The organism is Candidatus Yanofskybacteria bacterium (genome assembly GCA_003514055.1).
Taxonomy (GTDB): domain Bacteria; phylum Patescibacteriota; class Minisyncoccia; order 2-02-FULL-40-12; family GWA2-44-9; genus UBA12115.
Genome location: DOSG01000008.1, coordinates 168133 through 259162, shown reverse-complemented (window position 1 = coordinate 259162; position 91030 = coordinate 168133). Strand labels below are relative to the sequence as shown.

Here is a 91030-nt window from a genome sequence, read left to right as displayed (position 1 = left end):
GCATTCAGGTCAATTACGTCCCCAACGAGGACGGTGATTATGGAGATCAGTCCTGCAGTAGCTAGCAACCCAGCGAACAGCAATGGCTGTTCCCAGACATGGGTAATAAATACATAGAGTGCTATGAAAGACCACAAGATAATAACCATTATCAAGGAGCCAATAAATCTGCCGACTTCTGGGACTTTTTTGGCTACAACTCTTGCTCCAATAATGACTATGGATAAAATGAGCAGACAATAGATAAGCCCGAACAGGGCAATGATAATGCCGACACTGAAGAGTGCGCCGGTTTTGGTCAGAGATCCTATCAGGAACAATATAGCCGCCGCGATAAGGCCAAAGCCAAAAACCGTAAACGCTCTCTTGATTTTTGCTATGTAAGCCGAAATCGCCCAGGCTCCGCCTTCATAGGCTAGCCCAGCACTGTTTCCGACGAGATTTAGCAGATCTTTCACGGCCTACCTTCCTTCCTTTCCGAGACGTTTTTCTCGGAGGCGTTTGCGTTGTGTCGCAATCATGGCATTCATTTGTCGAATGACATCTGACAATTCTAAGCTTTGTTCTTTGATGAATTTTCGTACAGCCGACAGTATTGAAGGCCTGACCTCTGCGGCGAATAAGCTCATTAACTTGGCTCGAAACTCATCGTCCACGGCCAAGATTTTTCTTAGTTCATCGAGAGAGGCTTCGGTTATAAATCTCTTTGCCTGTGCTTGTTCGACTGGATTCAGTTTGCTAAACCAAGCCAGTACGTCGGCTAGCTCTTCATCCGAAAGTTCGAAAATCGGCTTAACTCTGATGGCGTGCACGTCGATGACCTGCTCTTGAGCATGGTCTTCGACGAGACCATCATCTAGCATGCGCTTACAAAATTCAGAAGGGAGATCTTCGAGCACGCTGGATAGAAATTTCTTAGTCGGAGTATCGTCGGGAAATCTTTCTGCGAAGTAGCTGTGGAGCAGATATGTTAATGGCTCGATGACAGCTTTTCCTGAAGCGGGGATGCGTCTTACTCGTTCGCCTAGGCTTGATCTGAATGCTCGATCATACCAATCTTCAGCAAATCGTTTTACGTAGTCAGCGCCAACAAAGGCAAGTCTGGCCATGTGTTTATCGGGAATGCTTGGTATTTCCATTGTTTATGCCCCTAAGCATGTCAAAGAACCCGCGTGAATTTACCGCTTTTTGGCGACTCTGTCCAGTGAGTCGAGTATTACTTTTTGATGAATCCTTTAACCGCTTCAACTAAATTCGAAGAGCTGACATACTCCATGAGTTGTTTATCCCAGTCTTTATCTGTGATATTTATTAACGGATCAACGCCTTTGCCTTCGACTGGTTGTCCATCGTCGCGAAGGGTTAGACTGTGGACCATCAGTATCGAATATGATTCTTTAGAATCGAGAACGGTTTTCACTGGCATTAATTGTTCGATTGTTCCCCAGCCCTTAGTGTGGGTTCCAACGACAATCCCAACGTTATATTTCTTAAATGTAGCGGCCATAATCTCGGCCGAAGATTGGCTTTCGCCATCTATCAGGACTACAACTTTCTTGAACTTTACTAGGCTCGGCATCCAGCCAATCTTAGTCTTGTACGGCGTATATTCTCCCTGATGGAAGAAATCATAGGCGTAATTATCTGGTCCGATAAATGGTCCTAGGAAATAGGGGAGTATATCTACTGCGCCGCCAATATTGCCACGCAGGTCAATTATTAACGATTTTAAATTTTGCTTATCTGTTGAATTCGCAGCCTTCTGAAACTCATCGAAGGTTTGCGGAGAAACCTTAGTTATGTGCATGTAAAATATATCTGGCTTAATCAGCTTGGTAATAACCGTGGGCTCGACGCCGATCTCGTCGTATGCTTTTCTGGCGTCGGGACTGGCTAGGGCATTTTTTGCTCGTTCTAATTTCGCCAGCTCTTGCTTGCCTTCGGGTTTGGTCGCATCTACAGTTTTAACTTTCTCTGTATATTTTTTATCTATTTCTTCTTTCGTGGCATCTTTTTCGACATCGAGAGTCGCGTATAGGTCGGCATTTGGATCACGATTTTCCACAGTATTCTTAAGATCCTCCTGCTGCTTTTGTCCGAATAATCTAGACCTACCGAATGGTTTTAGATTGGCAAGAACTATATCCGACAGCGATGTTGCGAATTCCTTCTTTTTGGTCGCATCCATATCTTTCATTGCCAATTCTGTCATTGCTTGAACGTCTTCTTTCGTTTTGGGCGTTACGTCGACTGGTTTTCCAATAACTTTTTCCGTACCTAGCTTGTATAAATTGGCTAAGGCGTCGTCTTGCTGCTTTTCCCAGTGGCTGGTCTTTATCGTATCCCATATCTCGCTCAGAAATTGTACATAGATATCCTTGTTTTGAGCAGAAGAGATGCTGGCAGAATTGTCTGAGCTGAGTTTATGTTTGAAAATGAAATAACTGCTAGCGGATCCAGCGACGAGTATCCCGATGATAATAAGTAGAGCAATGCCCTTTCTAGTTTGGAAAATTTTCCAAGATTTCTTTTGTGGGGTTATTATTTCTTCTTCCATATCATGCAATTATATCTGCAAATCGATAAAAATAGAAGTTGAAAACTAATTCGATCTACGCGCTCGGTATGCCTTTGCTTTATATGCCTAATTCATCTAGGATTAACATATGGAAAATATGAACCCAAATAATCATGGAATGGTCGAAAGTAGTGGAAAAAACCTACCGAGAGATACCTTTCTGTACCTGGCGGCTCTGGTGTCCCTAATAACCAGTTGTGTAAGCTTCGGGATATTAGTCTTTCAAATAATAAACAGATATTACCCAGACTTAGTTTTTACTAACGGCTTTGTCGTTAATAGCAGCAGTTATTATCAGATGATGATTGGGCCCCTCTCGTTCTTAATAATCGTTTTCCCGATCTTCCTGTTTATAGCTAGATTTTTAAGAAAAGACATCTTAAGACATGCCGAGAAGCAAGAGATGAGGATAAGAAAATGGCTAATCTATTTAACGTTATTCATCGCCGCCATAGTCGTAGTTGGTGATTTTATAGCCGTATTCAGGGGTCTTCTGGGCGGGGAATTGACCGTCAGATTCATACTCAAGGCTTTGGCCATATTATTTATAGCTGGTTCATCGTTCTACTACTATATACTAGAATTGAGAGATCCCAGTTCGAAGAATATAAAATGGCTTTCGTGGTTAGTTATCGTTGTCGTTGCAGCTGCGATCGCATTTGGCATTTATATTATCGGGCTACCCACTAATCAGAGGAAGATCAAGATGGATGACATGAGGGTTTCCAATCTAAGCGTGATACAGAGTCGCATAGTTGAATATTGGATGAACAACGAGAAGCTGCCAATAGATCTAAACGATATCAACGACCCGCTTAATGGATGGGTTGTCCCTAGCGACCCTAGCACGGGAGCGAGTTATCGATATGAAGTAGTCACTAACCAAAAACCTAATTATAAGTTTAAGCTTTGCGCCGCTTTCGAAGCGGCCACTGGAGACGAGGGAGTGACTCCTGCTGGCACGGCTAAAATTGATAGTTCTCCATATGATGAAAACTGGCAACATTCGATTGGCGAGAAATGTTTTGACAGAACGATTGATCCTAAGCTATACTTACCAGTAAAAAAGTAATTATAAATGATAAAAAATACTTTTATCTTAATTGTGTTGGTAGTTTTTGTGACTGCGGCTGTGTGGTTTTTTCTGTCCAAAACAAATTCTCCGGTGGCCTCTATAATCGATTTAACTTCGCCGCTACCGAGCCCTTCGGCTTCGCCATCGAGCACGCCAGCCGGAGATCAAGGACAGCCACCGCGAGATCAGCAATCTCAAAATCCATCAGCAGATCAAATCCCAATGGATAAAATCTCCGGGCAAGACCTAGTCGTTGGTACAGGCGCTGAGGCTAAGCAAGGCGATAGCGTCAAGGTCAACTACGTGGGGACTCTTCTCGATGGTACGAAGTTTGATAGCTCTTACGACAGAAATCAGCCATTTGAATTTACTATTGGTGCGGGCCAGGTTATACAAGGCTGGGAGGTTGGCGTTTCTGGCATGAAGATCGGCGGCAAGAGAAAGTTGATTATACCGCCACAGTTCGGTTATGGAGAGCAGGCAATGGGAAAGATTCCGGCCAATTCGGTGCTAGTCTTCGAGATCGAGCTTTTGGGTGTCACTCCGGGTCAGGCCTCTGCTCAGTAACGATCCTGAGGCATACATGTCGTAGATGTAGTGACTTAAAACTTAGTTTATAGAAAAGCATACAAAGGGCGCCCCCTATGGGGCGCCCTTTGTATGCTCGAGTGGCTAGATGATTACGTCGTTTGTGTTAGGATATCAATATGCAGAAAATAGAATTTCCAAAAGGATTTTGGTGGGGGAGCGCTACTTCATCTCATCAAATCGAAGGAAATAATTATAACGATTGGTCGGAATGGGAGAAATCTAAGAAGAGGGCGGGTGAGCTTAAGGCGCAAGGCCTTAGCTCGGCCGATTTCGTATCTGGCCTAGCTTGCGATAGCCTCAATAGATATCAAGAAGATTTTGATATAGCTAAACAGTTGAACCAGAATATTCACCGTCTTTCGATTGAGTGGTCACGCATCGAACCAGAAGAAGGTAAGTTTGATCAGAAAGCGATGCAGCATTACATAGAGGTAGTCAGGGCGCTCAAAGAGCGGGGGATAGAGCCAATGATCACGTTGTGGCATTTTACTAATCCAGTTTGGTTTGCCAATGATGGAGGATTTCTAAATAAGAAATCACCAGAACGTTTTGTAAGGTTTGTAAGGTTTGTAGTTGAGGGCTTGAGAGATGATGCCAGCCTGTGGATAACTTTTAACGAGGGGACTACGATCTATTCTGGAATGGCTTATTTTAGAGGCATATGGCCGCCTCAGTTTAGAAGTTTTTTAAAGATGCTCCGAGTCGATAAGAACATTATTCGGTCGCACATATTAGCCTATAAAACGATTAAAGAAATATATTCCCAATCCCCGACCGCGCCATCAAGTAAAGAGTATGTTCCGCCGACTGAGCCCGAGGTTCCCCATGCGTCGCATAATATTAAGGAGCCCCAAATTGGAGTTACGGAAAATAATGCTTGGATTGTCGCGCCATGGTATCTAAAGATATTAGGGCTGGGCAAGTTAGTCGAATATTATCGTAACTTCTTTCTTCTCTCTAGGGCTTATCCCTACTATGATTTTATAGGTCTTAATTATTACAACATTGCAAGACTACCAGGAAGCTATTCTGTCTTACCAAAGCTAGATTATGTCGAAGATATGGGCTGGGAAATATATCCTGAAGGTATATGCAAAGTTCTAGCTGGCCTAAAGACTAAATATAATAAGCCGGTCTACGTAACTGAAAATGGGATTGCCGATGCGGCTGACTCTCGTCGAGAAAAGTTTATAAAAGATCATCTCTATTGGATTTGGCGAGCAATGCAAGATGGAGTTGATGTCCGAGGCTATATGTATTGGTCTCTTTTAGACAATTTCGAATGGCATCATGGCTATGGTCCACGTTTCGGCTTGGTTGAGATTGATTATGCCCATAATCAATCTCGTAAGATTCGTTCTTCTGCTCTTGAATATGCTAAAATATGTAGAGACAATAACTTTGAATACTAATGACCTGGCTATATCTAGCTCTAGCGGCGTATCTGATAAACGCAGTTGCATTCATTTTTGATAAATATTTACTACACGCTCCAATACCTAGGCCCTTCGCCTATTCTTTTTGGGTAGCCTTGTTGAGCATAACGACAGTGGTCTTAATCCCTTTTGGTGTTGGTTTCCCTGGATGGTCTTTCTTGGCCGTGGCCATTGCCTCCGGCGCCGCATTTTTTCTAGGCCTAATATTCCTTTATCGAGCTATAAGAATTGGAGAAATAACATCGGCTTCGACCAAAGTCGGCGCTTCCACTGCGGTTTTCACATTTGTTTTCTCGTATCTAATTCTGGATGCTAGCGTTTTGAACCAGGCCCATATTGTGGCTCTTGGTCTGATGGTTTTTGGTATGCTCATTCTGAGTCGCATGAACTGGAAAATGTTAGGCATAGCCATCATCGCCGGTGCCTTCTCGGGCCTATCTTTCACTCTACTAAAATGGGCATTCTCACATTCAGACCTTATCAATGGCATATTCTGGACACGCATGGGCTTTGTTGCCGCGGCACTACTCTCTCTTCTTTTTATTAATGCTCGTAAAGAAATTTTTGCATCTTTTCGACAGTCGTCTAGCTCGTCTAAATACCTTTTCCTGGCAAATAAGATTATCGCAGCGGCTGGATTTATAATTCTCTATTACGCTATCTACAAGGGCAACGCCGCTCTAATAAATGGACTGTCTGGCCTTCAATATTTCTTTGTATTTATGATTGCGATCGCATTTAGGCAGATTATCCCTGGAATTGGCGAAAATCTAGATCGCAAGTCTATGATTATAAAAATAGCTGGACTAATTTTTATCCTTGATGGCTTCTTAATCTTATTTACTAAAATATAATGCAGATATTTAAAAGAATCATATCGTCAAAAATATTTTTAACATTAGCAGCAATTGTTGTTCTATTGCTCTTGCTCTCCTTTGATTATTCTAAGCCCGATCCGGACAAAATTGTTCGTGGAGCGTCTTTTAGTAAATTTCACTCAGATGAGCTGAAATTAGACTGGAAGAAAGTTTATCTCGCGTCACTGGACGAGTTGAAGGTTAGAGATTTCCGTTTCTCAGCTCATTGGCCGCTAACTGAACCAGCGGACGATAAATATAATTTTAAAGAGTTAGATTTTCAGATGAACGAAGCCAAGAAGAGAAATGCATCTGTAATCTTGGCTGTGGGCCGACGACTTCCCGGCTGGCCAGAATGCCATGTCCCTGAATGGGCCAAAGATCTGCCCAAGGATAAACAACAAGAGAAAATCTTAGAGATAATTGAGGTAGTCGTAAACAGATACAAGGGTTATGAGAATATAAAATACTGGCAGGTCGAGAATGAACCGTTTTTGGCCTTCTTCAGTAATATGCATTGTGGAGATCTAGATAAAGAGTTTCTACAGAAAGAGATTGCGCTAGTCAGGAAGCTAGATCCATCAAGAAAAATTCTAGTTACCGATAGTGGTGAGTTCGGTACCTGGGCCAACGCTTACCAGGCCGGAGATGTTTTTGGAACTAGCCAGTATCTATATATTTGGAATCGTAAATTCGATCTGACCTTCCGCTATCCTATCGGTCCCTGGTTTTTCAATATGAAAAAGAATTTAGTTAAAATGATATTAGGAACCAAGCCGATGATCGCTATTGAGGTATCATCTGAGCCGTGGTTATTACAGCCAATCATAGAAGCTCCTATGGAAGTATTGCTTGACCGCATGGGCATCGATAAGTTCAATGAGATGATCGCTCTAGTAAATGGATCTGGTTTTGACCAACAATATTTTTGGGGTTTAGAATGGTGGTATTGGATGCGCGAACATGGCCATCCTGAATATTGGGATCGAGCTAAGCTTCTCTACGAGAACAAATAGCCACTATCTAAGTGAATATAAGAACGCCCCTTGTAGGGGCGTTCTTATATAAAACGAAAAGATACTCTTCGTTTTTTGCTGCCTTAATAGCAATGGCTAACCTCTCGTTCGGGCTAATGGCGGTCTTTTAGGCGGCAAAGACCGCCGTTGTGTTCCTCTTGTAGCCATCATCCGTATTGACTAAACTTCTCATAACTACTTTAATGTAATCAATCAAATGGCAGAGGATAGAGTCAACAAATTTATTGGATGCCTTGTATCTACGGCAAAGTTAATGGCGGGGACTAAAGATCCTTTCTTTGTGCGTAAAATGTATTTGAATCTTTCGGAGCTCATCGTAGTTTATAAAAAAACCGAAGGGGAGTCGCAAGTAAAAAGAATAATCAATCCGATTGATAAGATGTTAGAAACTCTTGATTACCTAGAGCATCTCAAAACCGTATCTCCTGGTCCCCTACTTTTGGCTAAGAAAAATTTTCTAAGACTCAAGCTAGACATTCTTAAATCTGCTAGTGAGGTGCAAGGTGATGGCGATAAGTTGATCAAGAAAGTCCCAGCTCAGAAATTACCGCAGAAAAAGAATCTCATTCAACGACAGGCAAACCAAGATCTTTCTCCTACGAAAGAAAGAATACTCGAATTCATCAAGCAGGTCCCAAGCGTTAGGACCAAGCAAGTAATCGAAGAATTCAATCTTATATCCGAGAGAACCGTGAAGAGGAGCCTGAAGGAACTCACCGATCAGGGTTTTATCCAAAGGAAGGAAGATAATAAGGCGGTGCGCTATTCCGTCGAAGTCAGCTAATAATATCAATGGCGGTCTTTCAGTCAGCGAAATAAATACGAAGGGCGCCTTTTTGGCCTCAAAGGCGCCCTTCGTATTTAATGAACGACACTATTCTGCTATACTGAATAAAACATGGAAGACGAAAATTCGTCTAAACTACGTTTCCTATTTTTCTTCATCTCTGCCGCGGCGCTTTTAGGCGTCTTTTTGCTATCTCAAAAAACAGTTACGTATTTTAACTCGGATAACGGCGATTACTTTTCCGTCGACTCACTAAGCGGCGCGGACACTCCTTTAGCCGCTAATATTATTGGTGACAAGATAGGTGACAAGCTCGTGTCACCGAAGTTGTCACCAATAATGTCACCAAAGCCCAGCTTGTCACCAATAATGTCACCTAGTCCTCAGGCTATTACTGCTGGTGTGTCTCCTGTGATTACTCCCGCTCCCGTCGTATTGCAGTCACCATCTGCAAGGCCAACATCTGCGTCGTTGCCAAGTCCATCGTCAGCTCCAGTTTCACCGACACCAAATTTGACACCAAGTTCAACACCGACACCTATTGCTACTTCATCTGCTACGCCAGCGCCAGAATTAACTACCTCACCGCGCGCGGTCGTTATAAATGAAATTGCCTGGATGGGGACCTCTGCCGCGACTAACGATGAGTGGATCGAATTGTACAACCCAAACGAAATTGCAGTCAGTCTTTCGGGATTGTCACTAAAAACAGCAGATGGCGGCTTCACGTTGAGCTTATCAAAGAGTATCCCTGCGCGAGGTTATTATTTAATAGAAAGGACCGACAACAATACGATCTCTGACGTTTGGGCTGATCTGGCTGTTAGCTTCAGTAAGGCTGGCCTTAATAACAGCGGCGAGGCCGTCCAGTTAGTAAATAGTGCTGGCCAAATCATAGACGAGGTGAACTGTTCGTCTGGTTGGTTTGCCGGAGATAACGAGACCAAGAGTTCTATGGAAAGAGTGGATCCGTCAGCTTCTAGTAATGATAGATCGAATTGGAGGTCGAACAATGGATTGATTAAGAATGGCCTTGATTCTAAGGGCAATGCGATTAATGGAACGCCTGGCCAGAGGAATAGCGCTGCCGGTTTTTAATTGTCGGCCTAAATCCTTTGTTTATCCACAATTTGCCTATTGTGGCCGCCAAACTTAAAAAGTATAATTTATTCATTAGTAGAAGTTGTGTACGTTTGCTCATAAATATGAGCAATAAGAGCCAAAAAGCTGCCTTAAAATTAATTAGAAAACCAATTGACTTTTTAGGTAGTTTGCGCTAGTATTAAACAGACCACGTAGACTAGTCATAATAATAAGGGTTTAAGCCAACAAGTGGTCAAAATAGAACCAAAAACAATTATAAATATGAGCAATAAATTTGCAGAAAACAACGCACGGTAGCCAGGTTTTGGCTGCTTTATTGTTTATGTGAAGGCTGGTACGTCCACCCTTGCAAGTCAAATAGATTTGTAGAGGTGGGCAGATCAGGAATGATCGTTGAAAATTAGATCAAGTATAGAAAGTTAATATATTGAGTAATATAGGGTTTTGCAGTCGATAGGCCACTTAGCCGAGATTTGTTAGGTCGAAACATGATGAATCTCACCACGCGAAAGCGTATAAGTAGGCTTAGCAGAACTCGTCGACATCTTGGGTAGTTTCGAAAGAGATTATTTTAGTAAAGGTGTCGTTAAAGAAATTACAGAAAGATTACATGGATGAAGAGTAATTAATTGATAATAAAAATCTTTTGTTCTGTCGCTGGTCGATTTATCCTCGCTTAACGCGATAGATAATACAGCCCAGTACAAAAGTAAAAGTAAAAATAAAATGAGTAATTTATCGAAAAGGGCTTTGAGAGTTGTCGCAACTCTTACCGCCATAACGACTATATTGTCGTTATCAGGTTTCGCAGTACTCGCTCCAGTAGCGAATGCCGCGATGCCGTCAGACTACGGTCTAACAGAAGGCAACACTATTAGTGCTGCTGGTTCGTCAGATCCGGACATCTATATCGTAAATGAACAGGGCTACAAGAGATTATTCTTGAACCCAGTCATTTTCAGCTTCTACGGTCACCTTGGCGGTTTCGCCAACGTTAAGAACGTATCAGCTGTCGCCAGAGATGCTTTCCCGACATCGGGATTGTTCAGACTCGATGGTGATCAGAAGGTCTACGGTCTTCAGTCAACTGGTGAGGACACTGCAGTTTTACACTGGGTGAACACAACCGGAGCTCAGGCCGTTGCCGATGACCCGAACTTCTTTAAAAAGGTTTTCGTCATCAACCAGAATGAATTCAACTGGTACCAGAAGGGTTCAGACTACACCTCAGTTAACCAGATTCCTGTTTACACAAGAGGTGGTTCAGTCCAGCCAGGCACGAATTTGTCAGTTGGCTTAGCCTCTGATAATCCGGCTGCCGGAACATTAGTCAAGGGTCAGGCTGCTGCAGACTTAGCTCACTTTACCTTCACTGGTAGTGGCACAGTCACCAGCTTGAAACTCAACAGAATTGGCGTTTCAGCCGATACTGATTTGACCAATGTTTACTTGTACGATGGCGCAAAGAGATTAACTGATGCCGCTAGCGTAGCAAGTGGTGTTATCAGCTTCAACGATTCAGTTGGAATATTTACAGTTTCTGGTTCAAAGACCATCTCTGTAAGAGCTGATTTGGATGCTACCAGTACCGGTAATACAGTAGGCGTGCAGTTGGTTCAATTCAACGGCATGAATGCGAGTGTATCTGGTAACTTATTCACTCCTGCGAATGCAACATTAGGAACAGTTTCATTGGCAACTTCCAATGGCGTTTCTACTAACACAAGCTTGAGCCCTGCCTCAGACATAAATGTTTGGCAGAATACCGTTACCGTTAACACTAGAGCTGCTAATCTCATGAGCGTTCAGTTCAGAGTTATCGGTTCAATAAACAGTGGCGATGTTCAGAACTTCAGATTATATGTTGATGGAGTTCAGAAGGGTTCAGCCGTTTCTCTACCTGACAGCAATGGTTATGTTCTATTTGACTTAACTGGCGCTCCAGTCAGATTGGAAACTGGTGGAAGAGTAGTTAAGGTTATGGCCGATGTCATAAATGGTTCTGGTAGAAATTTCTACCTATCTGTTAGACAGGCCCCAGATTTCTTCACTGTTGACACTCAGTATGGTCAGCCGATCTTAACTCAGGTCAATAGCACAACCTTCACCGCTTCTAGCGCTGGAACGCAGACTATCGCAGCTGGTGTCCTTACCTTTACAAAGGCTACCGACTCAGCTACGGGAGATGTTGTTAAGGGAGCTTCCGGTGTAAGCTTGGCTAAATTTGAAGTCAAAGCTACTGGTGAGAAGATGAAAGTTGAGAGCATGAAGTATAGCTTCACCAGCAGTAATGGCGGATCGACAGCAGCTTCGAATGTTGGACAATTAAGAAATGGAGCTATCTTTTTGGATGGTGTCCAGATCGGTTCGACTAAGAGCCTAAATGAAGATAGCTGGTCAACCGTCTTCACCGAATACACATTTGGTTCATCGTTCATAGTCACGCCAGGCACTCCAAAAATGTTGGAGGTCAGAGCTGACGTCTACGATGCCGATGGTACAGACAATACAGCCGCTAACGACACAATCGTTGCGAATATTGTTGCAACCACAGGTACAGTTCAGAGAATGACTTCTTTGGACTATACTGATATCACAGCAAAGACTGGCAACAGCGTTACCGTAAAGACCGGCTCTTTCTCAGCTGGTAAGTACAGTGGATATGCTAACCAGTCAGTTGTGGCTCCGAAGAATAACTTCAAGATGGGCCACTTCACATTGGCAGCAGCTTCGTCAGAAGACCTAAGCGTCAATACGATTAACTTGGATTCTGATAACAGCGGTAGCACAATGAAAGCCTCGAACTTGTCGGATACTTATTTGAAGGTTTACAACGATGCTGGAACATTGGTTTACACATCGCCAGTCAAGACGACCTTGTCTGATACTGCAAGTAACAGCTACTCGGTCAACTTCACGATGCCTAAGAACAAGACCTACCAGGTTGAGGTTTGGTCAAACTTAACTTCAACAGTCGCAGCTGGTTATATGAACTTTGAGATGGATGCAGTCGGTATAACTACCGGTTCTAGCACCACATCAACTGCTACTGGTGTTAATGGTCAGACCGTTACTTATGCCGCTGGTTCATTAACCAAGGCTAACGGTTCGATCGCGGGTAGTAGGTTAGCTAAGGGCGGAGATACAGTAAATGCATATTCGTTTACACTCCAACCAGCCTATGACGACTACACTCTTGATGAGGTCTATGTAGATCTTTCAAGCACAGCAGCTTCTTCATCTGGCGCAATAGCGAATCTATTGCTCAAGGATGGAAATGGTGTCTTGTTGAGTTCTGCCACCGTTAACCCAACAACCGGATCAGCATCCTTCGTTGGCGTTAATAAGGTGTTAGCTCAGACCGATGGAAAGCAGACATTTACAGTTTCCGTTCAGCTAGCAGATGTTGGTATTAGCCGTAACGATACTGGAGGTTTAGTAATCGTGAGATTGGATGGGTTGAAATATCGCAACAGTTCTGGAACCATAACTACCGCAAATGGTTATGCTACGGCAACTTATACCGGTAATTCGATCATCTCCCACACTGCTTACCCGGTATTCGCTAACCAAGCCTTATCGAGTTCTAGCCTAGCAACCGGTGCGAAGGATATCTTCCAAACGAAGGTAACCTCATCTGGAAGTCAGGCGGTATACCTAGACAGATTAGTATTCACTATCGCTAAGTCCGTTAACGTCCAAATCGGAGGAGGTTCTTCTGCTTTAAGCGCTGACTACAGACTTTTCGAAGATGGCGTAGACATTAGCAGCTTGACTTCTATCGCTAGCGCCAGTGCTGATCTAGATCTAGTCGCAGTTGGAACCGGACAGGTAGCATTTACCTTCACTAACGAGAGACCGATTGATTCAATTGGTCACGTTTACAGGTTGCAGGTGGATGTCACTGCGGTCCCAGTAGCTCCTGCATCAATCGTTACGTCTATAGCTAACCCGTCTAGCTCAGCTATCACGGATGACGCTGTGGTCGTAAGAAGTACTCTATCTTCTACATCGCCTTCAGTTGTATGGTCTGACAGCTCAGCTGTTACCCACTCGACTTCAACGGATGATTGGATGAACGACTACTTAATACAGACGATTGGTACTAGCCAGTCACTATCTATCTAGCACCTCGGTATTAGATAAGTAAAACCAAAGACCGCCTTCGGGCGGTTTTTGGTTACACGGAAACTAGATTATGATATTATTGTACTATGAGATACTCATTACGATTATTCATAGCGGTCGTTTGTCTGGGTCTACCCACTCTAGCTGTTAACGCAGATGGATTAACGGTTAACGCGGTACTTAATGTTAGTACGCCTCCAGCAAAGTCTCTCGATGTAAATGCTCAGCTCGCTGACTTGGCGAAGATTGATATCTCATCTACATTTGGCGACCTTCATCTTACTGGTTTTCAGCTCGGAACTGATACGATTAATGGTTTACAGAATTTTGCCAACATCGTTGTATACAACGTAACTGCTGGCGCCAATACCGTTGTAAAAGAATATCCAGCGACAGGCGATCAGCCAGATATTCTTTCTTTCTCTCAGATTACGATAAACTATCAAACGACAAAGACGTTCATGATTCGTGGTACACCGTCATCATCGGCGACCGGTATCGTACGAGTTGGTTTCAAGAATCTTATCTTCGGTGATACTGAGTCTGTAACGCAAGTCGGCGTACCTATTTATGGGAATGCTGTCACGCTTCCGGGAACCGTAGTCACGCCAACCCCAATTCCTTCTGCTACGCCAAGTCCATCTTTCTCTCCGACTCCTAGCGGCAATCCCAATCCAGTCAATATGGCTACTCCAGTTTCGAGGGGCTTTACTAGTCTGACCGCCATAAATCTAACCGAAGGGGATACGATCTCAGCGATCAACTCTACTGACCCCGATATCTATATAGCGAATGCCTGGGGCTACAAGAGGCTATTCCTTAATCCGATAATATTCAATTTCTATGGCCACCTGGGTGGATTTAATAAGGTTAAAAGCATAACTTCTACTGTACGAGATACTATGGTAACGTCTGGGTTGATCAGAAACTGTGAAACTGATGACCAGAAGGTGTATGGGATAGAAACTACCGGAGAAGATGCAGGTATTTTGCATTGGGTTAATACTACGAGTGCGCAAGCCCTGATTGATGATGCCGATTTCTTCAAAAAGGTTTTTTGCGTTAATTCTATGGAGTTCAATTGGTATTCCAGGGGATCCGAATATACTTCAGTAAGTCAGGTGTCGAGTTACTCTAGATAATTGTTTAAACTGTTACCATGAAAAAGAAAAACATCTATATAGCGATTAGCATTATTGTGATTGCCATCGTAGCTGTGGCGAGTATTTATTTCAAAAAGGATAAACCGACATCTCTTTTAGGGCCTTCTCCGTCGGTGAACTCGTTAGATATCAAGGTAGAAGTCAGTCCAACGTCTACGCCAAACGCGGCAAAACCTAGCAGAGTTCTTACTAAAGAAGAGATAGTCTATACGAAACGTAAGGAGCAGGCACAGGAGGTTATTAAACGATTTAGCAGCGAAACTACGCTTAGTGACAAATTTATTTGGTATCAAGCATTGGCCCGCGCTGAACTTGGTCTGAAAAATTATGCAGCTGCAAAGACGGCTTATCAGCTAGCTCTTCAATCTGACCCCGCGAATCCACTGTCTGCGGCTACATATGCTGAGCTATCGTCGTTGCTGGTCATTATGAAAGATTATGACTCAGCTCTTCTAGCAATCCAGAAGTCAACACAATTGAGGCCAGACGTGGTAAGTCACTGGACCGACTATATTTCTCTTGAGTTAAACCATTTTAAAATATCACATGTTCAGATTCAGAACATATATAAAGACGGCATAGACAAAAGTGGGGGGCAGTATGATCTAGTTAAGGCCTATGCCATTTATCTAGAGAAGAACATGGATCTTTCCGGAGCGCTTTACCAGTGGAGGGACTTGGCTACTAGATATCCGTCTAATCAAGAAGCCGCTACTAATGTTGCACGACTAGAAGATCTGATTAAATAGCGTACAATATCTCCTTCATTCTTGGCATAATTACTTCATGTCTTTTACTGATACAATAAAAAAGAATATTGGGCTGATTGCCCTCATCGTGTTGTTGGGCGCGGGGGTCTATGCCTTTAATCTTAACAACGGGCTATTCTGGGACGATGATGACTGGATAGTGGGCAATAATTATGTTCATGATTTCTCTCATCTCAAGGAAATATTTACTAAAGACGTATTGTCTGGTTTCGGCCTAAATAGTAACTATTATCGTCCCTTTCTTCTCTTAACTTTCGCCTTTAACTATGCGATCTCTGGCACCGATCCTTTCGGATATCATTTACTCAGTAATGCCTTCCACGTTTTTAATGCCATACTTGCATTCCTGATCCTTCTGTACGTATTTCGGAAGAAGACTATCTCTTTCTTTGCGTCTATGCTTTTTCTGCTGAGTCCACTCCAAGTTGAAGCCGTGTCATACATATCTGGCCGTGGAGATCCAATGTCCGTCTTCTTTATGCTTCTGGCTCTTGCGGCTTTCATTAGAATCAATGTGGATAGCTCCAAAAAGGTCTTGTATCGGACGTTAGGTCTCGCATCTATGATTCTAGCCGTTCTAAGCCGAGAGACGGCCATATTACTGCCAGTACTTCTGGTAGTCTTCTACGTATCCTTCCTTTCTCGAGACAAGTTCTTTAAGTCTTTGTGGCAGGGGATCGTTAAGGCGATTCCATTTTTCGCAATTTCCGGAGTCTATGGAATCCTGAGACTTACCGTCCTCAATTTTCAGAATACCCTCAACTTCTACAATGCTTCGAATGTTTATGCCGATAATCTAATTTATAGAATATATACTTTCTTCCATGTATTTCTCGAGTATATAAGGCTTATATTTGTTCCTACGGGTTTGCACATGGAAAGGGATTTTTCGGTACATACTTCATTTTTCCAATGGCCAGTCTGGCTCGGATTTCTAGCAATAATGGCGATCGTGGCTATCGGGGTCATTTTATACAGAAAGGAAGCACTAAGCCCTAAATATTTAGACGGCGGTCTTTTAGGCGGCCCGTCTGCGCAGGCAGGCAAAGACCGGCATATAAGCAGAAAAGAAATGCGAAAGTTCCAAGCTCGGGGGTCGGAGATCGCCTCGGCTGGCAATGGCGGTCTTTTAGGCTTCAAAGACCGCCATTGGGAAATTTCTAACTTTAGGATTTGGTTCTTCGGTTGGTCCTGGTTCTTTGTGTCTTTAAGTATGGTTTCAGGCATAATTCCGATTAATGCCATCATCTATGAGCATTGGCTATACCTGCCATTGATCGGATTCTTCGCGTTATTGGCCTTCTACTTGGACAAGCTGTGGGGCATCTTACAATCTTGCGAAGGCGGTCGGCGCCTATCCGCCCCTGGCGGATACAAAGGGCGCCTTTGTGCGGTGATGACTTGGCTATTTTGGCTGGTTGTCATTGGTTATCTGTTATTTTTCGCCGTCCAATCGATAAGGAGAAACCTAATCTGGGGTAATCCCATAGCGTTTTATGAAGAGATAATTAGATATAATCCCGGAAGCATCAGAATATTGAATAATCTAGGTAATATATACTCAGATAAGGGTCGCCTAGACGATGCGGCCAGAATATATGAGCAGATTATCGCTGACAAAAATAATATATATCCTCAGCCATACTACAATCTCGGAAACATCTATCGAGACAGAGGGGATACCGAGAAAGCGACGGAATATTATAGGCTTGCTATCGAGAAGGATAATAACTTCCCGTTTGCCTACCAGAATTTAGCCTCAATATATGCGAAAAACAATCAGCCCGAGGAAGCTATAAAAATGCTAGAAGAGGTTAAGAGAATAAAGCCATCGGATCCGACAACTTATTATAACTTGGCCGTGACGTATAGAGCGATGGATGATCGTGACGAAGCGTTGAAAAATATAAAAGATGGGATGTCTTTGCCTGGACTAGACGCCGAGCTTGCTCAGGCTTTTGCTAAGCTTCTTGATGGGCTCAAGTAGTGGAGTTATAATGTAAGAAACATTGGTATCGCATGAACGATGAGCTGAAAAAATCTTTTTCTGCCGCGATTCTTATAGTGAGCGTCTCTATATGGGGTTTTGGCTGGCTTACTACATCGTCTGATATTAGTGCGAGTACTAATCAGAACTATACAATCAGCAACGGTTTTGATGATAGCTCCGACGTTTCGGCTAGTTTTAGTGCTATCGATATATCTAAATTAAGCGCTAACGATAATACTCGTATCCAGAGTAACGAACCTTGGCCCAACGATGGCACCTACGACGAAAGTAAATATCTAGAATTTATCTTTTCTCCCAACATTGCGGGAGACTCAACTATAAATTCCGTATCTATATCCCATAAGTATAGAAGGTCTGGGGCTCTGGCTGGAGCTAAGCTAGAAATCTGGGATGGCGTAGATTTCTCTCATCAATTATTACTAACAACGGAAGGGGCCCTGAATAATGATGTCATCGATAACTTTGATCTGACGGATATCGTAAATAGTGTTTCCAAGATTAATAATTTAAAGATAAGGTTTCTTGCTTTCAGAAATCCTTCAGCTGAGACCCATACAAGCCATGATCTCATATCTTTGTCAGTTGGGTTCGACGGCTTAGAGTCTACTCCATCTTCATCGCCGACTCCAAGCTCATCGTATTCTCCAACGCCTGAACCAAGTTCATCGCCTACGGCAACACCTTCTCCGGTCTCATCGCCAAGTCCATCTCCCACGTCAACGAGCGAGCCAGGCGATGTCAGTGATATATCGGTAACTAATATAACTATACTCAGGAGTTCGGCGATAGCCGATGGGAACTTCGATCATGGCTGGAAATGGGCTTTCGATATCACGGTTCCGATGAATCAAGAGGATCTGTCTTTGAAATTTGATGATTGGTCTAGCGGATCTAATATAATAGCTACTGCTAATAATGTGAGGATATATTCGGTCCAATCATCTAATGCTGATGTTCCCAATAGGTCGATTATCGTAAACAATTCTGGCACTTATTCAAATCCAATGAAGCTTAGTAGCGATTTAGATGCCGTGACTGCTGGTCGACAAGTGCAAGTCGTTGTCGAGGTTAGGATACCGCCTGGCTCTATCGGTGGGCCATACTACACAAATTATGGCTTTCAAAGCATATAGGCTACTAAGCCCGATTTTACTGGTTGCAGGTCTTTGGTTTTTCTCGTCTGCAGAGGCATCTGAGATTACCGGTAGACTATCTAGCGATTTGGGCCATACGCTTAGCGGCGTTGTCGAAGAGGCGACTAGCTCGATTAACCAAATTGGTCCAGTTGGCGCTGTCTCTGGCTTGATCAGTCCTACTCCGAAGGCGAAGATCTATTCAGAGAAACTTGGTTCGGTAGGTAATTTTTTTATTTCTAGCCCCACGCCAACTCCAAGTTTGACTAGCTCTCCAGTTCCGGAATCGCTTAATGGCAATCTCGTTAGTGTCTCTGGCAGAAGCCATTATGACAGCAAGATATTGTCGATGCCTTCAGCCGACGTCGGGTCGCCTGATAATTTAATTAGTTACGAGCCCGAAAGAGAATCGGCTACAATTATTGGTAGCATATTCGCACTCGGTCTTGGCAGGTTTCTGATCGCTCTGTCGGTGCTTATTATGATGGCGGCCTTCTTGGTTTCGAAGGCCGCCATCGGGAAATAAGAATATAACCGAGTCATCATCGACATATATCATGGCTCATTTCTTATCAGTAACAATGTAGTTTAAGAATGTTTTGGCCCAAGGGAGCAATGTCTCTATGATCGAAGGGTGCGTGGTTTCTTGAAGCCAACATAGCGAACCTTGATTTTTAATGAATTAGTTGTATAATATGCCCATCGGTTAATTCTAGTAACTTTCCAATCAGGACAGGAGACACAGGATGATGAGACAACAAGCTCGAATCGGCCTAGTGTTAATATCTATTCTGTTGATGACCAATGCTGCTCTGGGCCAAGTTTTTCCCAGGCCAGTTGGTTTTGTGAATGATTTTGCTCATGTTTTGACTGTTGATCAGGCTAAGAATTTGGAATCTAGATTACGATCTTATCGTGATATTACGGGCATCGAGCTGGCCGTGGTGACCGTATCTTCGCTTGGCGATATGCCAATAGAGGATTACGCAAGTAAACTCTTTGCTCAGTGGGGTATCGGTGAAAAAGGCAAAGACAATGGTGTCTTGATGCTCTTAGCACCGGCTGAACGCAAGGTTCGCATTGAAGTCGGATATGGGCTTGAGCCGGATCTTACTGACATTACGTCGGGTAATATAATTCGGCAATACGCAATTCCGAACTTTAAGGCTAATAATTGGCCAGCAGGCACAGAAGCTACGGTCAATGGGATTATTGACCATTTGGGCTCAAAACCATTTCAAGCACGGGCTGAAGCACGAGCCGAAGAGAAGAGAAGGCAAGAAGAGGAACGGGCTCGTGTAAATGCCGAGTTCGCGGTAGCGTTTAAATATATATTCCTTGTGGTGCTCGCCCTGACAGTTTTATTCGGTCCGCCCGTAGTATTTCTATATCGAAGGCGCCGTCGCAATGAGCTCAAAGATTTAATCAAGAATAGTATGGATGTTGGCCGAGAAGGTATAGCAACTATCCGTGTAAAATATCTTCCGGCGATGGCAAGACTGGAACAACTGGCCGAAGAAATTCCGCTAGACGAATATAGGGCAGCAAATGACAAATTGGCCGCTCTTCCACAAATAGTTTCTGATATTGAAAGCAATCTCAACGCCCTTGCAATTGCTCAAGAAGATAATTTGAGTGCTTTGGAGAGACGATTGTATGCTCTCGGAGATGTTCTCCGTGGTCTTGCTCGAATTTCTCCCGATGCAGTGATTAGTAGTATTGAATCAAAAATTCGTGAAAGAAAGGAAGCCGAGAGGAAATCGAAAGAACTTCTCGAGTCTGTTCCGAAGAAAGTTGGAACTGTTCGAGGAAAAGCTATTGTCGATGATAGACAAATTGCCCAAGCAGAAGGTAAATTAAGTGATGCTGAAAATCAGTCTAAGACGGTTAACCCTAATTGGGTATCCATCTATGCCCTACTTGTTATCGCCGATAATCTTCTCAATCCGCCGAGATATTCGTCGGATAGTGGCACTATTTATAGGTCGGATCATTCGACACACTTGGATAGTTCGTATTACGGTGGTGGTAGTCATGATAGCGGAGGCAGCGATTCTTCATTTAGTGGATTCGCCGGCGGTTCCTCTGGTGGCGGTGGTGCCACCGGAGATTTCTAGGATAACGAGACATGACGGTATTGAGAGAATCAGTACCGTCTTTTTATTTACGGAATTTACTAATCAAGGCCTTGTTGTCGATGGTATCTTTTAAGAATATAACCGAGTTATTATCTATATATACCATAGCCCATTTTTTATCGGTGATGATATAGTTTAGAAATGTCTGGGCCCAGGGCGTTATGTCGGTATGAGCGAATAGAATGTAGTTTATTTTATATTCTTCTGATAGTCTGGCCCAGGTTTCGGGACTCTCCTGCATGGGTTTATATATTTTTTCGAAGAAGTCTACGCCGTAGGCTTCGGGCCTGCCATCAACAAATACTTTCTCATCCGGCCACATCTTCCATATCATGAAACTGCCTATGTCGAAGTTATTAAAAACCGGCCCCCTAATATTATTTTGTTTTATAAAATTAACTGCATTATCGGCGCCAGTCGGAACTTCAAGATTAAACTTCTTGCCACTAGCGGTGAAGGCGTAGAAATTCCCATTGATAACCTGAAGTGTTACTAGCAAGATGATGATAGTGGCTAACGTGTACAATATCGTCAGTCCACGTTCCTTGATTTCCGACTTAACGTATCCGAAGTTTAGTGATCCGATAGTTGCCAGGACAAGTGAATAAGGACCAAAGTTCCTTATCATGTAGATGCCAAGAATTGCGAAGGTTATTGCTGTAAGAGCTTCAAATGTAATTTTTCTGGCCCCATTTTTGAGTGCTACGAAAAAGCTTATAGCTAAAGCGATTATCGATAGTTCGAATACGGATATAGTGAATTTTGATATGCCGTAATCGGTAAGAAAAAATATAGACTGATTCTCGACGATACTGTAGCCATAGTCGCGCATTATGTTAAGCGGCTCAAGAGCTCCGGTAACAAAGCTCGGATTGATTAGCGTCGCTAGGCAAGTCAGGCCGAAGACGATAGCCGAGGTTTTTAGTATCTGACGATTCTCTCTGTCATGGGCGTAACGATCAATTAAGAAGAATAGAGTCATAATTGGACCGAGAACGAAATAGATATGATAATTTGTCCAAAGGACTTGTATGAATGGTAGAGCATAGAGCCATTGATATCTAGCCTCATATTTAGCCTTAATTAATATGTATAGGAACAGTGCCAGATATAGATAGCTAAAGATTTCTGGACGAACGTCAGTTCTTTCTACGAAGACCATGGCCGCAAGGAAGAACGGTAGCAATATCGCGCTTACGGAAGATCTTTTTCTCACGGCCGTGTAGACTATCAAGAATGCTGATAAATTAAGAATGGCCTTAAAAATGATGAACCACTTGAGACTGACGATACTGCTCAAAGCATAGAAGAACAGTTCGCTGAGCCAGTGGTGATTAACAAACGGGTGATTCGGGACGGTAAAGGAAAAAAGATTTGTGTCGGGGACAGATTTTGTTTCCCATATGACTTGGCCGATTTTAATGTGTCGCCCGATATCTTGGTTTATAGAATAAAGGCCGTGGATCATCAGCGATCCGATCAAAACAAAAAGACAGACTAGCGCTAATTTTCCTATAGCTTTATCCATAAACCTTAGACTATTTAGGATTTAGATTTTAATAATTAGAATTTCCAGATAGAGAAACTATAGCAAGCTCTCTATCTGGCTGACCATCTTATCTAGGCTGAATTTGAATAGGACGGTCTGGTGGGCTTGGATGCCAAGTTCTTGCTGTAGGCGACTGTTATCAAATATCTCCTTTATCCTGGCCGCTATTTGTTCTGGTTTTCTGGCTTCCACTACAAATCCGTTCTTACCATCCTCAATCATCTCTTTGGCGGCACCAACGTCGGTGGATATCACTGGTAATTTAGCGGTCATAGCCTCTAGAAGGCTCCAGGAGAAGCCTTCCTTAATAGATACGAGGACGAATACATCAAAGGCGGATAGAAGCTGACTAGCTTCAGTCGGCTGACTAATTATGAACACGCTTTTCTCTAGGCCTTTGGTCTTAATCAGACTTTGGAGTCTCTCATATTCTTGACCCTCGCCGATAATTACAAAAATAGTATCTTCGTCTTTCTTGAAATAATCAGCGGTCTCTACGAAATATTCAAGAGCTTTGACCGGGTAGAGATTGGCTATGGTGCCGACGATTCTTTTAACCTGGAACACCTTGCCCCATTGTCTAGAGATTTTCTCAAATAATTTTAGCCTAGCCTCTTCTTTGGTGAGTAAATTGATTTTGTACGGATCGATGCCATTATGAACCAAGACTAGCTTGTTCCTGGGGCGAATCTTTAGTTTGTGAGCTTGATCGTAGTCAGATTTGCAGTTGACGATTATATAATCTTTCCAGCGGGCGCTAATTCTCTCTAGGATAGCCCACATCTTTTTCTTCCAATTTGGCCAGGGATCATTAAATGTCCATCCGCCAATGCGATAGACAATCTTTAAGTTTTTGATACGCATTGGAAACTTTGCCGCTAGGGCGCCGATAAAGCCAGCCTTGGAACTATTTAAGAATAGAACATCAGGCTTAGTCTCATGAATTAAATTTCTAATCTCAAATATCGCAAGTATATCGTGTCCGATGCTTATATTTCGTTTTAAATGCTTAATCTCGTGAATCGGTAGGCCAATATTCTGAACTGATTTTAGCAGGTTGCCGCCGCCATCGCTTCCCGTGGCCACGGTAATCTCGTATTTTGGGCCAACTCTTAGCTTATTTACTAAATTAAAAATAAAGCGCTGGGCGCCGCCAAACTCTGATTGAGTGATAATGAATAGAATCCTCATTTTATCTAGCTAATTAGGTTGAACTAAGCCCTTATTTATGAGACGATGGTATCATAAAATGGAACCAGAATCAAAGAGAATTTTACTATTTTCCACGGCTTTTAGGCCAATGATCGGAGGCTCAGAAATAGCCATGGAAGAAATCTGCCGAAGGCTTCCTGAGATTAGCTTTGATTTAATTACAGCCCGTTTCTCGAGAGCCAACAAGAAGACCGAACAAGTAGGCAATATTAAAGTCCATAGGCTGGGGCTGGGATTTAAATTCGATAAATATCTCCTCCCGATACTCGGCTTTTTCAAAGCCCGCAGCCTCGCCGGCAATGGCGGTCTTTTCGCTCCGGCAACTGCCGGAAAAGACCGCCATTGCTACGGTGTCTATAGCCGTCTCCACGCATATCAAGCTTCCTACGGCGCGATCGCCGCTTACCTGGTTAAGATCTTCGATCCCAACGTTTCGTTAATCACAACACTTCAAGAAGGGAAAGAGTTGGATAGCCAAGGCGCGCTTCTTAAGATGATGAGAGGCCTAGTCATCAAAAAGTCCGATAAGATAACGGCCATTAGCAACTATCTGGCCGAATTTGCTCGAAAATTAAATAAGAAAGCAACTATAATCGTGATACCCAACGGAGTCGACTCGGACTTATTCAAGAAACTAGATTTTGAGGGGTCAGAGATGAAGTCGAGATTAAATATTCGCGAAGATGAAAGAATAGTCATGACTGTATCGCGATTGGTACCTAAGAACGGCGTCGATGTTTTAATAAAGGCCTTTGCTCGGCTAGATGAGGTTATCGGAAATTTAAAGACTCGGTTGGTGATCATCGGATCTGGGCCAATGGCTGACGAGCTAGAGAGTCTAACCGTAGAGTTGGGCGTGTCTGATAGAATCATCTTCGCCGGGGATATCTACTACGAAGATCTACCGGGTTATTTAAGTATGGCCGATGTATTTGCCAGGCCATCTTATTCGGAAGGGCTAGGTAATGCATTTTTGGAGGCTATGGCTGTGGGTGTGCCAATAATCGGTACTCGTGTCGGTGGAATCGTAGATTTTCTGGAAGATGGAGTCACTGGTCTTTTTTGTGGGGTCGGCGATCACGAAGACTTGGCAAAGAAGATAAAAATGGTTCTGTCTGACGTTGATTTAAGGAGAAGGCTGATTGAGAACGGCAGAGAATTGGCTAAAAATAAATATAGCTGGCAATCAATTTCTGAAAAGTTCCAAGAAATCTATAACTTCATTCCAAATTAATATTTAGAGTTTATTCTTATGGTTCATAATTTGTTTAGGATCTAGGGCTTAGAATTTAGTATTTATGAATCTGTAAAAAAAGTTCTGAGATCTTAATTGTTAGGATTTAGAATTTAGTGCTTAGTATTTACCTTTTATGTTTATAAAAAAGATTAGTATTGTAATTCCGATATATAACGAAGAAAAGACCATAGAGAAGGTTATCTCTACCGTGGAGAAGGTCGATTTACCATATTCGAAAGAGGTAATTTTAGTTGATGACGGTTCGAAAGATAGAACGCGGGAGATTCTAAGAAAATATCAATCTAGACACCAAGTTATTTTCATGGCTGAGAATCGAGGCAAGGGCGCCGCCATTCGAGAAGGATTTAAAGGGGCAACTGGCGACATCGTTATAATTCAAGATGCAGATCTCGAATATGATCCGAATCAATATGCAACTATTATCCAGCCTATCGTAGATGGCCACGCTGACGTAGTCTATGGGTCTCGATTTGTCACTGTACATCCTCGCAGGATACTGTATTTCTGGCACTATGCGGCAAATAAATACTTAACATATCTTTCGAACATACTCACTAATCTGAATTTGTCAGATATGGAAACTGGGTATAAAGTCTTCACTGGGAAGGCTATAAAGGAGATATTACCGTGTTTGACCGCCGAAAGGTTCGGTATAGAGCCGGAGATAACCGCGCAGATATCCAAACATAAGCTTAGAATTTACGAGGTTGGCATTTCTTATCATGGCAGGACCTACGGCGACGGTAAGAAGATTACATGGAAAGACGGCCTTGCCGCCATTTGGCACATAATCAGGTATAATCTATTTGTCCAGAAGTAGAATAAATTCAAAATTACTCTTTTGACTGAAAAATCAAAAATCCTAATCTGTACTGGCATTTTCCCTCCCGACATCGGTGGGCCAGCTTCATATGCGAAAACCTTGGGAAAGAAGCTCACTGAGAATGGTCACCAAGTGATCGTTTTAACATATACCAATAAATGGAAAGTCAAAGAAGATGATAGTCTGCCATTTAAGATAGTTCGTGTTTGGAGAAGGCCCCCCAAAGTTATCAAATATCTGTCGTATTATCTTAAGGCCAGAAGATTGGCTAAGAAGGCCGATCTAGTCCTAGCGCTCAATTCCATAAGCGCTGGTTACTGGGCCTTTAAGGCGGCCAAATCTTATAAGAAGAAATTTATCGTCAAAATCGTGGGTGACAGTGCCTGGGAGAAGGCGATCAACACCGGAAAGACTTATTTGATGGTGAACGATTTCCAGAAAGAACCAAAACGCGGCAAGATTGGACTGCTTCATAAGATTCAGAAAAAAATATGCGAGAACGCGAATGCCGTAATCGTGCCGTCCGAATATCTTTCCGGTGTCGTTAAGGGCTGGGGCGTATATGGCGAAAAGATAAGAGTCGTATATAACGGAACCGATTTTAAGCCATTGGATATCGCCAGAGAAGAAGCTCGGAAGAAAATAGGAATAGCTGGCAACGTGATCGTTTCTATCGGAAGACTGGTTCCGTGGAAGGGTTTTAAAATGTTGATCAAGATTATGCCCAAACTTTTCGAAGTTGGACAATTCTTCAGGTTGGTTATTATTGGCGATGGTCCCGAGAAAAAAGTTCTCGAAAGTATGGTTAAGAACATGGGCCTGGATCGAAAAGTTTTTGTGGTTGGTGCCAAGACCAAGGATGAGCTAGCTCTATATCTCGCCGCTTCTGATGTTTTTGTGCTCAATACCGGCTACGAAGGTTTCTCCCATCAGATATTGGAGGTTATGGCAGCCGGAGTTCCGGTGATTACCACTGCCGTTGGTGGCAACAAAGAGATAATCAACCAGGGCGAGAATGGTTTTATGGTCAGGTATAATGATGAATTTAATTTGATTGAAGCCATCAAGACTCTACACAATATGCCCGAGCTTAAGGAGAAATTTATCGAAGAGGGTAAAAAGACCGTTGCAGAATTCAGCCTAGAAAGGATGTATGGAGAAACTGTCACTTTGATAGAAGAAGTTTTACTGCCTAATAAATTTACTAATTTAAAATAGATTGGCTCGCTTACTAATGATTTCCGGTGTTGGTGCGTCTGCATTGGCCGAAGGGAAGCGCGGCGCTTTTTATAATACTCTTGAGGAATTCCATAAACACTGGGATCGTATCGACATCATCTGCCCAAGAGTCCGGAATGATCGCGGTCTTTTGGCTCCGGCAGCTGCCGGAAAAGGCGCCCTTCGTTATGAGAATAAATTCTTCGGCAACGTTTTCATTCATCCCTCACCCTGGCCCAAAATCCTCCAGCCATTCTGGATTTATTTTGAAGGTCTAAAAATTTTAAGCGCTAATGGCGGTCTTTTAGGCGGCAAAGACCGCCATTGGGAATTAGAAAATCAAAATTGGGTCATGACCGTCCACGAGTATCCGCCATTCTATAATGGCCTCGGAGCAAGAATGCTCTGGAATAAGATCAAAGTTCCATATGTTCTTGAAATAATGCACATACCTGGTTACCCTAGGACTTCTGATCTTAGAGAATTCTTTTATAAATTTTTGACCAGAATTTTTATATCTATCGATTCTTCCAAGGCTAAAGCGATTAGAGTAATCAATAAAAACGAAGTGCCCGGTTTCTTGAAAAAGGCAGGAGTATCGGAGAGTAAGATCAAATATATTCCAGCTTTTTATATTGACTTAGACATTTTTAAGCTCATGAATTTAGAGAAAAAGTACGATCTAATTTTTGTTGGACGCCTAGAGAAAAACAAGGGATTAGACATATTACTAGAGATAGCCAAAAAATCCAATCTCAAGATCTTAATCGTCGGCAACGGCGCCCTTCATAATTATTTAAAATTAGAAATTCAAAATTCAAAATTGAATGACCGTGTCATTCTTTATGGTTGGGCCAAAGATTCCGCCGAGGTTGCCAAACTTATAAATGAATCTCGCGCGCTAATAATGTTATCCTACAATGAAGGCGGCCCCAGAGTTATCTTAGAAGCCCTAGCTTGCGGTATTCCGGTCATAGCTACGCTAGTAGGGATAGTCCCGGACGTTTTGAATTCTAATAACGGGCGGATTATCGACTGGTCATCAGACCAAGCTATAAAAGCCTTCAAAGAAGCGAAAGATATCAAAGTTGAAACCGACTTATCGAGATTTGATAAGACCGTGGCCATCAAAAATTATGCCGATAATATAAAATCTCTAATTTAAATGAAGCTTCTAATTATTACTCAGAAAGTAGATGAGAACGATCAGCTCCTAGGCTTTTTTATTGGTTGGCTGAATGAATTTTCTAAGCATTTTGAGGCTGTAAGCATATTATGCCTAGAAAAGAGAGCTTATAGTCTGCCAAGCAATGTTAAGGTATTTTCCCTCGGTAAAGATAGAGGGGAGGGCAAGGTCGTCCAGCTCTTTAATTTTTATAAACACATCATGACCCTAGATTATGATTCTGTTTTTGTTCACATGAATCCGATCTGGATGGTATTGGGCGGATTGATCTGGAGAATGAAAGGCAAAAAATCTTCTCTCTGGTATGCTCATGGCCGCGTCAGTTCAAAGTTGAGGTTAGCGAATGTTTTTACCGACATAGCTTTTACTTCGACAGATGAAGGTTATCGCATCGAGACTAGCAAAAAAAGAATTGTTGGCCAGGGCATAAACACAACTATTTTTAATTCTAATCCAGCCGACAAGAAAGAAAGACGTAATATCGTTTCGATCGGTAGGATATCACCATCTAAAGACTATGAGACTCTGATAAGGGCTATACTTGTCATTAAAGAAACCAGAATTGATCTCTTTAATACGATCAAAGTAAGGATCGTCGGTGCCCCGGCTACTAGCCCTGATGAAGAGTATCTCGTTCGTCTGAAGTCTATGGTCAAAGATAATGGCTTGGAGTCTAAAATTTCTTTTACTGGTGCTGCGGCTAATAATGCCTTGTCGGCTATTCTCGGAGCTTCAGGCCTGTTCGTTAATATGAGTCACACCGGGAGCCTCGATAAGGCCATCTTGGAAGCCATGTCTTGCGGCGTGCCCGTGCTTACTTGCAATGAAGCTTTGCGAGATGTATTGGGTGACCTGAGCCCTAGTCTTATGTATGAGAAGAATGATCATGCGGGTCTAGCAGAGAGAATAAAATATATATTTGGCCTTTCCGAACAAGAAGTCGAAGTCGTTGGTAACAAATTGAGAGAAATAGTAGTCGGAGAGCATGATCTAGTTGGCCTTGTGAGCCGAGTTTCTAAGATTATAAAGAACCAAAACGACGTGGGGGATTACTACGATAGAAAGATCAAAATAGATTTTGGTGGCGACTACGAGAGGCATCGTTGGTTCAAGAGTGAGATAGCTAGGGCTGGGTACAATATGACGCTAGAAGAAGTTCAGAAATTTAGCAAAACGGTTAAGTTCAATAATTACCTAGAGATTGGACCTGGCCCGGGTACGTGGACCAGGTTATTTGTAGATAAAAATCCTGCGGCCAAATTCGATCTGGTTGATATCTCTTCCGAGATGTTGGAATTGGCAAGAAAAAATCTCATCGGTAGGGGTGATATAGGTTTCGTAAATACAGATTTCATTAAATTTGAGCCTGCTAAAAAATATGACTTGTTCTTTTCTTCACGTGCTTTGGAGTATATCTCGGATAAAGATATTGCCGTAGGGAAAATATCAGACCTAATCGTGTCCGGAGGCAGGGGCATGATAATTACTAAATTCCCTCAGTACTGGCGTTACAGGTTAGCGAATAGGGAGATACCAGAATTCCATATCAAGCAGATACATCCAGATAGGCTGGCTAAGCTACTCAAAAGTAGGGGCCTATCGATAGAAAGCATTCGCCCGGTGACCATGGGTTTCCCATTCTTCAAATCTCCGCGCATGAATCGCTTAATCAAAAGGCTTATAGGAAGGGGTTCTTTGGATGGCATTAATAGCTTATTCGTCGAGTCTTACTCGATTATATTTTCAAAGCCATGATCGTAGAACTATTTGGGTTGCCAGCCTCTGGCAAAACTACAACTGCTCGTAAACTTGAATCTTCTTTTGGATTTAAGATCGTTAAAATAAACAATAAACTAGAATTGTTTTTGTATAATCTTGCGTTTGCCTTTTTGCACCCGGTAATATTCTCTTATCTATTTTTAAAGCTCGTTTTAAATTCAGAGCTATTCAGGTATAAGCTGATAAACATATTCTTGTACGGGAATGCCAAGTATCAAAAAGCGAAAAAATATAAAAATGCGATTATAGACCAGGGCTTACTGCAGAATCTATTATCTACACCCGACGACATTTTGATGTATTCCAGTATGAAGGAAATGGCCAGTAAGCTGTTCTTAGTCGATAAAGTAATTATCATGGATGTATCAATCGAGGATTCCATAGAAAGATCTAAGGATAGGGGCTATTGGGCCAGGGATAGATTCGGAACAGAGTATCTGAGACGATGGCAAAGTTGTTTGGCCGAAAACTATGCCCTAGCCAGAAGAGCTTTAGCCTCTTCGTCTGAGCATGTTTATTTGCATACTCAGACGGTCGGCCTTGATAAGGAGCTGAGTCCCGAGCTGATTAAATTTATCCAGCCGAGTAAGCGAATAATATATATCACAAATGTCGAGCTGCCAACGGTAAAGGCGAGGGGAGTCCAAATCATGAAGTCTTGTGAGGCTTTTGCTAGGACTGGAGTCCAGATTGAGTTAGTTATCCCTTGGCACGTGGCCAGGATAAAAGAAGATCCGTTCTCTTATTATAAAGTAGAAAGAAATTTTGAGATCAAAAGGTTGCCTAGTATTGATTTGTTTTTTATCAAGGTGATCCCTAGAAAGCTGGCGTATTATGTCAGATCATTAAGCTTTGTCGCGTCTAGTTGGCTTTATGTAATTAAACATGCGGGCGGTGGGGCTACTTTTTATTCCCGTGATTACGCGATCCTCTTGCTGTTATCCATTATGGGCTTGAAGCCAATCGCCGAAATTCACGATTACCGATCCAAGAGATCAAAGGCTTTCATCGGATTAATATTGAAAAATGCTAGGAGGATTATAGTCAACTCTGAGGGAACGTTGGAGCTACTCAGGCAGCATTATAAGCTCAACCTAGATAAAGTGTTAGTGGCTCCGAATGGAGTAGATCTGGATTATTTTAATATAAAACTGACCAAAGATGAGGCTAGGCGTAGTCTTGGTATCGATTCTAATGATATTATATTTGGATATGTTGGTAGCCTAGAAGCGGTTGGGAATGATAAGGGCGTCGGGGATTTAATAGAAGCCTTTAACAAGATAAGTTTGAGTATGGCTAGATTACTTATCGTGGGGGGTCCAGATAATCTAGTAAATAAATATAAGTCCATGGTTCGCTCGGACAACATAGAATTTGCAGGCCATGTAGAATATGGCAAAATACCGACTTATCTTAGGGCCATAGATGTTGTCGTAATTCCACTTCCCAACAATGCTCACGGGAAGACAACCTCTCCGATAAAGGTTTATGAATTTATGGCTGCAGGGAAAGCCATTGTCGCTTCTAATATAGATACTTTAAAGTCTGCGTTGTCGGAAAGTGGAGCCGTGTTTTATGAGGTTGGCAACGTAGAGGATCTCAGAGATACTGTATTGCATTTGGCCAGAGACGAAGAGCTCAGGCATGATTTAGAGGCGAATGTATTAAAAAATTTAAAAGATATATCCTGGGATGGTAGGGCGACTAAAATAATAAATCATATAGAGCACAATGAAATCTCTAAATAAGTTTCTGACTAGAAAAATAACACGTGTTGAGTTGGAAAAATTTATATCAGAGAATAGCTCGGATAGATTAACGCTAGACCTAGGATGTTCGAACTCTCCTTATTCTCATTATTTCAAGAATAGGATCGGTCTGGACGTAAATAAAGGTAGGGGGGTCGATGTCGTGGCGGATGCTCATGATTTGCCTTTTGAAGATGGTAAGTTTGATATAATTTTATGCACAGAGGTCCTTGAGCATCTGCATTCTCCGCATGTGGCTATATCTGAGATGAAGAGGGTGCTTAAAGTTGGAGGCAAGCTCATACTCACAACTAGGTTTATTTTTCCGATTCACGATGCTCCTGGAGATTACTTTAGATATACCAAATATGGACTGAGATATCTTTTTAAAGATTGGAATGTAATCAGCTTGGTGGAAGAGGTGGGAACGAAGGATGCGTTTGCCGTTTTACTGCAAAGAATTGGTTTTCAAACGGATTTACTCGGTGGCATGGCGACAAAGATCATGGTATTTGCTCTGGCTAGACTCATAAATGCAATGCCATCTTTAATAAGAGATGAGTTTGGCGATATAAGAAAGCAATCTAGAGAAAACAATATTCTAACAAGTGGCTATTATCTAGTTGCCAATAAAAAATAATATGAACATTTGTTATTTTGGAGATTTTAATCCTCGGTATATCAGGAATAGCGTCATCGTAGAGGGCCTTAGGGCTAATGGCTTAGAGGTCTCACTTTGCAATTTCTCAACGAAAAATCGTTTTTTGAAATTTATTAAATTAACCCAAGCATACTTAAATAGTCACAGAAAATCAGATTTTATTATTGTCGGCTCTTCAGATACGTCTAGATGGCTAGTATTGTTAATCAAGGCGATATCAAGTAAGCCCATTTTTTGGGATGCGCATTATTCTATATATGATACCTATGTGAATGATAGAAATTTGATAGGCAGAAAGAGCTTAAAGGCTGCGTATTATTGGTTCATTGATTGGATGGGATGCTATCTAGCTGATTACATCTTATTAGACACAAACGCCCATATAGAATATTTCTGCGATCTGTTCAGCGCAGACAAAAATAAATTTATCAGAGTGTTGGTGGGCGCAGACAAGAATCTTCTTGTATCGATGGCAAGGAGCGGACGCATAATGAAAAAAGACAAAAATATTTTTCTTGTAAATTTTCATGGCAGATACATCCCCCTTCAGGGGGTAGAGAATGTGGTCCTGGCAGCTAAGAAACTCGAGACCTATCAGGATATTAAATTCAATTTAATCGGTAGTGGACAGACATACAAAGAAGTGCGGCGCCTATCTTCTAGCCTGGATATTAAAAATATAAATTTTATAGATAGGGTTTCTTACGAAGATGTGGCCAAGTATATAGATATTTGCGATATCTCTCTCGGAATATTTGGCGGTTCGGAGAAAGCTAAAAGAGTTATCCCCAATAAATTATACGAAGCGATCGCGCTAGATAGGCCAGTCATTACAGAGGACTCTTTGGCGATAAGAGAAGTATTCGAGAACGATAAGAATATTATTTTGTGTCAGCGAGAGAGTGCCGATGATTTAGCCAAAAAAATTCTATTAATAAAGCAAAATCCTGATCTATATAAAACAATAGTTGCGAATGCTAAAGAATTATTTGATAAAAAATTAATGCCGGAATTCGTGGTCGGCGATCTGATAAATAAAATAAAATATGAAAAATAAAATATTAATTTCCGGAGGTAGCGGTCGTCTTGGTAAATATTTAAAATCCTTAGATGGTAAGATATGCGCGCCCACGCATAGGGAGATGGACATCTCAAAGCCTGAATCCGTCTCTAGGGCGATCGAGAAACACAGACCAAGCGTTTTTATTCATTGTGCAGCGTTGACGGGCCCAATGCAGTGTAATAATGAACCAATTTTGGCAATGCTTGTAAATGTGGTGGGTACCTTTAACGTCGCACGCGAGTGCGCTAAAAACGGTATAAAGCTGATTTACATATCGACAGACTACGTGTATAAAGGAGATAGAGGTGGCTATATTGAGGAAGATGAATTGCTGCCGCAAAATATATATGCTTGGTCTAAGCTGGGCGGAGAATGCGTGGTGCGGGCCTACGACAATTCTTTAATAGTAAGAACATCCTTTTCTCCCGATGTTTTTCCCTACGATAGGGCATTTATCGATCAATATACATCAAGAGATAGCTTGAAGATCATAGCTCCACATATTCTAAAACTAGCTAAAATAAGCGGAGCGTTGGGGGTTATCAATGTTGGAACAAAGAGGAAAACCGTAAAACAGCTCGCAAAGATGCTTGGGAAAAAAGATGTCAAGAATATTACGAGAAGAGAGGCGATGTTTTTCGTGCCAAGGGACACATCGATGAATACGAAAAAATTAAAGGAAATTTTAAAAAGTATCTAATCTATGAAAATATTAATTGCTGGTGGCGCTGGATACATCGGGACAAGGCTCTCGAACTATTTAGCGGACAAAGGGCATAAGGTGACGGTTTTAGATCTCTTCTGGTTCGGAGATTTTTTGGACAAGAAGGTAGAAAAAATTAAGGGAGACATTTTCTCCTTGAAAGAAGAGCGCGTAAGAGGCTTCGACGCCGTTGTTTTTTTAGCTGGCTTATCTAACGATCCAATGGCCGAATTTTCTCCGTCTTTAAATTTTATTTACAATGGTTCTAGCCCAAGCTACCTGGCCTATATCGCGAAAAGAGCAGGAGTACCCAGATTTATATATGCAAGTTCTTGTTCAATATATGGTAATAGCGTAGATAAAATTAATACCGAGAATTCAGAAACTATAAGCATCTATCCGTATGGTATTTCGAAGTGGCAGGGGGAGTTCGCTGTCAGAAAATTTTCCGATAGCAAGTTTGACGTTGTATGCTTTAGACAGGGCACCTTATCTGGTTTTAGTCCTAGAATGAGGTTTGATCTAATGGTCAATACGATGTATATGCGGGCGCAGACTGTTGGAAAAATAACCGTTGATAATCCAAATATCTGGAGGCCACTACTGTCGATGTCCGATGCCATTAGTGCCTATGTATTCGCGATAGAATCCAGGAAAAATATTTCCGGTGTATACAATCTTAGCTCTGGTAATTTTAAAGTTGGAGAGGTCGCGAAGCGAGTCCAAAGTTATTTTTTAGATCATCATAACAAGAAGATCGCCATTGAATGGAACAAGAAAAAGAGTTTTAGAAATTACAGAGTTTCAACTCAAAAAATAAAGAAAAAGTTCGGCTTTAATTTCAGCGGATCAATAGAGGAAATTCTGGGAGACTTAAATAAAAATATTAAGCCCGGAATAAGCTATGGGGATGACCGATTTTATAATATAAAAGTCTTTAACAAGATTATGTCTAAAGGAATAAAATTATAAAATGACCATAGAAAAAACGGAAATAGCCGACATTCTTATCGTGACCCCTGAAGTGATGGGAGATGAGCGAGGTTTTTTTGTCGAGGTTTATAAGAAAAGCCTATTTAAAGAGCTGGGGATTGGGGAGGATTTCGTCCAAGACAATCATTCAAGGTCGGCTAGGAATGTTCTAAGAGGACTTCACTTTCAGTGGGAGCCGCCGATGGGGAAGCTCATGCGAGTCACCGTGGGAAGTGCTTTTCTTGTCGCAGTAGATATAAGAAAGGACTCGCCCACCGTCGGTAAGTGGATTGGGGTAGAGGCAAGTGCTGAAAACAGAAAACAGGTTTACGCTCCGGCCGGATTTGCTAGGGGGTTTTGCGTTTTGAGTGACGTGGCGGAAGTTCAGTATAAGTGCACGGGAGAATACAACAAGAATGCTGAATCGGGGATTCTTTGGAATGATCCTGCCATAGGTATTAAATGGCCGATAGAGACGCCAATACTTTCCGAAAAAGACGCCAAGGCTCAGACATTAGCTAGCTGGTTGGACAGGCCGGAGGCTAAATTGTTTTAGTTTTAATATGAAAATTAATATTTTAGTTCCACATTTAAAACTTGCGGGGGGAGTGAGTGTTTCGATGACCTTTGCGGATGAACTATCTAAAAGGGGACATGATGTAATCGTCGCCGTCGAAAGTGGGAGCCCGACTCGATATATAAGAAATCTATTTAATAGTCATCCTCTTTTATCAAAAACTAGTAGAGTTAGAATAACTAGGGTCAAAAATTTTTCTGATCTTCGTGATGCGGATGTTTTTTTCGCAGATTCATGGAAAGTTGCCCAGAAATTGCAAGCTATTAGCACTCACGGCGTAAAGTTTCAATATATACAGCATGACGAAAGGATGTACCATGGAGATCCAGCTATCGTGGACAAGGTCTATCGGCTTCCTTTCAAAAAATTCGTGAATGGAACCTGGCTGTATGAAATATTCAAAAATGAGTTTAACCAAGAGACTGAAGTTCTCTTTAACGCAGTCGATTGCGACCTTTTCAATCCTAGGAAGAGAGATAGACGGCCGGATGATACTACTATACGAGTTCTTATGCTCCATCATGATTACAAATGGAAGAGAACCAAGGAGGGTGTCGCCATAGTAAGAAACTTGCAAAAAAAATATCCGAACGTGCGGTTAATCCTTTATGGAACAAGAATTAAGAATATCAATGAATCTTGTGACGAGTATCACTACGATGTCGTTGGTGAAAAGTTAGCTCGCCTTTTTGCCAACTCTGATATATATCTGGGCTGTTCCATCGATGATAGTCGCCCCATCGCTCATCGGTGGGCGATGGCAGCTTGTGCGGCACTCGCTATCTATGATAACGTGAGTGTTGGTGACTATGTGCATGATCGAGAGACGGCTCTCATCGCGAAGAAGGGCGATGCCGAAGACTTATCGAACAAATTAGAAGAATTAATAGCATATCCCAATCTGAGAAGAAAAATAGCAAATAACGCTCTGATTCACGTGCGAAATCTACCGACCTGGCAAGAGTTGACCGATAAATTGGAGAACGTCTTTAGGGAGTCGGTTCGTAATAAATAGAAAATAATTTTGGTCGTCGGAGAGAAAGGATTCGTTGACTTTTCGTTGTCGAGAAAAGACTACGCGACATTAAAGAGAATATCACATCCAATAATGCCTAAAGTTTCCGTTATCATTCCAACCCATAATCGGCCGGCGATGCTCAAGCGAGCGGTTAATTCCGTGCTGGTCCAAACATACCAAGACTTTGAGATTATTATTGTTGACGACGGTGTGCATGAACGAGCTCGCGATGTGGCTAAATCATTTAGTGACAATCGTATTAGATACATACCCCACGAGCAAGAGTGTGGTGCGCCAGCCGCGCGCAATACCGGCATCAAGAACTCAGCCGGCGAATTCATAGCTTTTCTAGACGATGACGATGAGTGGCTGCCTCTGAAACTTGAACTGCAAGTAAGAGCTTTGACTGAAAATCCAGAAGCTGGTTTGTGTTTCTGTGGTTTTGAGGCGGTTGGCGAGAATGATAAGCGCTTGTATCTCAATAAATACAGCAGAGAAGGATTGATTGAGCCATATCTAGACGTTTTAAACAAGTCATTTGCATGGACCAGCTCTATTTTAGCCAGAAAGAATGTTTTGGATAGAGGATTTTTATTTGACGAGAAATTACTCAAAAATCAGGAATGGGACTTAACCTTACGCATGGCTAAGGCGAAGGTTAAATTCTATTCCATCAACCAGGTCTTGCTAAAGTTACATGTTCACGGCAATCAGCTTGGCGGGCCGAGTAATTTACCGAATAGAATCTTGGGCCTGCATGTGTTTATCCAAAAGCACGACATTGATTATCGGAAACACCCGCGCCAGCTCTCTCGCCGCTATTCAGAGCTTGCCCTTTTGTATAAAGACAACAAGCAGCGAATAAAATCGCTGGAATACTTTGCCAAAGCATTCTTCACTTATCCAAGAGTCGAATATGTCCGCGGATTTATCTCTATGCTGGGCGGCGTATTTTTGAAGAGAATACTTAAAAAGATGTACCTAAAAACAATATTGGCCAGGTATGTCGAAAGAAATAAGGTAATCGCATCATTACAAAGGATAATCAACTCATTGTATGGAGATACGAAAACGATGAGAGATATGGTGAATATTGTCCAAACCAAAGACTTCATGAAGAAGAAATTTTCTTTCGGTCATGCAGGTGATTTTGAAGTTATGATGCTTTATGTGTTGATTCGACTCATGAGGCCGGAGGTAATTATAGAAACTGGAGTAGCGAGCGGCCGCTCGAGCTGGGCGATTTTGCAAGCATTGAATGAAAACAAAAAAGGAAAGTTATACTCGATAGACTTCCCACAATACTTTAAGGGGGACTCTCCAGAAATGTTCGTCGCAGATACTGGCCGCCCGGAGTTTAAGGGGTTCGTGCCAGAGGGGGAGATGCCTGGTTGGCTTGTACCTCAAGAATTAAGAAGTCGATGGGAATTGATTTTGGGTAAGTCCAGAGAGAAACTACCAGAGCTTCTTAGTAAGCTTGGTTCCGTTAACATTTTTTATCACGATAGCGATCATAGTTATCAAAATATGACATTTGAATATGTGGCAGTTTGGCCGCATGTATCACGTGGTGGATTTTTATTATCTGACGATATTAAACACAATAATGCCTTTATGGACTTTATAAATAAAAACGAGATAAGGGACTATCACACTTCTTTTGGATTTGGCCTTATGCGTAAAACTTAGATGGTAATGAACATGTCGGAACAACAAGTTCAGGAAAATATTAATAAAATCTGGAAGGAAAAATGGGAGATGGCGCGTGGATTAAGCTTGCGAGAAATTTTTAGCAGTCGTATTTTCCCTGAAGCATTCCCAGTTATTAAAAAATATATCCCGAGCAAATTTAATAATTTGCTTGATGTCGGTTGTGGAACGGGGAAATATGGCTTAAGGTTGGCTCAAGATTTCTCGAAAAGTTCTATTACAATTTCGGACATCCTGGACGAAGCCCTTTCGATCCCTCGAAGACTTGCGGTGGAAGCGGGAATCGAGAATGTATCGTTTCAGAAAGATGACATCTTGGCGAGCGCTTTCCCCAATGATCATTTTGATGTCGTCTTCTCGGATTTGGTGATTCAACATCTTCACGACTATCGGAAAGCGATCCAAGAGATACGAAGAATCACTAAGCCTGGTGGGAGGATAGTGATTGCGGTGGTCAATTTTTGGAATTTTCATACTTTATACAAGCGGTTTCTTACGCTGACAGGTAGAAAATATGTATATGGATACGAAAAATCATTTTCAAGACAGGAGCTAAAAGAAGTAATGGAAAAAGAGAACATAAGAATTATCGCCACCGATGGGTTTTATGTGGGCTATGGGATATTCAGATTGAGAAACCATCATCAGTTTTTTAGCCTATTAGGTCGCGTAGTCAATAGGATTTCTAAAATTTTAGATAAATATACTAATCGATTTTTCTCAAGAAATTTTGGATTTGAGATAGTGATTGTGGGTCAAAAATAGTTTAAATATCGACTTATCATGATTCCAGCTCATAATCATCAGAGATACCGCCAACCCAAGGCGAGTTTGCCGACAATCACCATGTCTAAAATATTATTTTTTTTCCATAGATGCGTACGAGGAATCGCCAATAGAGTTTTAGATAAATCTTTAGTAAATGCCAGGCATTTTTCGAATGAAATGCTTCGGGAATACGCTCCTGTTCTTGATGGTAGCGTTATCAATGTTTCTGGCTGGGATGACCGAGACAAGGAAGGTGGTTATTATCGGGAATATCTTACCAGGAAGCTTAGCTACGCCGTGCCTAACGCTCCGTCAAAGCAAAAGGGATTCGGTTCTATGGTGGATTCTGGAGTCGAAGAGCTGGGGCTAGATTTAATGCTTCCTCTCAGAAATGAACTTGTGGGGGGAGATTCGATGTTGTTTTCAACCATACTACTCTCGAACATGTACTTGATTTCCAGACAGCTTTTAAGAATCTATGCGAGTTAAGCAGTGGCGTGGTTGTGTTGGTCGTTCCAGTTATTCAGAACATACACATAAAATCGAGCTATGGCGATTATCTCAGGCCGACCACGCTTGCTATAATATTGTTTCGCTATTGCCGTGAAGAATCTTGAAAGATATCAAGACAGAGTAGATGAGTATGCCGATTTCCAAATGGGTAGGTTCTTTTACGGGAATGGTCTGAAGAAAGAAGACCTATATATTTTATTAAAAGATTGACGCGTCTAAATTTACGAAGATTTACGGTGTAGCATTAAAAGAATAGTATGACACTTTTTGTTCGAATTTGGAAAAAACTTTTTGGGGTTTGGGAAACAGCCGAAACTATGGGCCAACAGGTGGCTCGTGGTGGTTTGATTTTGTTTTTCGAAAGAACTCTAATGAAAGGTTCCCAGTTCGTTAGGACAATAATCGTAGCGCGTTTGATTTTCCCACACGACATCGGTCTTTTTGCCTTGGCTTCTCTAGGGCTTAGTACTGTTAGCGTATTTGTTCAGCTTGGGATAAATTCGGCGATAATACAGGAGAAAAAGGATGTTAGAAAATATTTGGATAATGCCTGGACGGCGAATGTTATAAGAGGGATATTTTTGGCTGTGGTTATGTTCTTTAGCGCTAATCTATTCGGAAGATTTTTTGACAATGATGCCATCGTCATGATGATAAGAGTGTTGGGTCTTCTGGCCTTGATGGAGGGGCTTGAGAATATAGGCATAGTAATCCTCCAGAAAGAATTGGCCCTAAACCGACAGTTTTTCTATGACGTTTTTGGTAATTTGATTCAGATAGGTGCGGTAATTTTGGCGGCTCTAATATCTAAAAACGCTTGGGCGATGGTTATTGGTGCTGTTATCGGCAGGCTGGCCTACTTGATTCTCTCCTACTTGTGTCATCCGTATAGGCCGCGGTTAAATTTCGATTTTGGAGGGTCCTGGCATTTATTTAAATTCGGCAGATGGATAGCCCTAGGCGGTATAGTCTCCTTTTTCGCCACAAGAGGAGACTCTCTCGCGATAGGAAAATTATTGTCAGTAGATCAGCTAGCTTTTTATCAAATGGCATTCGCGTTAGGTACCTTGCCAGCCGTTGAATTCGTTAAAACTCTAGGTGCTATATTTTTTCCTCTTTATGCCAAGATGCAAGAAGACAAGGATAGGATGCGTCTTGCTTTTACGAGGATCGCTAGGATGATCTCGGCGATCATAATTCCAGCTTCTGTAGGCATGTTTGTTTTAGCGCCAGATATCGTCAGGTACGTGTATGGGTCGCGTTGGCTCTCAATGGTGCCGGTTCTGTACGTGGCTATTTTATTTGGGTTACTAAAATCATTTGAATTTTTAGTTGGGCCGGTCTTTTTGGGAGTGGGCAAGCCCTATGTTTCCATAATTACCATGGCTTTCCAAGCTGTAGTTCTGTTTGCAGTTATCTCGCCACTAACGAGGATGTATGGAATAACTGGTACCGCCATCGCCGCCTTACTAGGATTATTTGCGGCGCAGTTAGTATATGCCTACAGGCTGGTACGGGAAATAAAAATTAATCCTTTTTCGATTATCGGCCAATCGATGCTACCATTACTTGGAAGCGCTATCATGTGTCTTGTTCTGACGAGTCTCAGATCATTTAAGTCGATTGATAGTTTCGTAGTTCTAATATCTTATATCTTCGCGGGGGTGATCGTTTATGTGATTGCTATTTTATTATTGGATAAGCTTGTTGGCGGTAAATTTAAAGAATCGTACGTATGGATAAAGATAAACATATAGACCAGGATGAGGTTAATGAGGTTTGGCGAAGGGAGTGGCAAGATTATTTCAGTAGCGGTAGAAATCTTCATAAGATTTTCCGTCAGAGGTTGTTCGTTGAGGGATATCCCAGGCTCGACTAGCCGAACTCGCCACGGATGTGATTATATGGAGTTGCCGGTATGACCTGAGCTGCGGTAATTGGATTTGTCCTTGGATTAGCTTTATTTTATAGAGATTGTCTGCTGTAGTATAAATAAATTTCCCGATAAACTGGTTAAGATGATATTTAGGGTGCCTCAGGCTCATTGTTCAATATATGACTGATAGCATTGAGCGCTATTTTGAAGCGAGTCGAGGCTCAACCATTAATCGTGACTCTTATACCATTCGAGAATTTCTAAATAAAATGAAAGACCCCCATGATTAGATTAAAGAACCTTTCCTCGACGCGATATTTGGCCCATCGGGTCATTAACCATTTTCTTGCCGATTCGATGAATGGTAAGGTCTTTGGAACCGTTGTCGACGTGGGCGCGGGCAGTTCCCCATATCGCAAATTTATCGTTTGCGATAGATACGTCTATCTTGATATAGAAAACCGTACTGGCAGGCCAGAAATTATTATTTCCGATTTAAACCAAAAAATTATGCTTAAGGATGGATTCGCGGATTGCGTTGTATGCACCGAAGTCCTCGAACATATTAAAAAACCTCAAAATGCGGTTAATGAAGTTTATCGAATATTAAAGCCAGGTGGAATGTTAGTGCTGACCACGCCGATGGTTTGGCCGCTTCATGAAGCGCCCAATGATTTTTATCGATATACCCAATATGGCTTGGAAGGTTTACTCAAGGAAGCGGGATTCTCGGATATTTCAATACGACCTAGCAACGGATATATTTACTCGTTGATCCAGCTGTCTGTAATCAATCTTCGGAATCCATTTTGGAAACCATTGGTTCTCGTCTTTAATATTTGTGCGATTTTATTTGAAAGATACGATCGTAATTTTGAGATGTCAATTGTCAACCAAGTTGTGGCTATAAAATAAATAAGATACGCATGCGCGCTATCTAGATATGTGGACAATCCTCCATGATTTAAGTATGATATTGGCACATGAAGAATCAGCCCATGGCCGAGAAAGACGAATTCGCTTTTGATTTTAGTGAAAGATGCTATCCCGGCGTAAGTCCAAAAAGAGTTAGCGAAGATCATGTTCAGGCTTATATATTTGTTAAACGGTTTGCTGCGGATAAAATTATTCTAGATATTGCCTGCGGAGAAGGATATGGTTCTAACATGCTAAAAAACGCAGGAGCACGAAAAGTTTTCAGCATAGATAACAATCCCGATATTGTTAAGCATGCATCTCGGACGTACCCTGGAGTTTCTTTTTCGGTAGCCGATGCCACGAGCACTAATTTCCCAGACGAGAGTTTTGACATGGTTGTCTGTCTGGCCGCCTGGCATCACCTAGATGGTTACGCCGAATTTCCGAAAGAAGTTTCTAGGATATTGAAGCCGTCGGGGCTACTCATCTTCTCTGTTCCAAATGAGAAAATAATCTATCGTAACCCCTTTCACAAACATTTTTTGACTAAATTCTATCGTGTCGATTTTACAAAAGAAAAGGCAGAAAAATTATTGGATCCCTTTTTTGTTATAGAGGGCTGGTATGGCCAGCGATTCGTAAAAAAGTATTATGCTAATCGACTAGTGAGACTTTTTCTCCATTTAGGCTCATTCATGAGTTCGTATATAGCATCTAGGGTGCATTCAGCTTTTGTATTGGCTGATGGACCGATAGTCAGGCCACTTTTAAGTGATAATGCTAGATATATGCTTGCAATCTGTAGGAATAAAAATAAAACTATCTCCTAATGTTTTTGCATTAACTGAGCGATGAATAAAAAATTAAAAATAGCTTTTTTTATTGGTACTTTTCCAGTTATATCTGAGTCATGGCTTGTTGAACAAATTACGGACCTTATCGATATGGGAGTAGAAATTGATATCTTCGCTTTCAATAAGGGGAAAGCATCGGCCATCTCAGATAAGGTAAAAAAATATGGGCTTATGGGTCGGACTATATACCTGGAATTTCCTGAAAACAAATTTCATAGAATTGCTTTGGCTACTCTTGCGTTTGCAAGGTGTATTTATTATTCGCCCATTACCCTTTTTCGGTCGCTGAATTATAAGGAATACGGCAAATCGGTCCTTACCTTTAAATATTTACTCTGGGCGGCGCCATTGCTAGGCAAGATTGATAGGTACGATGTAGTGCATTGTCATTTCGGGATGATCGCCAACAGATATCTTATTCTCAGAGATATTCTCAATATACGTCAGAATTTTATAGTTACTTTTTACGGGCAAGATTCTAGTAAATATATCCAGTCCAAGGGTCTTCATGTCTACGATAAATTAAAAAAGGAAGCATCGATGATTCTCGTAATGACCGAAGAGATGAGAGATCGCTTCGTCGGCTTAGGTTTTCCGCCGGAGAAGCTGGTAGTTCACTATACTGGTATTATTCCTCAAAACTATAATTTTAACGAGAAAAGTTATCGTTTTGGCGAGAAGTTCAAAATTATATTTGTTGGTAGATTCGTTGAGAAAAAGGGGATCGAAGATTTATTGAGGGCCACGCGGGTTATTGTAGAAGAATATCCGAATGTAGAATTACACGTAGTCGGCGACGGAGATGCTATTTACAAGAAGAATATTAAAGAACTTGCTAAGCGGCTGGGTGTAGCGAATTTTATAAAATTCGAGGGCATGCTTACGCATCAGAATACCTTGGAGCTTTTTTATGGCATGCACTTAATGGTTCAGCCGAGTAAGAAGGCCCCTAACGGAGATACGGACGATTTACCGTTTGTATTATTGGAAGGGCAAGCAAGCGGATTGCCAGTGGTTAGCACGGATCACGTAGGTATTCCCGATGGAATAGATAATGGGAAGACGGGATTTATCGTCAAGGAGGGCGACTTTCGTGCTGTGGCCGAAAAGGTTAAAGCTTTTATTGAGAATCCAGGGTTATTAAAAGAATTCAGCCTTAATGCCCGAATTTTCGTGGTTGAGAAGTTCGATTTACACAAAATCAATAAACGTTTAGTATCTTTATATAAAGAACTAATCATAGATAAGCATGCCTAAGAAGATGATATTTTTTGGAGAACCAGATATGGGAAGCGATGAGCGTCGCGCTATTGAGGCCGTGCTTCGCTCTAATTGGATCGGCTTTGGTAATGAAAGCATAAAATTCGAGAGAGAGTTAGTCGATTATCTTGGCGTAAAAGATGGGGCTCTATTAAATTCGTGTACAGCTGCTCTACATTTGGCGTTGATTCTCAATGGGGTTATGCCTAGTGACGAAATTATCACTACGCCATTAACATTCGCAGCTACTGCCAATGTTGTCCTGTATATGGGAGCGAAACCAGTTTTTGTGGATATTAAGGCCGATACTCTTAATATAGATGAAGATAAAATCGAGAAAGCTATTACTCCCAAAACCAAGGGCATTATCGTTGTTCATTTCGGCGGTTTGCCGTGTAATATGCGGGCTATTAATAGAATCGCACGTAAGCATAATATATTTGTTGTCGAAGACGCCGCTCATGCTATTGGAGCTAGAATCGGGAATAGAATGGTTGGAGATTCGTCCAATATCACATGTTTTAGCTTCTATGCTAACAAAAATCTTACAACTGCCGACGGAGGATTCTTGGCATCAAACGATAGTTCGAAGATCAAACGCGCAAAGATACTACGGTTACATGGGCTGAGTAATGATGCTTGGGATCGTTTTAGGAAAAGAGATATTTTAATTAATGAAGTGGTGGAGTTAGGTTATAAATACAATATTAATGATATAGTTTCTGCTATGGGAAGGGTCCAGCTGAGGAGGCTTGAGAAGAGTCTATCTATTCGTGAGAGATATGCGCGTCTGTATGATGCCGTGTTTTCTAAAATTGAGGGAGTTAGTTTGCAAAGCAAGTTTCAGGATGGGTATCGGCACTCTTTGCATCTATACACCTTGGTTCTAGATCCTGAAAGATTTAAAGTTGGCAGAGATGAAATAGTGCGGGCGCTACGTGATAATGGGATATTTGCCGTTGTTCATTATAAACCAATCCATTTGCATAAGTTGTATAGAGAAAAATTTGGCTATGAGCTCGGGAACTTTCTATGTGCCGAAAGGGTTGGTAGCAATATTTTAACCCTTCCTCTTCTACCGCAGATGAGTCAACGGCAGGCCCAGAATATAGCTTCGGTTACTCGCGAGATACTTCAGGGATATGCCAAGCGGAGTCTATAATTCTCGAATGACTATGGAGGGATTACTGCGTTATATTGGGAGTAGATTCTTCAAGAATGTAATTACTCTCCAGGTGGGGAGTGTTTTGGGTACCTTGCTTCAGGCGGTAGCCGGGATATTTATCGCTCGGCTGCTACAGCCAGAACTTTTTGGCGTCTACGCTTTGGCGTTTAGCTTGGCCTCGCTGGCCGGTATTTTCATGGCCACGGGCGTGGGAGATGGGATTACAAGTATCGTGGCCGGAGCCTATGCTCGAAGAGATCGAGATACTATCGCTGAAGCGCTGGGCTTCTTGCTTAAGATCGCCTCGATCATCGGGATCGTGGTGGCGATTGGGTTGGTTCTCCTGCCGATCATTTCTAATCTCTTGTACCATAGATACGATATCGGTTTATTCGCCGCAATAGTTGTCTTGGCTTCGATTATCTCTAATCTCCTTTTCTCTGTATCTCAGGTGGCGTTTCAGGCAGAGAGGAAAATAGCTACGGCAACTATCTTTATCTTTATTGATCTATTTGTACGTTGGGGGCTATCCCTTTTGTTAGTATTCTCTGGGTACAAGATATTGGGAGCGGCCATCGGGCATCTCATTGGGTCTTTAATCGTTTTTATCATAATTGGACTTTCATGGAACCGACTTTTATCTGTCGATAGTTTTATCCCTTCGCTGGGTCAGATTTTTCGTAAGGCCATCTCTGTTAGTTGGAGAAAGTTTATCAGGTATAGTTTCTGGGTGGCACTTGATAGAAATATGGCAACCCTGTTTTCTTTCTTGCCGATTTCATTAGCTGGTATATATTTTGTTTCTAGCGACGTTGCATTCTACAAGATACCTTTCGGTTTCGCTAACTTAGCGTTGAGTCTTCTGGGCCCAATCTCAACAATGTTGAATATAGAATTCCCAAGACTTCGAGAAGAGAGCCTCGAGAAGATGAGGTCAAGTTTTTTGAGAGTCACCTTTTACTCAGTTATCTTCTCTGCATTCCTGGTGATCTGTGCGGCTGTTATCTCTCCGATAGCTTTCAAGATTCTATATGGCGAGAGCTTTATGCCTAGCGTCCAGTATGCTTATGGTTTTATTATATATGGAATATTCAATGGCCTTGGCGTTGGGCTGGGCCCAATGTGGCGAGCGATTAATAAGGTCAAGGTGTCGATTTTAATAAATACCATCGTGCTAGCGATCGGAATACCCGCAGGATTATATTCTTTGAAGCATTATGGAATTTGGGGCGGAGTTTGGATGGTTACTACTTGGTTCGCTGTGTCTCACGTAGCCTCATTTATATATTTGTATAAAAAGTTAAAATCAGGCAAAATTTAGAGCATGCTAAAAGAATCTATCTTACTTAAAATACTAAAAGTCGGGGTATACGCTGTGGCCTTGGTGCCATTGATCATTTTTTCGCAATTCTTGTCACCATTTCACTTTGGCAAGGTAATTGTTTTTAGAAGCATAGTCGAGCTGATGTTCGTTTTTTATGTGATGCTGGTTCTGCTGGATAGGGCATATCTGCCGAAGTTCAATAAATTGGTTTGGAGTTTTTTGGCTTTTACATTGGCTTTTACATTGGCCACGATTACCAGCTCTCAAGTGGCTCAAAGTTTCTGGGGGGCGCTAGAAAGAATGGGTGGCTTATGGACTTTTTGGCACTATTTCGTATTCTTTATAATTTTAATATCTACATTTAAAAGAAAAGAAGAGTGGTTATCTTTATTTAAGTTCATGGCTATTGTTGGTGTGCTGTCGGCTCTGTATGGCTTTGGTCAAAAGACCAATTCAAGCTTTTTTGTGGGCGGGCAAGGCAGAACCAGAATATTCGGGACTATCGGCAATGCGGCGCTATTCGCTGGCTATCAATTATTTATAGTCTTCATGTCCTTGGCCCTATTTTTTAGAAAAGCTATCTCGGATAAGGAAAGATGGATCTATGGTTTAGCGGCGGTAATCTGTGCTATTGCAGTTATGATGACAGCGGTTAGAGGTTCAATCCTTGCCCTTGGCGGTGGCGTGTTGGTTTACACCTCTCTCTATCTTTGGATTACTAGGTCTAGGCTTGCTAAGCGAGCCCTTGTAGGCCTGGTTACCCTATTCGTAGTATTTATTATCTTAGCCGGAGTTCTTAGGGGTACTGGTGCAATTAATTCTGGTTATTTTGAGAGAATAACCAACTTCTCGCCGACTAACTTTACTGTTCAGACTAGAATCTGGGCTTGGACAGCCGGATTTGAAGGCTGGAAAGAAAGTCCGAAGACTATGCTCGTGGGTTGGGGACCGGAGAATTTCAATATCCCATTCTCGAAATATTTTAACCCCAAATTCTATACTGGCCCCGGCGCAGAAACCTTATTTGATCGCGCTCACAATATGTTCGTAGAGGTCCTGGTCACTATGGGTCTGATAGGATTTGCAGCTTACCTATTCATGTTTTTTGCAACTCTTAAATCTCTTCGGGATGTTATTAAGAGGAGAGATGAATATCTCCATATCGCCATTGGCTTAGTTGCCTTAATTGTGGCCTATATAATCCATAATGCTTTCATATTTGATACTTCGGCTAACTTTATTACCTTTTTCTTCTTGCTGGGATTCGTTTACTTTATGTCTGACGTTGACGAGTCTGGTAGTCGGCAAGCAATCAAAGGCGATGGCTCAGGAAGGCCACTCGTCAAGAAATGGCTAGTTGGTCCCATCGGAACTGTTTTGTTTATCGTGATGCTGTTCGTTATATTCAAGACCAATATTCCTTCGGTCTCGGCTAATTATGCCACTACTAGGGCTATGATTATAGCTTCGGATACTAATTTCAAGAATACTGTTGAGCAATATAAAAAGGCAATGTCATATAATGTCCCAATTGAATATGAGATAAGGAATAAATTCGCTCAGTATGTCCTAGAATTCATGGTAGCCAACCCCAATGATCCATTAGTCGGCGATGCCCTTAAGCTGGCAGTTAGTGAAGAAGAAAAGAATGCCGATAATTTCCCCGTCGATTATTTGCCTAAACTTTACTTGTCTAGGCTTCACGTAATGCTTGGTCGAGGTGATCCGAGCTCGCCACACAATGACGAGGCTCTTAAATATTCGCTAGAGGCGCTGGAGTTGGCGCCTAAATTTGTTAGAACGTATTATGAGGTTGCCCAGGGATACTTGAATAAAAAAGACAACGTTAATGCTGTGAGATATTTCGAAGAAGCGGTTAAGTTGAATCCAGAGGTGGGCATATCATATTGGTACCTGGGAATGGTTAAATATGACATGGGGTTCACGGATGAGGGGGCTAGATTGGTCTGGGAAGGGATTACCAGAGGATTCTCTCCGGGGGAGCTTGATTATGCGAAATTAAGCCAAATATATTTGAGAGAGTCTAACTATGCCAGCTTAGCGTATGCCTATGAGGGGATAATCAAAATAAATGAAATAAAAGAGAAGAGAGATTTAATATCTGAGGCTAATTATCATGCAACTCTGGCAGCCGTATATCAGAAGATGGGTAATATCGATGAAGCTGTCGCCCAAGCTCACTTAGCCGCTCAATACAATCCTGAGCTTTTATCCGCGGCGCAAAGCTTTGTCAGGGGGATGGGCAGGCAATGGTAGGTCATCAGAAGCAACTTTTAATTTTGAATTCTGAGCATTGAGAAAGAGCCCGACTCGCCTAGGCGAGTCGGGCTCTTTCAAATTCCGAGCACATTATTTTTTTAATTTCCCTATCTGCCGGCTTGCTGGAGGGCTATGCGGATGGTTTTTAGGAGTATACCTATGTCTAGGGGCAAGGATCTGTTTTTTATGTAGTAGAGGTCATATTTAAGCTTCTCGGCGGCATCGTTTATGGAGGCTCCGTAGCGATAATTGATCTGAGCCCACCCGGTTAGCCCAGGTTTTATTAAATACCTTTCTTCGTAAAAGGGAACGCCGTCCTGTAGCTGCTTGTGAAATTCTGGTCTCTCGGCTCTTGGTCCGACAAATGACATTTCATCCTTGAGAATATTCCATACCTGAGGCAGTTCATCTATCCTGGTCCTACGCATGAATCTGCCAACATTGTTAGCTCGGGTATCATTCTCACTCGCCCAGATGGCGCCATCTTTCTCGGCGTCTATTGGCATGGTCCTGAATTTAATCATTTTAAAAACCTTACCATGTAATCCGACTCTTTTCTGATGATAAAATATCGGCCCACTTGAACTTAGCTTAATAGCTAGGACTGCAAATGGATATATGACCAAGAAAACTGCCCCCACGACTATGGAAATGACGATGTCTGTGCCTCTCTTAATCGTCTCGTAGCTATTCTTACTGCCTTCAGTTAAATTTCCTATAAACCATGTTTGATTTATGGTTCCAAGTGGCACCATGCCAGTTACTTGTTCATAAAAAAGCGATAAGTCGTAGAAATTAACCTTTTTCTCTAGAGCGCCATAAAATAGTTCGATGATCTTCGGCACCTGGTAGGCGTCGGGACTGATAATGATAACGTCAATTTTTTCGGAGTTAATGATTTCCTGAAGCTTGGTTATGCCTCTGACGACACTGAATTCCTTAAATTCTTCTTCAATTTTTTCGGTTACGGAGGTAAGGTCAACGACGTGGGCTAAGCGATATCCCAGTTGTGGATTGTCCTTGATGTGCCTAGCTAGCTCTAGCGATTGATGATTGATGCCGACTATCACCAGCCTTTTCTTAAAGGCATTTTCTAGGAGAGCATTTAGTCCGAATCGATTTAAGAATCCTAGTAGTAAGAATATAAGAGAAAAGACAATCAGGTTTGTTTTAGGCGTAATCCCGTATAGTGGGAATAGATAGAAGAAAGCAACTGAGATTGAAAAAGATATGGTAATGGCTTTTATGAAATCAACATAAAACGAATAGCCGTTTTTAAGAGTTTGGATCTCGTATAAATTCAGTATGTAAAAAGTGATAATCCAGAGGCCGAAGATTACCAAGAAGGGGATTAAATGAATGTTGAATTGTTCGCTGAATCTTGATCCGTAGCGAAATAAAATCATTATAGCCAAGGAGGCATATAATATGATGATGTCGCTGATCAGCAGAGAGAATCTTTTCATGACTATGCCTCAATTATATCAAATTATTGACTGATAGTCAATCTAATCTCGCCCATATTGGGGTTGGGCGACCACGTATTTTCTAGTATACTTAAGATATGAAGAAATCGCTTAAATACGGCCTTTTAGTCTTGGCAGTAGCGATGCCATTCTTTGCGATTGCGGGTCCTGTTAGAGCCGATGTAATGGGCGAGATTAAGATTTTCAATGTTGATAAGCAATTCGATAAGTATGGCAATTCCCAGGTAACAGCGACTTTGAAAAAAATTGGCGAGAAAGCCTATTTCTATATAGACAATAGATATTCTGCCAATATCATCGATAAACTAAATTCATTGTCTACTGAGTTTGATAATAATATTTATCCNNAATTCAATAAACCTATACCCTAAATCGTCGGCACCAAGCTCGAATGAGAGGAAAATGATTACTGTAAATGTCGATGCCTTAAGCGGCGATCTAGCTAAAACTTTTATTGCTCATGAGTTTCAGCATTTAATCTCGTTTAATCAAAAAGAGTTAACTCGCAACATAGCTGAAGATACTTGGCTAAATGAATTGAGGTCTGAATATTCTACTGCCGTTGTGGGCTATGATTCGGAATATAAGTCATCTTTAGAAGGGAGACTGCAGATTTTTCTGAATAGCTCGCTAACTAGTCTGACTGATTGGCAGAATTCCAAGGAGAATTATGCCATGGTTTCCTTATTCGCTCGTTATCTTGTTGACCAATATGGTCCTGAGATATTGTCAGGATCATTGCAAGATAGGTATGTCGGAATGGCTTCTATAAATGACTATCTCAGGGCAAAGGGTATCCAGCAAAACTTTTTTGATGTTTTTGAGAATTGGCTAATTGCTAATTACCTAAACGATAATTCCACCAATAAATATTTTGGTTATTCTAATTCGGAGTTAAAAGAGGTTAAAATTTTACCTGACGAAGAACTGGTAGTCAATAATTTTAAGGACTATGGCTTAAGCTACAGTCTTAAGCCATGGCAACCATACTATACGAAAATAACAATTGGCCGGGGCCAGACCAAGTCGATAAAAATAACTTATGACTCGCCTGATTTTAGAATAGGATATCTAGACAATCTTGGACGGGCAGGGACTTTGTTAAATCAAGCCCACGTATCTAATGAGGCTGGCTTGAAATATTTTATATTGATGCCCATAAACCAGGCATATTCTGAGAGGAAGCTGACGGTTAAAATGCAATCGGTAGAAGCCGACGCCGAGCAAGACTCAGTACTCTCGACACTTTTGACTGACGGTATTTTGGCTAGAAAAAGGGGCGATAAAGAAGACTACGTGATTAGTGGTAAATATAAGAGATATTTAAATTCCGACGTCATACAGTTGTATGGGCACCTGAGCTCGACCAGCGCCGTTGAAGTTGATCCTTCTGTTCTTGATGCTTATACTACCGCTAACTATGTTAGATCGATTAACGATGAGAAAGTCTACGCTGTTTGGCCAGATGGAACCAAGCATTGGTTGAATATGACCGGAGAAGAGTTTGATACATCCGGCCGTGATTGGGGAGCAATCTTCACCATAAATGACATGGAATTAAATTACTATAAGGAAGGCGTGCAGATTAGAAAATAGGCCTTTAAATCCTATCCAAAAGATGCTAGCCTGTATACGTTATGAGAATAGATATATTTGCGAAAAACCTAGAACTTACCGATCCGATAAAAGTATTTATCGAGAATAAAATTGGTGGGCTAGAGAAGCTATTTAAACCGAATGACAATGTCTCAGCTAGGGTCGAGATCTCTCGGACCACTAAGCGCCATAAATCAGGTGAGGTTTTTTATGCCGAAGCCAATTTTAACGCTGGTGGACAGCTCTTGCGTGCTAATGCTGAAGATCTTGATGTCAGGAATGCAATCACGAATGTTAAGGATGCCTTGAAGATAGAAATAAAAAAGTTTAAAGAGAGAAAGAAGGATCTTAAACGAAAACCAAAAAAATAATGTCGTTTCTGTCTAAAATATTCGGCGATGCTAATCAAAGATATATTGATTCGCTAAAGCCTATTGTTCAAAAGATAAATGATCTCGAGAAAGAATTCGAGAAGTTTTTGGATATAGATCTAAAAAATAAGACTCAAGAATTCAGAGGACGTCTCGCCAGGGGCGAGACGTTAGATGACATTCTGCCAGAAGCCTTCGCGCTGGTGCGCGAAGCTTCCAAAAGGACCCTAGGTCAAAGACATTTCGATGTTCAGCTAATGGGTGGCATCGTTCTACATAGAGGTGGCATATCTGAGATGAGAACTGGAGAGGGTAAGACTATAGTGGCTACTCTGCCGACTTATCTTAATGCTATCTCTGGTAAGGGCGTGCACGTAGTTTCCGTAAATGACTTTTTGGTTCGTCGCGATGCGGCTTGGATGGGGCAAATATACAATTTTCTTGGATTGTCGGTGGCCTGCATCAATCATGAGTCTAGTTATATTTATGATCCTACCCATCAAAATAAGAATGACGAGCTAGACAAGGAAAGAGACACCGAGGGTAATTTTAAAGTTGTTCATGAATTTTTGAAACCAGTTACAAGAAAAGAAGCTTACCTAGCTGATATAACTTATGGCACTAATAATGAATACGGTTTTGATTATCTCCGCGACAATATGGCCTACAGCGTTGAAGGTATGGCTCAGAGGCCATATCACAACTTTGCCATTGTCGACGAGGTCGACTCTATATTAATCGATGAGGCCCGCACGCCCTTAATTATATCTGCACCCGACGCCGAATCAACCAAACTCTATGAGACTTTTTCTAAAGTAGTTCCGAATTTAGTTGAGAACGAGGATTATAATGTTGATGAAAAGTTAAAGGCCATTTCAATAACTGAGCAGGGCATCGAAAAAGTAGAAAAAATACTTGGCATTAGTAATATCTACGACGAAGGCGGCGTGCGCCATGTCCATCACTTAGAGCAGGCTCTTAAGGCTAATGTTATTTTTAAACTTGATCGCGATTATGTCGTAAAAAATGGAGAGGTAATTATCGTGGATGAATTTACGGGTCGTCTGATGCCAGGCCGGCGTTGGTCCGAAGGCCTACATCAAGCCGTCGAAGCCAAAGAAGGCGTAATTGTTCAGAAAGAATCAAGAACTTTAGCCACGATTACTTTCCAAAACTATTTTAGACTCTATGATAAATTATCGGGTATGACTGGTACGGCTCAGACCTCGGCCGAAGAATTTCATAAAGTATACAATATTGATGTTGTGCTAATCCCTACGCATCGGCCCATGGTCAGAAAGGATTTGTCCGATAAAATATATAAAACCGAAGCCGGTAAATTTAGAGCTGTAGCCAGAGAAATCAAAGAAAGACATGAGCTTGGCCAGCCAGTTCTAGTCGGAACCGTGTCCATTGAGAAGAACGAATTGCTGGCGGCAATGCTTAGCCGCGAAGGTGTGCCACACAATGTATTAAATGCTAAGAATCATGAACGAGAAGCCGAGATTACGGCTCAGGCGGGCCGACCAGGGGCGGTAACTGTTGCTACCAACATGGCTGGTCGCGGTGTGGACATAATTCTTGGAGGCAATCCACCAGACAAGGAAGCTCAGGATAAGGCCAAAGAAGTTGGCGGCTTACACGTAATTGGCACTGAAAGGCACGAGGCTAGGAGAATCGATGATCAGCTGCGCGGCCGCGCCGGTCGTCAAGGCGATCCCGGTTCGTCTCAGTTCTTTGTTTCAACCGAAGATGACCTGGCTCGTATATTTGGCGGCGACCGCCTCAGATCAATAATGGATCGCCTTGGCGTTAGCGAAGACGATGTCATCGAGAACAAATTTGTTTCAAATGCTATTCAACAAGCCCAAACCAAGATTGAAGGTCATCATTTTGATTCCAGAAAACATGTTTTGGAATATGACGATGTAATGAATAAACATCGCAAGGCGATATATCAGCTTCGAAAAGATATATTGTTTTCTGAATCGAGTACGGCCATAGTTGCGGAGTATTTGGAAAATTTAATAATGAACGTCGTTGGTCAGCATTTTGCGACGGAAGGGGATCCGAATATCGAAGAAATCTCAGAGACTATCCAGGCGGTGGCTAATAAAGACCCAGAATTGCATGGCAAGTTGATTGAATTATCTAAGGATGGTCAGCAAGTGGTGACTAATTATCTATTCGATTATGTGCATGCGAAATATGAAGCTCACGAGAAAGAGGTTGGTTCTGAGAATATGCGAAAGCTCGAACGGCATGTATTACTGAGAACTATAGATGAGCTTTGGATGGATCACATCGACACCATGGAATATCTGCGTGACTCGGTTAATCTGAGGGCTTATGGTCAAAGAGATCCGCTCGTGGAGTACAAAGTCGAAGCTCAAAAATTATTCGCTACATTGACTGAGACAATTAAGCATCAGGTGGCTAATCTAATATTCAAAGTTGGTTTTGTCCAACAACCTAAAGAAGTGAAAATGGAAGAAGGTCGAGCTAATATTGGTATGGAAAAAACTGCAGCTCAAACAGAATCGGAGAAGAATAATCAGCCAGTCAAAAAAGATGAGCATGAGGTTGGCCGCAATGATCCCTGCTGGTGCGGCTCCGGCAAAAAATTCAAGAAGTGCCATGGAGCGTAGAGACTATCTGTCTTGCCACTGACGGAATCCTAGATAAGCGAATGAAAGAAATAGCAAACTTTCAACATAGGACACGCATATCGGCGCCTGCCAACTGTTAAGAGTGAGGGGCACGCCGGTGATTCCTTTAAATAGGTGAATAATTCCGAGGACCGCAAAAGTTATAGTCGTAAGCCGTATATAATATAATTTGGTCATGAATTAATTATATCATTTACGATTAGAAGCAAATACGAAAAGCGTCATGGTAAATAAAGAACGATTCAAATTGATCCCAGAAGTTTATCTCATTCTTGTAAGAGATGGGAATATTCTATTGTCCCGAAGATTCCAGACGGGATACGAAGATGGGAGATATAGCATGGTGGCAGGTCATGCTGATGGTAATGAGACGATGCGAGAAGCAATTGCGAGAGAAGCGAAAGAAGAGGCTGGAATTGATATTGATTCAAAAAACTTGAAGCATCTTCTGACGATGCATCGATGGTGTGATGATCATGAAAGAATTGGATTTTACTTCACGACACAGATATGGAATGGCGAAATTAAAAATTCGGAGCCGAATAAGTGTGATGATTTATCGTGGTTCCCGACGGATAGATTACCGGAAAATACAAGTCCTTATATTCGAGTTGCGATTGATTGCTATATAAAGGGAGAAACATATTGCGAATTCGGATGGAATCGGTAATAAATTCAAAAAGTGTTATGGAAAATAAAGCAGGTATAAAACATATAGAGTTCTGGGTCTCTAGTCTGAAACGTTCAGTAAAGTTTTACGAAAGAATCTTTGAACTTATTGGATGGGATAAAATCGAATCTAATGCCTTTAGCAATGGAGAAACTAAGATATACTTTATTGAGCAGAGTGTTAAATCTGAGAAGACTGTAGGTCCAAGGCATTTATGCTTCTTGGCGCTATCGCGGAAGGTTGTAGATGAGGTTGCTGAGCTTCTTTTAAGAGCTCGGGCAGACATAATTCGGGGGCCCTTAGAAGTTCAATATAAAGACAGAAGCTCGTATACTGTAGATTTTAGAGATCCCGATGGATATGTAATTGAAGTCGCAACTGAATCGACAGCCATACGAATATGAATAAGCAATTAGTTGTGCAAAAATATTTTGATAAATTGCGTGAGCTAAGAGATTCCGCGATCGCCGATGTTGGGGCGTATAAAAAAGCGTCGAATGAGGCTCCGGGAGCTATGGAATCGCACTCCGATACTAGTAAATTTCAATTCGATTTGATGAGCAGTAAGATAGCTGAGAAGGTATCTGAGTTTGATAAGCTTTTGAAATATAAATTCGACGATGACGTTGAGCCCGAAAGTGTGGTTGGTGTCGGTTCATTGATTCAAATTAGGGAAAACGATAAGACTATCTATCATCTTATCGCCCCAAAAGGCGGAGGCGGCGTAGGATTATTAGTTGAGGACACTGTCATAGCTGCAGTTTCCGTCGACTCGCCATTGGGTAACTCTTTGCTTGGCAAGAGAGTCGGCGATGTAGTTATTTTCACAGCTGGTTCTAAAAATAGAGAACTCGAGGTAATCTCGATTAACTGATGGACGAAAAAAGGCGATTAGAAGGAGTCTGAACTCTAGAAATTGATAATATTTTTATTAAAAGATAAGCTTAGGGTATGAAATGGCCTCAATCATTAACTTTTATAAGACACGGCGAGTCGGCGTATAACATTCTTAAGAAAAACAAAAACGAAGACTCTCTCTATCTGGAATTTAAGGCAGTTTTTGATGAAGAATATGACAATTTTGACATCGCCAAGTGGCCGAGTGAAAAACTTGCTAGCCTGGCTAGATCAATATTTAATAAGTTTAAAGTTAATGTAAGTGACTACGCCACACCCCTGACCAAAGATGGAGTTAGGCAAGCTAATGAAACAGCCAAGAAGCTTTCGAGTGTTATAGCTCGCCCAGATATCGTATATGTCTCACCTTTCATAAGGACTAGGCAGACGCTAGATGCCCTAACTAGTGGATGTCAGCTACTCAAGGACGTTAGAGTTGTGGTCGAGGAAAGAATTAGAGAGCAGGAGCATGGACTATCTACCGTATATAACGATTGGCGAGTCTATATTGTGCTACAGCCCGAGCAAGCGGCACTATTTAGGATGGAGGGCGACTATGAGTATAAGTTCTTAAATGGCGAGAATAAGTCTGATGTTCGTGATAGGGCGAGAAGTTTCGTCGAGACCCTTATTAGGGAGCATGCAGGCGAAAATGTTCTGGTAGTTTCTCACCACTTAACTTTGTTGTCTCTGAGGGCTAATCTTGAAAGGTGGGATAGGGAGAAATTCATAGAGGTAGACGAGAATGATAAGCCCATAAATTGCGGCGTTACAATCTATAAGGGCCATCCAGAGCTTGGCAAGAATGGCAAGCTGATGATGGACCAATATAACATTAAATTATATTAACTAGATATTGCTGGATATCAGAAAAGCCGCGGCCATTTATTGACCGCGGCTTTTATTTTCTGTATTTTATTCTCATGTACGTTGAAAAGAGGTGGATATGCGACTGGTCATTCCGCAAGAGCTAGATAATGGCGCGATGGTCTATAGTCAGTACGATCCAACAAGCTCAACTCATCTTGGAGCTACATGCGTAAGGGCGGGGTCTATTTACGATCCGCAAGGTAATGTATCTGGCAAGAGGCCACTTCGTGGCCTAGCTCATCTTGTTGAGCATATGAAGGGGCGAGAATCGAAAAAATATAGCGTCGATGATGTCTATAAAATCATTCATATAATTCTAGGCGGCCTATCGGCTTGTGACATATCAGTAGATCACGTCTGCACGACTTTTGGCACCACTATGGTTGAATCCAAGGGCAATTTGATTAAGGCTCTAGATATGTTTTTTAGTCTTTTGAAAGATGGCATATTATCAGAAGATGGTTTGAGCATAGAGAAGGCGGCCATAAATCAAGAGAGCGCATTAACTGGCTCTTCGCCTGGAGATCTGCTGCAATCTTCGTTGTATAAGGCCGTCTATACGAGCAATCCGATTCGGCACCCCATCGATGGCTATATGAACGAAGTTGAGACGGCGACTTTGGCAGACGTTAGAGCATTCGTTAGGCGTTATTATGTGGCTAGGAATATGTTTTTTGTCGCCTTGGGCCCGGATAAGAATACGGCCCTTGAGTTGGGCAGTCGCTATCTTAAATTTCTACCTAACGGTAGCCAGCCAATTCTTGACTATGATCATTCTGATGATTTTCCAAGGATAGGCTCTACTAGATCTAACGTTGAAGTCATGCCTATGCCAGACAATATGCGGCATCATCTTTTGGCAGTTGGATTCCCAACGGAGACCTATTTCTCGGAGGATGGGCTAGCACTGGACATACTCGCAGAGATTCTAAAATACCGCCTCATTATTTTATTGAGAGAGGCAAATCGTATCTTTAGGAATGGCGTTTACCATACTCCAGTCGATACCGATAGGAGTTTTGTTCACGGTCTAATTGTGGCCGAAGTGGCTTCTAGAAGCGAAGAGTATATTAAATATTGCGAGACGATCATCTTGCAAGAGTTTGCAAGGCTGAGGGAAGAACTTGTGAGTAAGGAGGTTTTCGAAGGATTTAGAAGCGCTGCAAGATTTCAACCGCTGGTGGCCTTTAAGAGTTATCCCGATATTTTAGCTCACTTGATCATGGCCGCAGCTGCGAATGGCGACAAAGATATGAAGCATCTAAATTCTTTCAAAGAAAGGTTTGCCAGAGTCACTCGAAATAGCTTACGGAATGTGGCTAATAAATATTTCACTAAGGAATATGTCCGAGTGTTGATTAGGCCGGCTTAACGCCGGCTTTTTATGTAGACAAAAGCATTCGGAGAATTATGGACTAGATAATTCTTACGTGAGGGACTGGAATGATGAACTTAACACCAGAGGCTCGAAGGGTTTTCTCTTTCTCTAGTATCTCTTTGGCATAATTCCATGAGAGAAGAAGTACGTAGTCCGGCTTTTTCTCTTGGATCTTATTCGGGTGCATAATTTGAATTTTAGCACCGGGAGTGAACATGCCCTGTTTAAAGGACGTGGTGTCGATTATGTAGTCTATGGATTTTGGACCGATACCGAAATAATTCAGTAATGTATTGCCTTTCGCCGGTGCCCCATATCCAATTACGGTTTTCTCATTCTTCTTAATCTCATTTAGAATTTGGCAAAGCTGTTTTTTACTTTTTTCGACTTTCTCGCCGAATTTGCGGTAGGTTGTAATTTTATGTAATCCCAACCTTTTTTCTTTATTGAGTATATTTTTTACAGCCGCACTTGGTTTGCCTTTTATTTTAATATGGCATTGTAGTGATTCTCCGTGAATCGGGACGAGCTTAGCATCCACAAGCTTGAGACCAGAGCGTTTGCATAGTTGCTGAATAGCATGCAAAGAGAAATATGAGAGATGCTCGTGATAAATCTGATCAAATCCACCTTTCCCAATTAGATTTCCGACCCAATGAACTTCGAAAACAAAAACGCCATCATTGGACATTAGCTTTTTTACTCCCTCGACTAGATCTTTCGCGTTATCAATGTGGGCCACGACGTTATTGGCGATAATAACTTTCGCTTGGCCATATTCTTTAGATATTCTTATCGCAAGTCGGGAATCGAAGAAATTGCATAGAGTTTCAACGCCTCGTTTGGTCGAGAGGGCGCAAACATTTTTAGCCGGCTCGATTCCTAAGACATGGCACTTGTCTTTTATAGCTTCTAGGAGCACCCCATCATTACTTCCTATCTCAACCACTAAGTCGTCTTCGCTGTGGACATATTTTTTTGCCAAATCCTTGGCTAATTCTACAAAGTGATCGGCCAACGGCTTACTAGCCGAGGTTAAATAGCTGTAGTTTTCGAATAGCAGTTTTGGGTTCACTGTGTGGGCTAATTGAACCAAAGAGCAATTTCTGCAAAATCGCAAAGATAACGGGAATTTCAATTCAGGTTTTTCTAGATTCTCTTTTGATCGGAAAGCATTAGCCATGGGCATCTGCCCAAGATTCAGAATCTCAGTAAAATTTTGAGAATCGCAGACTCTACAATTAAGTTTTTCTGTAAATTTTGGCGACATTAATCGGACGTTTTTGTTTTTAGATGTGGGCCCCATTCCGCTGATATATATTCTTCTAAGGCTTCTTGCCATGAGCGCATATTAGCAGCGCTCGAAATAATTGATTCGTCCCTACCTCTTTTCGCAGGCAGTTTGAAAAAACTTGACTTAACCCCGACTGCTTTTATTTTAGGGTTAATCGCCTTGGTTATTAGTTTTACCATGTCATATCTGCTGGCTCTACCCTTGTTTGCGACGTGAACGATTCCCTTGGCATTTTTTATTATAAGAGACGAGATCTCTTTTACTAAGTCCTTTGCATAGGTTGGCGACCCGTAGGTATCGTTTAGGGCGTATATCTTGGGACTATCAATTTGTCTGATTATCTTACCCACGAATTTATGATCTTTGGCCGGTCCTCCGCCAAATACCCAGCAGGCTCGAATAATGAGATGGTCTTTAAGAATGCCTTGTATCATGACCTCTCCTAAGTGCTTAGATCGGCCGTAATAATTCTGTGGGCTTGAAATATCTTTTTTTGAATATGATCCCTTCACTCCGTCAAAGACTGCACTCGTGGACAGATATATTAATTTAGCCCCTACTTCTTTCGCGGCTAAGGCGATGTTATATGTCCCGATTGAATTTACGAAATAAGCGTGTTGAGGATCCTGCTCGCACTTATCCAGATTTGTTTCAGCGGCGAGGTGAATTATAATCTTTGGTTTGTGTTTTTTTATAACTCGCAGAGTTTCTGGTAGATCGGTGATATCTAAATCTTTCTGATCAGTTTTAATGCCAAAATTAAAATATGATCCGACTATCCCATCTCCTCCGGTAATTATGGTTTTAGGTATTTTTTTTGACATGTCTAAGTATACGAAATAGGGTAGGACCTATTCTTTAGAAGGGTTTTTGAAAAGTCTAGTCCGAATTCCTATCTTAGCTAGTATGAAGAGAATAAGAACTCTAAACGTTTTAAGGGAATACTTAACGCTGTTTTTTAAGCTAGCTCCGCGTTTTTCGCCAGTGTAGCTTGTCTCAACTGGTACTTGTGCGAACCTACATTTCTTAAATGCGGCCTGGGCAATAAGCTCAAAACTGAAAAGATAGTCGTTGGAGTTATCCAAAAAATCTATTTTCTCCAACATGCTACGAGTGTACACTCTGAATCCCTGATGGACGTCGTTTATCGGTAAACCCAGGATCGTTTTGTCTATCCAGTTCAGTAAAAGTATAGGCAGAATTTTCCAAAAGTACATACCGCTTTTTAATGTCTTGTTGATATCTTGGAATCTATTGCCCAAAATAAACTCGGCACCGTTGTCTATCTCTTGCAGAGCTGGCAAAATAGCCGAAGGCTTATATTCTCCATCGGGATGGAGGTCGACTATTATATCTGCTCCATGATCTAGGGCTAGACACAGAGTTTTCTTGAGATTTCCTCCGTAGCCAAGATTGGTTTCGGTTTGATACGATTGAATGCCAAGATTTTTAGCTAGTTCAAATGTCCCGTCTTTAGATTGATCATCGACTAATATTATTTCGTCAAAAAGTTCTTTAGGGAACGCATTGTAGAATTCTTCTAGTGTTGTGACTGCCCTGTAGGCTATGAATATAGCGGTTATTTTTTTATTTTGGTTCATGGCCGTCAAATGGATAAGACTTTTATTATTTCGGCGATTTGTATAAGATTTATTGTATGCTACCTAATCAATTTAGCAAGAAGAAGAGTAATAAAAAAACAATCGGGATTAAGGAGTGTAAGAAGGTCGTTACATTTGATCCGAAATCAAAAAAGGCCAATGGCTGGGTCCTTGAGGTTATTAGCGATCGAGATGGATTTACTGGGCACCTGAATGGCCAAGCTTATATGACCGTTGCCGATCCGGGCTTATTCAAGGGATATCATCTCCATGCGGCTTCGGATTATTACGTGACTTGTTTGAAGGGTAAGATTAAAGAGATCGTGTATAAAAGTAGAAAGATCAAAAAAGAGATTAAGATGGGCGATGACGATTTCAAGACAGTCTTTGTTCCTCGGGGGTGCCCTCATGGCATAAAAAATATAGGTAAAGAGCAGGCACTTGTTTTGATCTATCGATATCCGTCTTGGTCTCCAGACTTCAAGGAGCAGCTAGATATATCACCCGAAGATATCGAGACTAAAGAAGCCTGGGATAGGATATCTGAATTTGTTGCTAAATTTAAATAAAGAACTGGGATGCGGCTAGCTGGAAATAAAAAACTTTTCCTAGGGTTAACCTTCGCATGTCTATTTATCTATTTGGCTATACTTAGCTGGAACAGTTTTAACATGCCCTTTGAGAGGGATGAGGGCGAATATGCTTATGCCGCTCAACTGATGCGCCAGGGGGAGCTACCATACAAGGATTCGTTTCTTCAGAAGCCACCACTTATTGTTTATGTGTATATGCTAGCCCAAACTATTGGCGGAAATTCTTTGTGGGCTCCTCGTGTTCTGGCGTTTATATTCGTATATATATCGCTTCTGCTTATCTTTTTAATTCTTAGGAAAGAATTTTCTGTTTTGGCGGGTCTGGCTGCTAGCTGGCTAACTGCAACAACTTTTTATTTTATTTCACTTTCGCCGTTTGCCGCCAATACGGAGAAGTTTTTAATTCTGCCACTGCTGGGCTTAGTTGCCGTATATATTTATTTTAGAGATAAAAACGACAAATGGCCTTGGCTGGCGGCCGGGATATTGGCTGCGGTCTCGATAATGTTTAAGCCCATAGTTGTTCCAATTGTCGCACTAATTTTTATCATCTGGTTGGTGGAGTTTGTGAGGAAAAATTCCTGGCCTAAATCAATTAGTAGAGTTGGGATTATCTTGCTGGGCGGAGTCGGTACGGCCATGCTCATTATGTTGCCGATAATTCGAGGTGGTGCCTGGAAGTATTTCTGGCAAGAGGTAGTCGTCTTCAATAGCTATTATGTGGCTCAGTATGGCTACTCCCTGACCAATTTATTCGAATACGTTAAGTCCTTTTTATTGCATTGGCCATTCTTGGCAGTTTTGTTTATCGTTTTTATTTTAATTAGGCCCGAGAGATGGTGGTTCTACTTAGCGTGCTTACTTGCAGTACTTGTTTCTGTTTATAATGTGCCATTCTTGGCGTTTGGGCACTATTATATCGTTCTGATGCCATTCCTCATGATGATTTGTGGAATCAGCTTTGATGCACTCATGTCGCGCCATGGTGGTAATCATAAGACGGGGCTATCGATAGGAATATTGGTATCAATGATCGTCGTAATGCTCGCCCCATCCCAAAAATTGTTATTCTTGTCCCCGAGAGATTTGAATCTGGAGATATATACGAAGCACAACCCATTCGTTGAATCTAGGTTGGTTGCCGATAAGCTCGCTGCCATCTCGAAGCCAGAAGATAATGTTTTTGTTCTTGGGTCTGAATCTCAGATATATTCTTATTCTAATCGATCAAGCGATATTCGTTTTAATGTTACTTTCCCCCTGACCCTGAATACGATAAAAGCTAAAGAGTACCAAGAAGAAGTTCTCAATGATTTATATAAGAATAATCCCAGGGCAATCGTACTGTCTTTGAGGCCTTATAGCGGGCTTCTTGGCCAGACGATATCAGAAGAATTTGTTAAAAAATCTTTTTCCTTTATTGAGAAGTCTTATGATCTGGTCGGTAGCTACGTATGGCTGGACGATCGTGATGGTTACTGGGTAGACGGACCCGATACTAATCCAAATGATGATGTGAGCCTTATGCTCTTCGTTAAAAAGAGTTTATGAAGTTACTATTTAGATTAAAACAAGAGTGGGTGATAGTCTCTGCTATATTTTTGGTTGGGATATCCATCTTGGCCCTGTCTGTTCCATTCCCAGTATTTTGGATAGATGAGTCTATGGCTGTTAATTTTACGTATCAAGCCAACGACGTAATGATCTCGGATCTCTTAGTTAGCGGAGCTCATCCGCCCTTGTATTACTTTATTGTTAAGACGATCAGGATTGTTTTTGGTGATACGGAGGCGGTTCTTCGATTAGTATCCGCACTATTTTTCATTTTCGGCGGTTTATTTGTGTATCTATTGGCTAGAGATATCGGAGGGAAAAAAACCGGATATATTTCTCTTGTCCTTTGGTTTTCGAATTATTTTCTAATTTTCTATGCCAAGCAAGTACGACCCTATAGCCTTATGGCGTTTTTATCCGTGGCGTCGTCATATTTCTTATATAAATTGCTTCAGGGATTCAAGTGGAAGTATGCTCTTTGGTACATTATCTTCGGCCTGATGGGCTTGTATACAAATTATTGGTTCGTACTCGTCTTCTTGTCGCAAGTAGTGATTTTATTGATAACAGATAGAAAAAATTGGAAGGTGCTCTGGGCGATGTTTGCTCAGGGATTACTTTTTTTGCCCTGGGGGCTGATATATATATTAAAATTTAATAATTATGAATCTGGAGAATTTATAGGTCCAGCTAATTTATCCATGCTCCGTGAAAGTTTGTCTTATTTTGCTACTGGTCAATGGCTGATAGTGTCCTTGGCAATCTTAGTGGGTATATCCGGTGCGTTCTTGTTTAGAAACGTTGAGGCTCTAAAGGCCAAAATATTGGGCTGTCTTTTTATCGTTCCAATCGTATCTGCATTTTTAATATCTCAATTTATTCCCATATACACTCCTGGACGAAGAGAGATTGTCGCCTTACCATTTTTTATTATTTTAGTGGCCTACATTATATCTAGAATTGATGATAGGCGCTGGCAAGCGAGTGTATCTATCCTGTTGGTTTTGTTCACCTTCCAGAATGTATTTGATAGGGGAGCAATGACCAAAGAATGGAAAGACAACGACAAGGAGATTATCCAGAATGCCGTGAATGCGTCCGGTAAGAATGATTATTACATTCTTTATGGTTTGTCTAACGCTAATTTTATTTATTACACCCGAAGAATGAATCTGGGCTACGATCCGAAAATAATCTATTTTCCAGAGGGAATGTCACAGAGACCAGATTCCCTTGGCCCGATACAAGCATTGGAGAAAGATGGGGTCAAATTAAACTATGAATTAGAAAACCTTTTAGATAAAATAAAAAGCGTCAAAGCTGGTAAGATTTTTTTATTTACACACGACGACGCCATATCCCCAAATGTTGTAGATTTATTGGATAGCAATTTGAAGAAGATGGATGAGATTATCCCCAGAGATCCTCATATGGGCTCTTGGATTGGCAAGATTACGATTTACGAAGGCATTTGATCGACTTTTAATTTGCATCAATAAAGGATATGATTCTCAATGATGTCACCAATACAAAATTATTTAAAAATATCTCGCAGCGGTCTGAAATTATTTTTGGAATGTCCAAGGTGCTTTTGGTTGGATAATAAACACAAAATAAAAAGACCGCCATCTTTTCCGTACACGCTTTCTTCGGCGGTGGATTTTTTAGTTAAGAAAGAGTTCGACCAATATCGTGCTCAGGGTGTATTGCCACCGGCATTTGCAAAACTTGGCCTCGACGCTAAACTATTCAGCGATCCCAAACTTTCTACGTGGCGCGAAAATTTTGTAGGTATCCAATATTTTGACGAAAGTCTTAATGCCATGCTTTATGGAGCCGTGGATGATATCCTAGAATTTTCTGATGGTTCTCTGGCAGTCATTGATTACAAGTCAACAGGATCAAGGGAGCCGCACATTTACGACGACTATCAGAAGCAGATGGATACCTATACGCATTTGCTCGATATGAATGGTTATAAGACAATTGGTAAGGCCTACTTTCACTTCTTTATCGTCGATAAGACTCCCGATAGGTTTGACTACAAATTGAATTTCAACGAGGAGATAAAAGATATTACCGTTGATCCGACTTGGGTGGCAGATGTATTCGAGCGGGCGGTAAAAACTGCGAGACAAACCAAGTCTCCGGTGTCAGCAATAGATTGTAAGCATTGTAATTATGTTGATGCGGCGATTGAACATGGTGGGCATGTTATACATGCCGTGGAGCAGGATAAGGATTTTGTCTTGATACCAGAAGAGTAACTCTCCGCCCCATCCATTTTTTCATCTTGTCCTCGACTACGCCAAGTCTAGTCGATACAGAAAAGCATTAGTAGGCCAAAACAATAGGTAACCCTCGCACTATCATTTAAAGAAGGCCTCCCACTTAGTGGGAGGCCTTCTTCCTTAATGATTGTATTGCCCTCGACCTGTTGTTTTGGACTAATGCTTTTCCAATCTCCTATTCTTGGCTTGTCTGCGGAGATTTCAAAAATGAATAGAGCTACGCTTGATTATTTTTTAAAAAGAAAAGACCCACCAGAGGTCTCGGGGGGAGACATGGCGGGTCGAGTGGCGGGGGGGGGCTCACTTCGCGTTGGCGATGACGAGCAGATTCGGCGGGATCGCTTCGCAGGAGACGGTGGCCAGAGCGGGTCCGCCGGTCCACTGGCTGGAGACTGAGCGATGAGCGAAGCAGGTTGGCGGCGTGGTCCTGGGATCTTGCACGTAGTAAATGCTTCGAACCACGTCATCGGCGTTGTTTTGCCGACCTTGCTTGATACGCTCGGCTTCGACTTTCTGCTCGTTGGCTTCTCGGTCGGCGATCAGCTGGGCTTGCTGCGCTCGTTTGGCGTCGATGGCCGCCTGCTTCTCCTCGGCCGTTTGTAGCGGCATGAAGATGATCATGACGACACTGATCAGCATGAGGAATGCAGCAACAACCATCCATTTCATGAACGTCTTCTGTTTCATGAGCTCCTTCTTTCTTGGATTGGAGTTAGCGTGGTTTGCCGTGGTAGTATGAGAATTTGTCGGCGGCTTCGGCTTCGAGGGCCGCGGCGTGTTCGGGAGTACCGAATTTGATGACCTTGGTGTGGGCCAAGATCAAGGCTGATAGTCGGGGCGTCTCTTGAAGTTCCGAACCGTCGAAGATCGGTCGAATCCCGATGGTGGCAGGTGTCTGTCGTTGGACGACAAACATTCTTCGCGCGCCGGAGCTCTCCAGAATGTCTCCAGGCTCGGCTCCGAGCAGATCATTCTCAATCTGAGTGTGCAGGGCCTCGTGGCCGGCATGCTCAGCGGCGATGGTTTCGGCATCATTGCGGAAATATGCTCGGCATGAGTCAATCCCAGTCAACAAGAATATGACTGCGACGACTCCGACCAGATATGGTAGAGGGTCATCGACATTCCCAAATTTAAATACTAGATATCCTAGTAGTCCAGCTAAAAGAAAAAGAATCATAGTCTCGACGGGCATGTTTTCTCCTTGTTCGCAGTCTAACTGAAGAGTTGTTAACGTACCCACATATTATACAATAAATACATGAGCCTTGGCAAGAGGGCCAAAAGGCCACACTCAGATCCATCAATAGTCTCCCGAAGGGCGCCTTTTCGGCCTCAAAGGCGCCCTTCTAAACTAAGCGAAGGATTGCAAGTATAAATTGTAATCCGACCCCATCTCAGCGTAGCTCCATTCATTTTTGAATCATCCCTTTTTATTAATTACTCGCAGTCTCGCTCACTTCGTGCAAGTTTCGCAGGCCCGAGGGCTTAATCCTACCGAATACAATGGCTGCCTTTGAAGCCAAAAAGGCGGCCATTGTATTCAAATAAAGAGAGGATCTTCCGAGGGTCGAGAATCTAGATAGCGTCCGACCGCAGGAGTCGGACGACTATTGGTGCAAAGAAATGAGCGAGACGGAGTATTGCTTTCGACTCTGATCCGATGAAGCGATTGGGGCGGAGCGATTTTACTGAAGAAGATAAATACATTATCATAAAAACATTATGGATCAACGAAAACCAAAAATAACGGCCGATCATTTTTATAAATTCTTTCAATGTCCTCACTGGATATGGTTCGATATATACGAAGATGCTAAGAGGGGCAAGAAGGTGCCACCACTTTTAGATATAATTTATAAAGGCAAAATTCCGAATTCAGAGAAAGTCATGATGGAGCACAAGAAGTTCGAAATCATTAAGCCAGAGCTATTTCGAGATCTAGACGAAGCGTTTATGGCGACACTAGATTTAATGAGGCAGGGCAAAAATATATATCATGGCGTTTTGATGTATGAAGATTGGGTGGGTATGCCTGATTTGCTCGAGGCTCGACCTGGGAAATCCGAGCTTGGTGATTGGTATTATGTCGCATACGATGCTCAATCGTCTTTGGATCTAAGAGACGAGAGTAAGTTTCAACTTATTTTCTACAGCTTGATTCTTGAGAAATTACAAGGAGTTAGGCCAGAGCAAGGCTATATGATCGATCCTCGCGGAAATGAAGGATCGTTCATGGTTAACGATTTTCTTGAACAATTCAATCTGACTCTTAGTCAGATAGAGAAAATACTTGACGGTGAAAAGCCGGCGCCGTTTTTGAAAAGAACTTGCAAGCGAACTCCTTGGTACTCACTGTGCTTATCGGAAACGGAAGGATGCAACGACGTGTCGTTGATTTTTAAGCTTAGTCAGGCCGATCAGAGGCGACTGTATGAAATAGGTATTCGAACCGTTGAAGAGATGGCCAAAGCCGACGTGGACGATCTGCAGTCCAAATTAGAGGATTGGCCGTTTGACAAGTTGGTTCGCTATAGCAATCAAGCGAAGGTATTAGTCTCAAAGGAGCCAATATATTTAAGAAAAACGAGACTCCCAATTGTTAAGAACGAGGTTTATTTTGACATAGAAAGCGATCCACTTAAGGGGCTAGATTATCTTTTGGGATTCGTAGTAAAGAATACGGAAAAGCCGGATGAAGTTCCAAAATATCAATATTGCTTCGCCAAAGATAAAAGCGAGGAGGGAGCGATGTGGAAGAAATTTCTAGACTTCTTGGCTGACTTAGATGACTTTGTCATCTATCACTACGCTTATTACGAGAAAGAAGTGTTTAATAGATTGGCAGCAAAATATGGGGCACCGCAAGCCCTAGTGGACAAATTCAAAGAGAATACGATAGATCTTCACGAGGCAGTCGTCGATTCTGTTGTTATGCCTCTCTATTTCTATGGGTTAAAAGATATTGCCGGATATATAGGATATAAGTGGGATGATCCCGAGGCTGGCGGCGCGGAATCTGTAGTGTGGTTTAATGATTGGACTGATAGCCAAGATCCGGAGATTCTGAAGAAAATACTGAGATATAACGAGGATGACGTACGAGCTACACAACTGATCAAGGAGTGGCTAGTTGACCAGGGCCCCAGAAAAATAAAAGAAAAACTTGAAGAATAAGCGCTTCGCCCCAATTACTTCAGAGGATCAGAGTCGAAAGCTTCCTACGATCTTTCGCTCCTAATACTACAGAGTCTTAGAGGGATGGTGCTTTAGCCCATCCCTCTAAGACGATATTTCACAAAGCCCACTCGCTTAAGCGAGTGGGCTTTGTCCTCGGATGATGAATTATGGGCAGGGCTACGCTAGCGCTTGACAAGATACCGAAAAAGAGCTCAAATGTAACTAGTATCTTTCAAAACTCAAGAGGAGGAACGAAAATGAAAGGCATTTTTTCTGCAATCGTGTTGCTAATCGGAACTCTAGCCCTGCTAACCTTCTTTGGGGGCATAGAGACATGCAATCTTGCCAACTATTCGTTCAATGAGCTATTTCTACCGGCTCGTGTGAGAATAGTCACCAGGACTCCGGCTGAAATCAAAACCAACAATAATTGGACTTTCGAGAAGGCTGATGGCCAATGCCGTGTAGTTGGAATCGGCAACAACGGAACGACCTGGACAGCTGACTTTATAGATGGTTCGTGGTTAGTTGACGGACAAAGATTCCCTAGCAACAGAAAAGCTGGTCCTAAAAAAGAGCTAGTTAGGATCATCTCCTTGGAACCAGACAGAGAAGTAAACTTTGTTATACGAGAATGTCATATAAAAGAAGGTCTCTTCCTCTTCACGTGTGAATAAATCCGTCCTAGAACTTATAGCCAACTGCCCCCTCGCGGTTGGTTTTTTTATTACGTAATGAGAAAACTACATTACGACATAGAAATATAGTAACCATCGTGAATCTCGGCTTGGCGGGACAGAGCGGTTGTTTTTTTGCCCTATCACTATTGACAAAACGCCAAAATAAGAGCATAAGCGTAATTAGTACCGCTGAAAACCTGGTAGGAGGAAACAAAACCATCTTGCGCCACTTGGCGCTTAGGGAGGATGTCATGGGAAAACTGATCCTTGGCCTGGTCTCTGCTCTCCTTCTGGTATTTGTACTCCTGACTGCGACATGTAACTCTACCTGTTACGCGCTCGGGGACTTGATTCCTCGAACCACAATCGACGGGGTAACCCCACTAGAAACAAAGATAGACTTTGTATACAAGGTAGAGCCGGGTGAGCCTATTCAGATAGTAGAACACGATGATGATGGGACCATGCGGACTCTTACATTTGGTACGGACGGTTGGTGTCGCGGGTGTGAGAATGAAAATCCCATTAGGACAGATCATCTCAAACGGTCCATTCGAGTAACTTCTCTGGATCCCGCAAGAAGGAACGTACGCTTTACCTTACGAGAGGTTCGATATCGTATCGGCTTATTTGATTCAGGATGGGAATAAACCCACTCTGGGATAACACAAGAGCCAACTGTCTTCGCACGGTTGGCTTTTTTATTTGTCTGGTGAGGGAGTTGAGAGAAATTAGTTGAATTCCAGCTATTGTCCACTTGATTTGTTTTGATAGCTATGTTTTAATCGGAACGTACACATGAAAAACTCTTACAAGTTAATCATCATCATCGTCGCATCGCTAGTATTGTTTGCATTCGTTTATCCTCAGGGGGTAAATAGGGTGATAGATAAATTTAATCAGAAAACTAACCTCAGTATATATAAGGTTTTCGATAAGCCATTTAGTCTCGGTTTAGATTTGCTTGGTGGAACACACCTTTTGTATCAGGCTGACTTATCTAAGATTGACGCATCTGGTAGAAGTGACGCCATGCAAGGAGTTAGAGACGTAATAGAGAGAAGAGTGAATTATTTCGGTGTCGCCGAACCAGTGGTTCAGGTAAGTGGTGCAGATAGGTTGATAGTCGAGCTTGCTGGTGTAAGCGACGTCAAGACCGCTATCCAAATGATTGGAGAGACGCCATTTCTAGAATTCAAAGAACAGAAGATAAACTATAATGAGATTGTTACTGCACAACAGCAGGGTAAAATGCTTGATGTCGATCCCTTCCAGAGCACTGGCTTAAATGGTAGACATCTTACCAGGGCTCAAGTTACTTTCGATCAAACAACTTATGCTTCGCAAGTTAGCCTAGAACTTAACGCCGAAGGCACAAAATTGTTTGCTGAAATAACCAAGAGAAATTTAGGCAAGGTAGTCCCAATATATTTAGATGGAACGCCGATAAGCATCCCAACAGTTCAGAGTGAGATTCCAGACGGCAAGGCCGTGATCACGGGTAAATTCAATCCTCAAGAGGCTAAGATGCTTGCTACTAGATTAAATTCTGGTGCATTGCCGGTACCAATTAATCTTATTTCTCAGCAAACTATTGGTTCTTCTCTTGGAGCCGATTCTTTGGCCAAAAGCCTTGCAGCCGGCGTGTGGGGACTAATTTTAGTCGGACTTTACATGATCGTTTATTATCGACTACCCGGCCTTGTTGCCGTGGCCGCGTTATTAGTTTACACGCTAATTGTACTATCTATATATAAATTATTGCCAGTCACCTTAACGCTAGCCGGTATCTCAGGATTCATTATCACATTAGGTATGGCCGTAGATGCTAATGTTCTGATATTCGCCCGTATGCGAGAAGAGCTCAAGGCCGGCAGAACATTAAATCAATCTATTCACGAGGGTTTTTCTAGGGCCTGGCTATCAATAAGAGATGGTCACGTGACAACTCTAATTGGTGCTGTGGTGTTATACATGTTTACGACTTCAATCGTTAAGGGTTTCGCCTTGACTCTCGGTATTGGAGTTCTGACAAGCTTGTTTACGGCGACCGTAATTAGCAGAATCTTCTTAGAAATTTTCACGGGACCGAGATTTGAGAATAAAAAATCCCTCTTCTAAAAACATGAAACCAATCTATAAAATAGTATTCATATTTTCGGTCATAATAACCATAGTTGCCATAATCGCGACATTCTCTTATGGATTGAAGCTTGGCGTCGATTTCAAGGGTGGTAGTGTCATGGAATTAGATTTCAAGGGTGGTAGGCCCGAAGTCGAAGATATTCAGAAATCCCTCGAGCCGCTCGCCTTAAAGGAGCTTAATTTAAGCTTGGCTGGTAGCAATGGAGTAATGATTAGATCTTCAGAATTGACCGAAGATGTTCATCAACAATTACTGGATAAGATCAAGTTAGATTTTCCAAAAGCCGATCTCCAAGAGATGAGATTTGATTCAGTCGGACCGATCATTGGCCAAGAACTGAAAAGTAAGAGTATCATCGCTATCATTATAGTTTTGATTTCGGTGATCATATACATAGCTCTAGTTTTCAGGAAATTATCTAGAACCCTCTCGCCATGGGCTATGGGCGTATCGGCAGTCGCAGCTCTAGTGCATGATATTTTTATTCCGGTTGGAGTATTCGCTATATTGGGGCATTTTTATAACATAGAGATAAGCGCGGTATTTGTGGCTGCGGCTTTGACCATCTTGGGCTATTCTGTCTCCGATACGGTGGTAGTGTTTGACAGGGTGAGGGAAAATATTATAAGAGGTAAGACAAAGGAGGATTTCGGTACTACAGTGCATCACAGCATTATGCAGACGTTGAGCAGGTCTCTTAACTCAACTTTTACCACTCTACTATCCCTGATAGCCATATACATATTTGGAGGCGAAACAGTTAAGTATTTCGCTTTGGCCCTCATAATAGGGGTGTTTCTAGGGGCTTATTCATCGATTTTTATAGCCTCGCCTCTGCTGGTTTGGTGGACCAATAGGAAGCATGCGTAAGAAGGGGTCAGCTATTGACTAGATCTAATAATAGTGATATTGTGAATTAACCAGTAATTAACAAGGAAAATAACTAACAAAACTCATTGAGTTAAAAAGAGTTATAGATGTATGAAAAAGGCAAATTTCAGCAACAATATAGATAAAACGGTCGCCTCACTAGTAAAGAGTTTTTCTACCAGAAATAGGGATATTATCACCCGACGTTTTGGTTTAAAAAATGGTAAGAAAGAAACATTAGAATCCATCGGTAAGAGCTATGGTATTACCAGAGAAAGAGTTAGACAGATCGAAGAATCTACCCTAGTCCAAATGGCCAAGGCGGTTTCTGGTAATAGTGAAGTAAGCAAATATATTTCTACGGCCAAAAATATCATTTCGGAACAGGGCGGAATTGTTAAAGAAAGAGATTTATTTGAAGCTTTTAGTGGCTCAAGAGACGATAATGCCGTGAACGCCTCATTGGTCTTCGCCCTAACTTTAGACAACGAACTAGTCAAATTTCCGGAGAATGATCACTTCCATGCTCTTTGGGCCAGTGACAAGAATTATCTAGGTGCTTTTAAAGATACCGCCTCTTCATTGATAGCTACTCTGTCAAAGGCAGGCAAGGTTGTTTCTAGAGATGATTTCTATCAGTTAGCGAAGAAAAGCGGCGTGACTGCATTTGAATCGGGGCAACTCGACGACAGACACATTGAGTTGGTTCTATCCGTTAACAAAGATATCAGCCAGAATATTTTTAATCAGGTTGGATTGACAAGTTGGTCTGAGATAAATCCAAAAGGTGTTCGCGACAAAGCCTATTTAGTCTTAAAGAAGGAGAGCTTACCGAAACATTTTGGTGATATTGCCAAACTTATCAATAGCTACGGCTTTGATTCCAAGAAGGCCAATGTACAGACTGTACATAACGAATTAATAAAAGATAATAGGTTTGTCTTGGTTGGACGCGGCATGTATGCTTTAAATGAGTGGGGATACAAGCCAGGTACCGTAAAGGATGTTCTGATGGATATACTAAAGGATCATGGTAAGCCTATGCCTAAAGCCGCTCTAGTAGCCAAAGTGATGGATTCTAGAATGGTCAAGGAGAATACGATTTTACTTAATCTCCAAGATTCCAAGATTTTCAAGAAAAATGAGGATGGACACTATGTCCTTAAGGAGGCTTAAAACTAAACTATTTTGATCTAAACCGCCCCATCCGGCAGCTGTCGGATGGGGCGGTTTAATTATCGTCAATCTATTCCTTGCTTATAGTAGAAAGATGTTTTACGATTAGTGTACCTAAGTTATGAGAAATTAATGGATCAAGCTTCAGAAATTCTTAGTTTATTGATAGGCGTTTTAGGTTTCCTCATCTCTTTCTGGTGGGTATACATGCCCGTGGTCTTATTCTCAATTCTTCTTGGTTCATTTGAAAGCTATAATCGTATGATCTTCCTTGCGAAGATGAAGTGGGTAACTCTTCAATTGAGCGTCCCCAAGGAGACAAGAAAAAGTCCCAAAGCTACCGAACAAATGTTTTCGGCGCTACACACGGTTGGATCATCGGTTAAGCCAAAAGATAGATTTTGGAAGGGGAAGGTTGGCGATTGGTTCTCTTTCGAGATTGTGAGTATTGGCGGGGACATCCGTTTTATAATAAGAACTCTTGAGGCGAATCGTAATTTATTGGAGTCTCAGATATATGCACAATATCCAGATGCTGAAATATTCGAAGTTCCTGATTATATGGCAGATTATCCAGACACTATGCCTAACGACGAATTCGATTCAACCGCTGGCGAGTTAATCTTAACCAAGCCAGATGCTTACCCAATAAGGACATATCCAGAGTTTGAAGAAGATAATGCCGGCAAAGACGATCTAAAGAGAATTGATCCTCTTTCGTCTTTATCCCAATCTCTGTCTATCATTCAACCGGGTGAGGTCATGGCGATTCAGCTTTTGATTAAATCTGCTGATGATAAGTGGGCTAAGGCTGCCCAAGGAGAAGTAGATAAGCTTATGGGTAAAAAACCAAAGGCGGATAGCCATTGGTCCACGAAATTTATTTGGTGGTTGGACGGCCTCATATTTGGTGGTGCGCCTGCCGAGAAAAAAGATGACAAAGAGACGACTATGTCTCAGCTTCAGTTTGGCAAACAAGAACAAATAAAAGCCATAGACAAGAGCACTGCTAAGATAGGCTTCTCTGCTAATATAAGATTTATATATTTTGCAGAAAGGCCCAAATTTAATAAGGGCAGGCCGGCTGGTATAACTGGCGCTTTCAAACAATTCTCATCTCAAAATTTAAATGGATTCAAGATAGATGGCGATACCAAGCCTGATGGCAAGTGGCCCGTTAAATCGATGATGGAACATAAGAAGAAAGTGAAGCTCTACAAAAAGTTTAAGAATAGAATGTTCGCTGCCAAGAGTTACGTTTTGAATGTAGAGGAGCTGGCAACTATATATCACTTCCCGGACATAGGAGTCGAGTCTCCGTTACCGAGAATCGAGGCTAAAAAAGGCGAACCACCAATTAACTTACCAATAGCTTAAAATGGCAGAGCATTCTGACGATAAAGAGTTAGTGTTCCTAGGAGAAACAAACTTTCGTAATGAGAAGGTCAAATTTGGCATAAAGCCACTCGACAGAAGAAGGCATATGTATGTTATCGGAGCGACCGGTATGGGCAAGTCCGAGATGATGAAGAACATGTGTATCCAAGACATAGAGGCTGGCCGCGGTGTTTGCTATATTGATCCTCACGGCGATGCAGTTTTAGATCTATTGAATTTTGTGCCGCAGGAGAGAATAAAAGATGTAGTATTTTTTAATCCTGGCGATAAAGAATATCCAATTTCTTTTAATGTCATGGAGAAAGTAAATTACGATGATCGCGGCAAAATAGCTAGTGGTCTTCTCGGTGTATTTAAAAAGATTTGGGTAGATGCTTGGTCTGGTAGAATGGAATACATCTTAAATAACACTATTCTGGCATTGCTTGAATACCCTGATTCGACTCTGCTCGGCATCAATAGAATGCTCTCGAGTAAAGAATATCGTAAAGAGATTGTGGCCAATATCAAAGATCCGATAGTTAAATCTTTCTGGACTGATGAATTCGCTAAGTATGCTGATAAATTTGCCACCGAAGCTACGGCTGCTATTCAAAATAAAGTTGGACAATTTGCATCCAATAATTTAATCAGAAACATTATCGGACAACCGAAAACGAAGCTAGACATCAGAAAGATAATGGACGAAGGCAAGATATTGCTGGTTAATGCTTCAAGGGGTGAGATCGGAGAAGACGCGTCAAGACTTTTGGGTGCTCTGCTTATTACCAAGATCCAGCTGGCGGCCATGTCTCGCGTTGATATACCCGAGAGTGAGCGTAGAGATTTTTATCTATACGTAGACGAATTCCAACACTTTGCTACCGAATCATTTGCTAATATTTTGTCAGAGGCTAGGAAATATCACTTAAGTCTAATCATGGGCCATCAATATATAACTCAGATGGAAGAACCGGTTAGAGATGCTGTTTTCGGCAACGTTGGTACCATAGCTACTTTTAGGGTTGGTGCCGAAGATGCAGAATTCTTGGAGAGATGGTTTGAACCTGAATTTACGGCTATAGATATTGGCAATCTAGCTAAATATACAGTTTATATAAAATTAATGATCAACGGCATCTCTTCTAAGGCTTTCTCAGCGGCTACATTGCCACCATTTTCAAAGCCCGATAGAGTTTTTGTTAATGAGATCGTAGAAGCTTCAAGAGGCGTCTATACGAGGCCACGAGATCAAGTCGAGAAAGAAACCTCGGAATGGATGATTGCCGAAAGTGGTAAACCAGTAGGTCAGGATGATGTTCGGCAATCTCAATCGATTCAGAGAGAAGAGCCAAGGAGGGATGATCGTGGACATAGCGGTCAAACGGGTGGTTATGATAAACGAGATGACCGAAGAGATAGTCGTGGCGGCGGGGGCAGAGGTGGAGATTTCCGCTCTCCGAGTCAGATAAAGCCAGTTAAACAGTCCGTCCAGTCGAGTCAACTTAATCAACCTAATCGTAGCCAACCACCCATCCAACAGTCTAGTCGGCCACCCGAAGCATCTCTTTCGGCTCTGCAATCTAGCCCCGTTGATTTTAAGGGTAGAAAGATTGATCCTAGAAAAGGCGATCATAATCAAGAGAAGAAAGAAGTTAACGTCGAAGAATTGAGAGATTTATTGAAGGGGCTAGGTAAAAAAGAATAGCCATGTTTCCGATAACTATACAAAAAGGCTAAGTCATGGTTTAATTCGCTTAGATCTTCTTTGGAGGAGGCTCTAAACATGTCATGTGCTCTTTGTCGTGGTGATTATGATCTTGCCGATCTAGAGTCGGTTCATAGAAGCGATAGCTCGGAGAGAGAGGTTATCGTAGTCAGAGCTTTAGCTAGAAGTATTGTAAATGGTCTTCTCGATCCACGTTATATCGATTCAAGGCAAGACCTGATATCAAAAATTCTATTAGCACTCGAAAAAGCCAAGAACTTGGAACTGAAAGGTTGATAGCCAAAATTAAACAGAAAGCCCACACATATTCGCGTGGGCTTTATTTTATTATTAATTGTGGTAATTTGAAGCCACTATGGCTAAAGCTCAAGATAAATACTATAGAAAATATATTAGAATTCCTCCCAACGAAAGCGTAGACGTAAGAAGAATAATCTCTCTTGTTAACCATCCGCTATTTCAGCGGCTCTTGCATATCTCACAGCTTGGTACGACGCTAATGATTTTTCCTGGCGCAGTGCACAATCGTTTTGAACATGTTATGGGCGTCCATAATAAAACCAAGAGGTTGTGCGACAGATTGATGCATGATGGCGTACTAACTCAGCATGAGGCATATAATGTGGCCATGTTCGGTTTGCTTCATGATATTGGACATGGACCATTCTCACATTTAATTGAAGAGCTTACGACCATTGATCACGACAAGACTGGCCTCAAGGTTATAAAGCTTCTCCGCGACGAGATAGAAAAAGCCGGCGGTGATTATGAATACGTAAAGCGTCTTTTTGAAAGGAAAAATCCTCTGTATAAGATTGTTATGGATAAAAACATGGGTATGGATAAGCTGGATTATCTCGATCGCGACATTTATCACACGGGATTTGGCCAGAAGCCAGATATCGAGACTATGCTCAATTATCTAACTTTTATAAAGGGCAATTTAGTAATCGACAAGAAATCGCTAGAGGCGGCGCGACAAGTGCAGAGTTTGTATACCTACATGTTTAAACAGGTATACCTTCACAAGTCTTCACTCATCAGCCAAAGATACCTCCAAAAAATAATTGCCTACTGGCTAAATGATTCAAAAATTGATCCAGATGATTTGTGGAAGATGAACGATGGCGAGCTTATGGCGCACTTATATCTGAGCGGCAATGAGAAGATCAGAGACATGTATCAATCTTTTATTGGTCGCAAGTTGCCAATGTCTGGCTTGGTGATAAGGCTGAGAAATATGAAATTTAAGGAAAGGATTGCCGGCAAGAAAATAACAGTTATTGGTGAAGACAGAAAATTCTTTGAGAAATTCGCGGCTTATTCAAAGCCTAAGGACTTAGAGATTATCGAATCAAAAATAGCGGAATCATTAAAAGTTGATCCTCGGCGCGTAGTGGTGGTGCCCATATTGAGTCCGTGGCGTTTTGCACCCGAAGACATACTGTATCACGATGGCGGGGAAGTGTTCTCATTGAAGAAGACTCATAAAGAATATTTTGAGACTCTCAAACTTGAGCTAGACGACTACATCGCAGTTCGCGTATGCATAGTCGGCGATCGAGAGTTGGTATATCGAAAATCTGACCAGATACATAGCTTGATTAAGGAGTTGGTTAGCTAGGAAAACAATGGCTGTCTTTGATCCGGCAATTGTCGGACAAGAAGACAGCCATTGTCTCTGCGATTAGTTCTGGTATAAATAACTTAGTTCATTGAGAGGGGAAGAACTTATGGCCAAGATCTCAGCTAGAGATGCCCATAAGAAACGAAGAGCTATCAATAATCTTAAGGCGAAAATTGATATCTTGAAGGCGAGATTTAATGAAGAGGTGACTCAGCTACAACGTGTTTGTCCTCATGAAAATGTAATTGAGTGCGATTATCAGCCCATGAATCCCGATTCGGCTCTTCCGCCCAAGAGAGTCTGCAGGGATTGTGGAATCTCTGAAGATGGCTGGGGTTCAGGATATAAGATATTGCGAAATAAACGAGAGCACGATCTTAAGCTAAGACTCCATATACCCATGGTGAGTAGAGAAATCGTCTACGAGGAAAGAATAATGATCCATCCGGAGGGGCTAGAGACAGAATAATAAAACCCCATATCGGGGTTTTTGCTTGATGAAAGTTGATTTGTGTGCTAATATTTTGTGGTTATTTCCGCTCATAGCTCAGTTGGTAGAGCTGCTCCCTTTTAAGGAGAAGGTCCCAGGTTCGAATCCTGGTGAGCGGACATCATAAATATAAAACGCCCGTTTAGGGCGTTTTATATTTATGATGTCATTTTGTTCTGACTAGAGCCTTTCCAGAGTTTTGAGATTTCTTTCGGGGAGGTAGATGCACATGAGGCCAATTATTATGCCAATAATAGCAGTGGCAAGATGATTATTCCCGAATAGTCGCTGATCCACTAAGTCCAACATAACCCAAACTCCCCGCCAGACTAAGACCAATCCAACGGCGATGACTATATTCTTAGTAAAATATTTTATCCCATGTGTTGCCATGTATATATTATAAATTAATTACATGATTAATCAATTCTTTGATTCAAGCTATATTCCGAGTCGGTCTTTGCCTACTTTTCCTCTTGTGATGAGGTAGTTTTTATGGCAAAATTGCGTCATATGAAGAGCATTTTCGTAAAAGAGACAAAAGATATGGTCGGAAAGGAGATTGAACTATTGGGCTGGGTCAATGTTCGGAGAGACCACGGCAAGATTATCTTTGTTGATCTCAGAGATCGATCTGGCGTTATCCAGGTTGTTTTCGTTCCTTCCAATAAAGAAGTTTATGAATTGGCTCAGAAATTAAGGTCAGAGTGGGTGATAAGGGTAAAAGGGAAGGTCAATGCTCGACCAGAAAAAATGATTAATCCAGACATCGAGACCGGAAATGTTGAGTTTGAGCCCACAGAGCTAGAAGTGTTAAATGAATCCTTGACCCCTCCGTTCGCTATAGATACTAATGGTCTAGAGATAGGGGAAGATTCAAGAATGAAATATCGGTATCTTGATTTGCGTCGCCAGAGAATGGCTAAGAATATGACCAAGAGGCATGAGCTTATTTTATTTATTCGTAATTGGCTAGATAAGGTGGGCTTTTTAGAAGTTGAGACGCCAATATTAACTAAGTCTACGCCTGAAGGAGCTCGTGATTACGTTGTGCCATCTAGGCTATATCCTGGTAAATTTTTCGCCTTACCGCAGTCGCCGCAACAGTATAAGCAACTATTGATGGCTTCGGGAATAGAAAAATATTTCCAGATAGCTAGGTGTTTTAGAGATGAAGATACTCGCGGTGATAGGCAACCAGAATTTACTCAAATGGATTTAGAGATGAGTTTCGTGAAGAGAGAAGATGTCATGGAGGTAAACGAGAAATTATTAATAGATTTAGTTCATCAACTTTATCCAGAAAAAGAGATACAAGAGATTCCATTCCCTAGGATTTCCTACAAAGATGCCATGGAGAAATATGATATTGATCGGCCGGATATGAGAAAAGACAAAGGTAATCCGAACCTTCTATCTTTTTGTTGGGTTATAGATTTTCCATTCTTCGAGAAAACAGACAATGGTGGATGGACATTCACTCATAATCCTTTCTCAGCGCCTCAGCCGGAATTCATGGATGATCTTATGAATAAGAAAGATGTCGGCGATATAATTACCACTCAGTACGATATAGTTTTAAATGGTTGGGAGATAGGCGGCGGCAGTATAAGAAATCATAAAGCCGAAGCTCTCGAGGCCGTATTCGAGATTATGGGTTTTGAGAAGGAAAGAATTGAAAGTAATTTCGGCCATATGTTAGAAGCTTTCAGGTTTGGCACTCCGCCTCATGGTGGCATAGCTTGGGGCATCGATAGATTATTAACCTTACTACATCAAGAGCCAAATATTCGAGAAGTAATGGCTTTCCCCAAAACAGGAGATGCTAGGGATTTATTAATGGATTCACCATCAGAAATTAGCCTCAAGCAGTTAAGGGAGTTACGACTTAAGCCAGAAAAATAATCCAATGGATGCCTCAGAGCCAAAAATTGGTCCCAGTCTTGTGTTGCTTGGTGTATTACTCATTGCCCTAATCGGCATCAATGCTTTTTTTGTTTTCGAGTATCCAAAAACTAGCGTGGCCAGATTTGATCAAGATGACGAATCGACTACTTACGATACTCGAGCGGCATACATTTTACCGTTGTCAGAGCCGAGTTATATTCCTATGCTCGATACCGCAGTAGAGCAGCCGATCATCGAGGCTAAGTCGATCGCTATTTTCGACATAAGATCTGAGAGATATCTATTCGATAGAGACATCAGGGCGAGGCTTCCTGTCGCATCATTGACTAAAATAATGAGCGCCGTTGTGGTTATGGAGAACTTTGACTTAAAAGATGTCGTCGTTGTCGGAGAGTCTTCTATCAAAGTTGACGGGCAGAAGCAGACACTATACGCCGGAGAGAGTATGAGCGTAGAAAATCTACTGAAGATGATGCTGATAGAATCTTCTAATGACGCCGCCTATGCGCTTGCAGAATATGGCCGATCTAGGGCAATTGATTTCGTGGCCGAAATGAACAGAAAGAGCTTAGCCTTAGGAATGAATAATACAAAATTCTTAGATCCGGCTGGATTGAATGACGAGGCGTATTCGACGGCTGAAGACTTAGTTCGAATAACTGAGTATTCTCTTAAATACGATTTAATGTGGAAGATATTGGGAGAAAAAAACGTGATAGTCAGATCAACCGATGAGAAGATCGAGCACATTACAACTACGACTAACATGCTCTTAGGAGCTCTCCCCAATATATTGGGAGGCAAAACTGGTTATACTGATACTGCTCTAGGATGCTTAGTACTTGTAGTAAGCGTGCCAGACAGAGATGATAATATTATAAGCGTGGTCCTAGGATCGAAAGATAGATTTGGCGAGACGGAAAAGCTTGTAAATTGGATCAAAAAAGCTTATCGTTGGAACTAAGACATTTATCATTTACCATTTTTCAATTCTCATTTATTTAATTGGAAAATGATAAATGATAATTGCCAATTGATTCTATGGAGGTAAGGGAAATATTTAGTGTTCTAAATGTGGTCAAGATAGCCGGTACGGCAACGATCTCTTTTTTCGTTGCTATTTTATTGACTCCGATATGGACCAAGGTTTTATACAAGTATCAGCTGGGCAAGCAGGTCATTCGAAAAGAAACCGCTCCTATCTTCTCTGAGATGCATAAGAAAAAAGTCGGGACTCCGACTATGGGCGGGGTGGTTATCTGGATGACCGTAGTCGTTATAACTGTTATGTTCTGGGCGCTAGCCAAATTGTTCCCAGGTAGCGTTTTTTCTGAACTAAATTTCTTATCTAGAGCTCAGACTTGGGTGCCTCTCGCGGCTTTGATTATCAGCGCCATTTTTGGATTGGTGGATGATTACTTCGGAGTAAGAAGGATAGGCCCCGGTGGGGGCGGTTTAAAGATGCGCGACAGAATCTTAATGTATGTTCTTGTTGGTGCCGGATTAGCTTGGTGGTTCTATGTAAAACTTGGTTGGAATTTTGTGAATATCCCATTCCTGGGAGATATGGTCATTGGTTGGTGGTATGTGCCGTTTTTCGTTTTTATAATTGTTGCTAGCGCTTTCTCCGCTAATGAAACTGACGGTTTAGATGGATTGGCCGCCGGCATATTTCTAACAATGTTCGTTGCTTATGGAGCGATAGCTTTCGATCAGGGCAGGGTAGATCTGGTTGTGTTTATGGCTTCTATCATTGGAGCGTTGATTGCTTTTCTGTGGTTTAATATTTATCCAGCTAAGTTTTTTATGGGCGATACGGGCTCGATGTCTCTTGGCGTTACTCTTGGTGTTGTGGCAATGTTCACTAATACGCCATTATTATTGATCCCAATTGCCATGATTTTTATAGTCGAGTCTGGGTCCGTTATCATTCAACTGACTTCGAAAAAATTACGAGGAAAAAAGATATTCCTGTCTACTCCTATCCATCATCATTTTGAGGCCTTGGGTTGGCACGAGACTCAGGTCACAATGCGCTTTTGGATGATCTCCGCAATCGGCGCGATCATCGGCTTAATTATATTTCTCGTTGATTCCAAAATCCCTGCGATGTTATTCAAATAGCCACCCTATCTGTTTAAGGGGATTGAACTGCGCAGGTTGACAGGAGATCCTAGCTCGTATATTTTGAGATGGGCTAGATTCGTGAAGGGCAGTGACTATGACCTTTTACAGCGATCGGACCAAGTATTTCTTGCTCATTTTGTTTTATAAAATGGAGCCGTATCTAAAAGATAGATTCACCGAATTACTAGATAAGAATATTCTGGATCGGACCATTTGGAATCTATGCGAAAGCGGAGCTTTCCCGTCATGGTTGAGGGCCGAGATGTCCTTCGATACTTTGTATGGAAGATTAAATGGACTAAGACTCTTTCTAACGAATGCGGTGCTTAATCTCTGGATTGGCAGAAATGGGACTACGATGAATTATTATTTTCATGATATCTCGGACGAAGAGCTAGCTAAGATGTGGGCAGAAAAAGTTGGTCAGGTAAGTGAGGAAATGCAATGCATGTCTTTCGAGTTTAACTATGAGTTAAGAAAACTAGCCGGCTAAAGCCGGTTTTTTTGTCGGGTGATTATGGTAGAATTGAATGATGGCAAAGAGTTTAATCTGGATCACTCTAGTATCGGTAGTATTTGGCTTGGTAATGCTCTCATCTGCCGGGATTATTGACGCACAGAAGAAATTTGGCAATTCATATTATTACTTCTACCATCAATTACTTCAAAGCGTACTTCCAGGGCTGGCTCTGCTTTTTATTTTCTTTAAGATTAATTATAAAGTATGGAAGAAATTAGCAATACCAATACTATTTTTCGCATTACTTTTAATGACGTTCGTGTTCTTGCCACAATTTGGACATGGTGCGAAAGGGGCAACCAGGTGGCTAGAATTATTCGGCTTCCGTTTCCAACCTTCGGAGTTTCTGAAGATGGCCATGATTATATATCTAGCCGCTTGGTTTAGTGGTAGGGATGAGCGTCTTAAAAATTGGACCTATGGGATGGCCCCATTCTTCGTTGTATTGGCTTTTGTGGCCGCCCTATTAGCGCTGCAGCCCGATATTGGAACGTTGCTCATCGTTTCGTCTATATCCATAGGCGTTTACTTTGCAGCTGGCGTCGAGATGAAACACTTTTTTACGGTTATTGGCGTATTCTTGTTAATCGGAATTGCGTTAGTGATTTTTGAACCGTACAGATTTAATAGGTTGAAAACCTTCATGAACCCCGATATCGATCCACGGGGAATATCCTATCAGGTCAATCAATCTTTTATAGCTATCGGATCTGGAGGGCTACTTGGCGTCGGATTTGGCAAGAGCAGCCAGAAGCAAGGCTTCTTGCCAGAGGTTGTCGGGGATTCTATCTTTGCGGTGATAGCGGAGGAGCTCGGTTTTATCGGTGCGGTGGCGACTTTATTGATGTTCATTGCGCTATGTTTCACCCTAACTAGAATAGCTAAAAATACTCGTGATAAATTTGGATTGTTGCTTGTGATGGGCGTAAACATTTGGATATGTTCTCAGGCATTATTAAACATCGCCGCCAATTGCGGCATTGCGCCTTTGACGGGTGTGCCTCTGCCATTCATCAGCTATGGCGGTTCAGCGATGATGGCCATTTTGTCGGGTATAGGCATATCGGCTAGCGTGGCTAAAAGATAAATACAAAACCCTCGCGCACTGCGCGAGGGTTTTGTATTTAGAAGCTTATTTCGAGGAAGTCATTCGGGCAGCTTTTGATTTTAATCTAGCGGCCTTATTTTTCTTTATGACTCCGGTCTTTGCGGCTTTATCCACGGCCTTGTAGGCTTTGGCCACCAGCTTGGCTGCTTCATCCTTTTTGCCATCTTTGACGAGTCTCTCTATTTTCTTCATGGAGACCTTGAGATCATTGCTTCTCTGAAGATTTTGGATTCTCTTCTTTTTCGACTGTCTTAGGGCTTTTTTTGCTGATTCTGTTATTGGCATGCTCGGCTAAGGTTCAAATTATTGTTAGCTGAATCATTTTAAAGAAGTCCCGTTCAAGCTTCCGAGAGATTTGCTTCTTTAAAAGGATTCAGTGATCAGCTATCGGCCCCCGAAGGGGCTGCCGATTAATAGCTGAAACAATGATTGGAATCGCTGTTTATATGTAAATTGATTTACATACTTTAATACATTTTATTGATATTTGCAAGTATAAAAATAAAAGCCGCCTTTTGAGGGGCGGCCCCGGCTATGCCGGTGGTGAATGCCAGATCTAGCTACCGGACATCCGGAGCTGACCGCTGAATCGAGCACGAAGCTCGTCGGTCAAAAGATCGTATGCCTTTTGGGCCGGTTCCATGTCGCCAGTCCGGAAACACCAGTAGATGGCGTTCTCGGCATCGATCGCATTCTGGAACGTGGCCTCGTAATTCGAGAATCCTGGCGCACCGTCGTTGGTGCGCTTCCACCACTCGCGGCAGGCTTCGCGAGCCTCCCGAACGTGGCAGGTTGTCTTGCTGAATGCGCACCTTACGGTTGCGCAATTCTCGGAACGAGGTAGGGCGGCATAGATTGTCGCGAACTCAGCGAACGGAATAATGGCTTTAACTTTCATTTCAGCTCCTTCGTTAGGACAGATCGTATTCGTACTTCTCGCAACTCTTTCCAGGAGTTCTCTCGAGCTCGCTGATCCTCTCGAGGAGTTCAATCTCTCGAGCTCGGGATCCTTTCCGAAGCTCCAAGAACTTGACCTCTTGATGCTCAACGATGCACTTGATGCCCCAGGCCTGACCAGCGACGGCCAGGGATAGGGCGAACGATACGCCGGCCATAATGGCCACGCTTGCGTACCACGGCAGCGCGATCATTTTATCGGAGCCAATCGCCCCGATTTTCTCGAGCGCCGCGCCGATGATCGCGTCGGGAACGTTGTACCACAGGCCGAGTCCGAGAGTCGCGATGCCGAGTGTCCAGATGGCCGCCTCGGTGGCCGTGCACATCAGGCATCCCAGCATCTCGCGAATCTTCGTGCAGAGCCACGAGCCGCTCTCGGCTATCTGGTCGATTCGGCCGCGGAGGCCGATGAACAGCGATCCTCGCATGAGGATCGTGGCCGTCATGTAGTAGGCCCACCCCATTACGAAGAAGGCCAACAACGAAAACCAGCCACAGTTATCGACGAGTACTTGTCTCATCTGTCTCCTCTCTTAACGTTGTATCGGCAATGGTTGTAAAAGGTCACTCCGTACGTGTATTATAACATATAATCTAGGATAAATCAAGTCGTTGGGTATTAATCAAAAATGTCGGGTTTTTATGATGTTATTTACCATTGTAAGCGTAGTATTAAGAGTTACTAACCGATTTATTGTATTTAAAAACCTCGCACGTGGATAAGTCATCGCTGACTCTGTGCGAGGTTGGGGGCCGCCTCATCTCGTCGATGAGGCGGCCCTGGGTGGGCGAGGTGGGGGGCGTTACCGCGTTGCGGCCGCCACCAGCGTCACCCGCGAGACGTTGTACTCGCGGGTCTGACCGTCGTGGAACATCACGACGGCGTACTGGTCGCTGCACCCGCCGTACGTGAAGTCCTTGATCAGGCCGAGCCGGCCGTCGGACGTTCTGATGACGTCACGGACGTAGAGCTCGTAGTCGTCGGCCTTCTTGTCCGTGGACTTCTTCGGTCCGGCCGCCTTGAGGCGGCTGACGCCGACCCACTCCTGTCGGCCGCTGTCGAGCTTCACGCTCGCCAGCTCTCCGCCGCCACAGCCATCCTCGAACTCGGTGATTGTGCCGTCTCCGTACCCACCGGGGACGGTGACGCGGTCGCCGGCCTTGAACGATGACTTCTTCGACTTGGTCCATCCCATGTCCTGCCTCCTTGTGAAAGAGCGACCTTGTGGCATTCCCAATATCGGGCGCTGTCCACTAGCCACTCCTAGCTTGTGTCAAGTATAGCACATTGGCCCTACGATGTCAATAGCCACTTGGGCACAATTATTCTTGGCCCTTGAGCTTGCGAATCTGTTCTTTTAGCTCCATGGCCGTTTCGTATTCAAATTTTCGCATGGCTCGCTCCATCATCTTCTCTAGTTGTTTTAGCACTCTTTGCTTGCTGGCACTGCCGTAGAAGATAATATCCTCATTATTATTGGAGTCGGGGTTATCCATCTTATATGAAGCTGCCTTTGAAATTGGCAAATCAAATTTACCTATTTCTTTGATTATGGTTGCGGGAGTAATGTTGTTATCGATGTTGTATAGCTCTTGCTTCTTTCTTCTTCGCGTGGCTTCTTGAACCGCTTCTTTTATAGATTTAGTTTGCTTATCGGCGTACATGATCACGTGGCCGTTTACGTTTCTGGCGGCACGGCCCATGGTTTGAATTAAAGTTGTGTAGTTGCGAAGGAAGCCTTCTTTGTCGGCGTCTAGGATGGCGATAAGCGAAACTTCGGGTAAGTCGAGGCCTTCTCTTAATAGATTAACACCTACGATGACGTCATGAGTGCCAAGGCGCAGGTCTTTAAGAATCTTAATTCTGTCTAATGTTTTTATCTCTGAGTGAAGGTAATTTACCTTAATGCCTTGATCGGCCAAGTGCTCTGATAGGTCTTCTGCCATTCTCTTAGTTAAAGTCGTAATCAAAACTCGTTCGTTTTTGGATACTCTTTGTCTGATTTGTTCGAGTAGGTGGGGTATCTGATTATCGGTTGGTTGTATCTCGATTGTCGGATCCAATAGCCCAGTTGGCCGTACCAGCTGTTCGGCGACATTATCTTTGCCGGCTTTTGCTAATTCGTGTTTGCCCGGAGTGGCCGAAGCATATATTGTTTCCTGAACTCTCTTCTCGAACTCCGGGAATCTTAGGGGTCTATTGTCTATGGCCGAGGGCAATCTAAAACCGTACTCGACTAAAGTACTTTTTCTGGAATGATCACCATTATACATACTTCTGAGTTGGGGAATAGTTATATGAGACTCGTCGATTATAGTTAAAAATTTCCCCTTTGATTTGAAGAAGTCTAGTAGGGAGTATGGCGGGTCGTCTGGTTTTCTGAAGTCTAGGTGGCGAGAATAATTCTCTATGCCATGACAGTAGCCAGTTTGGCGCATCATCTCGACATCCTGAAGTGTTTTAGCTTGAAGACGGAATGCTTCTTCGTTCTTACCCTCTTTTTTTAGATGCTTCACATGGCGCTGGAGTTCGCTTTTAATATTCTCAATTGCTAAAGCTAATTTGTCACCGGAGGTGATCCAATACTTAGCCGGAAATATGACAGTGGCTGCAATCCTTTCGTATTTTATATCTCGCATTTCCATATCTTCTGGATCATCCACGGAGCCCCTATATATTTTTTCGATTAGGTCTTCTTTCTCGCTTTTAGTAGAGAAGATTATTTTAATGATCTCCTGGCCACTTGGCGTAACTATTTCAAATTCATTTTTAGTCTTTCTGAAGCAACTTCTTTTTAACTCGATATCTTGGGCATATTGAAGTCTAAGCAGTCCTCGGCCTAGGTCCGAAGGATTTATTTTTTGACCTTCAAATATCTCAAGACCGAGATCCTTGTATTCTTCTGGCGAACCAAGGTTGTAGATGCAAGATACTGACGCGACGATGATTACATCGTCGCGACCGATCAGGGCCTGAGTGGCAGCGTGTCTAAGACGATCAATGTCCTCGTTTATCTTAGAGTCTTTCTCGATGTATGTATTGGAATGGGGGAGATATGCTTCTGGTTGATAGTAATCATAATAACTGACGAAATAGTGGACGGCATTGTTTGGAAAATATTCTTTGAATTCTCGATATAGCTGAGCGGCCAGGGTTTTATTATGAGATATAATAAGAGTTGGTTTCTGGTGACGTTCAATCACCTTGGCTATAGTAAATGTTTTACCCGAGCCTGTTACGCCCAAAAGTACCTGATGTTTCTTCTTGGATTTTAATCCTTTGACCAATTTTTCTATGGCTGTCGGTTGGTCGCCGGTGGGCTTATATTTTGACGAAAGCTTAAACATTTGACCTTATATGTGAAATATGTTATGGTATGAATACTGGAGGGGGGGGTAGAGACATGAACGTGAGCGTAGATCAGGTTTATCGTGCGGCGAGGGCGTCAGCTGGTTTCGCTCTGGCGACCGGTGCCTTTCTCTGGGCTAATGTACCCTGGATGGCTGCGACGATGGCGCTGCTATCGATCATGACTTCCTTGATTGCTGCGGCTACGATTGTCGGTGCTGCTATCAAGGACGGCAAGTAGTCCGTCGAAGGGTCCCGCGCGTGCGCGGGCCCTCTTTTTTTATTCAAATTTCAATGGTATCTTTAAGGTATGATCTCGTTTCTAGAGGGAACAATAGAATATTTGGGCGATAAGTACCTGATTTTGAATGCCGGCCTGCCCGGCCAGGGCGGTATAGGGTATAGGGTCATAGTATCCCCCAAATTGCTTAATATTGTATCAAAAGAAAAGGTCGATGTCAATAGGAAAATTAAGCTATACGTCCATTCTCAGCTCAATATGCGCGAGGGCACTTTTGACCTATACGGTTTCGATAGGCGGCAGGATTTAGAGTTGTTTCATCTGTTAAAAACAGTAAACGGTGTCGGTTCCAAGAATGCTATGGCCATTCTAACCGTAGTTGAGCCCCAGCATCTAAAAGCGGCTGTTATGAACGGGGATGCCGATTACTTGAAGAAGGTGTCGGGTTTCGGTGGGAAGCTTGCCCAGAGGCTTGTTTTGGAACTCAAGACTAAGGTTGATTACATAGATGCGGCGGACGTGACCGGAATGAATCTTGGTGAAGATAGTAGTGTGGTGGAGGCCTTAGTGGCACTCGGCTACAGTACCAGCCAAGCCACGAATGCATTGAAAGAAGTGGGCGGAGGTAAGTCGTTAGAAGAAAGGGTCCGTGAGGCTTTGAAAATATTAGGTAAAAAATGAGGTCGAGGCCAGACTTAAGACTTTCTCGGGTACGGGTTGCGTTTTTCTCCTGCGAGAATTGCATGAAGTCACAATCTCTCACCATTTCTATATAGAATTATGAAATCGTTTTTACAGACAAAAGAGTGGATGGAGTTTCAGAAGTCGCTGGGGCGACAAGTTTTTAATTACGATAATGGCAAAATAAAGGCCAATATAGTTAAGCACGATTTGCCGTTTGGCAAAAACTATTTATACATACCTCATGGTCCGGAAATTTCATTTGAAGATATTGAAGCTGGTTTAAAAAATGAATTAGCTGCATTCGTAAATGGCATAAAGAAACTTGGCAAGGAAAATAAATCTTTTTT

86 protein-coding genes and 1 tRNA gene (1 of these 87 cut by a window edge) are annotated in these 91030 nt (G+C 42.2%); 69 read left to right on the top strand and 18 right to left on the bottom strand.

Translation table 11 applies throughout. From position 1 onward, the window contains the following. The 3 genes from DEG18_03570 to DEG18_03560 all read right to left on the bottom strand — a co-directional run. Positions 1-458: hypothetical protein (locus DEG18_03570; protein HBX58662.1), on the bottom strand; the 458-nt coding region annotated here is incomplete at its 3' end. A 3-nt stretch (positions 459-461) separates the two neighbouring features. Then, positions 462-1139, bottom strand: coding sequence for a hypothetical protein (locus tag DEG18_03565; protein ID HBX58661.1), 678 nt, complete (start codon positions 1137-1139; stop codon positions 462-464). Positions 1140-1216: 77 nt separating this feature from the next. Beyond that, entirely contained in the window at positions 1217-2557 is a 1341-nt protein-coding gene (locus DEG18_03560; protein ID HBX58660.1) for a hypothetical protein, read from the bottom strand. Positions 2558-2666: 109 nt separating this feature from the next. Here DEG18_03560 and DEG18_03555 point away from each other — a divergent pair, with 109 nt between their 5' ends. The 14 genes from DEG18_03555 (at position 2667) to DEG18_03490 (ending at position 20787) form a co-directional block, all read left to right on the top strand. Further along, complete coding sequence (locus DEG18_03555) at positions 2667-3650, top strand: hypothetical protein (GenBank protein ID HBX58659.1); 984 nt, start codon at positions 2667-2669, stop codon at positions 3648-3650. A 6-nt stretch (positions 3651-3656) separates the two neighbouring features. Next, complete coding sequence (locus tag DEG18_03550; GenBank protein HBX58658.1) at positions 3657-4220, top strand: peptidylprolyl isomerase; 564 nt, start codon at positions 3657-3659, stop codon at positions 4218-4220. A gap of 140 nt (positions 4221-4360) precedes the next feature. Further along, positions 4361-5656 (top strand): glycoside hydrolase family 1 protein, encoded by a 1296-nt coding sequence (locus DEG18_03545; protein HBX58657.1) that lies wholly within the window; start codon positions 4361-4363, stop codon positions 5654-5656. Beyond that, positions 5656-6534, top strand: coding sequence for a hypothetical protein (locus tag DEG18_03540; GenBank protein HBX58656.1), 879 nt, complete (start codon positions 5656-5658; stop codon positions 6532-6534). Before DEG18_03545 ends, DEG18_03540 begins: the two co-directional genes overlap by 1 nt. Next, positions 6534-7553: a hypothetical protein gene (locus DEG18_03535; GenBank protein ID HBX58655.1), complete on the top strand. Its 1020-nt coding sequence runs from the start codon at positions 6534-6536 to the stop codon at positions 7551-7553. The genes DEG18_03540 and DEG18_03535 overlap by 1 nt, the downstream gene beginning before the upstream one ends. Before the next feature lie 217 nt (positions 7554-7770). Next, positions 7771-8358, top strand: a complete 588-nt coding sequence (locus DEG18_03530; protein ID HBX58654.1) for a hypothetical protein — start codon at positions 7771-7773, stop codon at positions 8356-8358. Positions 8359-8472: 114 nt separating this feature from the next. Then, complete coding sequence (locus DEG18_03525; protein HBX58653.1) at positions 8473-9459, top strand: hypothetical protein; 987 nt, start codon at positions 8473-8475, stop codon at positions 9457-9459. Between the two features lie 732 nt (positions 9460-10191). After that, a complete protein-coding gene (locus DEG18_03520) occupies positions 10192-13593 on the top strand; it encodes a hypothetical protein (protein ID HBX58652.1) in 3402 nt (1133 codons plus the stop codon). 86 nt (positions 13594-13679) lie between these two features. After that, the gene (locus tag DEG18_03515) at positions 13680-14735 is read left to right on the top strand and encodes a hypothetical protein (GenBank protein ID HBX58651.1); all 1056 of its coding nucleotides are present in this window, start codon (positions 13680-13682) and stop codon (positions 14733-14735) included. 17 nt (positions 14736-14752) lie between these two features. Continuing rightward, on the top strand, positions 14753-15505 hold the full coding sequence (locus DEG18_03510) for a hypothetical protein (GenBank protein HBX58650.1): 753 nt from the start codon (positions 14753-14755) through the stop codon (positions 15503-15505). Between the two features lie 37 nt (positions 15506-15542). Then, on the top strand, positions 15543-17513 hold the full coding sequence (locus tag DEG18_03505) for a hypothetical protein (GenBank protein ID HBX58649.1): 1971 nt from the start codon (positions 15543-15545) through the stop codon (positions 17511-17513). Positions 17514-17545: 32 nt separating this feature from the next. Further along, positions 17546-18670, top strand: a complete 1125-nt coding sequence (locus tag DEG18_03500; GenBank protein ID HBX58648.1) for a hypothetical protein — start codon at positions 17546-17548, stop codon at positions 18668-18670. Next, complete coding sequence (locus tag DEG18_03495; protein HBX58647.1) at positions 18651-19196, top strand: hypothetical protein; 546 nt, start codon at positions 18651-18653, stop codon at positions 19194-19196. Before DEG18_03500 ends, DEG18_03495 begins: the two co-directional genes overlap by 20 nt. 220 nt (positions 19197-19416) lie before the next feature. Continuing rightward, entirely contained in the window at positions 19417-20787 is a 1371-nt protein-coding gene (locus DEG18_03490) for a hypothetical protein (protein HBX58646.1), read from the top strand. Between the two features lie 43 nt (positions 20788-20830). Here DEG18_03490 and DEG18_03485 read toward each other — a convergent pair whose 3' ends face one another. Beyond that, positions 20831-22336: a hypothetical protein gene (locus DEG18_03485; protein HBX58645.1), complete on the bottom strand. Its 1506-nt coding sequence runs from the start codon at positions 22334-22336 to the stop codon at positions 20831-20833. 57 nt (positions 22337-22393) lie between these two features. Continuing rightward, positions 22394-23548: a hypothetical protein gene (locus tag DEG18_03480; protein ID HBX58644.1), complete on the bottom strand. Its 1155-nt coding sequence runs from the start codon at positions 23546-23548 to the stop codon at positions 22394-22396. A 37-nt stretch (positions 23549-23585) separates the two neighbouring features. Between DEG18_03480 and DEG18_03475 the strand changes: the two genes are divergently transcribed. From DEG18_03475 to DEG18_03370, 22 genes are all read left to right on the top strand, one after another. Continuing rightward, positions 23586-24803 carry a hypothetical protein gene (locus tag DEG18_03475; GenBank protein HBX58643.1) on the top strand — a complete coding sequence of 406 codons (1218 nt, stop codon included), beginning with the start codon at positions 23586-23588 and terminating at the stop codon, positions 24801-24803. Between the two features lie 136 nt (positions 24804-24939). Further along, positions 24940-25647 carry a glycosyl transferase gene (locus DEG18_03470; protein HBX58642.1) on the top strand — a complete coding sequence of 236 codons (708 nt, stop codon included), beginning with the start codon at positions 24940-24942 and terminating at the stop codon, positions 25645-25647. 21 nt (positions 25648-25668) lie between these two features. Then, positions 25669-26868: a hypothetical protein gene (locus DEG18_03465; protein ID HBX58641.1), complete on the top strand. Its 1200-nt coding sequence runs from the start codon at positions 25669-25671 to the stop codon at positions 26866-26868. Positions 26869-26884: 16 nt separating this feature from the next. After that, entirely contained in the window at positions 26885-28033 is a 1149-nt protein-coding gene (locus tag DEG18_03460) for a hypothetical protein (protein ID HBX58640.1), read from the top strand. Continuing rightward, the gene (locus tag DEG18_03455) at positions 28034-29809 is read left to right on the top strand and encodes a hypothetical protein (GenBank protein ID HBX58639.1); all 1776 of its coding nucleotides are present in this window, start codon (positions 28034-28036) and stop codon (positions 29807-29809) included. Then, positions 29806-31581 carry a hypothetical protein gene (locus DEG18_03450; GenBank protein HBX58638.1) on the top strand — a complete coding sequence of 592 codons (1776 nt, stop codon included), beginning with the start codon at positions 29806-29808 and terminating at the stop codon, positions 31579-31581. Before DEG18_03455 ends, DEG18_03450 begins: the two co-directional genes overlap by 4 nt. After that, a complete protein-coding gene (locus tag DEG18_03445; protein ID HBX58637.1) occupies positions 31565-32221 on the top strand; it encodes a hypothetical protein in 657 nt (218 codons plus the stop codon). The genes DEG18_03450 and DEG18_03445 overlap by 17 nt, the downstream gene beginning before the upstream one ends. Position 32222: 1 nt before the next feature. Further along, the gene (locus DEG18_03440; GenBank protein ID HBX58636.1) at positions 32223-33299 is read left to right on the top strand and encodes a hypothetical protein; all 1077 of its coding nucleotides are present in this window, start codon (positions 32223-32225) and stop codon (positions 33297-33299) included. After that, positions 33289-34005, top strand: coding sequence for an NAD(P)-dependent oxidoreductase (locus DEG18_03435; protein HBX58635.1), 717 nt, complete (start codon positions 33289-33291; stop codon positions 34003-34005). Before DEG18_03440 ends, DEG18_03435 begins: the two co-directional genes overlap by 11 nt. Positions 34006-34008: 3 nt before the next feature. Then, complete coding sequence (locus DEG18_03430; GenBank protein HBX58634.1) at positions 34009-34980, top strand: hypothetical protein; 972 nt, start codon at positions 34009-34011, stop codon at positions 34978-34980. A gap of 1 nt (position 34981) precedes the next feature. After that, positions 34982-35536 (top strand): dTDP-4-dehydrorhamnose 3,5-epimerase, encoded by a 555-nt coding sequence (gene rfbC / locus DEG18_03425; protein ID HBX58633.1) that lies wholly within the window; start codon positions 34982-34984, stop codon positions 35534-35536. A 7-nt stretch (positions 35537-35543) separates the two neighbouring features. Further along, the gene (locus DEG18_03420; GenBank protein ID HBX58632.1) at positions 35544-36572 is read left to right on the top strand and encodes a hypothetical protein; all 1029 of its coding nucleotides are present in this window, start codon (positions 35544-35546) and stop codon (positions 36570-36572) included. Positions 36573-36581: 9 nt separating this feature from the next. Next, positions 36582-38264, top strand: coding sequence for a hypothetical protein (locus DEG18_03415; GenBank protein ID HBX58631.1), 1683 nt, complete (start codon positions 36582-36584; stop codon positions 38262-38264). Beyond that, positions 38265-39050: a hypothetical protein gene (locus DEG18_03410; protein HBX58630.1), complete on the top strand. Its 786-nt coding sequence runs from the start codon at positions 38265-38267 to the stop codon at positions 39048-39050. A gap of 18 nt (positions 39051-39068) precedes the next feature. Continuing rightward, positions 39069-39542 (top strand): hypothetical protein, encoded by a 474-nt coding sequence (locus tag DEG18_03405; GenBank protein HBX58629.1) that lies wholly within the window; start codon positions 39069-39071, stop codon positions 39540-39542. Positions 39543-39823: 281 nt separating this feature from the next. Next, on the top strand, positions 39824-41323 hold the full coding sequence (locus DEG18_03400) for a hypothetical protein (GenBank protein ID HBX58628.1): 1500 nt from the start codon (positions 39824-39826) through the stop codon (positions 41321-41323). A 401-nt stretch (positions 41324-41724) separates the two neighbouring features. Further along, entirely contained in the window at positions 41725-42357 is a 633-nt protein-coding gene (locus DEG18_03395; protein HBX58627.1) for a hypothetical protein, read from the top strand. A gap of 68 nt (positions 42358-42425) precedes the next feature. Further along, a complete protein-coding gene (locus tag DEG18_03390) occupies positions 42426-43190 on the top strand; it encodes a hypothetical protein (protein ID HBX58626.1) in 765 nt (254 codons plus the stop codon). Between the two features lie 21 nt (positions 43191-43211). After that, a complete protein-coding gene (locus DEG18_03385) occupies positions 43212-44471 on the top strand; it encodes a hypothetical protein (GenBank protein ID HBX58625.1) in 1260 nt (419 codons plus the stop codon). Continuing rightward, positions 44464-45636: a UDP-4-amino-4,6-dideoxy-N-acetyl-beta-L-altrosamine transaminase gene (locus tag DEG18_03380; GenBank protein ID HBX58624.1), complete on the top strand. Its 1173-nt coding sequence runs from the start codon at positions 44464-44466 to the stop codon at positions 45634-45636. Before DEG18_03385 ends, DEG18_03380 begins: the two co-directional genes overlap by 8 nt. Then, positions 45617-46960 (top strand): hypothetical protein, encoded by a 1344-nt coding sequence (locus DEG18_03375; protein HBX58623.1) that lies wholly within the window; start codon positions 45617-45619, stop codon positions 46958-46960. The genes DEG18_03380 and DEG18_03375 overlap by 20 nt, the downstream gene beginning before the upstream one ends. A gap of 3 nt (positions 46961-46963) precedes the next feature. After that, complete coding sequence (locus DEG18_03370; protein HBX58622.1) at positions 46964-49240, top strand: hypothetical protein; 2277 nt, start codon at positions 46964-46966, stop codon at positions 49238-49240. Positions 49241-49350: 110 nt separating this feature from the next. Here the strand turns inward: DEG18_03370 and DEG18_03365 are convergent, their stop codons facing one another. After that, complete coding sequence (locus DEG18_03365) at positions 49351-50709, bottom strand: hypothetical protein (protein HBX58621.1); 1359 nt, start codon at positions 50707-50709, stop codon at positions 49351-49353. A 98-nt stretch (positions 50710-50807) separates the two neighbouring features. Between DEG18_03365 and DEG18_03360 the strand changes: the two genes are divergently transcribed. From DEG18_03360 to DEG18_03345, 4 genes are read left to right on the top strand one after another with little or no spacing between them, the layout of a single operon-like run. Next, entirely contained in the window at positions 50808-51101 is a 294-nt protein-coding gene (locus tag DEG18_03360; GenBank protein HBX58620.1) for a hypothetical protein, read from the top strand. 31 nt (positions 51102-51132) lie between these two features. Then, on the top strand, positions 51133-52326 hold the full coding sequence (locus DEG18_03355) for a hypothetical protein (GenBank protein ID HBX58619.1): 1194 nt from the start codon (positions 51133-51135) through the stop codon (positions 52324-52326). 41 nt (positions 52327-52367) lie between these two features. Next, positions 52368-52697 carry a ribosome-associated translation inhibitor RaiA gene (gene raiA / locus DEG18_03350; protein HBX58618.1) on the top strand — a complete coding sequence of 110 codons (330 nt, stop codon included), beginning with the start codon at positions 52368-52370 and terminating at the stop codon, positions 52695-52697. Continuing rightward, positions 52697-55345 carry a preprotein translocase subunit SecA gene (locus tag DEG18_03345; protein ID HBX58617.1) on the top strand — a complete coding sequence of 883 codons (2649 nt, stop codon included), beginning with the start codon at positions 52697-52699 and terminating at the stop codon, positions 55343-55345. Before raiA ends, DEG18_03345 begins: the two co-directional genes overlap by 1 nt. 3 nt (positions 55346-55348) lie before the next feature. Here DEG18_03345 and DEG18_03340 read toward each other — a convergent pair whose 3' ends face one another. Then, positions 55349-55543: a hypothetical protein gene (locus tag DEG18_03340; GenBank protein HBX58616.1), complete on the bottom strand. Its 195-nt coding sequence runs from the start codon at positions 55541-55543 to the stop codon at positions 55349-55351. A 46-nt stretch (positions 55544-55589) separates the two neighbouring features. Here DEG18_03340 and DEG18_03335 point away from each other — a divergent pair, with 46 nt between their 5' ends. The 5 genes from DEG18_03335 (at position 55590) to DEG18_03315 (ending at position 59175) form a co-directional block, all read left to right on the top strand. Continuing rightward, positions 55590-56036, top strand: coding sequence for an NUDIX hydrolase (locus DEG18_03335; protein HBX58615.1), 447 nt, complete (start codon positions 55590-55592; stop codon positions 56034-56036). Then, the gene (locus DEG18_03330; GenBank protein HBX58614.1) at positions 56024-56440 is read left to right on the top strand and encodes a hypothetical protein; all 417 of its coding nucleotides are present in this window, start codon (positions 56024-56026) and stop codon (positions 56438-56440) included. The genes DEG18_03335 and DEG18_03330 overlap by 13 nt, the downstream gene beginning before the upstream one ends. Beyond that, the gene (locus tag DEG18_03325; protein ID HBX58613.1) at positions 56437-56910 is read left to right on the top strand and encodes a hypothetical protein; all 474 of its coding nucleotides are present in this window, start codon (positions 56437-56439) and stop codon (positions 56908-56910) included. Before DEG18_03330 ends, DEG18_03325 begins: the two co-directional genes overlap by 4 nt. 77 nt (positions 56911-56987) lie before the next feature. After that, complete coding sequence (locus tag DEG18_03320; protein HBX58612.1) at positions 56988-57782, top strand: hypothetical protein; 795 nt, start codon at positions 56988-56990, stop codon at positions 57780-57782. Between the two features lie 97 nt (positions 57783-57879). Next, on the top strand, positions 57880-59175 hold the full coding sequence (locus DEG18_03315) for a hypothetical protein (protein HBX58611.1): 1296 nt from the start codon (positions 57880-57882) through the stop codon (positions 59173-59175). Positions 59176-59218: 43 nt separating this feature from the next. On the opposite strand, the gene DEG18_03310 is transcribed toward DEG18_03315, so the two are convergent. Genes DEG18_03310 through DEG18_03300 form a run of 3 tightly spaced genes read right to left on the bottom strand, consistent with a single transcriptional unit; the run spans position 59219 to position 62076 of the window. Next, the gene (locus tag DEG18_03310; protein HBX58610.1) at positions 59219-60523 is read right to left on the bottom strand and encodes a methyltransferase; all 1305 of its coding nucleotides are present in this window, start codon (positions 60521-60523) and stop codon (positions 59219-59221) included. Then, positions 60451-61299, bottom strand: a complete 849-nt coding sequence (locus tag DEG18_03305; GenBank protein HBX58609.1) for an NAD(P)-dependent oxidoreductase — start codon at positions 61297-61299, stop codon at positions 60451-60453. The genes DEG18_03310 and DEG18_03305 overlap by 73 nt, the downstream gene beginning before the upstream one ends. Before the next feature lie 27 nt (positions 61300-61326). Continuing rightward, positions 61327-62076, bottom strand: coding sequence for a hypothetical protein (locus tag DEG18_03300; protein HBX58608.1), 750 nt, complete (start codon positions 62074-62076; stop codon positions 61327-61329). 56 nt (positions 62077-62132) lie between these two features. On the opposite strand from DEG18_03300, the gene DEG18_03295 reads away from it, so the two are divergent. The 4 genes from DEG18_03295 to DEG18_03280 are packed head-to-tail and all read left to right on the top strand — an operon-like array spanning position 62133 to position 66490. Then, positions 62133-62645: a hypothetical protein gene (locus tag DEG18_03295; protein ID HBX58607.1), complete on the top strand. Its 513-nt coding sequence runs from the start codon at positions 62133-62135 to the stop codon at positions 62643-62645. 9 nt (positions 62646-62654) lie between these two features. Beyond that, positions 62655-64220: a hypothetical protein gene (locus DEG18_03290; GenBank protein HBX58606.1), complete on the top strand. Its 1566-nt coding sequence runs from the start codon at positions 62655-62657 to the stop codon at positions 64218-64220. Beyond that, positions 64217-65698: a hypothetical protein gene (locus DEG18_03285; protein HBX58605.1), complete on the top strand. Its 1482-nt coding sequence runs from the start codon at positions 64217-64219 to the stop codon at positions 65696-65698. The genes DEG18_03290 and DEG18_03285 overlap by 4 nt, the downstream gene beginning before the upstream one ends. A gap of 39 nt (positions 65699-65737) precedes the next feature. Then, positions 65738-66490 (top strand): hypothetical protein, encoded by a 753-nt coding sequence (locus DEG18_03280; protein ID HBX58604.1) that lies wholly within the window; start codon positions 65738-65740, stop codon positions 66488-66490. A gap of 324 nt (positions 66491-66814) precedes the next feature. Here the strand turns inward: DEG18_03280 and DEG18_03275 are convergent, their stop codons facing one another. Both DEG18_03275 and DEG18_03270 read right to left on the bottom strand, forming a co-directional pair. Further along, positions 66815-67201 (bottom strand): hypothetical protein, encoded by a 387-nt coding sequence (locus DEG18_03275; GenBank protein ID HBX58603.1) that lies wholly within the window; start codon positions 67199-67201, stop codon positions 66815-66817. 25 nt (positions 67202-67226) lie between these two features. Continuing rightward, positions 67227-67709 carry a hypothetical protein gene (locus DEG18_03270; protein ID HBX58602.1) on the bottom strand — a complete coding sequence of 161 codons (483 nt, stop codon included), beginning with the start codon at positions 67707-67709 and terminating at the stop codon, positions 67227-67229. Positions 67710-68239: 530 nt separating this feature from the next. Between DEG18_03270 and DEG18_03265 the strand changes: the two genes are divergently transcribed. The 12 genes from DEG18_03265 (at position 68240) to DEG18_03210 (ending at position 79908) form a co-directional block, all read left to right on the top strand. Further along, positions 68240-69691: a hypothetical protein gene (locus tag DEG18_03265; GenBank protein ID HBX58601.1), complete on the top strand. Its 1452-nt coding sequence runs from the start codon at positions 68240-68242 to the stop codon at positions 69689-69691. Between the two features lie 170 nt (positions 69692-69861). Then, complete coding sequence (locus DEG18_03260) at positions 69862-70371, top strand: hypothetical protein (GenBank protein ID HBX58600.1); 510 nt, start codon at positions 69862-69864, stop codon at positions 70369-70371. Between the two features lie 98 nt (positions 70372-70469). After that, entirely contained in the window at positions 70470-71024 is a 555-nt protein-coding gene (locus DEG18_03255) for a hypothetical protein (GenBank protein ID HBX58599.1), read from the top strand. Positions 71025-71172: 148 nt separating this feature from the next. Next, positions 71173-72495 carry a protein translocase subunit SecD gene (gene secD, locus DEG18_03250; protein ID HBX58598.1) on the top strand — a complete coding sequence of 441 codons (1323 nt, stop codon included), beginning with the start codon at positions 71173-71175 and terminating at the stop codon, positions 72493-72495. Positions 72496-72499: 4 nt separating this feature from the next. Further along, positions 72500-73390, top strand: a complete 891-nt coding sequence (gene secF, locus DEG18_03245) for a protein translocase subunit SecF (protein HBX58597.1) — start codon at positions 72500-72502, stop codon at positions 73388-73390. Positions 73391-73501: 111 nt separating this feature from the next. Continuing rightward, complete coding sequence (locus tag DEG18_03240) at positions 73502-74566, top strand: hypothetical protein (GenBank protein HBX58596.1); 1065 nt, start codon at positions 73502-73504, stop codon at positions 74564-74566. 132 nt (positions 74567-74698) lie between these two features. After that, a complete protein-coding gene (locus DEG18_03235; protein HBX58595.1) occupies positions 74699-75943 on the top strand; it encodes a hypothetical protein in 1245 nt (414 codons plus the stop codon). A gap of 1 nt (position 75944) precedes the next feature. Beyond that, positions 75945-77651, top strand: a complete 1707-nt coding sequence (locus DEG18_03230; protein HBX58594.1) for a hypothetical protein — start codon at positions 75945-75947, stop codon at positions 77649-77651. Between the two features lie 78 nt (positions 77652-77729). Beyond that, positions 77730-77948: a hypothetical protein gene (locus tag DEG18_03225; GenBank protein HBX58593.1), complete on the top strand. Its 219-nt coding sequence runs from the start codon at positions 77730-77732 to the stop codon at positions 77946-77948. A gap of 79 nt (positions 77949-78027) precedes the next feature. After that, positions 78028-79296: a hypothetical protein gene (locus DEG18_03220; GenBank protein ID HBX58592.1), complete on the top strand. Its 1269-nt coding sequence runs from the start codon at positions 78028-78030 to the stop codon at positions 79294-79296. 109 nt (positions 79297-79405) lie between these two features. Beyond that, positions 79406-79768, top strand: a complete 363-nt coding sequence (locus DEG18_03215) for a hypothetical protein (protein HBX58591.1) — start codon at positions 79406-79408, stop codon at positions 79766-79768. A gap of 67 nt (positions 79769-79835) precedes the next feature. Continuing rightward, positions 79836-79908 (top strand) — tRNA-Lys (locus DEG18_03210). Between the two features lie 61 nt (positions 79909-79969). Here the strand turns inward: DEG18_03210 and DEG18_03205 are convergent. Next, positions 79970-80182 (bottom strand): hypothetical protein, encoded by a 213-nt coding sequence (locus DEG18_03205; GenBank protein HBX58590.1) that lies wholly within the window; start codon positions 80180-80182, stop codon positions 79970-79972. A 120-nt stretch (positions 80183-80302) separates the two neighbouring features. On the opposite strand from DEG18_03205, the gene aspS reads away from it, so the two are divergent. The 5 genes from aspS to ftsW all read left to right on the top strand — a co-directional run bounded on the left by aspS (position 80303) and on the right by ftsW (position 85431). Continuing rightward, positions 80303-81694 carry an aspartate--tRNA ligase gene (aspS, locus tag DEG18_03200; GenBank protein HBX58589.1) on the top strand — a complete coding sequence of 464 codons (1392 nt, stop codon included), beginning with the start codon at positions 80303-80305 and terminating at the stop codon, positions 81692-81694. A 4-nt stretch (positions 81695-81698) separates the two neighbouring features. Beyond that, positions 81699-82661, top strand: coding sequence for a hypothetical protein (locus DEG18_03195; protein HBX58588.1), 963 nt, complete (start codon positions 81699-81701; stop codon positions 82659-82661). A 77-nt stretch (positions 82662-82738) separates the two neighbouring features. After that, on the top strand, positions 82739-83821 hold the full coding sequence (gene mraY, locus DEG18_03190; protein HBX58587.1) for a phospho-N-acetylmuramoyl-pentapeptide-transferase: 1083 nt from the start codon (positions 82739-82741) through the stop codon (positions 83819-83821). 151 nt (positions 83822-83972) lie between these two features. Next, positions 83973-84317, top strand: coding sequence for a hypothetical protein (locus DEG18_03185; GenBank protein HBX58586.1), 345 nt, complete (start codon positions 83973-83975; stop codon positions 84315-84317). 37 nt (positions 84318-84354) lie between these two features. Next, positions 84355-85431, top strand: coding sequence for a putative lipid II flippase FtsW (gene ftsW, locus DEG18_03180; GenBank protein HBX58585.1), 1077 nt, complete (start codon positions 84355-84357; stop codon positions 85429-85431). A gap of 45 nt (positions 85432-85476) precedes the next feature. Here the strand turns inward: ftsW and rpsT are convergent, their stop codons facing one another. From rpsT to DEG18_03155, 5 genes are all read right to left on the bottom strand, one after another. Then, positions 85477-85737 carry a 30S ribosomal protein S20 gene (rpsT, locus tag DEG18_03175; GenBank protein ID HBX58584.1) on the bottom strand — a complete coding sequence of 87 codons (261 nt, stop codon included), beginning with the start codon at positions 85735-85737 and terminating at the stop codon, positions 85477-85479. 271 nt (positions 85738-86008) lie between these two features. After that, positions 86009-86350 (bottom strand): hypothetical protein, encoded by a 342-nt coding sequence (locus tag DEG18_03170; GenBank protein HBX58583.1) that lies wholly within the window; start codon positions 86348-86350, stop codon positions 86009-86011. Positions 86351-86363: 13 nt separating this feature from the next. After that, positions 86364-86930 (bottom strand): hypothetical protein, encoded by a 567-nt coding sequence (locus DEG18_03165; GenBank protein HBX58582.1) that lies wholly within the window; start codon positions 86928-86930, stop codon positions 86364-86366. A gap of 282 nt (positions 86931-87212) precedes the next feature. Beyond that, the gene (locus DEG18_03160; protein HBX58581.1) at positions 87213-87605 is read right to left on the bottom strand and encodes a hypothetical protein; all 393 of its coding nucleotides are present in this window, start codon (positions 87603-87605) and stop codon (positions 87213-87215) included. A gap of 127 nt (positions 87606-87732) precedes the next feature. Continuing rightward, positions 87733-89757, bottom strand: a complete 2025-nt coding sequence (locus DEG18_03155; GenBank protein HBX58580.1) for an excinuclease ABC subunit B — start codon at positions 89755-89757, stop codon at positions 87733-87735. 29 nt (positions 89758-89786) lie between these two features. Between DEG18_03155 and DEG18_03150 the strand changes: the two genes are divergently transcribed. The 3 genes from DEG18_03150 to DEG18_03140 all read left to right on the top strand — a co-directional run. Further along, positions 89787-89999: a hypothetical protein gene (locus DEG18_03150; GenBank protein ID HBX58579.1), complete on the top strand. Its 213-nt coding sequence runs from the start codon at positions 89787-89789 to the stop codon at positions 89997-89999. A gap of 69 nt (positions 90000-90068) precedes the next feature. Further along, complete coding sequence (locus DEG18_03145) at positions 90069-90680, top strand: hypothetical protein (protein HBX58578.1); 612 nt, start codon at positions 90069-90071, stop codon at positions 90678-90680. 99 nt (positions 90681-90779) lie between these two features. Then, positions 90780-91030, top strand: the start of a protein-coding gene (locus DEG18_03140; protein ID HBX58577.1) for a hypothetical protein. It continues 673 nt past the right edge of the window; the window shows 251 of its 924 coding nt (coding positions 1-251); the start codon lies at positions 90780-90782; the stop codon falls past the right edge of the window.

Bases quoted from the DNA above. Each gene is read 5' to 3' on its own strand.
- DEG18_03375 (HBX58623.1), top strand. From the start codon at position 45,617: ATGCCAAGCGGAGTCTATAATTCTCGAATGACTATGGAGGGATTACTG.
- DEG18_03365 (HBX58621.1), bottom strand. From the start codon at position 50,709: ATGAAAAGATTCTCTCTGCTGATCAGCGACATCATCATATTATATGCC.
- DEG18_03235 (HBX58595.1), top strand. From the start codon at position 74,699: ATGGATCAAGCTTCAGAAATTCTTAGTTTATTGATAGGCGTTTTAGGT.
- DEG18_03355 (HBX58619.1), top strand. From the start codon at position 51,133: ATGATTACTGTAAATGTCGATGCCTTAAGCGGCGATCTAGCTAAAACT.
- secD (HBX58598.1), top strand. From the start codon at position 71,173: ATGAAAAACTCTTACAAGTTAATCATCATCATCGTCGCATCGCTAGTA.
- raiA (HBX58618.1), top strand. From the start codon at position 52,368: ATGAGAATAGATATATTTGCGAAAAACCTAGAACTTACCGATCCGATA.
- DEG18_03220 (HBX58592.1), top strand. From the start codon at position 78,028: ATGGCTAAAGCTCAAGATAAATACTATAGAAAATATATTAGAATTCCT.
- DEG18_03505 (HBX58649.1), top strand. From the start codon at position 15,543: ATGTCTTTTACTGATACAATAAAAAAGAATATTGGGCTGATTGCCCTC.
- DEG18_03395 (HBX58627.1), top strand. From the start codon at position 41,725: ATGATTAGATTAAAGAACCTTTCCTCGACGCGATATTTGGCCCATCGG.
- rfbC (HBX58633.1), top strand. From the start codon at position 34,982: ATGACCATAGAAAAAACGGAAATAGCCGACATTCTTATCGTGACCCCT.
- DEG18_03530 (HBX58654.1), top strand. From the start codon at position 7,771: ATGGCAGAGGATAGAGTCAACAAATTTATTGGATGCCTTGTATCTACG.
- DEG18_03475 (HBX58643.1), top strand. From the start codon at position 23,586: ATGAGACGATGGTATCATAAAATGGAACCAGAATCAAAGAGAATTTTA.
- DEG18_03485 (HBX58645.1), bottom strand. From the start codon at position 22,336: ATGGATAAAGCTATAGGAAAATTAGCGCTAGTCTGTCTTTTTGTTTTG.
- DEG18_03410 (HBX58630.1), top strand. From the start codon at position 38,265: ATGGTAATGAACATGTCGGAACAACAAGTTCAGGAAAATATTAATAAA.
- DEG18_03195 (HBX58588.1), top strand. From the start codon at position 81,699: ATGGATGCCTCAGAGCCAAAAATTGGTCCCAGTCTTGTGTTGCTTGGT.
- DEG18_03470 (HBX58642.1), top strand. From the start codon at position 24,940: ATGTTTATAAAAAAGATTAGTATTGTAATTCCGATATATAACGAAGAA.
- DEG18_03480 (HBX58644.1), bottom strand. From the start codon at position 23,548: ATGAGGATTCTATTCATTATCACTCAATCAGAGTTTGGCGGCGCCCAG.
- DEG18_03330 (HBX58614.1), top strand. From the start codon at position 56,024: ATGGAATCGGTAATAAATTCAAAAAGTGTTATGGAAAATAAAGCAGGT.
- DEG18_03445 (HBX58637.1), top strand. From the start codon at position 31,565: ATGAAATCTCTAAATAAGTTTCTGACTAGAAAAATAACACGTGTTGAG.
- DEG18_03565 (HBX58661.1), bottom strand. From the start codon at position 1,139: ATGGAAATACCAAGCATTCCCGATAAACACATGGCCAGACTTGCCTTT.
- DEG18_03340 (HBX58616.1), bottom strand. From the start codon at position 55,543: ATGACCAAATTATATTATATACGGCTTACGACTATAACTTTTGCGGTC.
- DEG18_03315 (HBX58611.1), top strand. From the start codon at position 57,880: ATGCGACTGGTCATTCCGCAAGAGCTAGATAATGGCGCGATGGTCTAT.
- DEG18_03370 (HBX58622.1), top strand. From the start codon at position 46,964: ATGCTAAAAGAATCTATCTTACTTAAAATACTAAAAGTCGGGGTATAC.
- DEG18_03150 (HBX58579.1), top strand. From the start codon at position 89,787: ATGAATACTGGAGGGGGGGGTAGAGACATGAACGTGAGCGTAGATCAG.
- DEG18_03535 (HBX58655.1), top strand. From the start codon at position 6,534: ATGCAGATATTTAAAAGAATCATATCGTCAAAAATATTTTTAACATTA.
- DEG18_03455 (HBX58639.1), top strand. From the start codon at position 28,034: ATGAAGCTTCTAATTATTACTCAGAAAGTAGATGAGAACGATCAGCTC.
- DEG18_03165 (HBX58582.1), bottom strand. From the start codon at position 86,930: ATGAGACAAGTACTCGTCGATAACTGTGGCTGGTTTTCGTTGTTGGCC.
- DEG18_03515 (HBX58651.1), top strand. From the start codon at position 13,680: ATGAGATACTCATTACGATTATTCATAGCGGTCGTTTGTCTGGGTCTA.
- DEG18_03405 (HBX58629.1), top strand. From the start codon at position 39,069: ATGATTCCAGCTCATAATCATCAGAGATACCGCCAACCCAAGGCGAGT.
- DEG18_03345 (HBX58617.1), top strand. From the start codon at position 52,697: ATGTCGTTTCTGTCTAAAATATTCGGCGATGCTAATCAAAGATATATT.
- DEG18_03265 (HBX58601.1), top strand. From the start codon at position 68,240: ATGGATCAACGAAAACCAAAAATAACGGCCGATCATTTTTATAAATTC.
- DEG18_03300 (HBX58608.1), bottom strand. From the start codon at position 62,076: ATGAACCAAAATAAAAAAATAACCGCTATATTCATAGCCTACAGGGCA.
- DEG18_03500 (HBX58648.1), top strand. From the start codon at position 17,546: ATGAACGATGAGCTGAAAAAATCTTTTTCTGCCGCGATTCTTATAGTG.
- DEG18_03275 (HBX58603.1), bottom strand. From the start codon at position 67,201: ATGAAACAGAAGACGTTCATGAAATGGATGGTTGTTGCTGCATTCCTC.
- DEG18_03310 (HBX58610.1), bottom strand. From the start codon at position 60,523: ATGGCAAGAAGCCTTAGAAGAATATATATCAGCGGAATGGGGCCCACA.
- DEG18_03260 (HBX58600.1), top strand. From the start codon at position 69,862: ATGGGCAGGGCTACGCTAGCGCTTGACAAGATACCGAAAAAGAGCTCA.
- DEG18_03440 (HBX58636.1), top strand. From the start codon at position 32,223: ATGAACATTTGTTATTTTGGAGATTTTAATCCTCGGTATATCAGGAAT.
- DEG18_03215 (HBX58591.1), top strand. From the start codon at position 79,406: ATGGCCAAGATCTCAGCTAGAGATGCCCATAAGAAACGAAGAGCTATC.
- secF (HBX58597.1), top strand. From the start codon at position 72,500: ATGAAACCAATCTATAAAATAGTATTCATATTTTCGGTCATAATAACC.
- DEG18_03560 (HBX58660.1), bottom strand. From the start codon at position 2,557: ATGGAAGAAGAAATAATAACCCCACAAAAGAAATCTTGGAAAATTTTC.
- DEG18_03290 (HBX58606.1), top strand. From the start codon at position 62,655: ATGCGGCTAGCTGGAAATAAAAAACTTTTCCTAGGGTTAACCTTCGCA.
- DEG18_03335 (HBX58615.1), top strand. From the start codon at position 55,590: ATGGTAAATAAAGAACGATTCAAATTGATCCCAGAAGTTTATCTCATT.
- DEG18_03270 (HBX58602.1), bottom strand. From the start codon at position 67,709: ATGCCCGTCGAGACTATGATTCTTTTTCTTTTAGCTGGACTACTAGGA.
- DEG18_03325 (HBX58613.1), top strand. From the start codon at position 56,437: ATGAATAAGCAATTAGTTGTGCAAAAATATTTTGATAAATTGCGTGAG.
- DEG18_03490 (HBX58646.1), top strand. From the start codon at position 19,417: ATGATGAGACAACAAGCTCGAATCGGCCTAGTGTTAATATCTATTCTG.
- DEG18_03240 (HBX58596.1), top strand. From the start codon at position 73,502: ATGAAAAAGGCAAATTTCAGCAACAATATAGATAAAACGGTCGCCTCA.
- DEG18_03435 (HBX58635.1), top strand. From the start codon at position 33,289: ATGAAAAATAAAATATTAATTTCCGGAGGTAGCGGTCGTCTTGGTAAA.
- DEG18_03320 (HBX58612.1), top strand. From the start codon at position 56,988: ATGAAATGGCCTCAATCATTAACTTTTATAAGACACGGCGAGTCGGCG.
- DEG18_03525 (HBX58653.1), top strand. From the start codon at position 8,473: ATGGAAGACGAAAATTCGTCTAAACTACGTTTCCTATTTTTCTTCATC.
- DEG18_03390 (HBX58626.1), top strand. From the start codon at position 42,426: ATGAAGAATCAGCCCATGGCCGAGAAAGACGAATTCGCTTTTGATTTT.
- DEG18_03430 (HBX58634.1), top strand. From the start codon at position 34,009: ATGAAAATATTAATTGCTGGTGGCGCTGGATACATCGGGACAAGGCTC.
- DEG18_03155 (HBX58580.1), bottom strand. From the start codon at position 89,757: ATGTTTAAGCTTTCGTCAAAATATAAGCCCACCGGCGACCAACCGACA.
- mraY (HBX58587.1), top strand. From the start codon at position 82,739: ATGGAGGTAAGGGAAATATTTAGTGTTCTAAATGTGGTCAAGATAGCC.
- DEG18_03170 (HBX58583.1), bottom strand. From the start codon at position 86,350: ATGAAAGTTAAAGCCATTATTCCGTTCGCTGAGTTCGCGACAATCTAT.
- DEG18_03305 (HBX58609.1), bottom strand. From the start codon at position 61,299: ATGTCAAAAAAAATACCTAAAACCATAATTACCGGAGGAGATGGGATA.
- DEG18_03230 (HBX58594.1), top strand. From the start codon at position 75,945: ATGGCAGAGCATTCTGACGATAAAGAGTTAGTGTTCCTAGGAGAAACA.
- DEG18_03460 (HBX58640.1), top strand. From the start codon at position 26,885: ATGATTTCCGGTGTTGGTGCGTCTGCATTGGCCGAAGGGAAGCGCGGC.
- DEG18_03295 (HBX58607.1), top strand. From the start codon at position 62,133: ATGCTACCTAATCAATTTAGCAAGAAGAAGAGTAATAAAAAAACAATC.
- DEG18_03520 (HBX58652.1), top strand. From the start codon at position 10,192: ATGAGTAATTTATCGAAAAGGGCTTTGAGAGTTGTCGCAACTCTTACC.
- aspS (HBX58589.1), top strand. From the start codon at position 80,303: ATGAAGAGCATTTTCGTAAAAGAGACAAAAGATATGGTCGGAAAGGAG.
- DEG18_03545 (HBX58657.1), top strand. From the start codon at position 4,361: ATGCAGAAAATAGAATTTCCAAAAGGATTTTGGTGGGGGAGCGCTACT.
- DEG18_03400 (HBX58628.1), top strand. From the start codon at position 39,824: ATGACACTTTTTGTTCGAATTTGGAAAAAACTTTTTGGGGTTTGGGAA.
- DEG18_03380 (HBX58624.1), top strand. From the start codon at position 44,464: ATGCCTAAGAAGATGATATTTTTTGGAGAACCAGATATGGGAAGCGAT.
- DEG18_03145 (HBX58578.1), top strand. From the start codon at position 90,069: ATGATCTCGTTTCTAGAGGGAACAATAGAATATTTGGGCGATAAGTAC.
- DEG18_03385 (HBX58625.1), top strand. From the start codon at position 43,212: ATGAATAAAAAATTAAAAATAGCTTTTTTTATTGGTACTTTTCCAGTT.
- DEG18_03540 (HBX58656.1), top strand. From the start codon at position 5,656: ATGACCTGGCTATATCTAGCTCTAGCGGCGTATCTGATAAACGCAGTT.
- DEG18_03225 (HBX58593.1), top strand. From the start codon at position 77,730: ATGTCATGTGCTCTTTGTCGTGGTGATTATGATCTTGCCGATCTAGAG.
- DEG18_03185 (HBX58586.1), top strand. From the start codon at position 83,973: ATGGAGCCGTATCTAAAAGATAGATTCACCGAATTACTAGATAAGAAT.
- rpsT (HBX58584.1), bottom strand. From the start codon at position 85,737: ATGCCAATAACAGAATCAGCAAAAAAAGCCCTAAGACAGTCGAAAAAG.
- DEG18_03280 (HBX58604.1), top strand. From the start codon at position 65,738: ATGATGTCACCAATACAAAATTATTTAAAAATATCTCGCAGCGGTCTG.
- DEG18_03495 (HBX58647.1), top strand. From the start codon at position 18,651: ATGGCTTTCAAAGCATATAGGCTACTAAGCCCGATTTTACTGGTTGCA.
- ftsW (HBX58585.1), top strand. From the start codon at position 84,355: ATGATGGCAAAGAGTTTAATCTGGATCACTCTAGTATCGGTAGTATTT.
- DEG18_03285 (HBX58605.1), top strand. From the start codon at position 64,217: ATGAAGTTACTATTTAGATTAAAACAAGAGTGGGTGATAGTCTCTGCT.
- DEG18_03510 (HBX58650.1), top strand. From the start codon at position 14,753: ATGAAAAAGAAAAACATCTATATAGCGATTAGCATTATTGTGATTGCC.
- DEG18_03450 (HBX58638.1), top strand. From the start codon at position 29,806: ATGATCGTAGAACTATTTGGGTTGCCAGCCTCTGGCAAAACTACAACT.
- DEG18_03420 (HBX58632.1), top strand. From the start codon at position 35,544: ATGAAAATTAATATTTTAGTTCCACATTTAAAACTTGCGGGGGGAGTG.
- DEG18_03550 (HBX58658.1), top strand. From the start codon at position 3,657: ATGATAAAAAATACTTTTATCTTAATTGTGTTGGTAGTTTTTGTGACT.
- DEG18_03160 (HBX58581.1), bottom strand. From the start codon at position 87,605: ATGGGATGGACCAAGTCGAAGAAGTCATCGTTCAAGGCCGGCGACCGC.
- DEG18_03205 (HBX58590.1), bottom strand. From the start codon at position 80,182: ATGGCAACACATGGGATAAAATATTTTACTAAGAATATAGTCATCGCC.
- DEG18_03555 (HBX58659.1), top strand. From the start codon at position 2,667: ATGGAAAATATGAACCCAAATAATCATGGAATGGTCGAAAGTAGTGGA.